Annotated in this window: 102 protein-coding genes and 1 pseudogene (1 of these 103 running past the window's edge); 43 read left to right on the top strand and 60 right to left on the bottom strand. The window is 60.1% G+C overall.

Annotation, left to right across the window (positions count from 1 at the left end; genetic code table 11):
- Positions 1–16: 16 nt before the first annotated feature.
- A complete protein-coding gene (locus B9Z31_RS03980) occupies positions 17–1,063 on the bottom strand; it encodes a homocysteine S-methyltransferase family protein (RefSeq protein WP_100118255.1) in 1,047 nt (348 codons plus the stop codon).
- A gap of 25 nt (positions 1,064–1,088) precedes the next feature.
- Positions 1,089–1,808 carry a 7-cyano-7-deazaguanine synthase QueC gene (gene queC, locus B9Z31_RS03975; protein ID WP_100118254.1) on the bottom strand — a complete coding sequence of 240 codons (720 nt, stop codon included), beginning with the start codon at positions 1,806–1,808 and terminating at the stop codon, positions 1,089–1,091.
- Positions 1,809–1,965: 157 nt separating this feature from the next.
- On the opposite strand from queC, the gene recQ reads away from it, so the two are divergent.
- Positions 1,966–3,849, top strand: coding sequence for a DNA helicase RecQ (gene recQ, locus B9Z31_RS03970; protein ID WP_100118253.1), 1,884 nt, complete (start codon positions 1,966–1,968; stop codon positions 3,847–3,849).
- 106 nt (positions 3,850–3,955) lie between these two features.
- Here the strand turns inward: recQ and hppD are convergent, their stop codons facing one another.
- From hppD to B9Z31_RS03945, 5 genes are all read right to left on the bottom strand, one after another.
- A complete protein-coding gene (gene hppD, locus B9Z31_RS03965) occupies positions 3,956–5,038 on the bottom strand; it encodes a 4-hydroxyphenylpyruvate dioxygenase (protein WP_100118354.1) in 1,083 nt (360 codons plus the stop codon).
- Positions 5,039–5,249: 211 nt separating this feature from the next.
- The gene (locus tag B9Z31_RS03960; RefSeq protein ID WP_100118252.1) at positions 5,250–6,449 is read right to left on the bottom strand and encodes a CaiB/BaiF CoA-transferase family protein; all 1,200 of its coding nucleotides are present in this window, start codon (positions 6,447–6,449) and stop codon (positions 5,250–5,252) included.
- Positions 6,450–6,457: 8 nt separating this feature from the next.
- Positions 6,458–6,727, bottom strand: coding sequence for a DUF3297 family protein (locus tag B9Z31_RS03955; RefSeq protein ID WP_100118251.1), 270 nt, complete (start codon positions 6,725–6,727; stop codon positions 6,458–6,460).
- 103 nt (positions 6,728–6,830) lie between these two features.
- Entirely contained in the window at positions 6,831–7,853 is a 1,023-nt protein-coding gene (locus tag B9Z31_RS03950) for a YeiH family protein (RefSeq protein ID WP_100118250.1), read from the bottom strand.
- 178 nt (positions 7,854–8,031) lie between these two features.
- Complete coding sequence (locus B9Z31_RS03945; RefSeq protein ID WP_100118353.1) at positions 8,032–9,096, bottom strand: AraC family transcriptional regulator; 1,065 nt, start codon at positions 9,094–9,096, stop codon at positions 8,032–8,034.
- A 153-nt stretch (positions 9,097–9,249) separates the two neighbouring features.
- Between B9Z31_RS03945 and B9Z31_RS03940 the strand changes: the two genes are divergently transcribed.
- The 6 genes from B9Z31_RS03940 (at position 9,250) to B9Z31_RS03915 (ending at position 15,358) form a co-directional block, all read left to right on the top strand.
- Complete coding sequence (locus B9Z31_RS03940; protein ID WP_100118249.1) at positions 9,250–10,230, top strand: quinone oxidoreductase; 981 nt, start codon at positions 9,250–9,252, stop codon at positions 10,228–10,230.
- Between the two features lie 15 nt (positions 10,231–10,245).
- Positions 10,246–11,094: a TauD/TfdA family dioxygenase gene (locus B9Z31_RS03935; protein ID WP_100118248.1), complete on the top strand. Its 849-nt coding sequence runs from the start codon at positions 10,246–10,248 to the stop codon at positions 11,092–11,094.
- Between the two features lie 37 nt (positions 11,095–11,131).
- The gene (locus B9Z31_RS03930) at positions 11,132–12,190 is read left to right on the top strand and encodes a 3-keto-5-aminohexanoate cleavage protein (protein ID WP_100118247.1); all 1,059 of its coding nucleotides are present in this window, start codon (positions 11,132–11,134) and stop codon (positions 12,188–12,190) included.
- Between the two features lie 7 nt (positions 12,191–12,197).
- Positions 12,198–12,791, top strand: a complete 594-nt coding sequence (locus B9Z31_RS03925; protein ID WP_100118246.1) for an alpha/beta hydrolase — start codon at positions 12,198–12,200, stop codon at positions 12,789–12,791.
- Positions 12,788–13,753, top strand: a complete 966-nt coding sequence (locus B9Z31_RS03920) for a tripartite tricarboxylate transporter substrate binding protein (RefSeq protein WP_100118245.1) — start codon at positions 12,788–12,790, stop codon at positions 13,751–13,753. Before B9Z31_RS03925 ends, B9Z31_RS03920 begins: the two co-directional genes overlap by 4 nt.
- Before the next feature lie 351 nt (positions 13,754–14,104).
- Positions 14,105–15,358 (top strand): Hsp70 family protein, encoded by a 1,254-nt coding sequence (locus B9Z31_RS03915; RefSeq protein WP_100118244.1) that lies wholly within the window; start codon positions 14,105–14,107, stop codon positions 15,356–15,358.
- A gap of 101 nt (positions 15,359–15,459) precedes the next feature.
- On the opposite strand, the gene B9Z31_RS03910 is transcribed toward B9Z31_RS03915, so the two are convergent.
- Positions 15,460–17,697, bottom strand: coding sequence for an NADP-dependent isocitrate dehydrogenase (locus B9Z31_RS03910; RefSeq protein ID WP_100118243.1), 2,238 nt, complete (start codon positions 17,695–17,697; stop codon positions 15,460–15,462).
- A 300-nt stretch (positions 17,698–17,997) separates the two neighbouring features.
- On the opposite strand from B9Z31_RS03910, the gene B9Z31_RS03905 reads away from it, so the two are divergent.
- Complete coding sequence (locus tag B9Z31_RS03905) at positions 17,998–18,711, top strand: YebC/PmpR family DNA-binding transcriptional regulator (protein WP_100118352.1); 714 nt, start codon at positions 17,998–18,000, stop codon at positions 18,709–18,711.
- 28 nt (positions 18,712–18,739) lie between these two features.
- Positions 18,740–19,510, top strand: a complete 771-nt coding sequence (locus B9Z31_RS03900) for an alpha/beta hydrolase (protein WP_100118242.1) — start codon at positions 18,740–18,742, stop codon at positions 19,508–19,510.
- A gap of 21 nt (positions 19,511–19,531) precedes the next feature.
- On the opposite strand, the gene B9Z31_RS03895 is transcribed toward B9Z31_RS03900, so the two are convergent.
- Positions 19,532–20,605: a 3-deoxy-7-phosphoheptulonate synthase gene (locus tag B9Z31_RS03895; protein WP_100118241.1), complete on the bottom strand. Its 1,074-nt coding sequence runs from the start codon at positions 20,603–20,605 to the stop codon at positions 19,532–19,534.
- A gap of 46 nt (positions 20,606–20,651) precedes the next feature.
- Here B9Z31_RS03895 and B9Z31_RS03890 point away from each other — a divergent pair, with 46 nt between their 5' ends.
- Complete coding sequence (locus B9Z31_RS03890; RefSeq protein WP_100118240.1) at positions 20,652–21,119, top strand: DUF3237 domain-containing protein; 468 nt, start codon at positions 20,652–20,654, stop codon at positions 21,117–21,119.
- A gap of 18 nt (positions 21,120–21,137) precedes the next feature.
- Here B9Z31_RS03890 and B9Z31_RS03885 read toward each other — a convergent pair whose 3' ends face one another.
- Positions 21,138–22,376: an FAD-binding oxidoreductase gene (locus B9Z31_RS03885; RefSeq protein WP_100118239.1), complete on the bottom strand. Its 1,239-nt coding sequence runs from the start codon at positions 22,374–22,376 to the stop codon at positions 21,138–21,140.
- A 154-nt stretch (positions 22,377–22,530) separates the two neighbouring features.
- Here B9Z31_RS03885 and B9Z31_RS03880 point away from each other — a divergent pair, with 154 nt between their 5' ends.
- Together B9Z31_RS03880 and B9Z31_RS15665 are read left to right on the top strand one after the other, a co-directional pair.
- Positions 22,531–22,941: a PaaI family thioesterase gene (locus tag B9Z31_RS03880; protein WP_100118238.1), complete on the top strand. Its 411-nt coding sequence runs from the start codon at positions 22,531–22,533 to the stop codon at positions 22,939–22,941.
- 80 nt (positions 22,942–23,021) lie between these two features.
- A complete protein-coding gene (locus B9Z31_RS15665; RefSeq protein WP_255408630.1) occupies positions 23,022–23,156 on the top strand; it encodes a hypothetical protein in 135 nt (44 codons plus the stop codon).
- A gap of 69 nt (positions 23,157–23,225) precedes the next feature.
- Here the strand turns inward: B9Z31_RS15665 and B9Z31_RS03875 are convergent, their stop codons facing one another.
- Genes B9Z31_RS03875 through modA form a run of 3 tightly spaced genes read right to left on the bottom strand, consistent with a single transcriptional unit; the run spans position 23,226 to position 25,843 of the window.
- On the bottom strand, positions 23,226–24,389 hold the full coding sequence (locus tag B9Z31_RS03875; protein ID WP_100118237.1) for an ABC transporter ATP-binding protein: 1,164 nt from the start codon (positions 24,387–24,389) through the stop codon (positions 23,226–23,228).
- Positions 24,389–25,066, bottom strand: a complete 678-nt coding sequence (gene modB, locus B9Z31_RS03870; protein ID WP_100118236.1) for a molybdate ABC transporter permease subunit — start codon at positions 25,064–25,066, stop codon at positions 24,389–24,391. The genes B9Z31_RS03875 and modB overlap by 1 nt, the downstream gene beginning before the upstream one ends.
- A 27-nt stretch (positions 25,067–25,093) precedes the next feature.
- Entirely contained in the window at positions 25,094–25,843 is a 750-nt protein-coding gene (gene modA / locus B9Z31_RS03865; protein WP_233200705.1) for a molybdate ABC transporter substrate-binding protein, read from the bottom strand.
- Between the two features lie 292 nt (positions 25,844–26,135).
- Here modA and B9Z31_RS03860 point away from each other — a divergent pair, with 292 nt between their 5' ends.
- Entirely contained in the window at positions 26,136–28,004 is a 1,869-nt protein-coding gene (locus B9Z31_RS03860; protein ID WP_100118234.1) for a phosphoenolpyruvate carboxykinase (GTP), read from the top strand.
- A 94-nt stretch (positions 28,005–28,098) separates the two neighbouring features.
- Here the strand turns inward: B9Z31_RS03860 and B9Z31_RS15465 are convergent, their stop codons facing one another.
- Positions 28,099–29,316 carry a caspase family protein gene (locus B9Z31_RS15465; protein ID WP_158235652.1) on the bottom strand — a complete coding sequence of 406 codons (1,218 nt, stop codon included), beginning with the start codon at positions 29,314–29,316 and terminating at the stop codon, positions 28,099–28,101.
- Between the two features lie 948 nt (positions 29,317–30,264).
- On the opposite strand from B9Z31_RS15465, the gene B9Z31_RS03850 reads away from it, so the two are divergent.
- From B9Z31_RS03850 to B9Z31_RS03825, 6 genes are read left to right on the top strand one after another with little or no spacing between them, the layout of a single operon-like run.
- Entirely contained in the window at positions 30,265–30,699 is a 435-nt protein-coding gene (locus B9Z31_RS03850; RefSeq protein WP_100118232.1) for a hypothetical protein, read from the top strand.
- Positions 30,696–31,520, top strand: a complete 825-nt coding sequence (locus B9Z31_RS03845; RefSeq protein ID WP_100118231.1) for a hypothetical protein — start codon at positions 30,696–30,698, stop codon at positions 31,518–31,520. Before B9Z31_RS03850 ends, B9Z31_RS03845 begins: the two co-directional genes overlap by 4 nt.
- Positions 31,521–31,549: 29 nt before the next feature.
- Entirely contained in the window at positions 31,550–33,499 is a 1,950-nt protein-coding gene (locus B9Z31_RS03840) for a caspase family protein (RefSeq protein ID WP_100118230.1), read from the top strand.
- A complete protein-coding gene (locus B9Z31_RS03835; protein ID WP_100118229.1) occupies positions 33,496–33,987 on the top strand; it encodes an OmpA family protein in 492 nt (163 codons plus the stop codon). The genes B9Z31_RS03840 and B9Z31_RS03835 overlap by 4 nt, the downstream gene beginning before the upstream one ends.
- Complete coding sequence (locus B9Z31_RS03830) at positions 33,984–34,445, top strand: hypothetical protein (RefSeq protein WP_100118228.1); 462 nt, start codon at positions 33,984–33,986, stop codon at positions 34,443–34,445. Before B9Z31_RS03835 ends, B9Z31_RS03830 begins: the two co-directional genes overlap by 4 nt.
- Before the next feature lie 47 nt (positions 34,446–34,492).
- Entirely contained in the window at positions 34,493–35,392 is a 900-nt protein-coding gene (locus B9Z31_RS03825) for a DMT family transporter (protein WP_233200703.1), read from the top strand.
- 29 nt (positions 35,393–35,421) lie between these two features.
- Here the strand turns inward: B9Z31_RS03825 and B9Z31_RS03820 are convergent, their stop codons facing one another.
- From B9Z31_RS03820 to B9Z31_RS03770, 11 genes are all read right to left on the bottom strand, one after another.
- Positions 35,422–36,459 carry a LacI family DNA-binding transcriptional regulator gene (locus tag B9Z31_RS03820; protein ID WP_100118351.1) on the bottom strand — a complete coding sequence of 346 codons (1,038 nt, stop codon included), beginning with the start codon at positions 36,457–36,459 and terminating at the stop codon, positions 35,422–35,424.
- Between the two features lie 66 nt (positions 36,460–36,525).
- Positions 36,526–37,431 (bottom strand): family 16 glycosylhydrolase, encoded by a 906-nt coding sequence (locus B9Z31_RS03815; protein ID WP_158235651.1) that lies wholly within the window; start codon positions 37,429–37,431, stop codon positions 36,526–36,528.
- The gene (locus B9Z31_RS03810) at positions 37,415–38,689 is read right to left on the bottom strand and encodes a hypothetical protein (protein WP_143473808.1); all 1,275 of its coding nucleotides are present in this window, start codon (positions 38,687–38,689) and stop codon (positions 37,415–37,417) included. The genes B9Z31_RS03815 and B9Z31_RS03810 overlap by 17 nt, the downstream gene beginning before the upstream one ends.
- Before the next feature lie 19 nt (positions 38,690–38,708).
- Complete coding sequence (locus tag B9Z31_RS03805; RefSeq protein WP_143473807.1) at positions 38,709–39,455, bottom strand: hypothetical protein; 747 nt, start codon at positions 39,453–39,455, stop codon at positions 38,709–38,711.
- A 124-nt stretch (positions 39,456–39,579) separates the two neighbouring features.
- Positions 39,580–41,841, bottom strand: a complete 2,262-nt coding sequence (locus tag B9Z31_RS03800; RefSeq protein WP_100118223.1) for a glycosyl hydrolase — start codon at positions 41,839–41,841, stop codon at positions 39,580–39,582.
- 18 nt (positions 41,842–41,859) lie between these two features.
- A complete protein-coding gene (locus B9Z31_RS03795; RefSeq protein ID WP_100118222.1) occupies positions 41,860–42,942 on the bottom strand; it encodes an ABC transporter ATP-binding protein in 1,083 nt (360 codons plus the stop codon).
- A 1-nt stretch (position 42,943) separates the two neighbouring features.
- Complete coding sequence (locus B9Z31_RS03790) at positions 42,944–44,269, bottom strand: GH1 family beta-glucosidase (RefSeq protein WP_100118221.1); 1,326 nt, start codon at positions 44,267–44,269, stop codon at positions 42,944–42,946.
- Between the two features lie 16 nt (positions 44,270–44,285).
- Positions 44,286–45,116, bottom strand: a complete 831-nt coding sequence (locus B9Z31_RS03785) for a carbohydrate ABC transporter permease (protein ID WP_100118350.1) — start codon at positions 45,114–45,116, stop codon at positions 44,286–44,288.
- An 8-nt stretch (positions 45,117–45,124) separates the two neighbouring features.
- Positions 45,125–46,048, bottom strand: a complete 924-nt coding sequence (locus B9Z31_RS03780; RefSeq protein WP_100118220.1) for a carbohydrate ABC transporter permease — start codon at positions 46,046–46,048, stop codon at positions 45,125–45,127.
- Complete coding sequence (locus tag B9Z31_RS03775; protein ID WP_100118219.1) at positions 46,048–47,289, bottom strand: ABC transporter substrate-binding protein; 1,242 nt, start codon at positions 47,287–47,289, stop codon at positions 46,048–46,050. Before B9Z31_RS03775 ends, B9Z31_RS03780 begins: the two co-directional genes overlap by 1 nt.
- A 318-nt stretch (positions 47,290–47,607) precedes the next feature.
- Complete coding sequence (locus tag B9Z31_RS03770; protein ID WP_100118218.1) at positions 47,608–48,078, bottom strand: hypothetical protein; 471 nt, start codon at positions 48,076–48,078, stop codon at positions 47,608–47,610.
- Positions 48,079–48,237: 159 nt separating this feature from the next.
- Here B9Z31_RS03770 and B9Z31_RS03765 point away from each other — a divergent pair, with 159 nt between their 5' ends.
- From B9Z31_RS03765 to B9Z31_RS03755, 3 genes are all read left to right on the top strand, one after another.
- The gene (locus B9Z31_RS03765; protein ID WP_255408629.1) at positions 48,238–49,215 is read left to right on the top strand and encodes a LysR family transcriptional regulator; all 978 of its coding nucleotides are present in this window, start codon (positions 48,238–48,240) and stop codon (positions 49,213–49,215) included.
- Positions 49,212–50,072: a metallophosphoesterase gene (locus B9Z31_RS03760; RefSeq protein WP_100118217.1), complete on the top strand. Its 861-nt coding sequence runs from the start codon at positions 49,212–49,214 to the stop codon at positions 50,070–50,072. Before B9Z31_RS03765 ends, B9Z31_RS03760 begins: the two co-directional genes overlap by 4 nt.
- 134 nt (positions 50,073–50,206) lie before the next feature.
- Positions 50,207–50,629 (top strand): universal stress protein, encoded by a 423-nt coding sequence (locus B9Z31_RS03755; RefSeq protein WP_100118216.1) that lies wholly within the window; start codon positions 50,207–50,209, stop codon positions 50,627–50,629.
- A 43-nt stretch (positions 50,630–50,672) separates the two neighbouring features.
- On the opposite strand, the gene B9Z31_RS03750 is transcribed toward B9Z31_RS03755, so the two are convergent.
- Both B9Z31_RS03750 and B9Z31_RS03745 read right to left on the bottom strand, forming a co-directional pair.
- Positions 50,673–51,296: a TetR/AcrR family transcriptional regulator gene (locus tag B9Z31_RS03750; protein WP_100118215.1), complete on the bottom strand. Its 624-nt coding sequence runs from the start codon at positions 51,294–51,296 to the stop codon at positions 50,673–50,675.
- 117 nt (positions 51,297–51,413) lie between these two features.
- Entirely contained in the window at positions 51,414–52,994 is a 1,581-nt protein-coding gene (locus tag B9Z31_RS03745; protein ID WP_100118214.1) for an alkaline phosphatase, read from the bottom strand.
- Between the two features lie 143 nt (positions 52,995–53,137).
- Here B9Z31_RS03745 and B9Z31_RS03740 point away from each other — a divergent pair, with 143 nt between their 5' ends.
- From B9Z31_RS03740 to B9Z31_RS03715, 6 genes are all read left to right on the top strand, one after another.
- Positions 53,138–54,028, top strand: a complete 891-nt coding sequence (locus B9Z31_RS03740; RefSeq protein ID WP_199174428.1) for a DMT family transporter — start codon at positions 53,138–53,140, stop codon at positions 54,026–54,028.
- Between the two features lie 47 nt (positions 54,029–54,075).
- Positions 54,076–55,062 (top strand): MDR family oxidoreductase, encoded by a 987-nt coding sequence (locus B9Z31_RS03735; protein WP_100118213.1) that lies wholly within the window; start codon positions 54,076–54,078, stop codon positions 55,060–55,062.
- Between the two features lie 194 nt (positions 55,063–55,256).
- Positions 55,257–55,574 carry a transcriptional regulator gene (locus B9Z31_RS03730; RefSeq protein ID WP_100118212.1) on the top strand — a complete coding sequence of 106 codons (318 nt, stop codon included), beginning with the start codon at positions 55,257–55,259 and terminating at the stop codon, positions 55,572–55,574.
- Positions 55,561–55,851, top strand: coding sequence for a BrnA antitoxin family protein (locus B9Z31_RS03725; protein ID WP_100118211.1), 291 nt, complete (start codon positions 55,561–55,563; stop codon positions 55,849–55,851). Before B9Z31_RS03730 ends, B9Z31_RS03725 begins: the two co-directional genes overlap by 14 nt.
- 251 nt (positions 55,852–56,102) lie before the next feature.
- Positions 56,103–57,080 carry a 2,3,4,5-tetrahydropyridine-2,6-dicarboxylate N-succinyltransferase gene (gene dapD, locus B9Z31_RS03720; protein WP_100118210.1) on the top strand — a complete coding sequence of 326 codons (978 nt, stop codon included), beginning with the start codon at positions 56,103–56,105 and terminating at the stop codon, positions 57,078–57,080.
- Positions 57,081–57,093: 13 nt separating this feature from the next.
- Positions 57,094–57,438, top strand: a complete 345-nt coding sequence (locus tag B9Z31_RS03715) for a hypothetical protein (protein ID WP_100118209.1) — start codon at positions 57,094–57,096, stop codon at positions 57,436–57,438.
- A 148-nt stretch (positions 57,439–57,586) separates the two neighbouring features.
- Here B9Z31_RS03715 and B9Z31_RS03710 read toward each other — a convergent pair whose 3' ends face one another.
- A complete protein-coding gene (locus B9Z31_RS03710; protein ID WP_100118208.1) occupies positions 57,587–58,717 on the bottom strand; it encodes an ATP-binding protein in 1,131 nt (376 codons plus the stop codon).
- Between the two features lie 203 nt (positions 58,718–58,920).
- On the opposite strand from B9Z31_RS03710, the gene B9Z31_RS03705 reads away from it, so the two are divergent.
- Entirely contained in the window at positions 58,921–59,175 is a 255-nt protein-coding gene (locus B9Z31_RS03705) for a hypothetical protein (RefSeq protein WP_100118207.1), read from the top strand.
- A gap of 32 nt (positions 59,176–59,207) precedes the next feature.
- On the opposite strand, the gene B9Z31_RS03700 is transcribed toward B9Z31_RS03705, so the two are convergent.
- The 3 genes from B9Z31_RS03700 to B9Z31_RS03690 all read right to left on the bottom strand — a co-directional run bounded on the left by B9Z31_RS03700 (position 59,208) and on the right by B9Z31_RS03690 (position 62,409).
- Positions 59,208–61,409 (bottom strand): acetoacetate--CoA ligase, encoded by a 2,202-nt coding sequence (locus B9Z31_RS03700; RefSeq protein WP_100118206.1) that lies wholly within the window; start codon positions 61,407–61,409, stop codon positions 59,208–59,210.
- Positions 61,410–61,493: 84 nt separating this feature from the next.
- Positions 61,494–61,823: a hypothetical protein gene (locus B9Z31_RS03695; RefSeq protein ID WP_100118205.1), complete on the bottom strand. Its 330-nt coding sequence runs from the start codon at positions 61,821–61,823 to the stop codon at positions 61,494–61,496.
- Between the two features lie 7 nt (positions 61,824–61,830).
- The gene (locus B9Z31_RS03690; protein WP_100118204.1) at positions 61,831–62,409 is read right to left on the bottom strand and encodes a cob(I)yrinic acid a,c-diamide adenosyltransferase; all 579 of its coding nucleotides are present in this window, start codon (positions 62,407–62,409) and stop codon (positions 61,831–61,833) included.
- 197 nt (positions 62,410–62,606) lie between these two features.
- On the opposite strand from B9Z31_RS03690, the gene B9Z31_RS03685 reads away from it, so the two are divergent.
- Complete coding sequence (locus B9Z31_RS03685) at positions 62,607–64,034, top strand: FAD-binding oxidoreductase (RefSeq protein ID WP_100118203.1); 1,428 nt, start codon at positions 62,607–62,609, stop codon at positions 64,032–64,034.
- On the opposite strand, the gene B9Z31_RS03680 is transcribed toward B9Z31_RS03685, so the two are convergent.
- The 10 genes from B9Z31_RS03680 to mnmG all read right to left on the bottom strand — a co-directional run bounded on the left by B9Z31_RS03680 (position 64,026) and on the right by mnmG (position 75,042).
- Positions 64,026–65,201 carry a benzoate/H(+) symporter BenE family transporter gene (locus B9Z31_RS03680; RefSeq protein ID WP_100118202.1) on the bottom strand — a complete coding sequence of 392 codons (1,176 nt, stop codon included), beginning with the start codon at positions 65,199–65,201 and terminating at the stop codon, positions 64,026–64,028. The genes B9Z31_RS03685 and B9Z31_RS03680 overlap by 9 nt on opposite strands.
- On the bottom strand, positions 65,198–66,955 hold the full coding sequence (locus tag B9Z31_RS03675) for an ATP-binding protein (protein WP_100118201.1): 1,758 nt from the start codon (positions 66,953–66,955) through the stop codon (positions 65,198–65,200). The genes B9Z31_RS03680 and B9Z31_RS03675 overlap by 4 nt, the downstream gene beginning before the upstream one ends.
- Before the next feature lie 2 nt (positions 66,956–66,957).
- Positions 66,958–68,691, bottom strand: coding sequence for an ATP-binding protein (locus B9Z31_RS03670; protein ID WP_100118200.1), 1,734 nt, complete (start codon positions 68,689–68,691; stop codon positions 66,958–66,960).
- 12 nt (positions 68,692–68,703) lie between these two features.
- The gene (locus B9Z31_RS03665) at positions 68,704–69,621 is read right to left on the bottom strand and encodes a ParB/RepB/Spo0J family partition protein (RefSeq protein ID WP_100118199.1); all 918 of its coding nucleotides are present in this window, start codon (positions 69,619–69,621) and stop codon (positions 68,704–68,706) included.
- A 2-nt stretch (positions 69,622–69,623) separates the two neighbouring features.
- Positions 69,624–70,211 carry an alpha/beta hydrolase gene (locus tag B9Z31_RS03660; protein WP_100118198.1) on the bottom strand — a complete coding sequence of 196 codons (588 nt, stop codon included), beginning with the start codon at positions 70,209–70,211 and terminating at the stop codon, positions 69,624–69,626.
- A gap of 21 nt (positions 70,212–70,232) precedes the next feature.
- Positions 70,233–71,003, bottom strand: a complete 771-nt coding sequence (locus tag B9Z31_RS03655) for a ParA family protein (RefSeq protein ID WP_100118197.1) — start codon at positions 71,001–71,003, stop codon at positions 70,233–70,235.
- A 55-nt stretch (positions 71,004–71,058) separates the two neighbouring features.
- On the bottom strand, positions 71,059–71,676 hold the full coding sequence (locus tag B9Z31_RS03650) for a LysE family transporter (RefSeq protein WP_100118196.1): 618 nt from the start codon (positions 71,674–71,676) through the stop codon (positions 71,059–71,061).
- A gap of 36 nt (positions 71,677–71,712) precedes the next feature.
- Entirely contained in the window at positions 71,713–72,327 is a 615-nt protein-coding gene (locus B9Z31_RS03645; protein WP_100118195.1) for a LysE family transporter, read from the bottom strand.
- A 100-nt stretch (positions 72,328–72,427) separates the two neighbouring features.
- Positions 72,428–73,075 (bottom strand): 16S rRNA (guanine(527)-N(7))-methyltransferase RsmG, encoded by a 648-nt coding sequence (gene rsmG, locus B9Z31_RS03640; protein ID WP_100118194.1) that lies wholly within the window; start codon positions 73,073–73,075, stop codon positions 72,428–72,430.
- Positions 73,072–75,042: a tRNA uridine-5-carboxymethylaminomethyl(34) synthesis enzyme MnmG gene (mnmG, locus tag B9Z31_RS03635; protein WP_100118193.1), complete on the bottom strand. Its 1,971-nt coding sequence runs from the start codon at positions 75,040–75,042 to the stop codon at positions 73,072–73,074. The genes rsmG and mnmG overlap by 4 nt, the downstream gene beginning before the upstream one ends.
- A gap of 328 nt (positions 75,043–75,370) precedes the next feature.
- On the opposite strand from mnmG, the gene B9Z31_RS03630 reads away from it, so the two are divergent.
- Entirely contained in the window at positions 75,371–78,907 is a 3,537-nt protein-coding gene (locus B9Z31_RS03630) for an indolepyruvate ferredoxin oxidoreductase family protein (RefSeq protein WP_100118192.1), read from the top strand.
- Positions 78,908–78,987: 80 nt separating this feature from the next.
- Here the strand turns inward: B9Z31_RS03630 and minE are convergent, their stop codons facing one another.
- From minE to B9Z31_RS03595, 7 genes are all read right to left on the bottom strand, one after another.
- Entirely contained in the window at positions 78,988–79,248 is a 261-nt protein-coding gene (gene minE, locus B9Z31_RS03625) for a cell division topological specificity factor MinE (RefSeq protein WP_090044154.1), read from the bottom strand.
- Between the two features lie 3 nt (positions 79,249–79,251).
- Complete coding sequence (minD, locus tag B9Z31_RS03620; RefSeq protein WP_100118191.1) at positions 79,252–80,067, bottom strand: septum site-determining protein MinD; 816 nt, start codon at positions 80,065–80,067, stop codon at positions 79,252–79,254.
- 30 nt (positions 80,068–80,097) lie between these two features.
- Positions 80,098–80,868 carry a septum site-determining protein MinC gene (gene minC / locus B9Z31_RS03615; protein WP_100118190.1) on the bottom strand — a complete coding sequence of 257 codons (771 nt, stop codon included), beginning with the start codon at positions 80,866–80,868 and terminating at the stop codon, positions 80,098–80,100.
- A 285-nt stretch (positions 80,869–81,153) separates the two neighbouring features.
- The gene (locus B9Z31_RS03610; protein WP_199174427.1) at positions 81,154–81,363 is read right to left on the bottom strand and encodes a DUF2788 domain-containing protein; all 210 of its coding nucleotides are present in this window, start codon (positions 81,361–81,363) and stop codon (positions 81,154–81,156) included.
- Positions 81,363–82,130 carry a DUF2189 domain-containing protein gene (locus B9Z31_RS03605; protein WP_233200701.1) on the bottom strand — a complete coding sequence of 256 codons (768 nt, stop codon included), beginning with the start codon at positions 82,128–82,130 and terminating at the stop codon, positions 81,363–81,365. Before B9Z31_RS03605 ends, B9Z31_RS03610 begins: the two co-directional genes overlap by 1 nt.
- Before the next feature lie 169 nt (positions 82,131–82,299).
- Positions 82,300–82,494, bottom strand: coding sequence for a DUF2892 domain-containing protein (locus B9Z31_RS03600; protein ID WP_100118187.1), 195 nt, complete (start codon positions 82,492–82,494; stop codon positions 82,300–82,302).
- A gap of 25 nt (positions 82,495–82,519) precedes the next feature.
- Positions 82,520–82,717: a heavy-metal-associated domain-containing protein gene (locus tag B9Z31_RS03595; protein ID WP_100118186.1), complete on the bottom strand. Its 198-nt coding sequence runs from the start codon at positions 82,715–82,717 to the stop codon at positions 82,520–82,522.
- Between the two features lie 65 nt (positions 82,718–82,782).
- On the opposite strand from B9Z31_RS03595, the gene B9Z31_RS03590 reads away from it, so the two are divergent.
- Positions 82,783–84,990 (top strand): cation-translocating P-type ATPase, encoded by a 2,208-nt coding sequence (locus B9Z31_RS03590; RefSeq protein WP_100118185.1) that lies wholly within the window; start codon positions 82,783–82,785, stop codon positions 84,988–84,990.
- Positions 84,991–85,003: 13 nt separating this feature from the next.
- On the opposite strand, the gene B9Z31_RS03585 is transcribed toward B9Z31_RS03590, so the two are convergent.
- The 4 genes from B9Z31_RS03585 to B9Z31_RS03570 all read right to left on the bottom strand — a co-directional run bounded on the left by B9Z31_RS03585 (position 85,004) and on the right by B9Z31_RS03570 (position 88,507).
- A complete protein-coding gene (locus B9Z31_RS03585) occupies positions 85,004–86,128 on the bottom strand; it encodes an alkene reductase (RefSeq protein WP_100118184.1) in 1,125 nt (374 codons plus the stop codon).
- Positions 86,129–86,171: 43 nt separating this feature from the next.
- On the bottom strand, positions 86,172–86,957 hold the full coding sequence (locus B9Z31_RS03580) for a class II aldolase/adducin family protein (protein WP_100118183.1): 786 nt from the start codon (positions 86,955–86,957) through the stop codon (positions 86,172–86,174).
- 73 nt (positions 86,958–87,030) lie between these two features.
- On the bottom strand, positions 87,031–87,312 hold the full coding sequence (locus tag B9Z31_RS03575) for a YkgJ family cysteine cluster protein (RefSeq protein ID WP_100118182.1): 282 nt from the start codon (positions 87,310–87,312) through the stop codon (positions 87,031–87,033).
- A gap of 19 nt (positions 87,313–87,331) precedes the next feature.
- Positions 87,332–88,507, bottom strand: coding sequence for a murein transglycosylase A (locus B9Z31_RS03570; protein ID WP_233200699.1), 1,176 nt, complete (start codon positions 88,505–88,507; stop codon positions 87,332–87,334).
- Here B9Z31_RS03570 and B9Z31_RS15530 point away from each other — a divergent pair.
- Positions 88,506–88,643, top strand: a complete 138-nt coding sequence (locus B9Z31_RS15530; protein ID WP_199174426.1) for a hypothetical protein — start codon at positions 88,506–88,508, stop codon at positions 88,641–88,643. The genes B9Z31_RS03570 and B9Z31_RS15530 overlap by 2 nt on opposite strands.
- A gap of 21 nt (positions 88,644–88,664) precedes the next feature.
- Here B9Z31_RS15530 and B9Z31_RS03565 read toward each other — a convergent pair whose 3' ends face one another.
- The 4 genes from B9Z31_RS03565 to B9Z31_RS03550 are packed head-to-tail and all read right to left on the bottom strand — an operon-like array spanning position 88,665 to position 96,066.
- Positions 88,665–89,222, bottom strand: coding sequence for a C40 family peptidase (locus tag B9Z31_RS03565; RefSeq protein ID WP_100118180.1), 558 nt, complete (start codon positions 89,220–89,222; stop codon positions 88,665–88,667).
- Complete coding sequence (locus B9Z31_RS03560) at positions 89,219–89,899, bottom strand: response regulator transcription factor (protein WP_100118179.1); 681 nt, start codon at positions 89,897–89,899, stop codon at positions 89,219–89,221. Before B9Z31_RS03560 ends, B9Z31_RS03565 begins: the two co-directional genes overlap by 4 nt.
- 9 nt (positions 89,900–89,908) lie before the next feature.
- Positions 89,909–91,996: a sensor histidine kinase gene (locus tag B9Z31_RS03555; protein ID WP_100118178.1), complete on the bottom strand. Its 2,088-nt coding sequence runs from the start codon at positions 91,994–91,996 to the stop codon at positions 89,909–89,911.
- Positions 91,997–92,001: 5 nt separating this feature from the next.
- Positions 92,002–96,066 carry a YhdP family protein gene (locus B9Z31_RS03550; protein ID WP_233200696.1) on the bottom strand — a complete coding sequence of 1,355 codons (4,065 nt, stop codon included), beginning with the start codon at positions 96,064–96,066 and terminating at the stop codon, positions 92,002–92,004.
- 58 nt (positions 96,067–96,124) lie between these two features.
- Here B9Z31_RS03550 and glnE point away from each other — a divergent pair, with 58 nt between their 5' ends.
- The 4 genes and pseudogenes from glnE (at position 96,125) to B9Z31_RS03530 (ending at position 103,558) form a co-directional block, all read left to right on the top strand.
- Complete coding sequence (gene glnE / locus B9Z31_RS03545; RefSeq protein ID WP_233200719.1) at positions 96,125–98,851, top strand: bifunctional [glutamate--ammonia ligase]-adenylyl-L-tyrosine phosphorylase/[glutamate--ammonia-ligase] adenylyltransferase; 2,727 nt, start codon at positions 96,125–96,127, stop codon at positions 98,849–98,851.
- Positions 98,852–98,953: 102 nt separating this feature from the next.
- Positions 98,954–100,063, top strand: coding sequence for an efflux RND transporter periplasmic adaptor subunit (locus B9Z31_RS03540; RefSeq protein WP_100118175.1), 1,110 nt, complete (start codon positions 98,954–98,956; stop codon positions 100,061–100,063).
- 9 nt (positions 100,064–100,072) lie between these two features.
- Complete coding sequence (locus tag B9Z31_RS03535) at positions 100,073–103,180, top strand: efflux RND transporter permease subunit (RefSeq protein WP_100118174.1); 3,108 nt, start codon at positions 100,073–100,075, stop codon at positions 103,178–103,180.
- Positions 103,177–103,558: pseudogene (locus tag B9Z31_RS03530) on the top strand (SDR family oxidoreductase). Before B9Z31_RS03535 ends, B9Z31_RS03530 begins: the two are co-directional and overlap by 4 nt.
- 23 nt (positions 103,559–103,581) lie before the next feature.
- On the opposite strand, the gene B9Z31_RS03525 reads toward B9Z31_RS03530, so the two are convergent.
- Positions 103,582–104,589, bottom strand: coding sequence for a sodium-dependent bicarbonate transport family permease (locus B9Z31_RS03525; protein WP_100118173.1), 1,008 nt, complete (start codon positions 104,587–104,589; stop codon positions 103,582–103,584).
- Between the two features lie 84 nt (positions 104,590–104,673).
- Here B9Z31_RS03525 and B9Z31_RS03520 point away from each other — a divergent pair, with 84 nt between their 5' ends.
- The gene (locus tag B9Z31_RS03520; protein WP_100118172.1) at positions 104,674–105,570 is read left to right on the top strand and encodes a LysR family transcriptional regulator; all 897 of its coding nucleotides are present in this window, start codon (positions 104,674–104,676) and stop codon (positions 105,568–105,570) included.
- A gap of 139 nt (positions 105,571–105,709) precedes the next feature.
- Here B9Z31_RS03520 and B9Z31_RS03515 read toward each other — a convergent pair whose 3' ends face one another.
- From B9Z31_RS03515 to B9Z31_RS03505, 3 genes are all read right to left on the bottom strand, one after another.
- A complete protein-coding gene (locus tag B9Z31_RS03515) occupies positions 105,710–107,647 on the bottom strand; it encodes a caspase domain-containing protein (RefSeq protein WP_100118171.1) in 1,938 nt (645 codons plus the stop codon).
- Between the two features lie 72 nt (positions 107,648–107,719).
- Positions 107,720–109,258, bottom strand: a complete 1,539-nt coding sequence (locus tag B9Z31_RS03510; RefSeq protein ID WP_100118170.1) for a cryptochrome/photolyase family protein — start codon at positions 109,256–109,258, stop codon at positions 107,720–107,722.
- Entirely contained in the window at positions 109,255–109,422 is a 168-nt protein-coding gene (locus B9Z31_RS03505) for a DUF2256 domain-containing protein (protein WP_100118347.1), read from the bottom strand. The genes B9Z31_RS03510 and B9Z31_RS03505 overlap by 4 nt, the downstream gene beginning before the upstream one ends.
- 88 nt (positions 109,423–109,510) lie before the next feature.
- Here B9Z31_RS03505 and B9Z31_RS03500 point away from each other — a divergent pair, with 88 nt between their 5' ends.
- The 5 genes in view from B9Z31_RS03500 to B9Z31_RS03480 are tightly spaced (at most 29 nt apart) and all read left to right on the top strand, a layout consistent with a single transcriptional unit that may run on beyond the window.
- Positions 109,511–110,104 (top strand): glutathione peroxidase, encoded by a 594-nt coding sequence (locus tag B9Z31_RS03500; RefSeq protein ID WP_100118169.1) that lies wholly within the window; start codon positions 109,511–109,513, stop codon positions 110,102–110,104.
- Positions 110,105–110,124: 20 nt separating this feature from the next.
- A complete protein-coding gene (locus B9Z31_RS03495; RefSeq protein ID WP_100118346.1) occupies positions 110,125–111,444 on the top strand; it encodes an NAD(P)/FAD-dependent oxidoreductase in 1,320 nt (439 codons plus the stop codon).
- Complete coding sequence (locus B9Z31_RS03490) at positions 111,441–112,217, top strand: DUF1365 domain-containing protein (RefSeq protein ID WP_100118168.1); 777 nt, start codon at positions 111,441–111,443, stop codon at positions 112,215–112,217. Before B9Z31_RS03495 ends, B9Z31_RS03490 begins: the two co-directional genes overlap by 4 nt.
- A gap of 29 nt (positions 112,218–112,246) precedes the next feature.
- A complete protein-coding gene (locus B9Z31_RS03485; protein WP_369804630.1) occupies positions 112,247–113,488 on the top strand; it encodes a class I SAM-dependent methyltransferase in 1,242 nt (413 codons plus the stop codon).
- A gap of 7 nt (positions 113,489–113,495) precedes the next feature.
- Positions 113,496–113,506: the 5' end (the start) of a chalcone isomerase family protein gene (locus tag B9Z31_RS03480; protein WP_233200687.1), read on the top strand. The gene runs 640 nt beyond the window's last position; only the first 11 of its 651 coding nucleotides appear in the window; its start codon is at positions 113,496–113,498; its stop codon lies beyond the right edge, outside the window.

The raw sequence follows: 113,506 nt of genomic DNA, 5'->3' as shown, positions 1-113,506 counted from the left end.
AGACCAGCCTGATGTATCAGGCCGCTTCTGAATAGAAGAAGCCGCCGTGCACATGGCGCGGGGCCAGCGGGCCCACGGCACGGCTGATCGCGCCGATGTGGTCCGGCGTGGTGCCGCAGCAACCGCCCACGATGTTGACCAAGCCCTCGGCAGCAAATTCGTGGATCAAACGGCTGGTCACTTCGGGGGTCTCGTCAAAGCCGGTGTCGCTCATGGGGTTGGGCAGACCGGCGTTAGGGTAGCAGCTGATGAAGGTGTCGCCCGCGACCTTGTTCAGCTCTTGGATGTAGGGGCGCATGAGTGTCGCACCCAGGGCGCAGTTCAGGCCAATGGCCAGGGGCTGGGCGTGGCGCACGCTGTGCCAAAAGGCGGTCACGGTCTGGCCACTCAGGATGCGGCCCGAAGCATCGGTCACGGTGCCGCTGATGATCAGAGGCAGGCGCTGGCCACTGGCTTCAAAGAATTCTTCGATGGCAAACAGCGCAGCCTTGGCGTTGAGCGTGTCAAAAATCGTCTCGACCAGCAGCACATCCGAGCCGCCTTCCACCAAGGCTTCGACCTGTTCGTAATAAGCAGCGCGCAACTCTTCAAAAGTCACGTTGCGGGCACCCGCGTCGTTCACGTCGGGGCTGATGCTGGCGGTCTTGGGCGTGGGGCCCAGGGCGCCGACCACAAAACGGGGCTTGTCGGGGGTGGAGAACTTGTCGCAAGCAGCACGGGCCAATTGGGCGGACTGCAAGTTCATCTCGCGGGCCAAGTGCTGCATGTCGTAGTCGGCTTGGGCCACGGTGGTGGCGCCAAAGGTGTTGGTCTCGATCAGGTCGGCGCCGGCAGCCAAATAGCCTTCGTGGATGTCGCGGATCACGTCGGGGCGGGTCAGGCTGAGCAACTCGTTGTTGCCCTTGACGTCTTTGGGGAAGTCCTGGAAACGCTCACCTCGGTAGTCGGCCTCGGTCAATTTGAAACGCTGGATCATGGTGCCCATGGCGCCGTCGAGGATGGCGATGCGGGTGTTCAGGATGTCGGGCAGCGCTTGGGCGCGGGTGTAAACAGGGGTCTTCATGGCCCCTATTGTAAAAGTGCGGGATTCAGGCCTTTTGAAATCGGTCAAACCCTGCCGAGCGCAGCTGGCACGCCGGGCACTGGCCGCAGCCATACCCCCAGTCATGCCGTTGCGTGCGGTCGCCCAAATAGCAGGTGTGGCTGTGCTCAACGATCAAGTCCACCAGCGCTGACCCGCCGCCTTGGGGCTGGGCCTTTTGGCCCAAGTCGTGCGCCAACTGCCAAGTCTGGGCCTTGTCGATCCACATGAGCGGGGTTTCGATCAGCAACTTGCGGTCCATGCCCAGCGACAGGGCAACCTGCATGGCTTTCATGGTGTCGTCGCGGCAGTCGGGGTAGCCTGAAAAATCGGTTTCGCACACGCCCGTGACGATGACCTGCAAACCTCGGCGGTAGGCCAGGGCAGCTGCCAGCGTGAGGAAGAGCAGGTTGCGCCCAGGCACAAAGGTGTTGGGCAGACCCGAGCTTTCCATCTCAATGGCGGTGTCGCGGGTCAAGGATGTTTCGCTGATTTGGCCGAGGATGCCGGCGTCCAGCAGGTGGTCCTCGCCCATTTTGGAGGCCCATTGCGGAAAGTGCGCCTTGATGGCGGCCAGCACGTTCAGGCGGGCGTCCAGCTCAACCTTGTGGCGCTGACCATAGTCAAAGGCCAGGGTTTCGACGCGGTCGTAACGGCTCAAAGCGTGGGCCAGGCAGGTGGTGGAGTCCTGACCACCAGAAAACAGGACGAGGGCGGAGGTGTGCATGGCATGAATTGTCGTGCATGCACGAGACGCTTTCACTGTGGGAGGCCGCCCCTGCGGCCGAATACATGCTGCGCCACAGCAAGCATTCGCGAGCGGGGGCTCGCTCCCACATGCAGGATGCACAATATCGGCTGTTTTGCCCTCACCCACCCCGCTTTTGTCCCCCCATCTCCCCATCCTGCGCGAAGTTTTTGGCTACGACGCCTTTCGCGGCCCGCAGCAAGCCATCATCGACCATGTGGCGGCCGGGGGTGATGCGCTGGTGCTCATGCCCACGGGTGGTGGCAAGTCGCTGTGTTACCAAATCCCGGCCATTGCACGCCAGCGCGCAGGCCACGGCATCACCGTCGTCGTCTCGCCCCTCATCGCACTGATGCACGACCAGGTGGGCGCGCTGCACGAGGCTGGCGTGAGCGCCGCCTTTTTGAACTCCACCCTCACCAGCGAAGAAGCCAGCGACATCGAGCGGCGCTTGCTGCGCGGCGAGATCACCCTGCTGTACGCCGCACCCGAGCGGGTAACCAACGGCCGTTTTCTGGCACAGATGGACTCGCTGCTCGAGCGCGGGCTGCTCAGCCTGTTTGCGATCGACGAAGCGCATTGCGTGAGCCAATGGGGCCATGACTTTCGGCCCGAGTACCGTGGCCTGTCGGTGCTGCACGAGCGCTACCCCAGCGTGCCGCGTGTGGCACTCACGGCCACCGCCGATGCGCTCACGCGTGCCGACATCGTGGAACGCCTGCAGCTGGAGGGGGCCGAGCTGTTCATCAGCAGCTTTGACCGACCCAACATCCGCTACACCATCGTCGAGAAAAAAGACGCCAGCACCCAGCTGCTGCGCTTCATTGAGCGTGAGCACCCTGAAGAGGCGGGCGTGGTCTATTGCCAATCGCGCAAGCGGGTCGAAGAAGTCGCGGCCATGCTGTGCGAAGCCGGCATCCACGCGCTGCCCTACCACGCGGGTTTGGATGCAGGCATGCGCCAGCGGCACCAAAACGAATTTTTGCGTGAAGAAGGCGTGGTGATGGTCGCGACCGTGGCCTTTGGCATGGGCATTGACAAACCCGATGTGCGTTTTGTGGCGCACTTGGACATGCCCAAGAACATCGAAGGCTATTACCAAGAGACGGGGCGCGCCGGGCGCGACGGGCTGGCATCGGACGCTTGGATGGCCTACGGCCTGCAAGATGTGGTGAACCAGCGCCGCATGATCGACGAGAGCCCGGCCGAAGAAGAATTCAAACAGGTCATGCGCGGCAAGCTCGATGCATTGCTGGGCCTGGCCGAGGCGACCGACTGCCGCCGCGTGCGCTTGTTGGGCTATTTTGGTGAGGCCTATGCCAAACCGTCTGATGGTGAGCAGGGTGTGTACATGCCCTACTGCGGCAACTGCGACAACTGCTTGAACCCACCCGACGTGTGGGACGGCACCGATGCGGCGCGCAAATTGCTGTCGACCGTGTACCGATGCCACCAGAGCAGTGGGCACAACTTTGGGGCCAGCCACACGATGGACATCGTGCGTGGCAAAAAAACAGAAAAAGTGGTGCAGCGCGGCCACGAAAGCATCAGCACCTTCGGCTTGGGCGCGGACTACAGCGAACAGCAACTGCGTGCCGTGATGCGCCAGCTGATCGCGATTGGCGCTTTGCATGTGCACACGGAGGACGGCTTCAGCACCCTGCACCTGACCGAAGGCTCACGCGCCGTACTCAAAGGCGAGGTGCCGGTGCAGCTGCGCGAGAGCACCAGCCAGCGGGCCGACAAGCGCAGCCGCACCCGCAGCGCGCCTGGCCCGGCAGCCGCCAACCTGGGGCCAGACGCGATGGTGCGCTACATCAACCTCAAAGCTTGGCGTGCCGAGGTGGCCAAAGAACACAACCTGCCCGCGTATGTGATCTTCCACGACGCCACACTCGCCGCCATTGCTGAAAGCGCCCCACAAAGCCTGAGTGACCTGCAGGGCATCAGTGGCCTGGGCGTGAAAAAGCTCGAGGCCTACGGCGAGCAGGTGCTGCGGGTGTGCAACGGCGCAGCTTGATCACTTGCCATGTAGGAGCGAGCCCCTGCTCGCGAATGGGTGCGGGTGATCCAGCAGCCTTCGGCCGCAGGGGCGGCCTCCCACAAATCCCCCGCAGCGCAAGCGCTCAGGCAGCATTCACCTGGATCGCCCCACGCCTGATCTGGTCGCGCTCCAGACTTTCAAACAGCGCCTTGAAGTTGCCCTCACCAAAGCCTTCGTCGGCCTTGCGCTGGATGAATTCAAAGAACACAGGCCCCAGCAGGGTCTGGCTGAAGATCTGCAACAACAAGCGCTTTTCACCATGGGCCGTTGAGCCGTCCATCAAGATGCCGCGTGCTTGCAACTCGGGCACCGGTTCACCATGGCCCGGCAAACGCTCTTCGAGCATCTCGTAATAAATGTCGTTGGGGGCGCTCATCAAGGGAATGCCCGCCATTTGCAAAGCGTCGACACTTTTCAAAATGTCGTCCGTCAACAAAGCGATGTGCTGGATGCCTTCGCCGTTGAACTGCATCAAGAACTCTTCGATCTGCCCACCAGTCTTGCCCGACTCTTCGTTCAGTGGAATGCGGATCATGCCGTCAGGGGCCATCATGGCTTGGCTGGTCAGGCCCGTGTACTCGCCCTTGATGTCGAAGTAGCGGATTTCCTGGAAATTGAAGAGCTTTTCGTAAAAGCCACTCCAATACGCCATGCGCCCTTTGTAAACGTTGTGCGTCATGTGGTCGATGAGCTTGAGGCCGTGACCTGGCGGGTGGCGGTCCACGCCCTCGATGAATTCAAAGTCGATGTCGTAAATGCTCTTGCCGTCTTCAAAGCGGTCGATCAAATACAAAGGCGCACCGCCAATGCCCTTGATGGCGGGCAAACGCAACTCCATCGGGCCGGTGGGCACATCCACGGGCTGAGCCCCGAGCGCCAGCGCACGCTCGTACGCTTTGTGCGAGTCCTTGACGCGGAACGCCAAAGCGCAAGCGCAAGGGCCGTGCTCGGCAGCGAAGTAGCCCGCCAAGCTCTTGGGCTCGCGGTTGACGATGAAGTTGATGTCGCCCTGGCGGTAAAGCACCACGTCTTTGGAGCGGTGCTTGGCCACCAGCGTGAAGCCCATTTTTTCAAACAGGGGCTCCAAGGTGTTGGCGACAGGGGATGCAAACTCGACGAACTCAAAGCCGCACAGGCCCATGGGGTTGTCAAACAAATCGGCCATCAAAAATCTCCAGTGAACAGCCGGGCTGCGCTGCAGGGTGAGCGCAGCCCGCATTGAAATCGGACAAAAAAGAGAGGGAATTTAGAGGGCCTGCGGCGGCGCGCAAGGCTTGCCCCGCGTGCTGCGCGCGAGGTGGATGCCGAAAATCAAAACCTGGATGGCCATGCGGTGATTGTGAGGGGCATCGACCGCTTGGGCAAGACCCCACGTTTCAGGCCACGGCTTTCAAGGCGCGCAAGCGTTCAATGTCGCCAGCACTCAGGCCCAGGCCGCGCAACAGCTCATCGGTGTTTTCGCCTTGGTAAGGCGGCTCCAGCCGCACACCCAAACGCTGGCCCCCCATGGTGAAGGGCAGCAAGGCCGCAGGCACGCTTTGCCCGGACTTGGCGCCATCGGTCAAGCGCACATCGGCCAAGCCCCCGGTGGCTTGCAGGTGGGGGTCGTCAAACAGTTCTTCGGGCTTGACGATGGGCGCAAAGGGCAAACCGGCTTTTTCAAAAATGGCCGCCAGCTCGGCCGCTGTGAAGGCCGCCAGCCGGCGGCGCAGTTCGGGGATGAGCTCGGCGCGCAAGGTCACGCGGGCGTTGTTGTCGCTGTAGCGCGGGTCGGCTTGGAGGTCGGCAAAGCCGAGTTCATCGCAGAACGTGACCCACTGCGCATCGCTCACGGCCGCCAAAAAGATGTGCTCACCGTTCTTGACCGTGAACACGTCATACACGGCCCAGGCCGAGATGCGGTTGGGCATGGGCTCGGCCGCTTTGCCCGTGATGGCGTACTGCAGCATGTGCTGGCCCACCAGGAACACGTTGTTCTCGAACAAGGCCGACTGGATTTCTTGCCCACGCCCGGTGATGCCGCGCTGGATCAGCGCGCCCAGCACACCGATGGCCCCAAACATACCGCCCATGATGTCGTTCACGCTGGTGCCTGCTCGCAAGGGGTCGCCCGGGCGCCCGGTCATGTAAGCCAGGCCCCCCATCATTTGCACGACTTCGTCGAGTGCTGTACGGTGGTCGTATGGGCCAGGCAAAAAACCCTTGAGGCTCGCATAAATCAGCTGGGGGTGCTGGGCCGACAAGCTGGCATAGTCCAGCCCGTACTTGACCATGGTGCCGGGCTTGAAGTTTTCGGCCACCACATCGGCCGTGGCGCACAAACGACGCGCCACCTCGGCGCCTTCAGCAGACTGCAGGTTGAGTTGGATGCTCTTTTTGTTGCGGTTGAACATCGGGAAAAAGCCCGCGCCCGAACCCAGCAAGTGCCGTGTGCGGTCACCCTCCAACGGCTCGACTTTGATGACTTCGGCCCCCATGTCGGCCAGCACCATCCCGCAGGTCGGGCCCATGACCATGTGGGTGAACTCGACAACCCGCAGGCCTTCAAGTGCAAGTTTTTGGGCGGGGACGCTCATGCGCAAACTCAGCGGTAAAACGCCTCGACTTTGCCTTTGAGCTTGATCAACAAGGGCTGGCCCTTGCGGTCCAGTGTTTTGCCAGCGGGCACGCGCACCCAGCCTTCGCTGATGCAGTACTCCTCGACGTCGGTGCGGTCCTTGTCGTTGAAGCGGATGCCGATGTCGTGCTCGAAGACAGCGCGCACATGGTGCGGGCTGCGGGCGTCGATGGACAAGCGGTCAGGCAGTGGCGGGCGGGCGTCAGCAGAAATGTCGGGTTGGGATGCTTCGGTCATAGGATGGTTCATTTTTCACAAGCTTCTGAATCTAAACCAAATGTGCATTGTTTTCACGGTCACCTTTGAAAACAATGCCTTCAAAGAAGGGCCTGCCCATGCCTCATGGGCCCACACCCGATGACAAACGCAAAAGACCATAAAACAAAATCGCCAAAAATACGGTCTCCATCAGCATCAAAAGCACGGGCTTCCAACCGACGGCCACCACATCCTTGAGGTGGGTTTTCATGCCAATCGCGGCCATGGCGACCACCAGACACCATTGCGATGCGGCCTTGCCGATATCAATGACCCCAGTGGGCATGACACCCGTGCTGCGAATGCCCACCAGCACTATGAATGCGACAGCAAACCAGGGCAGCAAGGGCGGCCGTTTGGCATGCGCTTCGCTCTCTTTTTGGGTCACCCTGTAGCGCGCAGTCATCCATGAGGCCAAAACAATGACCGGCACCAGCATCGCCACGCGCAACAGCTTGATGAGTGTGGCGGTATCCCCTGTATCAGCCGAAATGCTGTAACCGGCGCCCACCACTTGGGCGACATCGTGGATCGTGCCTCCCAGAAAAAAACCAGCATCCTGGTTAGAAAAGTTCAAACCATGCACGATCAATGGATAGAGCATCATGGCGAGGGTGGACAAGGTGCTCACACCCACCACGGTGAACAGGGTCGCGCGCTCTTTCAGTGGGTGCTTGGGCATGGCCGCAGACAAGGCCAATGCAGCAGAGGCGCCGCAAATGGCCACAGCGCCACCCGTGAGCAAGCCAAAGAAGGCTTTGAATCCCATCCATCGGGCCAGGGCGATACCGACTGCAATGGTCAACACCACACTCACCACCACCATCAACACCGGTTGCCAACCCAATGCCACCACCTGATCCAGCGTGATTCGCAAGCCGAGCAAGGCAACGCCTGTGCGCAGAATCAATTTGGCCGCCACATCCAGCCCTGCTCGGTATCGGTCAACTTCCGAAAGAAAGTTCAACGCCATGCCCAGCAGCAATGCAAACAGCATGACCGGTGCACCGTAACGCTCAGAAAGAAACATGGCAGCCATCGCCACGATGGCACTGACCAGCAAACCTGGTGCCGAACGCAGCGGCTTCTCGTGCAGCGGGCTCATGCTGAAAGCGGGATATCCCTGGTTGGCCTGTGCGGGAAAGTCGGTTGCAAAACCGCCGCTTGTCTGCGCATGAAAAGCTCCTGTGGATCGTCAACAACACCGCCATCGCTGGTGCCAATGGCTTGGTTCGATTCTGTTTCGATCCGTCTTTTTGCTTTTACCAATCCATGCCACTGGTTTACCTATCCGTGACAACAGGCATGCCGGAATGGCCCGCCACCTGAGGCAGCCCTGCACGCATGGCGGAGGGTGTTGCACCAAACTGCGTTGTGAACCACCGCGTGAAAGAGCTCAGATTGGAGTACCCCAACTGCTCGGCAATGCGTCCCAATGAATGGCTTTTGTTGGCGATGTAGCGTTGGGCCAACTCACTTCGCACATCGTTGATCAATGTGGAAAACGCCACCGAGTGGTCATCAAGACGCCGTTGGAGCGTGCGCACATTCAACCCCAAACCTTGCGCAATCTGTTCCACACTGGCCCTGCCCATGGGCAAAAGCAGGTAAATGGATTTGCGCACATCCAGAACAAGGGAGGATTGCCCCTGATGCGGAATGGCCTCGATGAAAGACTGTGCATAACTGGCCATGCCCGAATCCGCCTGTGTGTTGGGTCTGTCCAGGTCCGCACTGAGACAGACCAAGCCATTGAACGCCGCATCGAACTCCACGGGACAACCCAACACGCGTCGGTGCACCTTCAAATCAGGGGGGGCCGAATGTGTGAAATGCACGGTTCTGGGGTGCCACTGGGGTCCAAGCATGGCCCGAAAGATCAACAGCAGGGTCCCGACAGCCAGCTCGGTGGACTGGCGTGAAGGTCTGGCATCGCCGGTCACCACCTCTTCACGTATCAAAGTGGTTTTGCCCATGTCTTCGATGTGCATGGCCAAGGACTCGTTGAGCAAATGCCTGTAGTGCACGATGGTGTGGAGTGCTGCACGCAAAGACGGCTGATGCGTCAAAAGCAAGCTGATCGGTCCAAAGTCGGACAACAAACGGGCCTCGGCCATCAGCAAGCCAAACGTCACGCAAGCCGTCTTCTGCGCCGATTTTTCCAAAAGCGTGACCGCCGCACCGACAGGGATGCGCTGTGCCGAGTTGGACAACACGCTGGGGTTCAGTCCCACCTCATGCAAAAACGTCAAGGGATTCAATCCCAAGCGCCGTGACACGGCCTCGTAATGAGACAGCACGGCCGCTCGGACCTGGGTCCCCGCTTGGCTTTTGACAGTGGAAGACATCGGCGATCGGCTCAAGGTGGGCATCCCGTTCGTCAGGGGTTGAGATTGTCATGAAATGCTAAATGAATGGCATGAAATGATAAATAAGGAACAACCCGCATGGCCTACATTGACCTTCCATAGACACCCCCGTCGTCACAAGGAGCTCGCTGCATGGCCAAAGTTGTTCGATTTCATGAAACAGGTGCGCCGCAAGTTTTGAGGCTGGAGGACATGGCGGTTGGCACGCCCGGCGCGGGTGAAGTGCGCTTGCGCCATGTTGCAGTCGGTCTCAACTACGCAGACACCTACTTTCGCAACGGCACTTACCCCATTCCTTTGCCCAATGGCATTGGCGTCGAGGCCGCTGGCGTGGTGGAGCAAGTCGGCGAAGGTGTCAGCAATGTTCAGGTCGGCGACCATGTCACTTACACCGGCTTTCTCAACACACTGGGGGCCTACAGCACCGAGCGGATCATCTCGGCGGCCCCCTTGATCAAACTGCCCGACGGCATCGCCTGCGAAACAGCCGCAGCGATGACCATGCGCGGCCTGACGTCTGCTTATTTGATGCGCCGCATCTACGCGTTCAAGGCAGGCGACACGCTGCTGCTGCATGCGGCCGCTGGCGGTGTAGGCCTCATCGTGTCGCAATGGGCGAAATTGTTGGGCTTGACCGTGATCGGCACCGTTTCCACCGAAGAAAAAGCAGCGGTTGCCAAGGCGCATGGCTGTGACCACACCATCAACTACAGCCACGAAGACGTCGCCAAACGGGTCAAGGACATCACCAGCGGCGCAGGGGTTCATGTCGTCTTCGACAGCGTGGGAAAAAGCACGTTCCATGCCTCGCTCGATTCCCTCAAAAAACGCGGGCTCATGGTCTGCGTGGGCACCGCCTCAGGGACGATTCCCCCCTTTGACCCACAGCTTCTGGCCATGAAGGGCTCGCTCTTCATGACGCGTCCGGCACTGGCCGACTACATCAGCGACCCGGTTGAAAAAGCCGAACTGGCCAAGGAGCTGTTTGACCATGTGGCGACAGGCCGCATCCGTATTGAAATCAACCAGCGTTATGCACTGGAAGACGCGGTGAAAGCCCACGAGGACCTGGAGTCCCGAAAAACAACCGGCTCATCCATCTTCGTCATCTGATCAGAAGGGTTGCCCATGAAGATAGAACAACTCACCTGCGCCATTGGTGCAGAGCTCACGGGTGTGAATCTGGCCGATGCGGCGCATGACGATGGCTTGTTCGCGGCGATCAAGGCGGCTCTGCTCAAGCACCGAGTGCTTTTCTTGCGCCATCAGGACATCGCACGCGCCGATCATGTGGCCTTTGCGCGGCGCTTTGGAGAGCTGGAAGACCATCCTGTTGCAGGCAGCGATCCCGATCACCCAGGTCTGGTGCGCATCTACAAATCACCCGAGCACCCCAATGACCGTTACGAGAACTCATGGCACACCGACGCCACGTGGCGCGAATCGCCGCCCATGGGTTGTGTGCTGCGCTGCGTTGAATGCCCACCGGTCGGTGGCGACACCATGTGGAGCAACATGGTGCTGGCCTATGAAAAACTGCCCGAAGTCATCAAAGCACAAATCGCCGATCTGCGCGCTCGCCACAGCATCGAGTGCACCTTTGGTGCCGCCATGCCGATCGAAAAACGTCTGGCCCTCAAAGCCCTCTACCCAGACGCCGAACACCCCGTGGTGCGTACGCACCCGGAAACCGGTGAAAAAACGCTGTTTGTGAACGGCTTCACCACCCATTTCACCAACTTCCACACGCCCGACAACGTGCGGTATGGGCAAGACTTCACCCAAGGCAGCGCTGCCTTGCTGCAATACCTGATCAGCCAAGCCGCCATCCCCGAATACCAAGTCCGTTGGCGCTGGCAACCCAACAGCGTGGCCATCTGGGATAACCGATCCACCCAACACTACGCCGTCATGGACTACCCACCCTGCCACCGCAAGATGGAGCGGGCCGGGATCATGGGCGACAAGCCTTTCTGAACCCACTGACACGAACAACAGCACGCAAGGACTCACCATGAACTTTCTCGACGGCTCACTCTTTCCAGAAAACCAGGACAAGCTGGTCATCACGGCAGCCCCCTATGGCCCCGAATGGATTCCCGCCGATTTTCCGCAAGACATTCCAGTGACGATGGAAGCCCAAATCCAGAAAGCCGTGGACTGCTACAACGCAGGCGCATCCGTGCTGCACCTGCATGTGCGTGAACTCGATGGCAAAGGCAGCAAACGCCTGTCCAAATTCAACGAGCTGATTGCGGGCGTGCGAGAAGCCGTGCCGGACATGGTCATTCAAGTCGGCGGTTCGATCTCGTTTGCACCCGAATCTGACGGTGCCGCCGCCAAGTGGTTGTCGGACGACACCCGCCACATGCTGGCGGAACTCGACCCCAAACCCGACCAAGTCACGGTGACGGTCAACACCACGCAAATGAACATCCTGGAGCACATGGATGTGCGCGACTATGCAGGCACCTCGCTGGCCGAGCCCGCCTCTGCTCGCGCCTACAGCGAAATGATCGTGCCCTCGAACCCGGCTTGGTTTGAAGAGCACATCCGCAGGCTGAGCGCGGCGGGTATTCAAAGCGCTTTCCAGTTCTACAACATCAACAGCTTTGAAACCGTGGAGCGCCTGATTCGCCGAGGTGTTTACAAAGGCCCGCTGGTCATGAACTGGGTGGCGATCAGCGGCGGCATGGATGCGCCCAACATTTACAACTTGGCCAATTTTGTGCGGGCCGCGCCCGATGGTTGCATGCTGACCGTGGAAAGCAGCATGCGCAATGTGCTGCCCATCAACATGATCGGCATGGCCCTGGGCCTGCATGTGCGCTGCGGCATCGAAGACAACATCTGGAATCAGCAACGTTCTGAGAAGATGAGCACGGTCGCACAAATCGAGCAACTGGTTCGAATCGCCCATGAAATGGGCCGCCCTGTGGCCAACGGCCAAGAGGCCCGTGACATTCTCAAGATCGGTGTGTTCTACGACACCGTGGAAGAAACATTGGCCGCCAACGGCTTTGCACCCAACCCGAAGGGCGGGCAGCAAGGCTTCCTGCGCAAAGTCGCCTGAGCCGCACATGACCGCAACCGTCTTGTTCGTGCCGGGTTTGCGAGACCCTGTCGCGCAGCATTGGCAAACTTTGCTGGCGGCCGAATGGCCTGACGCACACACCGTGCCGCCGATGGGCCGTGAAGACCTGGACTGCGCACGCCGTGTGAACGCCATCGAAGCAGCGGTCTCTGCCATCCAAGGCCCGGTCATTCTGGTCGCTCACAGCGGCGGTTGCATCATGGTCTCGCATTGGGCCCAAAGCACTGCGCAGGCATCGCGCATCCAAGGCGCATTGATGGCCACACCGCCAGATTTTGAAGCCCCAATGCCTGAGGGCTATCCCACAGTAGAAGCACTGCGAATGGGCGGATGGTTGCCTGTGCCACGTCACCCCTTGCCATTCAAAAGCTTGGTGGCATTGAGTGAAAACGACCCTTTGGGTGGCTGGCATGCCGTCCAGAAATTGGCCCATGACTGGCAAGCCGAAACCGTGAACCTTGGCCGTGTCGGTCACTTGAATCCTGCATCGGGCTACGGTCCATGGCCACAAGCCAAAGACTTGTTGACCCGTTTTTCTTCAACCCCTTTCACCCGCAACAACCTTCAGGAGACAACATGAAAAAATTCCCCCAAATGCTCACGTGTGCTGCAGCCCTGCTGCTCAGTTTTCAAGCCGCCGCCTGGACCAACAAGCCAGTCAAAATGCTGGTGCCAGCACCCGCCGGGGGCACGATGGACATCGTGGCCCGCATTTTGGCTGACCAGTTGTCTGCCGACATCGGCCAGCCCGTCGTTGTCGACAACAAGCCCGGTGCGGGCGGCGCCATCGCCATCCAAGCCATGACATCGGCGCCTCAAGACGGTCAAACCATCATGGTGACCGCCAGCAATGTGCTGACCGAAATTCCGCACGTCATGAAAACCAATTTCGACCCGCTCAAGGACATCAAGCCTGTGGCCACGGTGGCCAGCGCCAGCATGGTGCTGGTCGGCGCACCCAACCTGCCAGCAAAGAACGTCAAGGAACTGATTGCTTACGCCAAGACCAAACCCGGCACCTTGAGCTTTGCGTCCTACAGCGCAGGAACCAGCTCGCACTACGCAGGCATGATCCTGAACCAAAAGGCCGGTCTGGATTTGCAACACGTGCCCTTCCCTGGCTCGCCGCCCGCTTTGGCACAGGTGATGGGTGGGCAAATCCCGATCATGTTTGATGGCATGGCCACCTCTTTACCGCAGGTCAAAGGCGGCAAGCTGCAAATTTATGGCGTCGCCAGCAAGACGCGCTCCACCCATTTGCCGCAAGTCCCCACACTGGCCGAAGAAGGTTTGGCGGAGATCGAGTTTGGCAATTGGATCGGTGTGGTCGTGAGTGCAGGCGTGGCCAACGACACCACTGACAAAATCAATGCCGCTGTTCTCAAGGCAGCCGAATCACCCAAGGTCAAAACCCGTCTGGTGGGCGCTGGCTTTGAACCCAACGTGGCCATGAGTGCTGCACAGTTGCAGCAAAGTGTTCGCGCTGAGTTTGATCGGAACGCTGTGATTGTGAAAAATTTCAAGATCCAATTGAATCAGTAAGTCCCTTTCCTTGAAGGCGGCTTCTTGTCCTTCACACCCCGTCAGGATTCAAACTGGCGGGGTTTTTTTATGGGCCAAGCCCAGCTGACTTGGATCTTCCAGCGCGATCAGAAAAAGAGAGGGACACGGGGTGTCCATTGACAAGCCCTTGGCGCTGACCGCACCGCGGGTTCATTCAGGCAGTCTTGTCGTGCTATTCGACAGGCGCGCTGCGGCTCTACAGCGCATAGAAACTGCGAAAGTGCTCGTGTCGCTACCTCACGGAGCATGATGGCAAAATGCCCGCTCTTCAAGCCCTGACGCGTGTGTCAGGCGCATGCTCTTTGACCGTCGGCTTCTGTCCACCCCCTCATGAACTCATCCCCTGCCGGTACGCTCGGCATCGATTTCGGCACGTCCAACTCGGCCATGGCTTGGCTGGGCGCTCAAGGCAGCGCCCAGCTGATCCCCCTCGAGCGCGAAGCCATGGCCATGCCCACGGCCGTCTTCTACAACCTCGAAGACAACAGCACCCATTTCGGTCGAGACGCGCTCAGGCATCACCTGGAAGGCACGGAAGGCCGCTTGATGCGCTCACTCAAAAGCCTGTTGGGCAGCCCCTTGCTGCTGGAGACCACACAGATCGGGCACCAGCAGATCAGTTTCCAGGACATCATTGCCGCCTTTTTGGCCACCCTGCGCGAGCGCGCCACCCTAAGCCTGGGCAAGGCCCCGAGCCGCGTGGTGATGGGCCGCCCGGTGCATTTTGTGGACGACGATCCCGAAAGGGATGCGCAGGCCGAGGCTTCACTGCGACAAGCCGTGCAGTCGGTGGGCTTTGACGACGTGTCTTTTCAGCTGGAACCCATTGCTGCAGCGCTCGACTACGAGCAGCGCCTGACCCAAGAAAGCACCGTGCTGGTGGTGGACCTGGGGGGCGGCACTTCGGACTTCACGGTGGTGCGTTTGGGGCCTGGCCGCATGCAGCGCAGCGACCGCAGTGCGGATATTCTGGCCACGACGGGTGTGCACCTTGGTGGCACCGACTACGACCGGCAACTCAACCTGGCCCAAGTCATGCCACTGTTGGGTTACAAGCACATCGGCCCCGAGCACCGGGAAGTGCCCAGCCGGGTGTTTTTTGACCTGGCCACTTGGCACCTGATTCACTGGCAATACCAAGCCAAAGCCATCGCCCATGCCAAAACGCTGCGCAGCAACTACCGCGAAACGCACCTGCATGAGCGCTTGATGCGGGTGCTGAGCGAGCGGCATGGCCACCTGATGGCGCACGAAGTCGAGCAAGCCAAAATCCGTTGCTCGGTGAATCAAAGCGATACGGGCATTGACTTGTCGGTGATCGAACGCGATTTGCAAGCCCGCTTGGGCGTGGCTGACATGCAAGCGCATTTGCACGATGTGTTGCGCCGCACCTTGGCGTGCGCGCGCGAGTGCGTGCAGCGTGCCAACTTGACCGATGCCTCACTCGACGCGATCTACCTCACGGGCGGCTCATCGGCCCTGAGCACCTTCCAGCAAGCCCTTCAGGCCGAATTTGCAGGGGTGAAACTGATCGAAGGCGATTTGTTTGGCGGTGTCGCGTTGGGCCTGGCCTACAGCCGGTGAACCCCTGAAAAAAAGCCACTCAGGCAGCACCTGAATGGCTTTTTGTTCAGCGCCACGTGGGCACTGCGCTCAGCGGCACAGTCCGCTGAGCCCGCTTCGCATCAGGCTTTCACGGCAGACAGCGCGGCATTGAAGGTGGCACTGGGGCGCATGATCGTGGCCAGCTTGGCTTGGTTCGGCATGTAATAGCCGCCAATGTCGACCGGCTTGCCCTGCACAGCGTTGAGCTCGTCCACGATCTTCTTCTCACCGTCGGTCAAGGCTTTGGCCAAAGGTGCGAACTGGGCTGCCAGCGCTGCGTCGTCCGTTTGGGCGGCCAACTCTTGGGCCCAGTACATGGCCAAGTAGAACTGGCTGCCGCGGTTGTCCAACTGACCCGTTTTGGGCGATGGGTTCTTGTTGTTGTCGAGCAACTTGCCGGTCGCGGCGTCCAAAGTTTTGGCCAAAACCCCGGCTTTTTTGTTGCCGGTTTTCAAGCCCAAGTCTTCGAATGACACGGCCAAAGCCAGGAACTCGCCCAAAGAATCCCAACGCAAGTGGTTTTCTTCCACCAGCTGTTGCACATGCTTGGGTGCGGAGCCGCCTGCACCGGTTTCGTACATGCCGCCGCCGGCCATCAAAGGCACGATGGAGAGCATCTTGGCCGAGGTGCCCAATTCCATGATCGGGAACAAGTCGGTCAGGTAGTCGCGCAAGATGTTGCCGGTGGCGCTGATGGTGTCCAAACCGCGCACCACGCGCTCCAAGGTGTAACGCATCGCACGCACTTGGCTCATGATCTGGATTTCCAGGCCGGCCGTGTTGTGCTCATGCAGGTACATCTTGACCTTGGTGATCAGCTGGGCTTCGTGTGGACGGTACTGGTCGAGCCAGAACACCACCGGCATGCCGGAGTTGCGGGCACGCGTCACCGCCAGCTTGACCCAGTCACGGATGGCCGCGTCTTTGACTTGGCACATGCGCCAGATGTCACCGGCTTCCACGTTTTCCGACAAGAGCACTTCACCGGTGTTGATGTCGGTGATGTTGGCCACGCCGTCTTCTGAAATTTCGAAGGTCTTGTCGTGCGAGCCGTACTCTTCGGCTTGCTGGGCCATCAGGCCCACGTTGGGCACGGTGCCCATGGTTTTGGGGTCGAACGCACCGTGCCATTTGCAGAAGTTGATCATCTCCTGGTAAATGCGGGCAAAGGTTGACTCGGGCATCACGGCCTTGACGTCTTTCAGGCGGCCGTCGGCCCCCCACATCTTGCCGCCGTTGCGGATCATGGCGGGCATGGACGCGTCCACGATCACGTCGTTGGGCGAATGGAAGTTGGTGATGCCCTTGGCCGAGTCCACCATGGCCAGCTCAGGGCGGCCCTCGTGGCAGGCGTGCAGGTCACGCTTGATCTCGTCTTGCTTGGACTGGGGCAATGCGGTGATCTTGCTGTACAGATCGGCCATGCCGTTGTTCACGTTCACACCCAACTCTTCGAACAGCTTGGCATGCTTGGCAAACGCGTCTTTGTAGAAGATCTTCACGCAATGGCCAAAAACGATGGGGTGAGACACCTTCATCATGGTGGCTTTGACGTGCAGCGAGAACATCACGCCGGTTTTGTGGGCGTCTTCGATTTCTTTTTCGTAGAACTCGAGCAAAGCTTTCTTGCTCATGAACATGCTGTCGATGACTTCACGGTCGAGCAAAGAAACTTTGGGATTGAGGATGATGGTCTTGCCACTCTTGGTGATCAGCTCCATCTTGACGTCACGGGGGCGGTCCAAGGTCATGGACTTTTCGCCGTGGTAGAAATCGCCAGCGTGCATGTGCGAGACGTGTGAACGCGAGGCTTGGCTCCACTCGGCCATGCTGTGGGGGTTCTTGCGGGCGAATTCTTTGACGGCGCGCGGCGCGCGGCGGTCCGAGTTGCCTTCGCGCAAAACAGGGTTCACGGCCGAGCCGGTGCACTTGTTGTAGCGGGCCTTCAAGGCCTTTTCTTCGTCGGTTTTGGCGTTTTCTGGGTAATCGGGCAAGGCATAGCCTTTGCTCTGCAACTCTTTGATGGCGGCGGTCAACTGGCCCACGGAGGCACTGATGTTGGGCAGCTTGATGATGTTGGCAGCGGGGTTGAGCGTCAGTTTGCCCAGCTCGGCCAAGTTGTTGGGAACGCGTTGCTCGGCGGGCAAGAGGTCTGAAAACTCACCCAAAATGCGGGCCGCCACCGAGATGTCACTTTCAGCCACTTCGATGCCTGCGGGCGCTGCGAAGGTCCGAATGATGGGCAAAAACGAGGCTGTGGCCAACAAGGGGGCCTCGTCTGTCAGGGTGTAAATGATCTTGGATTTGTCTGCAGCCATGGGTACTCTCTTTTCTCGTTATCAAGATGTGTCTCAAAGAACACGGCGTCCGGCGGTACGTCGAACGGATTCAGAAAAACCGCCCTTATAAGGTGGTTTAGCCCGTGACTTTATCTCAAAAGACCCCTGGTTTGACTGACAAAAGGACACACATGGCAGCGTCCCGCCAGGGCGAAATGGCCGCGTGCCCCCGCACGATTAAACTGATGGCCCTACACAGCTGTGCCAAACCCGGGTGTTTGGTACTCAATTGACCCGGTCCGTGCCTTGGCTGCACCGACCAAAACCGAGGAACTCCCCATGGGCGCGCAGTGGAAAGCAAAAGGCAAAGCACAGGCAGCAGACGCACGAGGCAAGCTGTTTGGCCGTCTGGCCAAGGACATCATGATCGCCGCCCGCAACGGCGCCGACCCCGCCGCCAACTCGCGCCTGCGCTTGGTGGTCGAGCAGGCCCGCAAAGTCTCCATGCCCAAAGAAACGCTGGAGCGCGCCATCAAGAAGGGCGCGGGCCTCTTGGGTGACGCGGTCAGCTTTGACCGCGTGATTTACGAAGGCTTTGCGCCACACCAAGTGCCCGTGATGATCGAGGTGCTGACCGACAACGTGAACCGCAGCGCGTCCGAAATGCGCGTGTTGTTTCGCAAGGGCCAGCAAGGCACCTCCGGTTCCGTGTCCTGGGACTTTGACCATGTCGGGTTCATCGAGGCCGAGCCTGCCCAAGCCGGGGCCGATGCCGAACTGGCCGCCATCGAAGCCGGGGCGCAAGACTTTGAACCCGCAGACGAAGACGGCGTGACGGTGTTCATCACCGAAGCGACCGACCTGGACCTGGTCAGCCGCGCCCTGCCCAACTTCGGTTTCACCGTGGTCTCGGCCAAGCTGGGCTACAAACCGAAAAACCCGGTCGACCCGGCCAACCTGAGCGCCGAACAGCTCGAAGAAGTCGAATCCTTCCTGGGTGCGATCGACAACAACGACGACGTGCAAAACGTGTTTGTGGGCTTGGCGGGCTGAAGTCCCGCAAGGCTTTGGACATCGCCAGATGAAACGGCTGCTGAGTTGTTGGCTGCTGACCTGGACCTGTCTCAGCAGCCAGGCCCAAGGTCGCATGGTGCGGCTGGACATCGGGCGAGAAGCCGCCCAACTGCCCGTCTACACCTTGACCCAACCAAACGCCGTAGCCACGGTGATCCTGCTGCCCGGAGGCGATGGCGGCAGTGGCAAGGTGGTGGACGGCCAACCCACCAGCAAGAACTTTCTCACCCGTTCGCGTGAACTGTTTTTTGCCGAAAATTTCAATGTGCTGGTGGCGTTTCGGGCCACCGACCTGCCCGGCTTGGACTACGACTACCGCGTGAGCGCCGCCCACATGCAAGAGCTGGCCGCGGTGGTGCGCCACGCCAAACAACTGAGCGATGCGCCGGTGTGGCTGGTGGGCACCAGCAGGGGCACCGTGTCCGGTACGGCCGCTGCGCTGGCCTTGCCCCCCGGTGAGGTTCAGGGCCTGGTCCTCACGGCCAGCGTGACTTCCAAGAAAACAGGCGCCATTGCCACACAGCAAATCGGCCGAATCCGGGTGCCCACGCTGGTGGTGCACCACCGCTACGATGCCTGCAAAATTTGCGTGCCGCACGAAGCCGCCCGCATCACCCATGGCCTGACATCGGCACCCTTCAAGAAATTTTTGATGCTTGAAGGCGGCTCCAACCCCGTGGGTGACCCCTGTGAAGCCGAGCACTGGCACGGTTTCATCAACCACGAAAAAGAAACCGTTCAGCTCATCGGTCAGTGGATCAAAACGCCAAACAACTGAGGCGCAACAAGCCTGACACGCTCAAGCGGTTTTTCGGCGTTGCCGCACCGCCTGCGCCAGGGCCTGCAGCACCGGTACCGTTTGCTCAAAGCTGATGCAGGCATCGGTGATGGACACGCCATGCGCCAGCGCCTGGCCCTCTTTGAGGTCTTGCCGGCCCTCTCTCAAATGGCTTTCGATCATCAGACCCATGATGCGGCGGTCGCCCGCGGCCACCTGCGAGGCCACGTCGTGCGCCACCTCAATTTGCTTGGTGTGTTGCTTGCTGCTGTTGGCGTGCGACACGTCCACCATCACTTGGGGGGCGATGCCTGAGGCCTCCAAAGCCTTGCAGGCGGCATCGACATCTGCCGCCGAGTAGTTCGGCGTTTTGCCGCCACGCAAGATGATGTGCACGTCCTGGTTGCCACGCGTCTCGAAAATGGCCGCCTGCCCCATCTTGGTCATGCCCATGAAGGCGTGCGGGGCCTTGGAGGCCACCACCGCGTCGGCCGCCACTTTGACGCCGCCATCCGTGCCGTTTTTAAAGCCCACCGGGCAAGACAGGCCACTGGCCAGTTGTCGATGGCTCTGGCTTTCGGTGGTGCGGGCGCCAATGGCACCCCATGTGACCAGATCACTGATGTACTGCGGGCTGAGCAAGTCCAAAAACTCGGTGGCCACGGGCACGCCCAAGTCCAGAATGTCGCGCAACAGCTTGCGCGCCATTTCCAAGCCTTGGTTCATGGCAAAGCTGCCATCCAGGTGCGGGTCGTTGATGTAGCCCTTCCAGCCCACCGTGGTGCGGGGTTTTTCAAAATACACGCGCATGACGATCTGCAGGTCTTGGGCGTGCTGATCGGCTTCGGTTTTGAGCAACTTGGCGTAGGCGATGGCCTGGTCGTGGTCATGGATCGAGCACGGACCGACCACCACGACCAAACGGTCGTCCTGGCCTTGCAGCACCTTCGAGATGTTTTGGCGCGAACTCTCCACCAGCGCCAAGTGCGCGGGCGAGGCGGGCCAACGCTCTTCGAGCAGCGCGGGTGTCATGAGCGGGCGCACCGAGGCAATGCGGGTGTCGTCGATGCGGGTTTTGTCTTGGGTAGAAAGCATGTGTAAAGTCGCCTGATTGTTCAATCGAGTTTAAAGGGACCTGACGATGACCTTGCCCGCACCCCAGCTGGAGCATGTTTGCGATTTGGCCGTGACCATTGCGGCCCCCATTGAAGTGGGTCTCACGCCCGCGGGCTTGCGCCGCATGATTCCCATCACGGGCGGCACGGTGACCGGGCCCCGACTGAATGGCCAAGTGATGGCCGGAGGGGCCGACTTTCAGCTCATCCTGAATGGTGGCACGCAAGCGCATTTGGATGCGCGTTATGTCATCGAGTTGGACGATGGCAGCCGGGTTTTTGTGCAAAACACCGCTTTGCGCGTGGCCTCGCTGGAGAACTCTCAACGCATCATGAATGGCCAGCCGGTTGACCCCAGCGCGGTTTATTTTCGATGCCAACCGAAACTGGAAGCCACCACGCCTCAATGGGCCTGGCTGAGCGAGAGCCAATTCATCGGCACCGGGCGGCGTGCGCCCGACGGGGTTTTCTTGAGTTTTTACAGGGTGCTTTGAAGTGCCGAGCCCGGCACCTCAGCCAAAGCGCGCAGGCAAGTAGGGTCTCGGGTCTATCCAAGTCGTCTGGCCCTGAATCATCTCGGCCAGCAAACGCCCGGCGACAGGCCCCAAAGTGAACCCTTGGTGCGCATGGCCAAAGTTGAACCACAGGCCTTGGTGATGCGGCGCGGGCCCCATCACGGGCAACATGTCTGCGGTGCATGGCCGGGCGCCCATCCAAGGCGGCTGCGGCAGCGGCGGCCCCAAATCCAGCAGTTCACGTGCCAGGGCTTCGGCCTTGGCCAATTGCACAGGGGTGGGCGGCGCATCCATGGGGGCGAATTCTGCCCCCGTGGTCAAGCGCAGGCCTTGCTGCATGGGCGCCAGCACATAGCCGCGTTCTGCGTCGAGCAGCGGCTGCGCCACTTGCGCGGGCGAGCGGTAATGCTGGTGGTAACCGCGCTTGATGAACAAGGGAAAGCGGTAGCCCAGCTGGCGGATGGCGCCGTCGGCCCAAGGCCCTAAAGCCAACACGGCTTGCTCAGCATCCACAGGGCCTTCGGTGGTCTGGACCGACCAAGACGCGCTGCGGGCTTGCAAGCTGCCAGCGTCGCCCGTCAGCACGCGCCCGCCCCGTGCGACAAACAAGTCGGCATAGCGCTGCACCAATGCGCCGGGGTTGTGGACTGCCCAAGGGTCCAACCAATGCACAGCACCCGCCAGCGATGGGCGCAAGGCCGGCTCGGCCTGCGCCAGCTGGGCTGTGTTTTGTGCTTGGTAACGCACGCCAAAGCGCTCATGCAAAACCGCCGCACGCTGGGCCGCTTCGTCGAAGGCTTGGGGCGTGCGGAACACAAAGCGAAAGCCCTCACGCGCGACAAGATCCTGAGCGCCTGCAGCCACCATCAGCAGGTCGTGCTCGTGCGTGGCATGGGCGATCAATTGGCTGAAGGCTTGCGTGGCTTGGGCATGGCGCTGGGGGTGTGAATGGCGCCAGTAGCGCAGCAGCGATCCCGCCATGTGCCACAAACCCCGCGCATGCCAATGGACCTCGGCCCCGCGACCCAAAGCCGCGTTCAACACAAAACCAGGATCGCGCGGGAATGCATAGGGCTCCACCGCTTCACGCTGGATCAGACCGGCATTGCCAAACGAGGTCTCTTGGCCAGGCGCACGGCGGTCCACCAGGGTGACCTCAAAGCCGCGTTGCTGCAAATGCAAGGCGGTGCAGGTGCCGACCATGCCGGCACCCAGAACAAGGATGGAGGAAGTCATGACATTTCAAGCACCTGTGCAGGTGTCCATGCAAATAGGGCTGCCAGGCGCGGGCACGCCTTGGCGCTGTCCAGTATAGAGACGGTCAGGAATTCGCCAACCGCCTGTTTGCAGCGGATCACCCTGGCCCTTTTGCGCTGTTTAAACTGTTCGCATGAACACCCACCACGAAAACCTGCAACAAGCCTTGTCCGATTTGTTCGCCCCCTGGGTTCAGGCCCTCAAGCTGCGCGTCGAAAGCACGCAAACGGACAGCGTCACCCTGCGCCTGCCGCAAAGCGATGCGCTCGCGCGCGTGGGCGGCATGCTGTGCGGGCAGGCCATGATGGCCGCCGCCGACACGGCCATGGTGCTCGCCTTGATCCAACATTTTGGTCAGTTCAGGCCGTGCAGCACGGTTCAGCTGTCCAGCACCTTCATGAAGCCCCTGTCGGGGCAAGACGCGCTGGTCACGGCCCGCGTCATTCGGGCAGGAAAAGCCATGGCGTTTGGCGAGATCGACCTGGCCGGCGCCGATGACGGCAAAAGTGTTTTCAGGGCCAGCACCACCTATGCCCTGATGTGAGTCAGGTTGTGTCTACGGCCTGTCAGCGGACCGCCAGCCTGGCTTGGCTACAATACGCCCATTATTTTTTGAGGTTCCACATGTCTGCTCAGAACGACGCTCACACATCCGACGATCCCGTTGAAAACGTGGTCAAGCACATCCCCGTGGTGATTCCAGCCGCGGGTGCCGTGCTGATTTTCTTGCTGGCCTTCATTGCCGTTTTCATGGCCTGAGGCTTTGCCCCCCCGGTGCGCGCCCTGGCCGCACCCCCGCAACCCGCAACAGCGCAAGCTTTGCGGGTTTTATTTTGTGCGCACCGGCATGATGTGCAAGGCCCCTGGGGCGATCAACAACTGAAGCCACCCGCCGGCTTGCACCTGCAAACGGTCCAGCAGCCGTGTGGTCAGGTTCAGGGTGATGGTTTGGCTGGGCAAGGCTTCGGGCTGCAGCGTGCACAGGCTGATTTCACCAAGTGACAAGACCTCCAACAACTGGCAGCGCAATCGGGTGTGGCCGGGCTCCAAGGCACCCCAAGACCCCTCGTCGGCCAGCACGTCCACCTGCTCGCCATTGAGCACCCAGGTCACAGGCGTGCCGTCGTCAATCTTGTTTTTGTCAAACACACGCAGACTCAAGCCTGGGTCGGACGGCGCGCCATCGCCCCACCGCAAGCGTCCCCATCCTGCTTGGTCCTTGAAAAAATGGCCTTCGAAGTGGTTTTGAATGCCCACCAACTCGGCCACACGCGCATTGCGCGGGCTGGCAAACACGCGGGCGGGCGTGTCTGTTTGCAAGGTCTGGCCCGCGTCCACAATCACCACCCGGTCTGCCAAGCGGCGGGCCTCTTGCAGGTCATGCGTCACCAAGACCATGGGCACCGACACGTTCTGGCGCAAGGCGGCCAACTCGCGGTACAGGGTTTGGCGCGTGGGCGCATCCACAGCAGAAAAGGGTTCGTCGAGCAACAAAACACCCGGCCAGTGGGCCGGGGAGGCGGTCAAAGAAGGCGCCGGCATGACCCGCACCAGCGCCCGTGCCAGCGCCACGCGCTGCTGTTGACCGCCGGACAGTTGCGAGGGCCTGCGCTGGCTCAGCGTTGCCAGCCCTAAACGGGCCAGCAAAGTCTGCACATCCGCGCCCGACCAAGCGGGCCCGGCGGCCAGCGCCACATTGGCATGAGCCGTCATGTGCGGGAAGAGGGCGTAGTGCTGGAACACCAACCCCGCACGCCGCTCTTGCGGGCTCAGCTGGAGACCCGCTGTGGTGTCCAGCCAGACCTGGCCCGCCACCCGGATGTGGCCTTGCACATCGCTGGGTGTCCACAAGCCCGCGATGGCGCGCAACATGCTGGTTTTGCCGCCGCCCGAAGGGCCGACCAGCGCCACCAGCTCGCCAGCGCCGCAGTCGAATTCGGCCTCCAGCCGGATCGGACTGGCCGAGCGCAATTGCACGTGCAGGCCTTGCATCAGCGCTCCTGCAGGGCGCGGCCGCGCTGGCCCACCCGATCGAAAGCCAGCACCAGGCTGAGCGCCATCAAGGACACGCCCACCAGCGCCAGCGCCATCACATGGGCCGACTGCAAATCCATGCCCTGCACCTTGTCATACAGCGACACCGACAGCGTGCGGGTCTCGCCCTCGATGTTGCCGCCCACCATGAGCACCACGCCAAACTCACCCAGCGTGTGGGCCACCGTCAGCGCCATGCCGGCCAGCAAACCGGGCCAGGCCAGCGGCAGTTCGATGCGCCAAAAAGTCTGCCAAGTCGAAAAACCAGACACCCAGGCCGCCTCACGCAGGCTGTGGGGCACCGCCGCAAACGCGCGTTGAATGGGCTGCACCATGAAAGGCAGGTTGACCAACACGCTCACCAGCAACAGGCCTTCCAGGGTGAACACCAGCCGAATGCCCGAGGCCGCCAGCCAGCTGCCGAGGGCGCTGTCCTGGCCAAAGGCCACCAGAAAGTAAAAGCCAATCACGGTGGGCGGCAACAGCAAGGGCAGCAGCAGCAAGGCCTCCAGGATGGGTCGGCCCGCCCAGGCGGTGACAGCCAGCCAGCGGGCCAGCGCCAAGCCCACCGGCAGCAGCGCCAAGGTGGTCAAGAGGGCGAGCGTCAAGGAAACGTGAAGGGCGGACCAATCCATGGTGTGGGGTTTGAGCGTGGATGCCGATTATTGCGGCAAGGCGTAACCGTGACGCACAAACACCGCTTGAGCACTCGGGCTCAACAAAAACCGGTGCCAGTCTGTTGCCGCTTGGCCAGCGCCCTTGAGCAGCACCATGCGCTGGTGAAGGGGGGCGTGCAGCGCAGTGGGCAAGGGCCAGGCCTGCACATGCTGGGCGATTTCGGGCGCTTGGGCCCATGCCAATGCGGTGATGCCGGCCTGCGCTGCGCCGCTGGCCACAAATTGGGTGGCTTGGCCAATGTTGTCCCCCAGCACCTTGTTCGCGGCGGTCCATGGCCCCAAACCTGCCCGCTGCAAGACCTCAACCGATGCCACGCCATAAGGCGCCAGCGCCGGGTTGGCGATGGCGAATTTGTCCCCCGGCTTCATGGCGCGCACGACCGCCGCCAAACCTTGGCTCAAGGGCAGTGCTGAATTTTTAGGCAGAATCAGCGCCAAACGGCCCATGGCGTAGCGTTGCCCCGCATCCACCGTGCGCCCCGTTTTGACCAATTCTTCCACCCAAGCCTCATCGGCCGAGATGAATTGCTCGACCGGCAGGCCTTGCACAATTTGCCGAGCCAAGTTGCCGGAAGCGCCCCAATTCACCTCCACCTGAACCCCTGTTTCTTGCTTGTACTGAGCCGCCAGGTCAGCCAGTACAAACTTCAAGTTACTGGCGGCGGCGATTTTGATGCGCGCAGGCGCAGGCGCTTTGGTTTGGGCTTGGGCCAGCCAAGGGGACAGACTCGCCACGAGCAAAAGCGCAACCGCCGCCAACCGCTTGTGCCTGAGGCCCAGTGTCTTGGTCGCCATCGAACATGGCAAAATCTGGTTATGCATTTTTTGCATAGATATAAAGGTGTTTTGGTCTCAACTGACAGGCACGCAACAGGCAGGCTCCCTAAAATCGAGACCCCGCAGGTTACCAAGCCGTTACATGCGCCCTTGGGGTGGACCACCCAGTATCTCAGGCCAGCAGCCGTTTTTTCAAAGCCCCTGCCCAGAGGTTTTGAAAAAACGATTTTTAAACTTTGGAGCTTTCCCCATGAACTCACCCGTGATGCAGGGCTTGAACCTCAACACACCCGCGTACGTCAAGAACGCGAAACTGATCGCCTGGGTCGCCGAAATGGCCGCCCTGTGCAAGCCCGCCAACATCTATTGGTGTGACGGCTCCCAAGACGAATACGACCGCCTGTGCGCCGAATTGGTGGCCGCCGGCACCTTCAAAAAGCTCAACCCCGCCAAGCGCGCCAACTCCTTCCTGGCTTGCTCGGACCCGTCGGATGTGGCCCGCGTGGAAGACCGCACCTACATCTGCTCGGCCCAAAAAGAAGACGCCGGCCCCACCAACAACTGGATGGAGCCTGCGCAAATGCGCGCCACGCTGCAGCCCCTGTTTGACGGCTGCATGGCTGGCCGCACCATGTACGTGGTGCCTTTCTCCATGGGCCCATTGGGCTCGCACATCAGCCACATCGGCATCGAGCTGACCGACAGCGCCTACGTGGCCGTCAACCAGAAGATCATGACCCGCATGGGCAAGGCCGTGTTCGACGTGCTGGGCACCGACGGCGAATTCGTGCCCTGCATGCACACCGTGGGCGCCCCCTTGGCGGCTGGCCAGAAGGACAGCACCAGCTGGCCTTGCAACCCCACCACCAAATACATCGTGCACTACCCTGAGACCCGCGAGATCTGGTCTTACGGTTCGGGCTACGGCGGCAACGCGCTGCTGGGCAAGAAGTGCTTTGCGCTGCGCATCGCCTCCAACATGGGCCGCGAGCAAGGCTGGCTGGCCGAGCACATGCTGATCTTGGGCGTGACCAACCCCCAAGGCAAGAAATACCACGTTGCAGCAGCCTTCCCCAGCGCTTGCGGCAAAACCAACTTCTCGATGCTGGTGCCCCCCAAAGCCTTTGAAGGCTGGCGCGTGACCACCATCGGCGACGACATCGCCTGGGTCAAGCCCCACACCGACGGCAAGATGTACGCCATCAACCCCGAAGCCGGCTATTTTGGCGTCGCACCCGGCACCAACATGAAGACCAACCCCAACTGCATGTTGAGCCTGCACAAGGACGTGATCTTCACCAACGTGGCCCTCACGGACGATGGCGACGTTTGGTGGGAAGGCATGGAAAAGGACACCGGCAAACTGCCCGACCACCTGATCGACTGGCAAGGCAAGGACTGGACGCCCCAGATCGCCAAAGAGACCGGCGTCAAAGCCGCCCACCCCAACGCCCGCTTCACCGTGGCCGCAGCCAACAACCCTGCGCTCGACCCCGCCTGGGACGACGCCGCCGGCGTGCCGATCGACGCCTTCATGTTCGGGGGCCGCCGCTCGACCACCGTGCCCTTGGTGACCGAAGCGCGCAGCTGGCAAGAAGGCGTCTACATGGCTGCGACCATGGGCTCAGAGACCACCGCCGCCGCCTTTGGCGCGCAAGGCGTGGTGCGCCGCGACCCCTTCGCCATGCTGCCGTTTTGCGGCTACAACATGAGCGACTACTTCCAGCACTGGTTGGACACCGGCGCCAAGGCTGAGGCCGCTGGCCACAAGCTGCCCGCCATGTACTGCGTGAACTGGTTCCGCAAGGGCGAAGACGGCTCGTTCGTCTGGCCCGGCTACGGCGACAACATGCGCGTGCTCAAGTGGATGATCGACCGCCTCGAAGGCAAAGCCGCTGGCCAAGACACCATGTTCGGCGTGGCGCCCACTTACAGCGAAATCACCTGGACCGGTCTGGACTTCAGCGCCGAGCAGTTCAAAGCCGTGACCAGCATCGACTCTGCCGCCTGGCAAGCCGAGTTCAAACTGCACGACGAGCACTTTGCACAGCTGAGCTACCACCTGCCCCAGGCCCTGCTGGACACCAAGGCGGCTTTGCAGGCCAAATTGGCCGCTTGAGTCTCAGCCCTGCCCCGCGCCAACAGCGCGGCACAAAAAAACCGCCCCGGCTTCACGCCGGGGCGGTTTTTTCATGTCACCGGCTTTTGCAGGCTTACTGTTTGAAATAAAACTCACCGATCGCCTGGTCATACAAGGCGGGGGTTTGTTCGTGACCCACAGACCGGGCCAAGCGGACCACCTCATTGCGAACGTTGCGCAACACGCGGTCGACGGAAAGACCGGGTTTGACCATTTCTTTGACAAAGATGCGGGTGAACAAGCCATTTTTCTCTTTGTCGTTGTCGCCCAAGCGGTCCAAGGCTTGTTGGCCTGATCCGGCTGAAAACATGATCATCTGACCGGTGGCTGCGGATGTGGGGGCCAGGCCACGCCCACCGATCGCGCGGCCTTTGCTCTTGAATGGGTTATCTCGGCAGGCATCGATCACCGCCAAGGCGAACTTGGTTTTCTTCTCTTCGAGGTCATCCAAGACCTTTTGCAACAAGATGGCATCGTCCTTGACCTGGTCTTCCTGGTCTCCTTGCACATCGATGGGCAAGAGGTAGTTGGCATTGCCCAACTGCACACCGTGACCTGCGTAGAAGAACAGGACCTCGTCGCCGCCCGTGAGGTTTTGCCGGAAGTCGCGCACCGCCTGTTTGAATTGTTTCTCGGTCAAATTCAGGTGCTTGAAGACTTTGTAGCCGACCGCTTCCAAAGACTTGGCCATGGCATTGGCATCTGCGCCTGCGTTGTTGAGCTTGGGCACATGGGCATAGAGGTCGTTGCCGATCACCAAGGCCTTGCGGTTGGCATAAGTCATGGGCTCTTTGGGCGCCATGGGTTCAGGCGCCGCAGCGGCCTGCTCTTTCGCCTTGGCAGCGGCCGCGGCGGCCACATTCTCTTGCTGCAGCTTGGCCAGCATCTGTGTCATGGCCTCCAGTTGCTGGGCCATTTTGCGCCTGTCTTCATCCATGGCGCGGCGCTCTTGCTCAAAGCGCAGCTGCGCAGAGTTGTCTGCCACAGGTGCAGGGGCCGGCGCTGCTGGCGTTGCTGGTGTTGCCGCCGCAGGCTTGACCACGGGTGCGGGTTTGACCGTCTGCGCCGCAGTCAGCACGGGCGCCGTTGCGGGTGCAGGTGGCTTGGCCTGGGGTCGATGGGTGCTTGCCGTCTCCATTTCACGGATAACCTCTTGTGTGCGTTGTTCACGCTCTTTTTCTACCCGATCGGCGGTGGCATCTTCCGTGGCGGGGGCAGCGGCTGCCATTTGGATGTCTGCAGGTGTTGCTGGCGTCTGCCCATCCGAGTTCACCGGATAAGCCAGAGCCATGATCGGCTGAGGTTTTTTGTTGAAATAACTCTGCTGTATGGACTCCATGTAAATCGAGGTCCAGCCAGACAAAAGTTGGTGCTCTGGCCTCAACTTGCCAGCTTTGAATTCATCTTTAAACTTGGCGACCGTTACCCCTCTGGGTGGTAAAAGAAATGCCTCCAGACGAATACCCCTACCGTTATAAACTTGAACTTGCATTTCAAGTAAGAAAATATTTTTATTACCGCTTGCCAAATCTGGCATATTTTTTGTTGCTTCAGACCACCATTGTTTTTCATTTTCTCTGAAAAACTTCCCTGTTTTCCATTCATCAAAATTGCCAATAGAAAAATACCGAGAGCACTTATTAAGAAGTTCGTTGCTCCGCGTGCCATGCTCATTGACCATGAATTGGCTTGCCGAATTTGACAAACAATTCGTATTTCCCCAACGCACAGAATTAAGAGTTTGCCGCACGACGAGAAAAGGCACGAGAGCGCCAATTTGTTGGTTCTTAAGTGAATACACCTCCCAATCAGCGCGCTGATTGGCTTGAAAAATTGATTGAGGGTTAGGATTTCCGCCAGATGACTGTGAACTTATATTGATAACTTGCCATGCACCCTCCGGTAAAGCCACACTGCTACCCGAACCCATAGGCAAAAACCTTTGTAAATATTTCCACCGACAGGTTGCGCCAGGGCCGGCAGGACAAGGCATGTGGTCAACACCATGGCAAAAAAACGTCCAAGCCAGGACCATTGGCCTGTCCAGCCGAACAACAAGCGCAGGGGCTGGGGGGTGAAGAAGGTCAATGACATCTGAGTGTTCCTGCTGTCTCTATGGCACATCTGCGCACCGATTTGTGTATTCTGTCAAACTGACAATTGTTCCAATTGTTCCAATTGTTCCAATTGTTACACTAATGGCCCAGTATCCAACACACCATTGCGGGAAACACCCACCATGAGTTCTTACCGATTGATCACCACCGTGGCCCTGGCGATGGCCTTTGGACATGCGGGCGTCAGTGCGCAAACCAAATTGATCACCGAAACTGAAGCGCAAGCGCCCAATTTGCAAATGGCCGCTACCCGTGGCATCACACGCGGGCCGGGTATCAACTTGTTGACTCCCCCCGAAGTGAGCGCCAAGTCTTTCGCGTTCAAAATGCTGTTTGAACCCCGAGGCGGGGCCAAAATTGACCCTGCCAGCATCAAATTTGAGTACTTGAAACAGCCCATCGTCGATCTGACCGCTCGCTTCAAAGCAGGCCTGAATGGCAACCAGTTGGAATTACCACAGGCCAGCGTGCCTGCGGGCACGCACCCCATACGCGTCTCCGTGCGCGACAGCGAAGGCCGTGAAGGCAACACCATCATCCATTTGAGCGCCAAGTGAGCCACGCCTCGTTCAACTGCCCCTACTGCTGGAGCGATGTGCCTGTTCAGGCCTCGGTGTGCAGCCACTGCACGCGTGATCTGGTGTTGTTCAAACCCCTGGCACTTCGCTTGCAAGCCTTGGCAGACGAGGTGGCAGAACTCAAGACTTTGGCGGAACAACAAGCCCGCTCACTCACGCAGCTGCAAGCACAAGATATCCAGACGACGGTCTTGAACTATGCCGAAACACAAGACGCAAGGCAGACGTCAGCGGCCGCTTCGGTGGCCCCCACGCCCTCTTGGCTCAATTGGTTGGGCTTTATCGTCCTGACAATCGCCGCTATTGGTCTTTGCCATTGGATTTTGCTTTTTGTCTACGACGCTCCGCCTTTGTTTTTGCGCCTCTTGACCATCACGCTGCCTGTCTGCACGGGCTACCTCTGCGCCCGTCACAGTGCGCTGAACGGGCCCCTGCAGCTGTTGGCCGCCCTCTTGGTCTCAACTGTCTCGGTGGTTTTGATGTTGGGCATCACGGCCCACATCGACGGGGTGGCCCTGTGGCCCAGCAACACCCGCGATTGGCGCGAAACCCTGGAATACACCGTGGCCATCTGTTTGGCCTTTTTGACCGGTTATTTGATCTCTCGGTTGCTCAGCCGCTGGAAGCAACAACAACGCAACAACATCAGTCTTCGAATCTTGTTGGCCCGCGATGAGAATGGCAAGTTCAAAATCACCGAGATTTCCAACAAGGTGCAAAGCCTGATCACCGCCAGTGCACCTTTGGTCTCTGCCAGCATGGCCCTTTACTCCGGACTCAAAGCTTTCAGCAACTTGTGAGCTGATTTCATTTACACGGTTTGACCCGCATGAAAAAAAATATCCCGCTCCTGTTGGCGCTGACGCTCCTGAGTGCATGGCCAGCACACGCACAAACACAGCCTGCGTTGCGCTCGGCGCTGGTCATCGGACTGAGCCAATACGGCCCCAGCACGGGTGCCGCGACCTTGGAGGGCGTGCCTCATGACGTCGAAAGTGCCAAACGCATTGCCATGGCCATGGGTATTCCCGCTGACCAGATCCGCTTGGTCAGGGATCAACAGGCCACCAAAGCCAACATCCTCGAGGAAATTCGCAAGCTTGGCGAGCGCACCCGTGAGGGCGGCCGCAGCTTCATTTACTTCTCGGGGCATGGCACACGTTATTGGGACCCTTCGGTCAATGGTTGCGTCGAAGGCTTGCTGACCCACGATGGCCAAGCGATCACCAACGCCGAACTGGCAAAGGCCACGCAAAAAATCTCCGCCAATGCAGACAAGGTCATCACCATGATCGATGCTTGCCATTCAGGCGGCATCACCAACGGCAAAACCGCCACCCGTTCGATCGGCGGCATTGAATTCAAACCCAAATTCACCTTCAAAGCCAGCAGCGCGGCCGATGCGTGCAACAAGCCGGCCAACCTGAAAACACGCGGTTTGTTGGGCGAGTCCACGCGTTTGGGCGCATTGCAAGAAAACGTGGTTCAAATCACCTCATCTCGTCCCGATGAGGTCAGCTTTGATGAACCCGGCAAAGGCGGCTTGGCCACACAGGGCATTCGCGACTGCTTGCTGGGCAAAGCGTCTGACGTCGACGGGTCGGGTGCTGTGTCGCTGGCAGAGATTGAGCAGTGCGCACAAGCCTCCATCAATCAAAAACTCAAAGGCGTGAAAGACCTGACGCCTCACCACGTCTCTGTTTCGGGGAACCGAAATCTAATCCCTGTTTCCACGCAACGGCCTTCGGCACAAGCGCAAGCTCTGGCACAAGCGCAAGCTCTGGCACAAGCACAAGCACAAGCACAAGCACAAGCACGGGCTCAGGCGCAAGCTCAGGCACAAGCTCAGGCGCAAGCTCAGGCGCAAGCTCAGGCGCAAGCTCAGGCACAAGCTCAGGCGCAAGCTCAGGCGCAAGCTCAGGCGCAAGCTCAGGCGCAAGCTCAGGCGCAAGCTCAGGCACAAGCTCAGGCACAAGCTCAGGCACAAGCTCAGGCACAAGCTCAGGCACAAGCTCAGGCACAAGCTCAGGCACAAGCTCAGGCACAAGCTCAGGCACAAGCTCAGGCACAAGCTCAGGCGCAAGCTCAGGCGCAAGCTCAGGCGCAAGCTCAGGCGCAAGCTCAGGCGCAAGCTCAGGCGCAAGCTCAGGCGCAAGCTCAGGCGCAAGCTCAGGCACAGGCACAGGCACAGGCACAGGCACAGGCACAGGCACAGGCACAGGCACAGGCACAGGCACAGGAAACGCTGGCCGTCGCTCCGACTGTTGTCGCAGAGCCGATGCTGGCTTCCTTGGCCACATTGAACGACATTGCCCAACAGCGCGACCCGCGCATGGTGGTGGATGTCACCTTGAGCAAGCCTGTTTTGAAAATTGGCAAAGATGCTTTGAACCTGACGGTCAAATCCAGCCACGATGGCTACATTTACATGGTCTTGCTTGGCAGTGACCGCAAGAGCTTCTACGTGCTCTATCCCAACGGACTCGATAAAGACAACAAGATCAAAGCCGGTCAAACACGCAAACTGCCCCGTCCTGACTGGCAACTGGAAGCCGCTGGACCACCCGGCACAGACCACCTTTTGGTGATGGTGTCTTCAAGCCCTCGCCAAGTTGACCGTTTGGCCATGGCCGAGCCCTCCGCCACCAACCCGTTCACATTTGCCCTGAATGAAATCGGTGGCCGCGCTGCGCTGATCAACTTCTTGGTTCACAACAAGGAGGGCGAGGGCTCGGAGCGCTTTGGTGCCAAACTGCTCACCCTGAAGGAAGTTTTATGAAACGTTTTACCCTTGCTTTGGCGCTGGTCTTGGTCAGCGCATCCGCATCGGCCCAGCTGGTGCAACAAGCTTCTAAAGACGATCTGATCGAGAAGCTCACGCCACCGGCACCACCGGCTACCCGCAGTTTGCGAAACTTGGCCCCCAAACCGGTGAATGTGGACTTGTCGATCAACTTTGATTTCGACTCGGCCCGCCTTCAAGCGAGCAGCAAACCCTTGCTGGACAACCTGGCCCAAGCCATGAACAGCGAGCGCTTGGGTGCCCTCAAGTTCAAAGTGGAAGGCCACACCGATGCCAAAGGCAAGGCCGATTACAACCAAGAGTTGTCCTCTCGCCGCGCCTCGGCCGTTCAGGCTTATTTGATCGCGCAAAACGTGGGGGCAGATCGACTCCAAGCCGAGGGCAAAGGAGCGAGCGACTTGCTGACACCCGAAAAACCACTGGCCAGCGAAAACCGCAGAGTTCGTATCAGCTTGGTGCCATGATGCGTGCTGGCTTGTGGCCTCAAGCGCCGGTTTTGGCGCTGAGCCTTTGGACATTCACGGCTCCAGTCCACGCTTTCAATCTGGTCTCGCTGCAAGAAATGCAGGCCTCACAGGCCGCCAGTGAAGCCTTCACCGCCAAAGTCAGCCCCGTACCGGGCGCCCCCCAAATCGAGGTTGTTCACCCCAAATTGGATGGCCCTGTTGCATCGCCCACACCGATTCAATTGCTGTTCCTGCCATCTGGCTCCAGCTCGGTCCGTCCTGAAACTTTCAAGGTTTTGTACGGCCGACTGCGCCTCGACATCACTCAGCGTTTGGTGAATGAAGCCAAAATCACGGCCGAAGGCATCAGCGTCAAAGAAGCCAATTTGCCCAAAGGATCACACCAACTTTTGTTGCGTGTGGAAGATTTGCAAGGCCGTCAAGGCATGAAGCATTTGGATATCGACATCAAATAACGCGTCATGCCCGATGCTTCTGGGCCACGCTCTCCACCCTGTCCATTTTGAACACCCCCGAATCCCGAGAACGCCGAGCCCTTTGGCTCTTGTGGGTCACGCCTGCCCTGTGGTCCGTCAATTACATCGTGGCCCGAACCGCGCCAGGCGTGGTGGAGCCACACATGCTGGCTTTGGGCCGTTGGGCTCTGGCGGGCTTGATCGTGGGCTTCATTGCCCGCAGTGAACTCTGGCGCGAACGCCGCAGCACCCTGGCGCACGCATGGCAATACCTGGTGCTGGGTGCTTTGGGCATGCTCGTTTGCGGGGCCTGGGTGTACGAAGGCGCTCAAACCACCAGCGCCATGAACATCGCCCTGATTTACGCTGCCTCGCCGGTGCTGATCGCCTTGGCCGCCGTGCTCTGGCTGGGCGAGCGGTTTTCCTGGCGGCAGGGCCTGGGCGTGTTGGTCGCCATGTCTGGCGTTTTCCATGTCGTCGTCAAAGGCCAATGGGCCGCTCTGGGCCAAGTGCAGTGGATTGCCGGTGATGGCTGGATCGTGCTGGCCATGGTCTCGTGGGCTGGCTTTGCCCTGCTGCAAAAAAAATGGCCCAGCCCACTGGGTGCGACGGCACGTTTGGCCGCCATCTGCGCAGGCGGTGTGCTGGTCCTTTTGCCCTTTGCAGCTTGGGAGTGGCACCAAGCTTCGACGCCCGCTTGGAGCTGGCACGCCACGCTGTTGGTGGTGGTCGCGGGGCTGGTGCCCGGCGTGGGCGCCTATTGGGCCTATGGGTTTTGCCAGAAAGTTCTGGGCGCCAGCCGGGTCGCCGCGAGCTTGTACCTGGGGCCCCTGTATGGCGGCTTGACCGCTTGGGCCGTCCTGGGCGAGTCTTTGGGCTGGCACCATGTCGCGGGTGCGGCATTGATTTTGCCGGGCATTTACCTGGCTTCGCGCCGCACGGTTTGAGTGCGTTGGAATGCTTAAGGGCGCGTGGTTCAGCGCCTGAAGATGCGCGTGGATTCCCGCACCACCAATTCCGCCTCGACCAAACGAGATGGCGGGTTGATTTTGTTCAACAAGTCAAACATGGCTTTGGCCGCCGATGTCCCGATTTCGTAGACCGACTGCCTGACGGACGTGAGCGGTGGCAAGGTGAACGCCGAATGCGGCAGGTCGTCAAAACCCAACAACGAGACATCTTCAGGCACACGCAAACCAGCGCGGTGCAGTGCCAAGCGTGCGCCATAAGCCATCTGGTCGTTGGCAGCGATCACCGCAGTGAACTGCACACGGGTGGACAGCAAATCATTCATGGCCCGAAAGCCCCCAGACTCTTGGTAATCGCTGTAGACCACCAAGGTGTCGTCCACCGCCATATTTTTGCGCTGTACTTCATCCCGATACCCTTGCAGGCGCTGGGTGGCATCTGGGTGATCCAAAGGCCCTGAAATGAACGCCACGCGGTGGTGTCCCAAAGCATGCAGGTGGCGCACAGCGAGACACGCGCCTTCGGAGTTGTCAAAGTCGATGCTGAACAAATTGGGGGCACTCAGGCGTCTGCCCGTGACCACCACAGGAATCTTGGCCGCCATTTCAACCAATGTCTCATCGGCCAACTTGCCTGTCAAAACGATGATGCCGTCGACCTTGCGCTCTTGCAGCATGAACAGGCGGTTTTTCTCTTCGGACTCGTTCCAGTGTCCGCTGACAAACAAAGGCACATAGTTGGCCTTGTGCAACTCGTCTTCAATACCGCGCAAGGCTTCGCCGTAATAGGGGCTGTCGATGAACTGGGTCAGCACGCCGATGCTCATCGTGCGGCCACCGGCCAAGCTCCTGGCGGCCGGGTCAGGCCGAAAACCCAACGCCTCAATCACCGATTTCACCAAGGCTTGTTTTTCTTCGCTGACTTGAGCGGTGCCATTGAGAATGCGCGAGACGGTGCTGGGGGAAACACCGGCTTGCTGGGCCACCATGGTGAGGGTGGCGCGTGACTTGACCCCATTCGGCCTGGGCGAAGGCGAATGAGTCATATCACTTTCGGATGCAATGCTCATGCGCTACTTATTTTCATTTCATTAAAACCAGATTATGGATGACTATCGGTTTTGCCAAACTTTGACGTAGTCCACTTGCAGTGCCATTGCAGGCAAGTCACTCAAATTCACGGGACCACCTAAATTACCCCCCACGGCCACGTTCAGCAAAATATGGGCTGGTTGGTCAAACGGCCATTTGTCAGTGCCCGCGTTGCTGGCTTTTTTGTAGGAAAAAGTCGGAACTTCGTCCACGCCGATCAAGATCTCGTTAGCGGTCCAATGCAGTTGAAAGCGATGAAATTCACTGCACATATTGGCAACATTACGCTTTGCATAAAGAAGCCCAGCAACAGTTCCCCAATGGTTGTATGTGGTGTGCACGGCCGATTGGACTTGATTGGGCTGATTCCTGAACTCTTGAACCCCCCCAAACCATTCCATGATGTCGACTTCCCCTCGTGCAGGCCAATCTCCATTTCGGCCCATCATCCAAATCGCAGGCCATGCACCGGCCACACAAGGCACTTTGGCCCTGATTTCATAAAAGCCATAGGGCGTGGCGTTCAGGGCGTTGTAGTACTCAGAGGTATCCGTCTTGATGCGTGATGAGGTCGCCAACAACCCATAACCTGTGGGCGCACCGGAAGGTACGCCTTGCACAGGCTGAATGGTCAGCATGCCATTGCTAACGGACACGTTGGCAGCGTCGCTGGTGTAGTACTGCTTCTCGCTGTTACCCCAAACCGTACCCCCCAATAATGGCGATCCCAGGTCATAAGTCCACGCAGACCCAGGCGCTCCAACCGTGTCGAACTCATCTGACCACTTCAAGACATAACTGTCGGGTTTAGACAATGTCAGAGCGGGGGCGGTGGGACTCGAGTCCCCACCACCACCACATGCGACCATAGTGGCCATCAAACCTGCTGCCCACATGCCCTTGAGCACTTTAGAAGGTGTAAACAAGGCCTGCCCCCATCCAGTTGCCCGACTTGGCCACCCGCGAGTCAACACCGGTGAATGCAGCATGACCTGGCATGCTCAATGGCGCCAAACCTTTCTTGCCAAAATTCACCATGCCTGTAAAGCCGTAGACCGAAAAGCCAGGTTGGATTTCGTAACCGACACCGACTGTGTTGAGCAGCATGGTGTTGGATTGGCCACGGTCAACCGGGTTTTGGGTACTGGCTTTGCCCAAATAAACCATGCCTGTGTTGACGTTCCACTTCGGCGCAAATCTGAAGACAGCACCCAAACTGATATCGGTTGAACTGGCGCTGTAGGCTTTGTTGGTTGCAGCGTCTACGCCATCAACGTTGAACATGCTGTTCCACAAAGCATTCGGAGCCACGTAGCCAGTCACCACCGCTTTGTTACCACTCCAACGGTTGTGACGGACACCTGCATACAAATCTGTCTTGGCATTTAATTGGTAACGAGCCATCAGCATCACGATAGATTGCTGGTTGCCTTGGACCCTATTTCCTTCAAAAGGATCTGTGGTGGTCACCCCGATGAAAGGTCCATGTCCCCATGCCATGGCTTGTCCGTTTTTAGCGGATTGGGCCACGGCATCGACCATCCAGGGGCCTTTCACATACTTGGCATGCAATTCAAAAAGCGCAGGTGTACGCACCTTGGCTTTGGAGTCACCTGCATCGTAGGTGGCTTCAAGGTAGAGATCGCCCCCTGACACATCCAACAACGGTGATCCATAACGCACAGCCTGGGTCAGCAAGCCATAGCCAGCGCCACTGGAAGCCCACGCGTCTGAGATGCCGAGATTGGTGCCATAAGGGTAATCGGCCAAACTCCAGCTTCGGGTTGGAAAGGCACCCACCTGTACCAGACCGTAGTCTTCGTGCAAAACGGTGGCATTTTTTTCATACACCACCCCTGCGATGTCCTGCTTGCCATCACGCCAGCGCTGACTCAACAAGCCTTTGACCTTGAAACCGCCACCCAGATCAAATTCCTTGGTGCCAAGATAAGGTTGGAACAAGGTCAAGTGACCGCCCGACGTGCCGTAGGGCACGCCGGGAGACAAGGCGTCGGCCCAAGGACGGTGCCTGTCTTCGTTGGCATTGAGCTGGCAATTGCTGCATTGGTTGGAGGCGCGGGATGCCTCTATCTTTGCAAAACCTGTGAGTGTGAAAGGCCCAAAATCCACAGCCAGTGCAGTCAAAGGCAACAGACCAGTAAGTACGGTAGCAATCAGTTTCATATGGGCCTTTTCGTTTCAATTACAGTGCAAAACCGATGTAGCTCACCTGCATCAGTGTGCTGTTGTTTGCAGTAGAAGAATCTTTAGTTGGTTCTTTCCCGCCCACAACTTTGACGGATATCTGCTTGATGTCTGCCTTGAGCGCAGCCAATGTGCCAGCGCTGCAGGTGAGGCCACTCAGTGCAATGCGGTATGTCTTCAACCCGTAAGTGTTATTCGTTGAGTTGTCCAACACTTGGTCTACAGAACATTGGTTCGACCATGCGTAAGTTGATGAGTCTTGGGTGCCGCCTTGAATATCAATCACAAAAGTGTTGTGACTATTGACGTTGGACGCCGCACCGTTACCCATAGAAATTACCAAGGTACCTGACTGCGACGCATTCACAGTGCCATTTGCAGGTGCTTTGAACGAAAAACCAAAGTAATCCGCACTTGTGATTGCCGCGCTATGAGCGTACTGATTGCCAACCGCTTGGCGCTCAATGCGTGCGGCGTCGTTTTGGAGGCCCCAGTTGTAAGCAAAGCCTGCGCTTTCGAAGGAGTACACATCACCACCCTCGCCAGAAATCACCCAAGGATTACCACTTGCTCCAGCCTTACCCAAGAAAGAAGAGGCAAACAAAATATAGGGAGATGGTGGAGTCGCCACACTTGCCTCCGTACTGGTAATACCCCCACCACCGCAAGCCACCAATGTGCCTACGATGCCCAGAATGCCCATGCTGAAAGATTTGCCGATGTAACCCATGCGAAGATTTGCCATGTCAGTCTCCTGTTGAAAAAATTGAGGTAGCCTGAAAGCGCTTTCTGAAACCGCTTTCATGCCGAGATTAAAAAACGCCCTGATCTTCCAATCAACTGGCATTTACCCTTGGTTTGCCAAAAAATCAACGTTGAACCGTGAGCTTGCCAGGGGCTGCCTGCACAGACACGCCATCGCTGAACCGCACCGTGCGGGCTTGCGGGTCTGGATTGAAAACCAGGTAGGTCTTGCCCTTGTTGGCATGCTTGAACACCGCATAAAAATGGGTGTCTGCCGTCACACCCAGATCCGGGGCACCCGTCCCCTCCAAGAATGCGAGCCAATGCTGCGCATGGGTGCGTGTATCGCCCAGCTCGACGGACCCCCATTCGTCCCACCGTGCACGGCCTTTGGCCGGGTCCACCAAGGCCACGTATTTGGCAAACAGGTCTTGCCAGATGTCATGGGGTTTGGCGCGTTTGCCTCGGCCTTCGTAAATCTTGATCTCGTTGTCCAGCGCCGCCATGTTTTTGTGCACGAAGGCTGGGCTTTCGGCCAGATAGGTCGAGCTCGCACTCAGGGGCAGCAGGTTGATGCCGTGGATTTGGCGCGGTTCGTCAATCCACCAGGTGTTGTGCGCCAGCTTGCCGCCAAACAACATGCTCACTTCAACGTTCTGGTACTCCTTGGGCAAAGTCAAACCATGGATGTCAAACCAATAATGGTTGATGGCCTGGATCTCTGTGGCATACAGATAGGTGCCCAATTCAACCAGTTCTGGCCTCCCTTGCAAGGCGCCCCACAACATCAAGCCAGCCCAGGCATTGATGGCTTCAGAGGATGACTCCTGGTTGTTGCCGTCTGGCGAGAGTGCCACACCCGAGGCCCATGAGTGCCCCTCATAAGGGTCAAAGTTGCGCAGGTACGGAAAGTCCTTTCGCCCGCGCTCTGCGGTGGCGATGTCGGCCACCAGCAGGTCGATCATGCCGCCCCAACGTTCGGGCTTGATCCATTGCGGGTCACGCAGTCCAATATCGGCTGCAGCCCGTATCCAGTAACCATAATGAAAATGGTGGTCGTTCATGTCCTTGACCGCGTCGTACTCTTCTGGATAGCTGACCACGGTGCCCAGCGTGGGGCTGTAGTGAAAATAAGTGCGCTTGCTTTGCCCAGACAGCCACTCTTCAAAACGGCCTTTCACCAGCGACAGCAACTCGTCGCGGGTTTTCACATCGCCTTCTGCGTCAGCCACGCCCATGAGTTGGCTGATGCGCTGCAGGCCTTTGCCCTGCCAATAAGGCCCTTGACCGATTTCGAGCATCATCCGGCGCGCCCGCCTGGCCTCCTTGGACAGGTTGCCCAGGATGGCTTTGCTTTGAACGGCATCCTGGACGCCTGGCCATTGAGGCACAAAGCCGGTATGCCGGTACCGGGTTTCAAAACTGCTGCTGGCAAACAGGCGTATATCCCCTCGGATGCTGCCCAAACTGCCCACCGATTTGGGGGGGAGCGCTGAATTTTGGTGCCAATGGTGGGGGTACAAACCCACCATGCCTGTGCCTTCGGGCCCCTCCATCGTGCGCGTCTTGACCTTGAAGCTGGTGATCACCTCGCTCTTTTGCCGATCCACGCGGTACTCCGCCCGCGTCTCCACAATGTGGCTGTACGCCTGCGCCAAAAATTCTCGGATGGTGCTGTCTTGGTCATTGGGCAAGATGGCCAGCGATGCATATCGCCGGTCTGCAGGCAATCGCAGATGCCACGAAGGACCCGCCTGCACCCATTGCGCCCCAGTGGGTGCAAATGCGGCATAGGTCTTGATGGCGTCGCTGAGCAACAACACACGCGGATCGGCTGGCCACAATCGGCCGGTCAAAGAAGTCGCCAAATCCAAGGACAAATCGCCCTGGGAGAGTTGGGCATAAACAAAGGGACTGCCATGCGCCAGCGTGGTCACCATGCTGCTCTTTTCAAGCTCAAAGGCGATGTCGACGGCCCAATCCGAATGCCCGGCCAGCAGCGCTGCTGTGGGCTGAAAACCCAAAGGGCGCAGTGTGACGTCCGCCTTGTGGGGGTAAAGAATTTCAACGTCCTTGCGCTCAGTGGGAACCACAGTTTTTTGTGGGAACCCGACTTCAAGGCCCTTGGCGCTGGCTTTGGCCGTTAAAGGGACCGCATGCAGCACCTCCGACCACCGTGTGAACATGACGGATGAATACCACTGGTTGGTGGGCGCTGCCCGCTCCAACATGGCTGGGGTACGAAACGGTGCGGCAGGCACAGGGTTGTCCGCCGAACTGACTTGCGTGCGCCAAGCCCCTGAGCCTCGCTGCACGACATCGGCAGCTTGGCTGGCCAAGCTCATGCTCACACTCAAAACAGCGCCTACCCATTGGTAAATATTCATGATGCTCGATCCTTCAACTCAGGAAATTCTTTGACCATCTGATCCAAAAATCAGCGCGCCAGACCAGTCTGGCAATAAACCGATGCGTTGGCCCACATCAGACTTCAGGGCATCTGGCCGCACCTTGATGCGAACCGGCTCAGCCAATCCCTCGACCTTGGCGTACACCACCATCACATCGCCCAAGTTCTCAAGAAACTCGACCACGCCAGGAAGACCACGGTCGTCGGTCGTCACCTCCATGAATTCCGGTCGAATGCCAAGGTGTGCGCCTTTGGCGAACTGTTCTTGCCGCGCGCTGGCCGTGAGTGGGTCGACCCTGAGCGTTTCAGCGCCAACACGCAGTGCCAGCGAAGGCCCGCTCCACTGATAGGGCAACAGATTGATCTTGGGTGACCCCAAAAATTCAGCCACAAATCGGTTGTCAGGCCTGCGGTACAAATCCATCGGCGCGCCCACCTGCTCAATCCGGCCTTGGTTGAACACGGCGATCCTGTTGCCCAGCGTCATGGCTTCCGTCTGGTCGTGCGTGACGTAGATCATGGTGGTTTTCAAGTCGGCGTGCAGCTTGGCCAACTCGATGCGCATTTGCACCCGCAAAGAGGCGTCCAGGTTCGACAGGGGCTCGTCAAACAAAAACACGCAAGGTCTGCGCACAATGGCTCGGCCAATGGCCACGCGCTGGCGTTGACCGCCAGACAGCTGCTTGGGGTAACGCTTGAGCAAGGGCGTCAGCTGCAAGCGCTGCGCTGTTTCGTTCACCAATTTGGCGGTGTCCGTTTTGGAGCTGCCCGACATGCGCAGACCAAAACCCATGTTTTCTTCCACGGTCATGTGCGGGTACAGCGCATAGCTTTGGAAGACCATCGCGGCGCCGCGCTCAGAAGGCCCTTTGGCACTGACGTCTTGGCCACCGATGTGGATGCTGCCGCCGGTCAGCGTTTCAAGACCGGCGATCATGCGCAGCATGGTGGATTTACCGCAGCCCGAAGGTCCCACAAAAACCATGAATTCACCGTCCTGGACCGCCAAATCCAATCCGGGAATGACCACCGTTTCACCAAATTGTTTGGTGACGCCTTTGAGTTCGATCGATGCCACTTTATTTCCCAGCTAAAAATTTTTGGTACCACAAGGCGCTGTTCTTGAAAGTCCTTTTTTGTGTCTCAAAATCAACATGCACCAAGCCAAAACGCTTGGCGTATCCACTGGCCCATTCAAAGTTATCCATCAGGCTCCATGCAAAGTAAGCCCCTACAGGCACACCTTGCTGGATGGCGTCGTGCGTTGCGGCAATGTGGTCGCGGATGTAAGCCAATCGCTGGGGGTCATTGACTTCACCGTTGACCATCTGGTCTTTGAAGGCCGCCCCGTTTTCGGTAACCCACAACCCTTGAGGGTGGTAATCGGTGTGCAAACGGCACAGCAATTCGGTCAAGCCTTGGGGGTAAACCTCCCAGCCCATATCGGTCACGGCATTGCCTGTGCTGGTGACATCCCAAGGATTGCCACTCGAAGAAAAATTCCGTGTGTAGTAATTGACCCCTAAAAAATCGTTGCTTTGCGCCATGGTGGCCAGGTCACCCGCTTGCAATTGCGGCGCGTCGCTCCCCAAGTGGTCGATCACATCCTGTGGGTAAACGCCTTTGTACAAAGCATCCATGTACAAGCGCAGGATCAGGCCATCGTCCAATTTGGCCTTGGCCACGTCCTTGGGGTCATCGCTGGCCGGGTAAATGGGTGACAGGTTCAACACAATCCCCATGGGGGTCGCGAGTCCCAGGCCGCGCATGGCTTGTAATGCCATGCCGTGACTGAGCAACAAATGGTGCACCGCCTGCATGGCCTGGCTTCTGGACTGGATGCCTGGCGCAAAAATGCCCTGCTCATAGCCCAGAATGGCGATCACCCACGGCTCGTTGTGGGTGCAAATGCTGTGGACCCGGTGCCCAAACCGCCGAGCCACCTCGGTGGCGTACCGCGTGAAATGGCCACACACATCCCGGTTGGCCCAGCCTCCTTGGTCTTGCAACGACTGCGGCAAGTCCCAATGGTTCAAGGTCAGGTGCCGTTCAATGCCGCGCTCTTCAAGGGCCGTGATCAATTGGTCGTAAAAGGCAAAACCCGCTTCATTCCATGCCCCTTGCCCATCGGGCTGGACACGCGGCCAAGACATCGAAAAACGGTAGGCATTGACACCCAAACGAGCGATCAAATCGACGTCTTCTGGCCACCGCGTGTAATGTTCGCAAGCCACATGCCCGTTGCTTGCATCTGCAATTTTTCCTTCTGTCGCACAAAAGGTGTCCCAAATCGATGGGCCTTTGCCATCGCTGTCATGTGCGCCTTCAATTTGAAAGGAGGATGTGGCGACGCCCCACTTGAAATCTTTGGGAAATTGGTCACGAGAAACGGTCTTGGTGGTCATGTCTAGCGTCAAGGGTTTAGCCGCGCACAGCGCCTGAGGTCAGGCCTTCGATCAGTCGGCGGGAAGAAAACATAAAGATGATCAGCAGTGGAATCACGGCAATGGCCGATCCAGCCATCAAAGCGCCCCACTCGGTGTCCACCGGGCTTTGTACGCTTCGAAGCGCCAAAGGGAATGTGTACATCTCGGGTGAGCGCAACACCACCAAGGGTCCAATGAAGTTGTTCCACGAGGCGATGAAAGCGATGAGCCCCAGCGTGCCAAATGCGGGGCCCAACAAGGGGACCACCACACTCCAGTAAATCCTGAATTCACCGCAGTTGTCCATCCGCGCTGCCTCAATCAATTCTTTTGGAATGGCGGACGTGATGTACTGGCGCATTAAAAAGATACCCATGGCAGGGGCTGCGCCCGGCAAATAAAGGGCCCTGGGTTGATCGATCCAGTTGAGCGCGTCCATGATCAAGAAGGTGGGAATCATCCCCAGGAAGGACGGCACCAACATCGTGCCCATGACCAAACCAAACAACAGCTTTTTGAAACGGAACTCATAGACCGCAAAGGCAAACCCCGCCATGGAACAAAACAACAAGGTCAGTGCCGTGCCCATCAAACCCACATACAAGGACCAACCCAGGTTTTTCCAAAATGGGATTTTTCCCATCAAGATCTTCATGTTTTCCAGGAAGTGATCACCAAAAAACAGCGGCGGCGGCACACTGAAAATGTCAGCCCTGGGTTGCGTGGCGAACACAAACATGAAATAGAACGGGCCCAGCATGAGCAAGGCGCCCAGCACGATGAAGATCCACCCCATCACGCCCAAGGTGGGTTGGGTCTCTGACATGACCTGACTCATGCTTGACCTTCCTTGCTTTTGAATGCTTTGTTCGTGACCCACGTCATGACCAAAATGATGACGAACAGCATCCATGAAATGGCACTGGCCAAACCGAAGTCATTGAAGTCAAACGCGGTGCGGTACATGTACATGGCGGTGGTCATACCGGCATATTCCGGTCCGCCTTTGCCCCCCGTCAAAATGAAGGGCTCCTCAAAAAGTTGCAAGCCACCGATCACCGTCAATGTGATGCCGAAGAACATCATGGGCTTGAGTTGAGGCAAGGTGATGAACCAAAATTGCTGCCAGCTTTTTGCGCCATCCATCCTGGCTGCCTCGTACAAGTCACGTGGAATGCTTTGCATGGCGGCCACATACAAAATGACATTGAAGCCCAAGTACCGCCAAAACACGACCGCAGAGACCACGGGTTTGATGGCCTGCGGGCTGCCCAGCCAATCAATGTTCTTCTCGGGCATCACGGCATGGAGCCAGGGCCACTGGGCCATTTCGGCCAAGGCCGCATTGACCATGCCGTAGTCGGTTGAAAACAAGGTGCTGAACATGATGGCGATGGCCACCGTCGAAGTGATGTAGGGCAGGAAGTAAGCGCCCATGGTCGCATTGCGCCAACGACCCAGTTTTTCATTGATCAGATAAGCCAAAGGAATGGCAACCAGGTGTTGCGGCATGCCCGATGCCAAGGCCATCCACAAGGTGTTGCCCAAAGACGTCCAGACCAAGGGGTCTTCGATGGCAAACAGCACGTTTTCCAGGCCCACATATTTCATGGAGCCGAGGCCTTGCACCGGGTCCCACATGTGAAACATCAGCACAAATGAAAAAACGATGGGAAACAAGCCAAAGATCAAGAACAACAGTAAAAAAGGGCTGATCAGCACATACGGAGCCGCCCCAGGTGTCAGCAGTGGTTTCATCAACGACTCGCTCGTCTTTGGACCATTCGGTGAGCATCCTTGAGCGCTTGTTCGATGGGCTTGTTCTTGGTCAGCACCAAATCCAATTCAGCATTGACAATTTCTTCTGCCACGCTGTCGTTTTTAAAGACCATGGTGGGCTTGATTTGGGAGGCTGTGTTTTTCCATTCCATTCTTGCCTTTTGCCCACCCAAGAATGCGACGGGTTGGCTGAAAAAATCACCGCTTTGCGCCCCGATCAAGGCTGGAAATGCATTGAATTTTTCAAATGCCATTTGCTGCTGTTTGGTGTCCAAAACCAAATGTTGAATCAGGTCCCAAGCCAGCTCTTTGTTGACGGCTTTTTTGGGGATCGCGTAGAAAGTGCCCCCCCATGAAGTCGCCACCCGTTCTGGCAAGACGGTTGAGCGCCACAGCCCACTGGTGTTGGGCGCCAACCAATTTTGCAAATGGCCACCCAACCAGGCACCCATCATCTGTACAGACACCGTACCCCGTTTGAGCGACTCACCCCATTCGTTGGACCAGGCGTTGATTTTGGCGTCGAGACCTTGTGCTCTGATTTTTTGTGCGATCTCAAAACCCCGTTTGAACCGGGGTGACGTCTCAATGACCGACTTGCCTTGATCGTCAAAATAGACACCGTGTCCCGCAGGGATACCGGTTCTGATCACGATGTCTTTGACATCGCGGGCATGCGCCACCAAATAAGCGCCGCTGTCTTTTTTGATTTTCAGCCCGCTTTCGATGAAGCTTTCCCAAGACGCGGTCAGGTCCGACTCTTTGACTTTGGCTTTGGTGAGCAGGTCTTGCCTGTAAAACATGGCGCCAGGCCCAATGTCTGTCGGGACAGCCACTTGTCCATGGCTGGCCGAGCGCCCCTGTGCCACCGCATAAGGCACCAGTTTTGCGGCGTGTTGACCCCATTGGTATGGGGCCTTGTCCAGATCCTCAAGACCCCCGCTTTGTGCAAAACGTCCCAAATAGCCATATTCAATCGTCATGACATCTGGCAGGCCCGTCGAAGTGGCCAGCGCTGTCGTCATCGCCGTGTGGTGATCCGCGTATTCGCGCCCAACCACCTTGACTTGCACATGGGGGTTTTTCTTTTCCCAGGTTTGCAAAGACGCTTTGACGATTTCATCGACGGCAGGAAAGGCCGCCACGGTGATCGTTGTCTTTTGTGCCATCGCCACGTTCACAGCCAAAGCGGTCAACAACACCAACGCGGGTTTTTTCATGAAATCACCTTTTTGAAAGCGCTTTCATTTTTCAACAGGGCAGCGACAGTGTCAAGGCGTTCAAGGGTTTTCACTGTGTTGTCCGTGTCCCCAGTTTTGAAAACGGGAATGCCTTCAGGCGCCGCGCGCATCCCTCCATGGCTTGACCCAGAACCGGTGCGGCAGCCATGAGCTGGCAGCCCTCATGGGTCTGGATGGCATGGGCTTGGCGTCATGCCCACACCCCCTGATGGCACAGCAGCGCCTGACTTCAAAACGGAAAAAGCCTCCCGAAGGAGGCCTTGAGGCTCTGGGCGCAACCCCAGAACAGCGCAGAGATCAGATGTAATAAAGGCGGTTTTTGACCATGCGGGCTGCGCGGCGGGTCATGTACGTCGTCAGATCGGTGGCCGGCGCTTGGCTGTCCTCGGCACGGTCCATCGCGGTTTGCAAATCGGTCATCAGACGGCTGTCGTTTTGGGCCATGGCCCACAGACGCTCATCGGCACGGCGACGGGCCACATGGGCGGACCAGCCGTCCAAGCCTGTCATCAGGTTTTGCGCCAAAAGGCGGCTCACGCCACGCAGTGCGCCAATGGCCACAACCGCCACAAGCCACAACGCCAGCCATGCGGCCAACACATGCGTATCGGCCCAGTCGTCGATCAGGTAGTCGGCCAAAACCACCAAGGCCGCCACACCTGCGGCCAGCATGGCAGCGGCCAAGGTTTTGGTGGATGAACGGGGTGCTGCGCTGGCAGCTTGAATAGTGGGCACAGCGCCCACAACAGATGGGGTGGTGGTGGTCATTTTTAATTCCCTCAATTGGATGTTTTTGCTTTTGTCGGTTCAAAACGACCAACTCAATGGCCGACTCAATGGTCACATCATAGGGTTTTCACCCATGCGACTCAACTTTATATTCATGATGTCAATCATTCATAATGCTGATACATCACCGGTGCTTGCTTGAATTCCTCCATCCCAGCCTCGTTTCGCACACTCGACCTCAACTTGCTTCGGATCTTTGACGAAGTCATGGCCGAGCGCAGCCTGACGCGTGCCGCCCACAACCTTTCGCTGACCCAACCGGCCGTGAGCAACGCCGTTCGCCGCCTGCGCGACGCGCTGGACGATGAGCTGGTTCGGCGGCATGGCCACGGCATTGAGCCCACGCCCCGCGCGCTGGCGCTCTGGCCGAGCGTGCGCGAGGCGCTGCGCCAGCTGCAAGAGGCCATCGTGCCCAGCACCTTTGTGCCGCATGAAGCCAACAACACGTTCATCTTGGCCATGGCCGATGCCACGGCCGCTGAGCTCATGGGCGGATTGGCGCGTCAATTGCAAACCGAGGCGCCCGGCGTATCGCTGCGGGTGGTGCCCCTGACCACACGCGACCCGCGCAGCCTTCTCGCGGATGGGGTGGCCGACATCGCCTTGGGGTACTTCCCCGCCGTGTTGACCGATCTGACCGGGCGTGTCCAAGCGGGCGAAGCCGTGTCTTTTGAGCACCAGCGTCTGTACGCGGGTGAATACGTCTGTGTGATGCGCCAAGGGCACCCCATGGCGGACCAGCCCATAACGCTCGACGCCTATTGCGCAGCCCGACATTTGCTGGTGAGCTTTTCGGGCCGTCCCTATGGTTTTGTCGATGAAGCCTTGGCCACCATTGGCCGACAGCGGCGCATCGTGCTCACGGTGAATCAATTTTTCACGGCCGGACAAGTGGTGGTCAACTCCGACCTGCTCACGGTGCTGCCGCGCCACTTTGTGCCCACCACGGGCATGGGCGACCAACTCGTGCTGCGGGAATTGCCACTGAACGTGCCACCTGTGCACGTGGAGGCACTTTGGCACCGCCGACAACAACACGACAGCGCGCACCAATGGCTGCGCGGTCAACTGCTGCAGGTGGCGCAAGCCGCGTTTTCGGCGAAGGAATGGGGATGAACATCCAACTGCTGTCCGACCTGCACCTGGAGTCCAACCCCAGCTTCATGCCCACCCCCGCAGCCGGTGCCGATGTGCTGGTGTTGGCGGGCGACATCGGCTCGTACCAAACCGACTCTGCCCTCAGCGCCGCAGGCGATGCCGACTTTGGCCTGCAACGATTTTCGCCAAAGCACGGCTGGCCCACGCCGGTGCTGTTTGTGCCGGGGAACCACGAATACGACGGCTTGGACTTCGACGAGGCCCACGCCCGGCTGCAAGAAACCTGCGCCCGGCTGGGCATCACTTGGCTCGAGCGCGAGGTGCTGCAACTGGGCGGCGTGCGCTTTGTGGGCACCACACTGTGGACCGACTTTGATGCGCTCGGGCCGCTGGCGGGTCAGGCCTTGCCCCAGAAAATCCCGGCGCACTTCAGCCACCCCAACAGCCCCTACACCCGCCACCTCAAAGCCCGGGACAAAGCGTTTCGGGCCGCCAACTATTACCTGCGCAAAGCCCTGACCACACGCCACGGCGAGCCATGGCTGGCCGAAGGCGTGCGCGCGCAAGCCCTTCAATGCCAAGACTGGCTGAGCCAAGCCCTGAGCACCCCTTTTGCGGGGCCCACCGTGGTGGTGACGCACTTTGCACCCAGCTTGCACAGCGCCGACCCCCGCTACGGCCGCGTCCCCGGCACGGCGGGATTTTGCAACGCACTGGACCATTGCCTGCCCCAAGCGCAGCTGTGGTTGCACGGGCATTTGCATTGCGCCAGCGACTACACCCAGCACGGCTGCCGTGTGGTCGCCAACCCCTTGGGCTACGCCCGCAAAAACGAACAGGCGCAATTCAAAGCCGAGTGCACATGGGCCGTTTGACCCCAAAGGTCAGCGCGCACGCCCATGCACACCGGCGTCCCGGCAAGCTGGCGTTCTCATGACCTAAGTCAAGGCCTGCACAACCAGCCCCGCCTAGAGTGCAAGCTTGTTTGGAGTTGCAACAGGAGTCCGTGATGAAAATCTTATTGGCCGTCGATGGCAGTGAATTCACCAAAAAAATGCTGGCCTACCTGACCACGCACGAAACACTTTTTGGCCCGCACCACAGCTACACCTTGCTGACCGTGAGCCCTCAACTGCCCCCACGCGCACGCTCCGTGGTGGGCAAGGATGTCGTTGAGGCTTACCAGCGCGATGAAGCCGAAAAAGTGTTGTCACCCGTCACCAAGTTCTTGCTGCGCCACGGCATCGATGCGAAAACCGTGTCCAAAATTGGCCATGCGGGAGAGACCATTTCCAAAGTGGCCGACAGCGGCAAGTTTGACTTGTTGGTCATGGGCTCACACGGCCACGGCACCTTGGGCAATTTGGTCATGGGTTCGGTCGCCACCCAAGTGCTGGCGCACAGCAAAGTGCCTGTTTTGTTGGTGCGCTGAAAGCGTCATGGCGCGAGCTGTCGCTCGCTCCGACAAAAAGGGCTCAGCGGGCGCTCAGCCCATCGAAACAAGTGCTCATCACCAGATCGAGGATTTGCGCTTCGGTGTGCTGCTCACCCATTTTGAGGAACTCCAGCACCGGGTCGCAGGCGCGGGCGAACAAGGTGTACAAGACCGCGACCGCAGGCAAAGCTTTGTTGATGTGGCCCTGGGCCTGGGCCTCTTCGATCCAGCCGCCCAGCGCGTCGCTGACTTCCATCAAACCATCCATGTAGTTTTTGCTGCCCATCAAGGTGGCGCGCAGACTGGAGTTTTGGCTGGGCAAGGAAGGCATCAAGCCTTGGAGCTTGAGTGTCATGGTCCAACGCGTCACCGCCTTGAGTTTGTCCATGGCCGTTTGGTCCGCTGGCAAAGACTGGATGAACTCTTGCGCCTTGCGCATGGCCGTGACCATGGCCGCACAAGCCAGCTCTTCTTTGCTGGTGAAGTGTTTGTACAGGCTGGCCTTGGCAATGCCCACTTCGGCCGCCACTTCGTCCACCGTCATCGCATCAAAACCTTTTTCGGCCAGCAAGCGGTTCACCGACTGGATGATCGCCGTCTCCCGGGCGGCCAACATCTGGATCTTGAAGGACTTCTTGGGCAAGGTCGGTACTTGGTTGTTCATGATCAGATTCTAGCCCGCAAGTCTAAAAAAAGACCATCGGGTCATTACTGAGTCGCCCTCAAACAAAGCGTAATGGCCCGCTGACAGCGCACCGGCAGCCGCCTGAGCGACAGCCCATCAGGCTTTCAGCACCCCCGCCACGCCCGAGCGAATGGCGAATTGGGCTTGGGTCTTGAACACCCCCTCCACGCGTGCGGGATTGGCCGTGGTTCTGAACTCGGCGCTGATGCCTTCGGGCCGCACGTCCAGCAAGGTGTAACCCCGCTCATCCGAACGGGCATGGGCAATGTCCGGGTTGCTGTCTCGGATTTGGGTCAGCAGCTTCTCGCCCAGACCGCGTGAGGTGACCGAGGTGGTCACGATCTCGCTGGCCACCACGGGCGAGCGTTCGTCGTTGGCTTGCACGCGCAGCTGGGCCGCCACGTTCATGTGCACATCGCCGCCCAGCATCACCACGTTGTGCACCCCCGCCTGCGCCACCGCGCCCAACAGCCTGGCGCGCGCTTGCGGGTAACCGTCCCAACCGTCGGTGAAAGCACTGCGCCCCAAAGGGGTGTTGACACCACTGGAACTCATTTGGGTGGATTGGGCCACCAGCTTCCAGCGCCGGGGACTGCGGCTCAGGCCCTCGTGAAGCCACTGCTCTTGTGCCATCCCCAACATGCTGCGCGCGGGATCGGTCAAGGCGTCACAAGACACCACCACGCGACCGCCGCCCCGGTTCGGGTCCAGACAAGCCTGGTGGTCACGGTACTGGCGGCAGTCCAGCGTCCACAAGTCGGCCAGCTTGCCCCAGGCCATGCGGTCGTGGATGCGCATTTGGCTGGCGTTGACCGGGTCAGGCCCCAAGCGCAGCGGCATGTGCTCAAAATAAGCTTGGTAGGCCGCCGCCCGGCGACGCAAAAAGGTCTGCGGGTCGGTGAAACTGCGGTCCAGGTCGTTGGCGTAGTCGTTGACCACTTCGTGGTCGTCCCACGTCATGGCCCAAGTGTGCGCGGCGTGGCAAGCTTGCAAGTCGGCATCGGCCTTGTATTGCGCGTGGCGTTCGCGGTATTCATTCAGCGTCTTGGGCACGCCGCCTTCATGCTTGCGCAGCATGTACTGCGGGTTGGAACTTTCGTAGATGTAATCGCCCACAAACAGCACCAAGTCGAGGTCCCGCTGGGCCATCTCGCGGTGTGCAGCAAAGTAGCCTTGTTCGTAATGTTGGCAAGACGCCAAGGCGATGCGCAAACGGTCCACCGGGTCTTCCAAGCCGGGGCTGGTGCGCGCGCGGCCCACCGGGCTCATGGCGTGACCGCACACAAAACGGTACCAATAAGGTCGGCCCGGCTGCAAACCGCTGGCCACCACATGCACGCTGTGCGCTCTGCCGGCATCGGTTTGCACACGCCACTGGCGAACCGGTTGGCGCAAGGCCGCATCGGCAAACACCTCGCACACCACGTCCAGGCTTTGCGCCCTCAAGGCCGCATCGGCTTCCTGGATGCGCAAACGTGTCCACAACACCACGCTGCTGGGCTGCGGCTGGCCACTGGCCACGCCCAAACTGAAAGGGTCCACTTGCCAGCGCGGCCCATGGCCCAGCGCAGCACCCTGCAGCGGCTGCGCCTGAGCGCCTGCGCCCAGCCAGGGCATCAAGGCCAGGGCCAGGGCCCGGCGCTGCACTTCTCGGCGAGACATCAGAGCGTGTTTCATGTCGGCAGGGTGTTCCGGTCGTGTGGGCCAAATCCAGAGGGGATGTTAACCGGGCACTTCATGACGCTTCATGCGGGCCTGCCGAAGCTGCACTTGCCTCGAGGTGACAGACGTGCCGGCCCGTCGGCGACACAATGGGCGGCATGAATGCTTCCATCCGCCCCCGAAAAGACCACCTGGATGCCCTGGCCGTGGGCATCTTGCTGGTGTGCTGCATGTTTTGGGGCTTTCAACAAGTGCTGGTCAAAGCCACGGTGGCCGAATTGCCGCCCGTGTTCCAGTCGGCCGTGCGCGGGGCAGGCGCCACGCTGCTGCTGTGGCTGTGGTGCCAGTGGCGTGGGGTGCGCCTGTTTGAGCGCGATGGCAGTTTGTGGGCGGGTTTGCTCGTGGGCGGCTTGTTTGCGGCGGAGTTTGCCTTCATCTACATCGGCCTGCAGCACACGGCGGCCTCGCGGCTGACGGTGTTTTTGTACACCTCGCCCTTTTGGGTGGCGGCCCTGCTGCCATGGTTCATCCGCACCGAGCGGCTGCGCCCTGTGCAGTGGCTGGGCATGGCTTGCGCGTTTGCCGCCGTGGTCTTTGCCCTTCGCGAAGGCTTTGGCGGCGGCGGGGCCACAGGCGACCTGATGGGCCTGGCCGCTGGGGCCTTGTGGGGCCTGACCACGGTGGCCATCCGCGCGGCCAACCTCACGCGACTGGCCGCTGAGAAACTGCTGTTTTACCAATTGGCCGTGAGCACCGTGGTCCTGCTCCTGCTGTCGCATCTGCTGGGCGAACCCTGGGGGGGCACTTGGAGCCGCTTTGCCATGGGCTCGGTGGCGCTGCAAACCGTGGGCGGGGCATTCGCCAGCTACTTGGCCTGGATGTGGATGCTGGGCCACTACCCCGCCACCAAGATCTCAGCCTTTGTCTTTCTGACGCCGCTGTTCGCCTTGTTGTTTGGCATGCTCTGGCTGGGCGAGGCCGTGACCCTGACCTTGGCGCTCTCTCTGGCGCTGGTGGCTGTGGGCATCGTGCTGGTCAACCGCAAATGAACGCGCAACAAAACCTCTGAAAATTTTTGCTTTTTTGAAAGAACCCCATGACTTACCAAGCCCTGCAAATCCACAAAGACGACGCGGGATACCGCTGCACCTTGCAAACACTCGACGACAGCGCCTTGCCCGAGGGCGATGTGACGGTGCAAGTGGACTACTCCACCCTCAACTACAAAGACGGCCTGGCCATCACCGGCAAATCGCCCGTGGTGCGCAAGTTCCCGCTCACGCCCGGCATTGACCTGTCGGGCACGGTGACCGAGAGCCAGCACCCGCTCTTCAAGGCGGGCGACCAAGTCGTGCTCAACGGCTGGGGCGTGGGCGAGAGCCACAGCGGCGGCTTGGCACAAAAAGCGCGGCTCAAAGGCGACTGGCTGGTCAAACTGCCTGCCGCCTTCACCCCGCGCCAGGCCATGGCCATTGGCACCGCAGGCTACACCGCCATGCTGTGCGTGATGGCGCTGGAAAAGCACGGCGTCACGCCCGGCAGCGGCGACATTTTGGTCACGGGCGCGGGCGGCGGTGTGGGCAGCGTGGCCATTGCGCTGCTGGCCAAGCTGGGCTACCGCGTGGTGGCCAGCACGGGCCGCCTGCAAGAGGCCGACTACCTGCGCCAGCTGGGCGCGGCCGATGTGATGGACCGGGCAGAGTTGTCTGCCCCGGGCAAGCCGCTGGCCAAAGAGCGCTGGGCGGGTGTGGTGGACACCGTGGGCAGCCATACCCTCGCCAACGCCTGCGCCAGCACGAAATACGGCGGCGTGGTGACCGCTTGCGGCCTGGCGCAAGGCATGGACTTTCCGTCAAGCGTGGCGCCCTTCATCTTGCGCGGCGTGACCTTGGCCGGCATCGACAGCGTGATGGCCCCGCGTGCCGTGCGCGAAGCGGCCTGGGCACGTTTGGCGCAAGACCTGGACACCGCGCAACTGGAGCGCATGACCCGCGAAGTGGGTCTGGCCGACGCCATCGGCTTGGGGACGGAGATTTTGGCGGGGCAGGTGCGTGGGCGGGTGGTGGTGAACGTGAACGGCTAAGCGGATCAGTCAACGCCAGCAGCGCCACGTATTGGCTTATTTGTGCGGCGTGGTGCACAACAAGTTACATATAAAAATACTTTTTAACCATCTAATGCGGACAATGTTATTTTTTAATCAACGTTGTCCGCCGTGAGCCTCTAAAGGACAAATAAGCATCTCTTGATTTTATTTAATTCAATGTACAATTAAATATGTTGAGCGTGGTCGAAACACCCGTTTTTCAGTCGATGGTGGAAGCCATTTGGACGCCATCTGAGCGCGAAGATTTCGCGGTTTTTATCGGTGAGCATCCGTTCGCGGGAGATGTGATTCCCCAAACCGGCGGGCTTCGAAAGCTGCGCTGGTCGCGCCAAGGCATGGGCAAACGCGGCGGTGCGAGGGTGATTTACTACACACGGCTGCCAAAAGGTGACATCGTGCTGGTCGCGGTTTATGTCAAAGCCAAGTTCGACAACATACCCGTTCAAGTTTTAAATACATGGAAGGAAGCCTACGATGAGCAAGGCTAAACCGATTGAAATGGATGCCGAAACCGCAGCATTTGCAGAAAGTGTGCGTTTAAGCCTGATGCAGGCCAAACAAGGCCAGGCCGCACGCACGTATAGCCCCGAAGAACTTCAAGGCATCAAGGCCAAACGGGGTCGGCCCACAGGCAGCAAGCAGGCCACCGTGAAAGTGCCCACAACGCTGAGGTTGGATGAAGCAGCGCTTGCGCGCTGGCGGGCCTCTGGCAAAGGCTGGCAATCAAGAGCCGCCCTTTTGCTGGCGCAACACGCCCCGGGGTGAAATCTGTGCCGAAGAATTGAAACGCCCAACAGTGGGCATGCCCAGCGAGCAAGAGGACAAGGCCATCACTGCCGCGGCCCAAAATGATCCGGATGTTCAACCACTCACCTCTAAGCAACGCAAGAACAGGGTCCCATCCAAAAGTTGTCGCAGCCAGCCATTCGAGACCTTAATCCGCCATCCCCGATAATCACAACTTCAGATTTCCAATGGCCCGCCAGCTTGGCGGGCCTTCTATTGCGGAGCAACCCATGAGCACTTTCCAAACCACCGGCGCACGCGCCACAGGCCTGGCCACGCTGGCCGCTGACGGCACCGTGCTGGACACCTGGTTCCCCGCCCCCGAATTGGCGGGCGATGTGGCCGCCAGCGGCACCACCCGCCTGACGGAAGCCGAAGCGGTGGCGGCGCTGGGCGCTGACGTGGCCAAGGCGCTGAGTGCCTGCGCTGTGCGCGGCACCACCGTGGTGGCTGTGCGAACCGAGATCAAGTCGCTGGCCGACGCGCCCGCCGACACCCACGACGCTTACCTGCGCCTGCACCTGCTGAGCCACCGCCTGGTACAACCGCACGGCGCCAACGTCACCGGCATCTTTGGCCTCTTGGCCAATGTGGCCTGGACCAACTTGGGCCCTTGCGCCGTGGCCGACGTGCCCGCTGCCCGCATGAAAGCGCGCGCCACAGGCCGCGTGCTCGAAATCAAAGGCGTGGACAAGTTCCCACAAATGACCGACTACGTGATTCCCAGCGGTGTGCGCATTGCCAACGCCGACCGCGTGCGCCTGGGCGCACACCTGGCCAGCGGCACCACCGTCATGCACGAAGGCTTTTGCAACTTCAACGCAGGCACCTTGGGCGCCAGCATGGTCGAAGGCCGCATCAGCGCGGGCGTGGTGGTCGATGACGCCAGCGACATCGGCGGCGGCGCGTCCATCATGGGCACGCTGTCGGGTGGCGGCAAAGAAGTCATCAAGGTCGGCAAGCGCTGCTTGCTGGGCGCGAACGCCGGCATCGGCATCTCGCTGGGCGACGACTGCGTGGTCGAAGCCGGTTGCTACATCACAGGCGGCAGCCGTGTGCAGCTGCCCGACGGCAGCCTGATGAAAGCCAAAGAGCTGTCCGGCAAAAACGGCATCCTGTTCCGCCGCGATTCACAGTCGGGCGCCTTGCACGCGATCCCCCGCAACAAGAGCTGGGGCGAGTTGAACGCCGAGCTGCACAAGAACTGAAGCCACAAAAGCCATGCTGGAAAGGCTGTCCCCCAATGTCAAGCTGGCCGGGCTGGCCAGCGCGCTGCTGCCCTGCGTGATGTGGCTGATGCGTCTGCTGTCGCCAGACCTCTCATGGGGCTTTGCCTTTCTGTTTGGCTTGCAAGTGCTGTTGTTGTTGACGGCACTGCATTTGGTGGTGACCAGCATCTGGGGGCCCGCAAGCCGCTGGAATTTGCCCAAACCAGCGGCCGATTCACAGCGCCGCATCTTTGCCCAAAAAGGGGCGCTCGTGGCCCGCTGGCTTGCGCTGCTCGGCCGCGCCAAAAGCGCCGCGCTGGCACCGTTTTTGCGTTTGTTCAGACGCCAAACGCCTTGATGGCTGGCAGGTCGCTTTCACGCAACTACAGAAGAGCTTCAAAGCCCATGAACCAGCGCCCCGTTGATGCGGGCCAGCTCACAGAATTGGGCACTGATGCGGCTGTCATTCGCAACGCTTTGCCAAAATGGGATCGCCTGTCACGCCCTTAAGCCGCCAAACCGTTCAGAAATTCGTGTGCTACTGCGATCTGAATGTCTCCCAACGTGTAGCTGTGCCGCGCATGGCGTACTACCTGCACCGCCTGAACCGGCGCTTTTTCTAAGGCAAAGCGTTGCAATGCGCGGTGCGGTTTTTCGTCGGATAACTTGCATTCGACCAACTGCGTGAGCTGGTTTTTGTCGCTCAGGGCGAAGTCCACCTCGGCCCCGTCTTTGGTGCGGATGTAGTGCAATCCAGCCTCTTTGCCCTGCACGTCGTGCTGCCATTGCACTTGCTTGAGCAAGGCGGTAGCCACCAGGTTTTCAAAGCGCAGGCCCTCGTCGCCTTCGACGAGGCCCGTGTCGTAAAAATAGACCTTGGGCGTTTGCAGCGTGGCGCGGGCGATGTTGTCGTGGAAGGGGCGCACCACGAAGACGATGTAGAGCGCCTCCAGAATGTCGAGGTATTTTTTGAGCGTGACTGGCGACACGGCCAAGTCGCGCGCCATACTGGCCAGCGACAGGGGCGATCCCACACGCGAACGCAGCATTTGAGCAAACAGACGGATGGCGTTGACCTCCTGGATGCGAGAGAACTCCAGCACATCGTTGCGCACCAGGCCATCAAAGTATTGCCTGCGCCAGCGCTCGGCCTGCTCGTTATCAGGGGCCAAGCAGGGCTCAGGAAAACCACCGCGTTCGAGCAAATGGGTCAGTGCGGCATCGGGTGTGGCACCGGTTTGCTCGCACCATTCGCGCACCGAGATCGGGTGCAGCCGCAGTCCAAAAAAGCGCCCAGCCAATGATTCACCACTTTGCCTGAAAGTGTCCATGCGGGCGCTGCCCGTGACCAGCAGCTGCTGGGTGGCCGCCTTACCGTCGACCACGCCTTTGAGCCAGGCCTTCCAGTCGGGCATTTTGTGGATTTCATCCAGCACCAGCAGCGGCGTTTGAGGGCTCCAACGCTGGTTAAGGATCAGCGCCCGGTCGGCGGGCACATCGTAGTTCAGGTACTGACCGCCGTGCTGGGCGATCAATTGGCGGCTGAGCGTGGTTTTACCGACCTGGCGTGGGCCAGTGAGGAACACCATTTTGTGGGCCAAATCGGCTTTGACGCGGTCATCGAGGTAACGTTTCATGACCGCTATTTTGCGACTTTTCAAAAGCACATTGCAAATAAGTCGCGACTTTTTTTCAAAGTCATGGATAAAAGTCGCAAATCACTGAGCCGCCTCGGTCTGATCGATATTTGCTTTGAATTATTTAGACCTCACCATCCGCACACCGGAAGGATGAACAGGACTGAACGCTCTGTATTCCAAATCAAGCGCTGGTCTGCGGCATGGTGCTGACGGGAGCCATCGCCTTTATGGTGCACCTGCTGTGGCCTGCGCTGGGCCTGGGGACGATGGCGGTTTATGTGCTGACGGGCTGGGGCATTCTTGTGGGCTTGATGTTGGTGCTGGTGGTCAACACCGCCATCAGCAGCGGGCTCAACCCGTGGATTTTGCGCAAGGGCGGCACGGACACGCAGTGGCTGTGGTTTTCCGCAGACCCGCCCGGTTTAGAAAGAGACGCAAAGCCCAAAAAGCCCTGAGGGTTTTCAGCCCTCAGGCAGGGCAGGCGGTATCAGGCCTTGGTCAAGTGCCGCTTGGCCAATTCCACGTACCAGTCCAGACACCCTGGGTTGGCCATGGCGTCTCGGTTGACCACCTTTTCAAGGGGCTGGCCGAGCATGAGTTTCTTGATCGGCAGCTCCTGCTTCTTGCCAGACAGGGTGCGCGGAATTTCGGCGACCTGAAAGATTTCGTTGGGGATGAAACGTGGGCTGAGGGCCACCTTGATGGCGTTGTTGAGTTTGGCCTTGAGCACATCGTCAAACGCCGTGCCCGGGCGCAGCACCACAAAGAGGGGCATGTAGCTTTCTTTGCCCAGGTATTCCAAGTCCACCACCATCGAGTCCATGACTTCGGGCAGGGCTTCAACGGCGCTGTACAGCTCGCTGGTGCCCATGCGCAAGCCGTAGCGGTTGATGGTCGCGTCGCTGCGGCCAAAGATCACGCAGCCTTCACCCTCGCCTTGCGCATTGCCGATGCGCAGCCAATCGCCATGACGCCAGACGCCGCCCATGCTGGCGGGGCCGTCGCCCCCTCCGGGTTGGCGGCCGTGGCCGGCGGGGTACATCTCAAAGTAGCTGGCCAAATAGCGGGCGTTGTCCTTGTCGTTCCAGAAGAACAAGGGCATGGACGGGATGGGTTGGGTGCAGACCAGCTCACCCACCTCGCCAATGACGGGTGCGCCCGCTTCGTTCCAAGCCTCGACCGCGCAACCCAGTTCGCGGCATTGCATGACGCCGGGTTCTTGCGGCAGCTCGCGGTGCCCGCCCACAAAGGCGCCAGCAAAGTCGGTACCGCCCGAGATGTTGCACCACCAAATATCACCCCCACGCTCGCCCACTGCGTCTGGCTCGCTGCCCCCCGAGGGGGCCTTCGCGCCTTGGGACTGCCCGGCGTCGCGCATGTCTGTCTGTCGCTGGTGCACTTTCCTGAATTCTTCGGTGCCCCAGCTTTGTGTTTCAGGGGACAGCGGAGAGCCCGTGGTGCCGAGGGCACGCACCCGCGACAAGTCACCGCAGCGCGAAATGTCCACCCCCGCTTTTTGGCAGTTGGCAAAGTAGGCCGCGCCCGCGCCAAAGAAGGTGACTTTTTCTTCTGCGGCCATGCGCCACAAAATGCCCCAGTCGGGGTTGTCTTTGCTGCCGCCGGGGTTGCCGTCATAAATCACACAGGTCACGCCGTTGAGCAGACCTGCCACCTGCGCGTTCCACATGACCCAGCCGGTTGAGCTGTACCAGTGAAAGCGCTCGCCAAAGCTGTTGGGGTGGTAGCTGCAGCCGATGTCGTTGTGCAAAATTTTGTTGGCCAGTGCCACGATCACCGTGCCGCCGTGGCCATGCACGATGGGCTTGGGCAGGCCAGTGGTGCCGCTGGAGTAGACGATCCACAAAGGGTGGTCAAAGGGCAACCAAAGCGGCTCAAAAGCTTGCACCTGCGCATCGTCACGCGCCGTGATGGCCGACAGTTGCACGCTGGCCCCGACCTCGCAGTTGGTCAAATCCAGTGTGCCCAAATTCTCGTGAATGATGACGTGTTGCACGCTGGGCAATGCGTTTTGCAACTCTTGCACCACGTCCATGCGGTCAAAGTCGCGGCCCCCGTAGCGGACGCCGTCCACCGCGATCAGCACCTTGGGCTCAATCTGTTTGAAGCGGTCAAGCACCGCGTTGGTGCCCATGTCGGGCGCGCAAATGCTCCACACGCCGCCGACACTGGCGGTGGCCAAAAACGCCACCATCGCCTCGGGGATGTTGGGCAGGTACGCCGCCACCCGGTCACCGGGCTGCACGCCTTGGGCCTGCAGGTGCAGGGCCATGGCGGCGACCTGGCGGCGCAGCTCGGGCCAGCTCATCTCGCGCCGCAGCCCTTTTTCGTTGTGGCTGATGACGGCCAAAAACCCGGCCTCGTGGGCAGGCTGCACATGCCGCAGCACTTGGTGCGCGTAATTGGTCTGGGCGCCTGGAAACCACTTGGCGCCGGGCATCACGTTGTGGGCGAGCACCGCGGTGTGCGGCGTGGGCGACTGGAAATCGAAGTAATCCCAGATGCTTTGCCAAAAGGCATCCAACTCGGTCACGGACCATCGCCACAGGTCGTTGTAGGTGGCAAAGCTCAAGCCGCGCTGGTCGCGCAACCAGTTTTGGTACAGCCGAATTTGGGGCAAATAAGGCGGGGCGTCGGTGACAGAAACAGAGGGTGTTGTCGCGGTGTTCATGGGCTGCAGGGTATCAGCGCCCGTGCACCGCTGTCACGCGCCAGAACCCTCAAACATGCACCTAGGTGACAGTGCTCAGGCGCATCAGCCCGGCACTGTTTCGCAACGGCCTTGGCCGCTGGCATGTCCTCGAAAATCACTTTGCCATTGCCGCGTCCTCAGGTCGATTTGGATGCGCTCGTTGTCCACCGCCGTCATCACCCCATGGGACAAAAGGGAAAAACCATAAGGCTCCAGACCGTCGATGCGCACGCGGCGAATGGCTTTGGAGTCCCAGTCGATGCGCACCTCACGCACCCACGTGCTGCGCTGGGGCATGTAAGCCACGGCGCAACGCAAGACCACCGCAGACGGTGCGGCCCAGGCTGGGCTGAGCAACGCCCACAGCAAGAGACCGAGACCTGCGCAACGCATGAACAGCTCAAGCCGAGGTCTTGGACTTGTCGTCTTGGCTCATGCGCTGGCTCTTCCAGTACACATCGTCACCGCCGTTGAGCCGATTGAGCACGCGGGCCAGGACAAACATCAGGTCTGACAAGCGGTTCAAGTATTGGCGAGGGGTGTCGTTGAGGGCTTCTTCGTTGCCCAAGGCCACACAGGCGCGTTCGGCGCGGCGGGCCACGGTGCGGCAAACGTGCGCTTGTGAGGCGCCGCGTGTGCCTGCAGGCAAGATGAACTCTTCCAGTTTGGGCAGCTGCGCGTTGTATGTTTCAAGGGCCTGGTCCAGTGCCGCGACAGCCTCTTCTTTGAGCAACTCAAACCCAGGAATCGACAGCTCACCGCCCAAATTGAAGAGCTGGTGCTGCACCTCCACCAGCAATTCGCGCACATCGGCAGGCATGTCTTCGCACAGCAGCAAACCGATGTGGGAATTGAGCTCATCCACCTCCCCCATGGCGTGCACGCGCAGGCTGTTTTTGGACACACGCTGGTTGTTGCCCAGCCCGGTGGTGCCGTTGTCGCCCGTGCGGGTGGCGATTTGTGTGAGTCGGTTGCCCATGGTGTTGCCTTCTTGTTATTCGCTCAAGCGTGCAGGGTCTGAATGAAACGCCCACAAAGATGGGCCCCTGCAAAGAGGCTTTATTGTCGACCAAGTCCCCTTGGCTTGTCTGACAAAGGACAGCAAAGCCACGGATTGCGGCGTAAACTGCCGCTGAGCATGCATGGCGGGTTCTCACCGCCACCTCAGGAGACACCATGAACGCCCCCACACCCGCCGCCCACCTGGCCCCCGAAATCGCGCAACGCGCGGTGCCTGAAGCTTTTCTGGCCGCCTTGAAAGCCCGCTTTGGCACCAACTGCTCCACCGCTTTGGTGATCCGCGAGCAGCATGGGCGTGACGAGTCGGCCTTCACCCATGTGCCCCCCCCAGCGGCCGTGGTGTTTGCCGAAAACACCCAAGACGTGGCCGACGCCGTGAAGCTGTGTGCCGAGCACAAAGTCCCTGTGATCCCATTTGGTGTGGGCTCCTCCCTCGAAGGCCATTTGCTGGCGGTGCAAGGCGGCATCAGCATCGACCTGACGCGCATGAACAAGGTGCTGTCGATCAACGCCGAAGACCTGACGGTGACGGTGCAGCCGGGCGTGACGCGCAAGCAGCTCAACGAAGAGATCAAGTCCACCGGGCTGTTCTTCCCGATCGACCCGGGCGCAGACGCGACGATTGGCGGCATGAGCGCCACGCGCGCCAGCGGCACCAATGCCGTGCGCTACGGCACCATGCGCGAGAACGTGTTGGCCATGGAAGTGGTCACGGCGGCCGGCGAGGTCATTCGCACGGGCACCCGCGCCAAAAAATCGAGCGCCGGCTACGACCTGACGCGCCTGATGGTGGGCAGCGAAGGCACGCTGGGTGTGATCACCGAAATCACGGTGCGCCTGTACCCTTTGCCAGAAGCCATCTCGGCCGCCATTTGCTCCTTCCCCAGCATCGAGGCGGCGGTGCACACGGTCATCCAGACGATTCAGCTGGGCGTGCCGATTGCGCGTGTGGAGCTGATCGACCACAACACGGTGCGCATGGTCAATGCCTATGCCAAGCTGGGCCTGCGCGAAGAACCCATGCTGCTGATGGAGTTCCACGGCTCGCCAGCGGGCGTGAAAGAACAAGCCGAAACGGTGCAAGACATCGCCACGGAATTTGGCGGCAACGCGTTTGAATGGGCCACCACGCCCGAAGAACGCACACGCCTGTGGACCGCACGGCACAACGCTTACTTTGCGGCCATCCAGAGCAAGCCCGGCTGCCGCGCCATCAGCACCGACACTTGCGTGCCCATCAGCCGCCTGGCCGATTGCCTGCTCGACTCCATCACCGAAACCGATGCCAGCGGCCTGCCTTACTTCTTGGTGGGCCATGTGGGCGACGGCAATTTCCACTTTGGCTATTTGATCGACCCGAACAACCCGCAGGAATGCGAAACTGCCGAAGCGCTCAACCAGCAACTGGTCAGCCGCGCGCTGCGCTTGGGCGGCACCTGCACGGGCGAGCACGGCATTGGCCTGCACAAGATGGACTTCTTGCGCACCGAAACCGGTGAAGGCGCCGTCAACATGATGCGCACCATCAAGCGGGCGCTGGACCCGCACAACATCATGAACCCAGGGAAGATTTTCTCAATGTGAACCCGCTTGGCGCCGTGTCCAAAACCACTGCGCCAATCCACCCACCACCACGCCCCAAAAAGCCGAGCCCACGCCGGCCACAGTCACACCCGACAGCGTCACCAAGAATGTGAGCAGGGCCGCGTCGCGTTGCTGCTCGTCTTTGACCGCCGCCGACAAACCCGAGGCGATGGTGCCTAGCAATGCAAGGCCTGCCACCGCCAACACCAGGGCTTGCGGAAAAGCGGCCATGAGGCTGACGATCGTGCCGCCAGCCAAACCCAAAGCGATGTACACAACCCCGGCCGTGACGGAGGCGGTATAGCGGCGTGTTGGATCGGCGTGGGACTCTTGGCCCATGCAAATGGCCGCCGTGATCGCCGCCAAATTGAGCGCATAGCCGCCAAAAGGCGCCAAGCAAAAACTGGCCAAACCGGTAGCGCCCACCACGGGGGACACCGGAATATCAAAACCCGAAGCCCGTTGCGCGGCCACGCCCGGCAAGTTTTGCGAGGCCATGGTCACCACAAAAAGAGGCAACGCCACACCCACCATGGCCGCCCAACTCCAAGCAGGATTGACCCATACGGGCAAGGCCCAAGTCCAGACGATGCTGGACAAGTGCAACTGGCCTTGCAAGGCTGCCACGCCCATTCCCACCAACAAAACGACAGGCACCGACCAGCGCGGCCACCAGCGGCGTCCAAGCACATAGGCCCCGGTCATCGCCATCACCAGCGCAGGCGCATGCACCACCGCACCAACGGCATCCAGCGCAAAGCGTGCCAACACCCCGGCCAGCAAGGCACTGGCCAAGGCCAAGGGGATTTGGCCCATCAAGCGTTCAAACCAACCGCTGAAACCCACCACCATGGTCAACAACGCGCACACCATGAATGCACCCGTGGCCTCAGGCAAGCTCACCCCCTGGCTCACCGCCAAAACCGCTGCTCCCGGGGTGGACCATGCCGTCAAAACAGGCTGCCGGTACCACAGACTCAAAACCAAACTGGTCATGCCCATGCCTATGCCAAGCGCCCACATCCAAGACACCATTTGTGCAGGCGTGGCGCCCAACGCTTGCGCGGCGGAAAACACAATGGCGGCTGAACTGGTGAAACCCACCAAAACAGCCACCAAACCGGCCATCCCAGTGGATAACGAAAAATCGCGCCAAACTTGCCTCATAGGGCAGCGCCCTTGTCAGACAACAAGGCCTCTACCCGGCGACACAACTGGGCTGGCTCAAAAGGTTTGAGCATCACGTCGTGGAGGCCTGCGGCCTTGAAGCGCTCCAAATCCAGCGGGTTCACATTGGCCGTCAAACCCACCACGTGAAGCTGACGGATGCGGTCGTCGGCGTCTTGGCGGATGAGTCCTGTGGCATCAATGCCGTCCATGACGGGCATGACCATGTCCATGAAGACCATGTCCACCTTGTGGGCGTGCAACACATCCAGGGTCTTTTGCCCGTCCACCGCCTCCAGCACCACGCTGTGTGGCCATGCGTTTTTCAAGACTTGCTTGAGCAGCAAGCGGTTGACCGGGTGGTCATCGGCCACCAAAAAGGTCCACGCCCGATCGGCGGTTTGCAACAACTGGGGGTGTTTTTCGGACGACTGGACCGGTGAAGGGGCGGCGCTCAATGGCAAACGCAGCCAAAACCGCGAGCCTTGACCCGGCTCGCTTTCAAAACCGATCTCGCCCCCCAGCAGATGGGCCAATTTTTGCGAAATGGCCAGGCCCAGGCCGTTGCCTCCGTAGCGGGCCTGCGTGTCGTCTTCGGCTTGGCCAAACCGTTTGAAAATGTTCAGCTGACGCTCCAGGGGAATGCCAATGCCCGTGTCCTGCACCGTGAAGAGCACGCCCGGGTTTTGCCACTGAACGCGCAGCACCACCGCGCCTTGGTGGGTGAACTTGAGCGCGTTGCCCAGCAGGTTCACCAAGACCTGCATCAGGCGGTGGCGGTCGGTCTGCACCCAAACGGGCAGCTGTTCATCCACCTCGATGCGGTAACTGAGCTCCATGCTTTTGACGCGCGGTTTGAACAGTTCAAACGCGTGTTCAGCCACGCGGCGCAGCTCAAACGTTTCAGGCTGAACCACCAGCTGGCCGGCCTGCAGCTGCGAGTAGTCGAGGATGTCATTGATCACCGTCATCAGGTGGTCGGCCGACTGGCGGGTGTGGTTGAGCACCTTGAGGGCTTCGGGCTTGCCTTCGACACTGGACAGCAGCAAGGCATTGAAGCCGAGGATGGCGTTCATGGGGGTGCGCAGCTCGTGGCTCACGGTCGCGATGAAGTGCTCGCGCATCCGCAGCGTTTGTTCCAGCTCCTGCCGTTTGGCTTCCAGTTCACGCTGGTAGCTCAGGCTTTTCCTCAAGGCCTTGGCTTGCAGCCTGTCGTAGATCAGCGGCACGATGATGAGCATGCCGGTGATCAGGCTGTAGGTGAACCAGGATGACACGGCATGCCGCACCTCGGGGGCAAAAGCAGGGACAAGCCCGAGATGGTTGGCCACGGCCATGGCGATCTGTATCAGCCATGAAAAACCCAGCCAGACCAGCCCTGCGCGCCGACCAATGACATAAAACGGGGCAATGGGCAGCAGCAAAAACCACGTCGCACGGGGCGTGAAGATGCCCCCGGAGTGCCACACGACGTAAATCAAAATACAGGCGCTTGCGGCCGAACCCATGTTCACCGCCCAGGGCAAGGACATGCCGCGGTGCAACAAGTACAAAAGCAGCAGCAACCAGGCGGACAAACCCAGGTGCAATTCCTTGGCATAGGGGTAGGGGCTGAAGCCTGCAAACAGCAACAAAACAAGCACCAAACAGAGGATAAAGGGCACGATGTAGAGCATCTTGCCTTCGCGATAACGCTCAGGCAGGCGGGCCAACAACCCGTCCCAGGCCCGCCGCGAAAACCCTTTGCTCTGCATGTTCAAGCCCTCGCCTTCAGAACATGGTGGGTGACAGAGCGCACCAGCGTTTGCAGGTCCATCGGCTTGTCGAGCACCTCGTCCATGCCCGCGTCCCTGCAGCGCTGGCGATCGACCGGGTTGGTATTGGCCGTGAGGGCAAGGATGGGCATGCGTGCCGTGATCGCCGGAAACAAATGTCGGATTTGACGGGTGAGTGCCATGCCGTCCATCTCGGGCATGACCATGTCGACCAGGGCCACGTCAAAGCTTTGCTCACGCAGCAAGGCCAGTGCCTTGGTCGCGCTGTCCAGCGTGACGATCTCGGCCTTGGGCCAGCATTTTTGAATTTGAAGGCGCGCCACCATCAGGTTCATGGCGTTGTCGTCGACGACCAAAATGCGCAAGGCTTCTTCTGCGGGCAAGTGGGCCTCGGCGGGCTGCGCAGCGGCGGTTGGGGAGGCCGTCATTAAGGGCACATGGAACCAGAAGGTGGCGCCACGCCCTTCGAGACTGCGCACCCCGATTTGGCCGCCATGCAGCTGCACCAGTTTTTCGCAAATGGTCAGGCCCAGGCCCGTGCCCCCGTAGGCGCGGGTGGTCTGCACATCGGCGTGTTCAAAACGCCGGAAGATGTGGGCCTGCTGGTCCAGTGCAATGCCGCGCCCGGTGTCGCGCACCTCGAAGTTCAGGCGCTCATGGCTGGCATGGATGTGCAGCAGCACCTCGCCTTGCGCCGTGAACTTGAGCGCGTTGCGCAGCAGGTTGCGCAGGATCTGCAGCAAGCGCTGGCGGTCGGCACGCACACGCGCAGGCAAAAGCGGGTCCAGCGTGCCGTGCCAAACAATGCCTTTTTCCAGCGCCTTGTCGCGGTCGGCCTGCAAGGCCTCGTCCATCAGAGCCTGCAGCTCGAAGTCTTCAAGGTGCAGCATCAGCTTGCCCGCCTGCAACTGCGAGAAGTCCAAGATGTCATTGACCACTTGGAGCAAATGGCCGGTGGAGCGGCGGATGTGGTCCACCACCTCCACCTGCTCGGGTCGGTCTGCCAGTTCTTGGCGCAGCACGCCGTTGAAGCCCAAAATCGCGTTCATGGGCGTGCGCAACTCGTGCCCGACAGCGGCCACAAACTCGTCCTTGTGGGCTTGGGCCACAAGCAAGGCCTCGTGGGTGCGCTGGATTTCCTCGTTGCGCTCATGGAGCTGTTGCATTTGCCGCTGATGCAGCCGCTCATAAAGCCGCACCGCCAGCATCAGATTGCCCAAGGCCAGCGCCTGGTTCATGAAGGCCCAAGGTACGGCCTCCTGAATGAGGTCAATGCGGGTGTCCAAATGGCCCGTGAGCGCGCCCAACAGCAGGGCCAAAATGGTCGTGAGCACAACCGCGATCCACGCCAACGCCGCGCGCGGCCCTTGCAACAACAGCACCGGAACCGCCAACACATTGAGCCAAACCAATGCCGAGGAATTGACCGCCCCCGTCTTGGAGGCGATGTAGGTGACCAGCACCAGACTCAGCAAAGTCACCAGGTGGAGCAAGGGGGTGAAGAGCGAGCGCACCCAGGCCAATGGCAGCATGCCCAGGGTCAAAAGCGAAAACAGCAGGTTGGCGTTGCGCTCGTACTGGCCGGGCGGGATCAGGTAAAACAACAGCGAGCTGAGGCTGGCGGCCAACATGTAGGTCGCCAACAGGCTTTGCCTGAAGTAAAGCGGGCTGCGCAGATGCGCCTGCCATGCCTTGAGACTCCCCGTGTCCGCCATGGCACCTGGCCCTTAGCCGCGCAGTTTGTCGATCAAACCATTGAGCTCGTCGAGCGAACCAAACTGGATGCTCAGCTCGCCCATCTCTTCGAGCTTGCCCAAGCGCTTGACGCGCTTTTTGACGCGCACCTCGACCTGCGCCATCAACAAATCCGACAGCTCCTCTTCCACACGGCGCACATCGCGTGACTTTTCTTTCTTGGGCTTTTGGGTGACCAGGTTGAACTCGGCACCCAGCTTTTTGGCCAGGCTTTCCGCTTCGCGCACCGACAACTTTTTGGCCGCAATCTGGTTCGCCGCCGTGATTTGCGCCGCCTTGTCGAGCGACAACAAAGCGCGGGCGTGGCCCATGTCCAGGTCCCCGGCCATGAGCATGCTTTGCACCGGATCGGCCAGATTGAGCAAGCGCAGCAGGTTGCTGGCCGCGCTGCGCGAGCGGCCCACCGCTTGGGCTGCCGTTTCGTGAGTGAGCCCAAACTCTTTGATGAGGCGTTGCAGGCCCTGGGCCTCCTCGAGCGGGTTGAGGTCTTCGCGCTGGATGTTCTCGATCAGGGCCATGGCCGCCGCAGCCTCGTTGGGCACATCGCGCACCAACACCGGCACAGCCTCCAGGCCCGCCAACTTGCTGGCCCTGAAACGCCGCTCGCCCGCAATGATCTCGTATTTGCCCGCGTTCTCGCCTTCGCTCAATTGGCGCACCAAAATCGGCTGCATGATGCCTTGGGCTTTGATGGACTCGGCCAACTCGTACAAAGCGCCCTCGTCCATGCGGGTGCGCGGCTGGTACACGCCGGGCACCATCTGGTCGAGTTTGAGCTGGGTGGACACCCCTGTTTCGGCCGTCATGTCGGCGGCAGGTGCCTCTTGCACTTTGGGGCCCAGCAGAGCTTCCAGTCCGCGGCCAAGGCCCTTGGGTTTTTTGGTGACCATGGTCAATCCTTCAAAAGTGTTTGTAAAAGCGCCTGGCCTTGTGGCCATTCGCCCAAAGAAGAGTCGGCGTTGATGTGCCCGGCCGCGCCCAGGTCCACCCATCGGGCGCCCCAGTCACGGGCGAAAGCCTGGGCCCGTGCTGCGCTGCAATACGGGTCGTTTTGGCTGCCCACCAAAACGCTGGGAAACGGAAGTGCCTGGCGGGCGATCGGTGACCAGCCCGGCAGGCGCTCTTTCAAACCGGGGGCTTCGGTGTCGCCGGGTGCCACCAACAATGCGCCACGCACACGGGCCGTGTGCCGAGAAACGCCCGCCCACGCCGAGACCAATATGCAGCCCAAACTGTGCGCCACCAACACCACCGGGCCCGGGGCGTCGATCACGGTTTCGTCCAAGCGCGCCAGCCAGTCACCGCGCAAGGGGTGCTGCCAGTCGTTTTGCTCCACCAGGGTGCAGCCCGGCATGCGGGCCCAATGCACCTGCCAGTGGCCTGGGCCGCTGCCCTGCCAACCGGGCAAGATCAAGACCGTGGGCGCGGGCTGAGCCAAGTCGCCTGGCTTGGCCGTGGTGGTGTGGGAGGCAACCGTCATGACTCAAAAAAGGGCCAAAGCTCAGAGCGTGGGTGCACGTTGCACCAGCTCGCGGGCAAACGCCACATAGGCTTGGCTGCCCTTGGCCGAGGCATCAAACACCACGCCCGGCAAACCGTAACTGGGCGCTTCGGCCAGGCGCACATTGCGCGGGATCACGGTGTCGAACACCTTGTCGCCAAAGTGGGCCTTGAGTTGGTCGCTCACTTGCATTTGCAAGGTGATGCGCGGGTCGAACATGACGCGCAACAAACCGATGATTTTGAGGTCCTTGTTCAGGTTGGCATGCACCTGTTTGATGGTGTTGACCAAGTCCGTGAGGCCTTCGAGCGCAAAGTACTCGCACTGCATGGGCACGATCACGCCGTGGGCGGAACACAGGCCATTGAGCGTGAGCATGGACAGCGAGGGTGGGCAATCGATCAGCACAAAGTCGTAATCCGCGTCGACCACCTTCAAGGCATTTTTCAGACGCTGGTCGCGGTGCTCCAGTTGCACCAACTCCACTTCGGCCCCGGCCAGTTCGCGGTTGGCGCTGACCACGTCGTAACCACACTTGTCAGCTTTGACCACGGCTTCGGCGATGGTGGCGGACTCCAACAACACGTCGTACACGTTCAGCTCAACGGTGCGTTTGTCGATGCCCGAGCCCATGGTGGCGTTGCCTTGTGGGTCCAAATCGACCAAGAGCACGCGCTGCCCGACTTTGGCCAAACCAGCGGCCAGATTGACGGTGGTGGTGGTTTTACCCACCCCCCCTTTTTGGTTGGCAATGCAGAAAATGGTGGCCATAAATTGCGCTCAGGTTAATCAATTCGTACAACAGTCGGGGGTGGCGGCGTTCGCTCTATTTGGACAAGGCCAGTTTGAGGCCAAAACCCACCAAGAAAAAGCCCGCCACTTTCTCCAGCACGCGGCCCACCACGGGGTTGGCACGCATGCGTTCGGCCAAATGGTGCGTCAGCAGTGTCATGCCCAGGCCATATAAAAAAGTCAGAGCCGCAATCGTGGCCGCCATGACGCCAAAGCTGACCCAACCCAAATGGGTTTGGGGGTCCACAAACAAGGGAAAGAACGCCATGTAAAAAACGATCGCTTTGGGGTTGAGCAAGGTGATGGCCAGCGCTTGCTGAAAAAACTGCCGGGGCCGGATGTTCAAAACGGGCGCGTCACCGGGTTTGGCCATCAGCATTTTGAAGCCCAACCAGGCCAGGTACGCGGCGCCCAGCCACTGAATGGCCGCAAACGCAGCAGGGTAAGTGGCCAGCACCGTCGCCACGCCAGCCACGGCCAACCACATGAGGACCTGATCGCCGGCGATGACCCCCAAGGTGGCCATCAAACCGCCGGGCACACCGCCTTTGCTGGTGGACGTGATGAGTGCCAAATTACCTGGCCCAGGAATGGCCAAAAACAACACGATGGCGGCGACAAAAGCACTGTAGTCAGAGATGCCAAAAAACATGGGAAACCTTCAAAAAGCACACGGACACTTCGGCCATTATTTGGTGAAAACCATCTTCAGCGCAAAGGCCATCAAACACACACCTGCTATTTTTTGCAAAAAACCCGAGAACTTGGGGTGGGCACGAATCCGTTCGGCCATGGCATGCGTCACCAGCACCACCCCGAAACAATACACAAAGCCCAAGACAAAAATGGTCGAGGCCATCGCGGCAAAGGTGATCCAGCCTTGGTGCTTGACCGGGTCAATGAACTGGGGGAAAAAGGCCAAGTAAAACAGGATCGCCTTGGGGTTGAGCAAGGTGATGAACAAGGTTTCGCGAAAGTAGTGCCCGGGCGTGATGTGGATGCTGGGGCCTTCGCCAGCTTGTGCGGTGAGCATTTTGAAACCCAACCACGCCAAGTACGCCGCGCCCGCCCATTGCAAGGCCAAAAACACAGGCGGCAAAGCCGTGAGAACCGCCGCCAAACCGGCCACCGTCAGCCACAACAAGACCTGATCGCCCACCAACAGACCGAACACCGAAGCCAGCCCACCGGGCAAACCACCCTTGCTGGCCGAGCTGATCAAGGCCAAATTGCCTGGACCGGGCAAGAACAACAACAGGACAAAGGCCGCAGAAAATGCGCCGTAATCCGAAATACCAAACATGCATGTACTTTCAAGGGGATGGGCGAGTGTAAGTGATGCGCTCCGGCCCAAGCTCTTTCAATGCATGCGTGGCGTGTGTTTCACGTGAAACAACAGCGCTTCAGTCGTTTTGAGGGCGCATCCAAACCATGCAGCGCTCGACATCCAAACCGGGCACGGTCAAAGGTTCCACGTGAAACACCTCCACGTCGCCGGGCAAAGCCTCGATTTCGTCTTGCGGGTGCTTGCCTTTCATGGCCATCCAGACACCGCCCTCGGCCAGGGCCGAACGTGACCAGGTCACAAAGTCCGGCAAGGACGCAAAGGCCCTGGAGCAGATCACGGGATAGGGCTCCGTCAAAGACTCCACCCGCGCATGTAGGCCCCGCAAGTTGGGCAGCTTCAAACTCACGGCCACCTGTTGCACAAACGCGGCTTTTTTGGCCACCGTGTCCACACAACTGACCTGCAACTCGGGCATGCAAATGGCCAACACCACCCCGGGCAAACCACCGCCCGAGCCCACATCCAGCACCTGGATGGACTGGCCTTGCGTGTGTCGGCGCAAAGGGGCGATGGCGGTCAAGCTGTCCAACAGGTGGTGCGTGAGCATGTCCGCCGGATCGCGCAGCGCCGTGAGGTTATAGACCTTGTTCCATTTTTGGATGAGTGCAACGTAAGCCAGCAAATGCTGGATTTGACCCTCCGAGAGGCTCAATCCCAAGGCTTGCGCACCTGAGCGCAAGCCAGCTTCCAGGTTGGCACTCATGCCTGCACGCCTTCCTCGGCCGCTTGCATAAAACCCTTGAACCCACCCTTCTTCAGGTGAATCAACAACAAGGACACGCTGGCGGGCGTGATGCCCGAAATGCGCGAGGCCTGGCCCAAAGTTTCTGGCCGGTGTTTGGCCAGTTTTTGGCGCGCCTCCATCGACAAGGCCGATACCTGCATGTAGTCCAGGCCTTCGGGCAAACGCAGGTGCTCGTAAAACGCGGCGCGCTCTACCTCGCCCTTTTGACGGTCGATGTAACCGGAGTACTTAGCGGCAATCTCCACCTGCTCGATCACCGACGGACTCAAGTCGCCCAAGGTTTCACGTGAAACATCGGCGCTGGCCATGCGCCCGCCGTCAAGCGTCATCAGGGCCGGGTAGCCCACATTCGGTCTTCGCAACAAATCAAACAGGTTGTGTTCGTGATCAATGGCCTTGCCCAAAACGCGCGCCGATTCTTCGGCGGGTAAGTTGCGTGGGTTCACCCAGGTTGATTTCAAGCGCTCTGTTTCACGTGAAACCGCATCGCGTTTGCGGCTGAATGCATCCCAGCGGGCATCGTCCACCAAGCCCATGTGTCGCCCCACTTCGGTCAATCGGGCGTCGGCGTTGTCTTCCCGCAGTTGAAGACGGAACTCGGCGCGGCTGGTGAACATGCGGTAGGGTTCTGTCACGCCTTGTGTGACCAAGTCGTCCACCAACACACCCAGATAAGCTTGGTCGCGCGCAGGCGTCCAGGCGGCATCGCCTCGGCATTGCAGCGCGGCGTTGATGCCCGCAAACAAGCCTTGCGCCGCGGCTTCTTCGTAACCGGTGGTGCCATTGATCTGCCCGGCAAAGAACAGGCCGTTGATTTGGCGTGTCTCGAAACTGTTCTTCAGCGCCCGCGGGTCAAAGTAGTCGTATTCAATCGCATAGCCAGGGCGCAGGATGTGGCAGTTTTCCAGGCCCTTCATCGAGCGCACCAGCGCGTACTGGATGTCGAACGGCAAGCTGGTCGAGATGCCGTTGGGGTAGTACTCGTTCGTCGTCAGGCCTTCAGGCTCCAGGAAAATCTGGTGGCTGTCTTTGTCGGCAAAACGGTTGATCTTGTCTTCCACACTCGGGCAGTAACGTGGGCCCACGCCCTCGATCTTGCCGGTGAACATGGGGCTGCGGTCGAAGCCCGAGCGGATGATCTCGTGCGTGCGCTCGTTGGTGTGGGTGATCCAGCACGGCACCTGCTGCGGGTGCATGGCCGCATTGCCCATGAAGCTGAACACCGGCACGCCGCCCTCGGGGTTCATGCCGCCGGGCACGCCGTCACCGGGTTGCTCGGCGCACTTGGAAAAGTCAATCGTGCGGCCGTCCAAACGCGGCGGCGTGCCGGTCTTCAGGCGCCCTTGCGGCAGCTTGAGCTCCTTGAGGCGTGCCGACAAACTGACGGCTGGCGGATCGCCCGCCCGGCCTGCTGCGTAGTTCTGCAAACCCACATGGATCTTGCCGTCCAGGAAAGTGCCGGCCGTCAGCACCACGGTGCGCGAGCGGAAACGGATGCCCACCTGCGTCACGGCACCCACCACGCGATCGCCCTCCACCATCAGGTCGTCCACGGCCTGCTGAAACAGCCACAAGTTGGGCTGGTTCTCCAGCATGCGGCGGATGGCGGCTTTGTACAAAATGCGGTCGGCCTGGGCGCGGGTGGCCCGTACGGCCGGGCCTTTGGAGCTGTTGAGGATGCGAAACTGGATGCCGCCCTCGTCGGTGGCCAGCGCCATGGCGCCGCCCAGCGCATCCACCTCTTTGACCAAATGCCCCTTGCCAATGCCCCCGATGCTGGGGTTGCAGCTCATCTGCCCCAGCGTCTCAATGTTGTGGCTGAGCAAAAGGGTTTTGCAGCCCATGCGGGCAGACGCGAGCGCAGCTTCGGTTCCGGCATGGCCGCCACCAACCACGATCACATCGAATTCTTGAGGGTAAAGCATGAGAAGTCCGCCTTGAATGAAGGCCAAAAAGAGGCACCAACGGCGCCATGGGCCGCCCTGCCACGGGGTCGGCTGAATCTGCTTATTTTACAGGCAGGGGGTGAACCTGCCCACTCTGTAGAACGCCTGAGCTTGTCTGAGCCACACGCGTGTTGAACCCATCCCGGGTATTTTTGAATGGTTTTGTATGCATTCATTTCGGCCGTTTCTCACGGGCTTCAGGCACAACACGCTGCTTGAACCTAGGGCAAATCCTGTCTCCAAAAGCAAGCACGGCCCATCCCGCCCGCCCTACACTGTGCCCACACATTTCGACGCAGGACAGACCATGAACGCCCCATTGCCCGAATCGATCCGCCAAGCCCTGGACACCGTGACATTGGACGACAAGTACAGCTTGGATGTCGGCCGCGCCTTCATGAGTGGCGTGCAGGCCCTGGTCAAGCTGCCCATGCTGCAACGCCAGCGCGACGCCTTGCAGGGCAAGAACACCGCGGGCTTCATCAGCGGCTACCGGGGCTCGCCGCTGGGCAGTTACGACCAATCGCTGTGGAAAGCCAAGGACCACCTCAAGGCCCAGCACATCGTCTTCCAGCCCGGCGTGAACGAAGAGCTGGCCGCCACCGCCTTGTGGGGCACCCAGCAACTGGGCTTTGCGCCGCCCGGCACCAACAAGTTTGATGGCGTCTTCGGCATCTGGTACGGCAAAGGCCCCGGCGTGGACCGTTGTTCGGATGTCTTCAAACACGCCAACATGGCGGGCACCACGCCTTGGGGCGGCGTGCTGGCTGTGGCGGGCGACGACCATGTGGCCAAAAGCTCCACCGCCGCGCACCAGAGCGACCACATCTTCAAGGCCTGCGGCTTGCCGGTGTTTTTCCCGGCCAGCGTGCAAGACATCCTGGACCAAGGCTTGCACGCCTTGGCCCTGAGCCGTTTTGCGGGCATCTGGTCGGGCATGAAGACCATCCAGGAAATCGTCGAGTCCAGTGCCACCGCGCACATCGACCCCGAACGCGTGCAAATTGTCTTGCCGGATTTCGTCATGCCCCCCGGCGGCGTGCACATCCGCTGGCCCGACACCGCGCTGGAACAAGAGGCCCGTTTGTTCGACTACAAGTGGTATGCGGCGCTCGCCTACATCCGCGCCAACAAGCTCAACCACAACGTCATCCAAGGCCCCAACGATCGATTCGGCCTGATCGCCAGCGGCAAGGCCTACAACGACACGCGCCAAGCCTTGCTCGACCTGGGCCTCGATGACACCACCTGCCAACGCCTGGGCATCCGGGTGCACAAGGTGGGTGTGGTGTGGCCACTCGAGGCGCAAACCACACGCGAGTTCGCCACCGGGCTGCGCGAGATTTTGGTGGTCGAAGAAAAGCGCCAGGTCATCGAATACCAACTGAAAGAAGAGCTGTACAACTGGCGCGACGATGTGCGCCCGAAAATTTTGGGCAAGTTTGACGAAGCCGAGGGCGACACCTCTGGCGGTGAGTGGTCCATTCCCAACCCCAGCGAACGCACATTGCTGCGGGCCAATGCCGACCTGACCCCTGCCTTGATTGCCCGAGCGGTTGCCAAACGCTTGAAGAAAATGGGAGTGGACGCCGACACCACGGCCCGCATCGACGCACACCTGGCCCTGCTGGATGCCAAAGAAAAATCATTGCAAACCTTGACCCTGGGCGCAGCAGCGGACCGCACCCCTTGGTTCTGCTCGGGTTGCCCGCACAACACCTCCACCAAGGTGCCCGAAGGCTCACGCGCCATGGCCGGCATCGGCTGCCACTTCATGAGCATCTGGATGGACCGAAGCACCGTGGGCTTCACACAAATGGGGGGCGAAGGCGTGCCATGGACAGGGCAGCAACCCTTCAGCACCGACCAACACATGTTTGCCAACATCGGCGACGGGACCTATTTCCACAGCGGCCTGCTGGCCGTGCGGCAAAGCGTGGCCTCGGGCGTGAACATCACCTACAAAATTTTGTACAACGACGCCGTCGCCATGACGGGCGGCCAACCTGTGGGTGAACGGTCAGAGGGCCACAGCGTGGTGCAAATCGCCATGAGCATGAAAGCCGAAGGGGCGCAGCGCATTGTGGTGGTGACCGACGAACCCGAAAAATACGATGGCGTGAGCCTGGCCGAAGGCGTGCGCGTGTTCCACCGGGATGAGCTCGACAGCATTCAACGCGAAATGCGCGAGATCAAAGGCACCACCGTCATCATTTATGACCAGACCTGTGCCACTGAAAAACGCCGCCGCCGCAAACGCGGCACCATGGTGGACCCTGCTGTGCGCGTGATGATCAACGAAGAGGTGTGCGAAGGCTGTGGCGACTGCGGTGTGCAGTCCAATTGCCTGTCGGTCGAACCGCTCGAAACCCCTTTGGGCCGAAAGCGCACCATCAACCAAAGCACCTGCAACAAAGACACCAGCTGCCTCAAAGGCTTTTGCCCAAGCTTTGTCACGGTGGAGGGTGGCACCTTCAAAAAGAAGGCCACAGCTTCCACCACCCAAATCAACCCGGCCCACTTGGGCGCACTGCCAGAGCCCACACTGCCCGCCATCCATCAGCCTTGGGGCATGGTGGTGGCCGGCGTGGGTGGCACGGGTGTCATCACCATTGGCCAGTTGTTGGGCATGGCGGCGCACATGGAAGGCAAGGGCATCGTCACGCAAGACTCCGCAGGCTTGGCGCAAAAAGGCGGCGCCACCTGGAGCCACATCTTGCTGGCCAACACGCAAGAGGAGATCCGCACCACGCGCGTGAGCATGGCCGCCGCCGACCTGATCATCGGCTGTGACCCGATCGTGAGCGCCTCCAAAGAAACCACCTTGCGCATGCGCGCAGGCCGCACCCATGTGGCCCTGAACAGCAACAGCACCCCCACCGCCGCCTTTGTGAAAAACGGCAACTGGCAAAACCCGGCTGAGCAATGTGTGGCCGAAATCACCGCGCAAGTGGGTGCAGAGGGCGTGGGTACATTCGATGCCGATGCCTTGGCCAAGCAACTCATGGGCGACACCATTTATGTCAACCCGATGATCCTGGGTTACGCCTGGCAAAAAGGTTGGGTGCCTTTGCACCGCGAGTCTTTGGTGCGGGCCATCGAGCTCAACGACGTGCAGGTCAAAAACAACCTGGCTGCTTTCGAATGGGGCAGGCACGCCGCGCACCAGCTGGATGCCTTGATGAAGCACATGCAACCTGCACAAGTCATCCAATTCAAAAAACGCGAATCTCTGGAAGACCTGATCGCCGACCGCATGGCACGCTTGACCGACTACCAAGACAGCACCTACGCACAGCTTTACCAAAGCATCGTGGCGCGCGTTCAAGCCACCGAAGCGCCTTTGGGCAAAACCCAGCTCAGCGACACGGTGGCGCGTCAGTTGTACCGCCTGATGGCCTACAAAGACGAATACGAAGTGGCCCGTCTGCACACGCAAACAGGCTTCATGGAGCGCATTCAAAATAGCTTTGAAGGTGACTTCAAAGTGCATTACCACCTGGCCCCGCCCCTTTGGGCGAAGCACAACAAACAAGGTGAACTGGTCAAGCGAAAGTTTGGCCCCATCATGCTGACGGGCTTCAAAATATTGGCCCAACTCAAAGGGCTGCGCGGCACCAAACTGGACTACTTCGGCAAAACCGAGGAGCGCCAAACCGAGCGTGCATTGATACGCGAATATGTGCAACACATCGATGGCGTGCTGAACAATTTGACGGCCGATTCACATGACCATGCACTGCGTGTGGCGCGTGTGCCGGAGAACATCAAAGGCTTTGGCCATGTCAAGGAACGCAACATCCGTGCTGCACGGACTTTGTGGGCTTCACTGAGCGCGCCATAACGCAAAGGCGCCACAAAAAAACCATCGCCCTTTTCAGGGCGATGGTTCATTTAGGCTCAGGCCCTTGGGCCGAAACAAATTCAGCGCGCGTCTGGCAGTTCGATTTTGACTTCGAGCACTTCCAGATTGTCCTGACGTTCCAAATTGACTTTGATGTCGTTGGGATTGATTTTGATGTACTTGCTGATCACCGCGACCAACTCACGTTGCAGATCGGGCAAGTAATCGGGTTCGGCCACGTTGCGACCGCTGCGCTCATGGGCCAAGATGATCTGCAAGCGCTCTTTGGCAACGCTGGCGGTTTTCTTCTTTTCACCCAGCAGGAAGGAAAGAAAGGACATGGCTCACTTGCCTCCAAACAAACGTTTGAAGAAACCAGGCTTTTCCGCTTCGATGAAACGCATGGGCTTGTCTTCACCCAAGAATCGATCGATCACGTCTTTGTAGGCTTCCGACACATCGCTGTTGGCCATGTGGATCGCAGGTGTGCCTTGGTTCGAAGCCTGCAAGACGTTTTCGCTTTCAGGAATCACACCCAACAACTTGATGCGCAAGATGTCCTGAATGTCTTGCAAGGACAACATCTGTCCTTCTTCCACCCGGTTGGGGTTGTACCGGGTGATCAACAGGTGTTCTTTGATGGGTTCTGAACCCTCGATGGCGCGTTTGGTTTTGCTGCCCAACATGCCCAAAATGCGGTCGGAATCGCGCACCGAAGACACTTCGGGGTTGGTCACCACCAAGGCCTCATCGGCAAAGTGCATGGCCATCAGGGCACCCGTCTCGATGCCCGCAGGCGAGTCGCAGACGATGTACTCGAAACCCATGCCACTCAGGTCGTTCAAAACCTTTTCGACACCCTCTTGCGACAAAGCGTCTTTGTCACGGGTTTGCGAAGCTGCCAGCACAAACAAGTTCTCGCACTGTTTGTCTTTGATGAGGGCTTGGTTCAAATTGGCTTCGCCCTGGATCACATTGATCAGGTCATACACCACACGACGCTCACAGCCCATGATCAGGTCCAGATTGCGCAGACCCACATCAAAGTCAATGACAGCGGTTTTGAAGCCCCGCAGGGCCAGGCCGGTAGCGAAACTGGCACTGGTCGTGGTTTTACCCACGCCGCCTTTGCCAGAGGTCACAACAACGATTTTTGCCATGGAAAAACTTTCTTGGACGCGATTGAAAAATCAGGACTTGAGGGCTGTGATGAGCAATTTGTCCCCATCGGGGCCAGATTGCAAACACACCTGGGCCACCTGGCCCAGAACATCTTTGGGTAAAGCATTTTCGCTGGTGCGGTAAACACCCGCGATGGAAATCAATTCGGGCTCCATCACTTGGGCAAAAATTTGCGCTTGTGTGTTGCCGCGTGCACCTGCAATGGCTTTGCCACGCAATGCACCATAAACATGGATATGCCCATCGGCAATCACTTCGGCACCGGCGTTGACCATGGCCAAAACAACCAAATCACGGCCTTTGGCGTACACCTGCTGACCGGATCGCAATGGTTTGTCAATGACCATCGCACCCCATGGGGCCACCGTGGCGGGCTGTGCAACGATGGGGGCAGGTGCAGTCTCTGGCGCAGAGGGCTGTTCAAGGGGCACAGAGCGCCGAATTCGGGCGTCTGTTGCATCCACCAAGCCCAGACCCTTGGCTTGCGCCAAAAGCGCCTCATGGGCTCCTTTGATGGCCAAGGGGACCAATTGGTGTTCACGCAAAACAGCCATCAAAGCCGACAAGTCCAGTGTTTGATCGGCTTCTAGACCCAAAGCACTCACATCCACCACGACAGGGTCTTGCTCAAAAAAAGCAGGTGTCTCCGCCAACTGCTGCTTCAATGCCAAAGCCACAGCGGAAATGTCCGTCGTCTTGAGCAACAAAGCCAACAAGGACAAATCAGCGCTTTTGATGTCGTAACAGGGTTGAGAAGGGTCTTCTGAAACGATCGCCATGGTGCAGACTGGGATGGAAAGGTGCAAATCTTAACAGCGCACTTCTTTTTTGCTATCTCTCTATGGTTTTATATCTTTAAATAGTCGTAGTAGTAAGGCCAGGCTTCTTCTGTGCACAAGTCATTTTTATTGAGTACTGACATAGACTTATCCTGCTTTCAAGGGTGTGTGTGAGTCTGGTTTTTTGCTGTCTCGTCAAAATGAACAACTTGGCCACGACAGACCAAGCTGTGGATAACCCTGCTCTTTCATGTTTTTTATCCACAGCTTTATCCCGGGCTGATTTCAGCCACCGATCAGCCATTGGATGACCCCTTTGGCCACAAAACCCAGCATGCCAAAAGCTAAGCCTAAAAAAATAACAAAAGTTCCAAATTTTCCGGCTTTGGATTCCCAGGCCAACTGCGCAATGATGAAAAGCATGTAGAGCATGAAGGCCCCAACACCAATGGTCAGGCCGAACCAGGCAAATTGTTCTTCGCTGAATCCGAACATCAGCGCTCACCTTGCTCGGTGAGGCGTTCACCCAAATCGGACACATCCACCATGTGGCGATAGGCGTGCCAGCTGCCGTGGCCAAGCATGGGGACCACCAAAATCAAACCCAAGAACAAGGAACAAATGCCCAGCAAGCTGAAGCCCACAATGAGAAATGCCCAAAAAGTCATCTGGAAGGGGTGCGTCAGCACCGCTTTCCAGCTGGTCAGCACCGCTTGCAACACGGTGACGCGGCGGTCCAGCAGCAATGGCATGGAAATGACACTCGAGGCAAACATGGGCAAGGCCATCATGGCGCCCAAACCCACCCACATCTCGAACAAATGGCCTTGCTTGGCCAAAACGACATGGCGGATGAAATCGAGCGGTGTATGGATCGGTACAGGCGCCAACAAAGTGATCAAGGCGGCCGAGGTGATGACCCAGCCTGTGGCCGCAAGCCCCAACAACAAGCCGAAACGGATCAGGCTCCAATAACTGTCGGGTTCACGCCGCAAGCGCATCTGCCACTGGGTCCAGGTGTTGACCAACAGTTGCAAATCAACTTTTTCACCCCGCTCCATGGCTCGGCTCATCGCGTACAAACTGGTGGCCAAAACCGGTGCAACCACCATGAAGCCAGACATAGAGCCCGCCAGCAACCAAAAGCGATCGTGTGCTGCCCAGGTGATGAGGCCCCCCAGCACAGCCAGAACCAAGCCATGCAGCATGCTCAACAGGGGTGAGCGTGCCAAATCTTTGAAACCCAAAGCCAGCCATTGCATGGGCTGGTCTTTCAGGAGGGGCAAGATGGGCGGTAAAAACAGCTCAGGGCGTGTTGGTTTTGGCGGTGGGGGTGATGGTTCGCGCATGCATACAGCTTACCCATGTGCAGCGCCAACAAGATTGACCTGTGTCAATCTTGAAAATCAGTCATCAGCCACTTGTTCGTTATCAGGTGTTTTTGTTTTTGCATGTGTTGATGCCCAGCAAGCTGTAGGGCGGGCACCAACCCGTCAAGCCTGTGGCCAATGGCACCAGGCCCACCCAACCCCAAACGCCCACGGTATTGGTCGCGGCCAAAGCGATCAAGACGAGACCGCCCACGATTCGGATGATGCGTTCGATGTTGCCAATGTTTTTGCTCATGTGAAACTCCCGTTGGGTTAAAAATTCAGGCGCTGACGCGGTAACCTTCATCGGCAATGGCCTGGGCCAAAGCCTCGCGGTCCATGTCGGAATCCACTTGCACGGAGTTGTGTGTGCGGTCGATCACAACCTTGGCTTGTGCATCCAAAGACAACAAAGCTTTGGTGACGGCTTTTTCGCAGTGGCCACAGCTCATGCCTTCAACAGTGAAAATGTGGTTCATGATGGATCACTTCCAATGGGTTGTTGAACGTTCGTCAAAGCATAGACCAATAAGGGCTTCATGCCATGACACAGATCAAGATCGAATCTCCCATCACCCACGACATGGGCATCGGTGGCATGACCTGCGCATCGTGTGTGGCGCGGGTCGAAAAAGCGCTGAAAAAAATGCCCGGCGTGCTCAGCGCCACGGTCAACTTGGCCACCGAATCGGCCCGCATCGAAGTCGCTTCAGCCGACGTGACCGACGCACGCTTGCGCCGAGTCGTGCGCGATGCGGGCTACGAGCCCCGCACACCCGAAGCACAAGCCGATGCAGGCCGAGACACACCTTGGGCGGGCTTCATGCCGGTGGGCATGGGCCTGTTGCTGACCATGCCCTTGGTTTTGCCCATGCTGGCGGAGCTGTGGGGACAGCATGTGATGCTGCCGGCTTGGCTGCAATTTGCCCTGGCGACGCCCGTGCAATTTGTGTTGGGCGCACGTTTTTACAAAGCAGGTTGGCACGCCCTGAAGGCGCTCACGGGCAATATGGATGTGTTGGTGGCCTTGGGCACCACCGCAGCGTGGGCCCTGTCGGTCTGGTTGTGGCTCACGGCGCATGAGGGCCATGCGCCGCATCTGTACTTTGAGGGTTCGGCTGTGGTCATCACTTTGGTGATGCTCGGCAAATGGCTGGAAACACGTGCCAAGCGCCAGACCACCGAGGCGATTCGCGCCTTGCACGCCTTGCGCCCAAACACAGCCCATTGCTTGGGCGAAGACGGCGAAGTCGATGTGCCAGTAGATGAAATCCTGGTGGGCGACCGCATTGTGGTTCGGCCCGGGGAACGTTTTCCGCTGGACGGCGAACTGGTCGAAGGCCAAACCCAGGTGGACGAATCCATGCTGACTGGGGAGCCCTTGCCTGTGGTCAAAGCGCCCGGTGCCGCCTTGACGGGCGGCGCCATCAATGGCGAAGGGCGTGTGCTCATGCGCGTCACCGCCGTGGGCCACGAAACCGTGCTCTCGCGCATCATTCGCCTGGTAGAAGATGCGCAAGCGGCCAAAGCGCCCATTCAGCGCTTGGTGGACCAAGTGGCCGAAGTGTTTGTGCCCGTGGTGCTGCTGATCGCCTTGCTCACCTTCGGTGCATGGATGGTGATGGGGGCCCATTTTGAAACGGCGCTCATCCACGCTGTCGCGGTGCTCGTCATTGCCTGCCCCTGCGCCCTGGGTCTGGCCACACCCGTGGCCATCATGGCGGGCACCGGTGTGGCGGCCAAGCACGGCATTTTGATCAAAGACGTGCAGGCACTGGAGTTGGCGCACCGCGTGCAAACCGTGGCCTTTGACAAAACCGGCACGCTCACCGTGGGCCAGCCGCGTTTGTTGGCCCATGTGCCCTCTCCAGGACACGATGCCCAAATGGCCCTGGCCCTGGCCGCACGGGTGCAAAGCGGCAGTGAACACCCTTTGGCGCGAGCGGTGGTGGGTGCCGCCCAGGCGCAGGGCCTGACAGGCCCCACCGCCCAAGACGTGCAAGCGGTGCCGGGCAAAGGCGTGCTGGCCAAAGTGGACGGCCGGCAGCTGCTCTTGGGCAGTTTGCGCTGGCTCCAAGACGAAGGCTTGGACATCGGCATTTGGCAGCAAGACATCGACGCGTTGGGCGCGCAAGGTGCCAGTCTGTCGGCTTTGGCCGAGCGCACCGATGCCGGCTTGCAGGCCCTGTTGCTCATGGGTTTTGGCGACGAGCCCAAAGCGGGCGCTGCGCAAGCCTTGAGCGCACTGCGCGAGCGCGGCCTGAAGCTGGTGATGATCTCGGGTGACAACCCAGCCGCCGCGCAAGCCATGGCACGCCGCTTGGGCTTGCGCCCCGAAATGGGCGAGGTGTTGGCCGATGTGCTGCCCGCTGACAAGTCGGCGCAGGTGCAAAAACTGCGTGCGGCTGGCCAGGTGGTGGCCATGGTGGGCGACGGGGTGAACGATGCACCGGCCTTGGCCGCCGCCGATGTGGGCATGGCCATGGGCAACGGCACCGATGTGGCCATGCATGCGGCGGGCATCACCCTCATGCGTGGCGATGTAGCCTTGGTGGGCGCGGCGCTCGACATCTCGGCCCGCACCGTGGCCAAGATCCGGCAGAACCTCTTTTGGGCTTTTGCCTACAACGTGGCGGGCATCCCTTTGGCCGCCTTGGGTTACCTCAACCCCATGATGGCGGGCGCGGCCATGGCGCTCAGCTCGGTGAGCGTCATGGCCAATGCTTTGCTGCTCAAACGCTGGAAACCCTGAGCACCCGTTTGCGTCAAGCTGTGGGTAGGAAGGGGTAGTCGGTATACCCTGCATCCCCCCCGCCGTAAAAGGTGGCGCGGTCGGGGGTGTTGAAGGGGCCGCCTTGGCGCAGGCGGGCACCCAAATCGGGGTTGGCGATGAAGGGGCGGCCAAAAGCGATCAGGTCCGCACCGCGGGCCAATGACTGATCCGCCAAGGCCAGGTCGTAGCCGTTGTTCAGCATCCAGGCCCCCCGTCCGCCCGCTTGGGTGTAGGCCTGTCGCAAGGCGGCGTAGTCAAAGGCTTTCTCGCCTTGCTGGTGGTCACGCGCAGCGCCTGTCGAGCCCTCGATCACATGCACAAAAGCCAAATCCATGGGGCCCAACAAGCGCGCCACATGCTCAAACAAGGGCTGGGGCAGGTCATCGCTCACCCCGTTGGCGGGTGTCACGGGTGAGAGGCGGATGCCCGTGCGCGCGCCACCGATCTCGGCCACGATGGCGTGCACCACCTCTTGCAAAAAGCGGGCGCGGTTCTCAACCGAGCCGCCATACAGGTCTGTGCGGTGGTTGCTGCTGCTGCGCATGAATTGGTCGATGAGGTAGCCATTGGCCGCGTGCACCTCGACACCGTCAAACCCAGCGGCGATGGCGTTGGCCGCTGCTCGGCGGTAGTCTTGCACGATGCCTGGCAGTTCGGCGGCCTCAAGCGCACGCGGCGCGGACACGGGCTCAAATTGGGCCTGGCCGTCCACCAGCAGCACGGTCTTGGTTTGGGCCGTCAGGGCCGATGGCGCCACAGGTGCCGCGCCACCGGGCTGCAAGCTGGTGTGCGAGACGCGGCCCACATGCCACAGCTGCATCACGATCTTGCCGCCTTCGGCGTGAACAGCGTCGGTCACTTGCTTCCAAGAGGCCACTTGCGCATCGCTCCAAATGCCGGGCACATCCGCGTAGCCCTGGCCTTGGTGGCTGATGGCCGTGGCCTCGGTGATGATGAGCCCCGCCCCCGTGGCCGGGTTGGCGCGTTGGCGGTAATAGGTGGCCATGCGGGCGTTGGCCAGCGAGCCCGGTGCGCGGTTGCGGGTGAGTGGAGCCATCACGATGCGCGAGGCCAAAGCGATGCTGCCGACTTGGCAGGGTTCAAACAAGGCGTTCATAAATTCCATTCAAAGGTCATCCGAAGCACAGGGGCGCAGCAGCTCAAAGTGCGTAATCGGGGCTTTCGCGCTGCAGTTTGCGCAGCAACGATGGCCAAACAAACGCGCCGCCCAAGCCCCCGGTTTGCACCCGCATGGCATTGGCCACGCCGTCCAGAATTTGAGGGTTCACAGCGGTGAGGTCTTTCGGGCCTGACTGTCCGGCCAGGGCGTCGACCTGGATGCGGCAGGTGTTCTCAAACGTGTACATCGACAAAAACGCATCGGCAATGGTTTTGCCCACCGTCAGCAGGCCGTGGTTGCGCAGCATCAGGTAATTGGCATCACCCAAGTCGGCTTGCAGGCGCAGCTTTTCGTCATCGCGAATGGCCACGCCCTCGTAGCCGTGGTAGGCCAGCGAAGCCAGCACAAACGTGCTTTGTTGGCTGATGGGCAGCACGCCATGCGCCTGTGCACTCACCGCCACCCCAGCGCGCGTGTGGGTGTGCAGCACGCAACCGGCATCGGGCCGGGCCTCGTGCACGGCGCTGTGGATCACAAAGCCCGCCGGGTTGACCGGGAAAGGGCTGTCGTGCAGTTTGTTGCACTGCATGTCCACTTTCACCAAGCTGGACGCGGTGATCTCGTCGAACATCAGGCCGTAGGGGTTGATCAAAAACTGGTGGTCATCGCCCGCCACCGAATGCGGCAGTTTGGCGCTGATGTGGGTGAACACCAAGTCGCTCCAGCCGTACAGCGCCACCAGCCGATAGCACGCCGCCAAGTCCAGCCGCAGCTGCCATTCGTCGGGGTGAACGCTGTCTTTCAAGGAAGGAATCTCAAACGCCATGGCGGTGCTCCCAAGGTCAAAAAATTCAGCTTACCCATGAACCGCCGAGCGCCATGACGTGTTGGTGACTGGCTCAGTTGGGGCTCCCCGGCCGCGTGAGGTCTTCCAGCTGCATCAGGTAGACACGGGCAAAAGCCCCTTGATCGTCCACAGGCCCGCACATCTCTGCCGAAGCTTGCAATTGACCGCACACCGCTGGGCGCTCTGGGTGGCCAAAAATTTTGCACCGCAGCTGCTCGTCGAGTTGGATGCAGGGCACGCCCGCGGGTTTGCCTTGGGGCATGCCGGGGATGGGCGATGAGATAGAGGGTGCGGTGCAGCAAGCGGCGCAGCCGGGGCGGCAGGTGAAAGTCATCCGGTCAAAGGCATCGGGTTCAGCGTGGCCACAAGGCCCACAGTTGCAAGGGCTGTTTCACGCGCCCGGCCAACTCACCGGCTTCGGGCCCAGAGCCTGCGTAATAGTCGGCCCGCACGGCACCCACGATGGCGGTGCCGGTGTCTTGGGCCAGCACCAAGCGATCCAAGTTGGTTTGGGGGCCGTTGGATTTGAGCCAAACGGGTGTGCCGTAAGGGATGCTGCCCCGGTCCACCGCGATCGAGCGGCCTGCGGTGAGGGGCACGCCTTGCGCGCCTTTGGGGCCCGGTGGCACCCCGCCTGCGGGCAGTGTTTCTTCCTTGAAGAACACCACGCGCGGGTTTTGCCACAGCAACTCGTTGACCCGCGAGGGGTTGCGGTCTATCCAGGCCTTGATGCCTGGCCAAGAGGCGTCGCGGATCAGGTTTTGGTCCAGCAGCCAGCGGCCGATGCTTTTGTAAGGCTGGTCGTTGGTGCCGGCAAAGGCCAGGCGCACCCTGCGTTGGCTGCCATCGCGCTCGGTGACGTTGATCAGGCCTGAGCCTTGGATGTGCAGCACCATGGCGTCCACCGGGTCGGCCAGATACACCAGCTCTTTCCCCCGCAATGCGGCGCGGGCGGCGGGCACGGTCTCCATCTCTTGGCGGGTGTACCCGGGCTTGCGCGTTTGCAGCTGCGCGGGTGGGGCATACAGCGGCACTTGGAAGCCCGGCCGCGCTTGGCGCTGCGCGTTCAGCACGGGTTCGTAATAGGCGGTCAACAAACCGTTGCCAGCTGGCGTGGGCGACTCCACCCGATAGGCTTGCAACTTTTGCCGCATCCATTGCCGCTGCACCGGTGCTGGGGCACTGGCCAATTGCCGGATGTCGGGGCACAAGGCCGCCCAACCTGGTGCGGGTCGCGTGCAGCTTTGCAACCAGGCAGGCCAAGCTTCTTGCAGGTCATCGGTCTCCAGGCCCGGCAAGTCCGACCAAGGCACGGGAACCCAGCGGCTTTTGGCTTGTGTGATGACCGGTGGCAAAGGGCCGGGTTCCACCGTGGGTGCGTTGGTGGCCTGAGGGGTGGCGGATGACCGTGGCGGTTCGGGTTCATCCCACACGGGCGCGACCGAGCAGGCCACGAGGCTGCCTACAATCGCAGCGATCAAAGCGCTGGCGGCCGTCCGGTGCAAACCAAGAAATGGGAACGTGTTCATGGCGCTTATTTTGCTGGAAGCCTTGTTGGCCTTGCTGCTGTTCGTCGTGATCGTGTGGTGGACCATGTTTTCTGGGCGCAAAAATGGTGAGCTGCCGCCTGCCGAACCCCAAGACCCTGAGGACAAAGCGCCCTGACCGTCCAGCGCGGGGGCCGCATCAGTCCAGCAGCGTGCCCGCCCCTTCGAAGCGCTGCGCGTAATAGCGGTTGCTCAGCTGGTCGACCCGAACGCCTGTTCGCGGGTTGCTGGCATGCACAAAACGGCCGTCGCCCACATAGATGCCCACATGCGAATGGCGCGCGCCCAAGGTGTTGAAGAACAACAAGTCGCCAGGCTGGATGTGCGCGCGTTCGACCGGCCGTGATTTTTTGCCCAAATCGGCCGAGCTGCCGCGCACGGGCAAACCTGCGGCTTCGCGGTACACATGCGACACCAAACCGGAGCAGTCAAAACCTGTGGCGGGCCCACGACCCCCCGAGCTGTAAGGCGTGTCCAGCAAGGACAAAGCGAACAAGGCCAAGTCGTTGCGCTGGGGGTGGTAGGTGCTGCGGCTGTGCGCGGGCGTTGTCGCTGGTGTTGGTGCTTGCGCGCTGTCGCTCAACTTCGGGGGGACCGAGCAGCCTGACAAGCACAAGGCCAGCACCAAAAGCAGGCCTGCGTGCGGATGGGCGCGGCGCACGCTGTTTCTCAAGGGCGGCACCTGGGTGCGGATCATGTCAGCGCCCGCAACAAATTGGCCAATTCGACCGCCGACTTGACTTCCATTTTGTCAAACACGCGCGAGCGGTGCACCTCGACCGTGCGCACGCTGATGTCCAGTTGGTCGGCGATCAGTTTGTTGGGCAAACCTTCCACCACCAAGCGCATCACATCGCGTTCGCGCTCGGTCAACTCACCCAGGCGCGACTGCAAAAAGGCTTGCTGCGTGCGCGCTTTGAGGCGCTCTTCGGACAGCAGCAGTGCTTGTTCAACCCGGTCGACCAAAGCGTTGTCCGAAAAAGGCTTCTCGCAAAAATCAAAGGCGCCCCGTTTGACGCTGTCCACTGCGGTCGGGACGTCCGCGTGGCCGGTCAAAAAAATCACGGGCCAAGCTTGTGCGATGCCGCTGGCTTGAAGCTGTTCAAACAGGGCCAGACCACTCATGCCGGGCATGCGCACGTCCAGCAAAATGCAACCCGCTTGCCGGGGCAAGGCCATGGGCAAATGGCTGGGTGTGGGGGCTGCGGCAGGCCATGGACTGGGCAGGGTGGTTTGCAGCATGTCCCAAAACGCTTCGGCGCTGTCATACGACTCGCTCAGCAAGCGCCGTGTGCGCAGCAACCAGGCCATGCCTTCACGCACGCCGATGTCGTCGTCCACGATGTAGACCATGCTGTCAAAAGGAAGTTGCATGCGTCGATTTTAGGCCTTGGACAAGCTGGGCTTGCCGCTGTCGGCCACAGGCAATGTGAAGCGAAATACCGTGCCTTTGGGCTGCAGTTCTTCAAACTCCAATTGCCCCCCATGTTGTTCAACGACGGTTCGGCACAGGCTCAGACCCAGCCCCATGCCTTCGGGCTTGGTGGTGAAAAAGGGGTTGAACAATTGCGCTGCCACATCGGCTCCGATGCCCGCGCCCAGATCGGTGACGCTGAACTCAACGCCCGCATCTTCGGCGTGTGTCAGGGTCCGCCGCACTTGCAGCACCAAGACCCGGTCCAGGCATGGCGGCGTGTCCATGGCTTGCATGCCATTGCGTGCCAAATTGAGCAAAACTTGCTCAACCATGGTGCGGTCGCACCAGACAGAAGGCAAGCCGGGCTCAACCCGCATGTGCACCCGCACTTGCAGTTTGCGAGCTTGCAGGTTCATGAGGGGTGCGATGGCATCGAGCAGGGCGTGAGGGGGCACCGGTTCTCGGCTTTGGTCGCGTCTGCGCACAAAGTCGTGCACGCTGTTGATGACCCGACCGGCCCGTTCGGCCTGTTCGGCGATGCGCCGCAAGGCCATGTGCACATCGTCCAAGGTTTGCGGCACGGCTTGCGGGTCTTGGAGCAGGTTGAGCGAACCGTTGGCGTAACTGGCAATGGCCGCCAGGGGCTGGTTCAGTTCATGGCTGAGCAAGGACGCCATCTCACCCACGGTGGCCAAACGGGCGGTGGCTTGCAGCCGTTCTTGACTGGCACGGGACACTTCCTCAATGCGGCGCTGCTCACTGATGTCGATCACGGCCCCCATCCACCCGGTTTGCTCGCCTTGCACACTGATCAGCGGGGCTTCGATGATGAGCACCGGAAAGCGTTCACCGTCTTGCCGCATGAACACCGACTCAAAACCTTCCCGTGGTGGCACATTGCCCGCCATGCGAATCGCCTGACGCTGCTGGTATTCGTCGACCATCTCGGGCGGCCAGTAGGGCATGGGTGCATTTTTTCCAATGAGGGCTTCGGCTTCCCATCCGACCATTTGGCAAAACGCAGGGTTCACATAGGTGATGCAGCCATTCAGGTCCCGGGCCCGAAGCCCGGTGACCAGCGAGTCCTCCATGGCTTTGCGAAAAGCCAATGCTTCCGCCAGATCACGTTCTGCTTTTTGCCGCCTTCGGGCGTCTTTGGTGAGCAGCACCATCACCGTGATCAGCGCGATCGACATGCCCGTGACCAAGGCCGTCAAGACGTTCGGAAACAAGTCCGGCGCGCCGCGACGCCCGTCCATGCGCAGCAGCAAAGTGTTGCCCGGCAAATCAACCAACTGCTGACTGGTGAAGATGCGCTGCTCGCGTCTTTGCGTGCCCGCGATCGCCAGCCTTGTGCCATCGGGCTCGATGAAGGACAACTCGTTTTTGCGCCCAAAAGTGGCGCCCAGTCGCTCGGTCAGCAATTCCTGCAAACTGTAGGTCACCACCATGTAGCCCAGAAGATCTCCCGCTTGCATCACAGGCAAGCACAGCTCCATCACCTCCATGCCCAGGCCATCGCTTTGGGGTAAAAAATACGTGCTGGAGTAGGCGGGGCCATTGAGTCGCTTGGTTCGCTGGCAGGCTTGGTTGGCATCGTTGAGCACGTCGCTGCGGGCAATGCGTTCAAATGCCGGCGCGCGCAAAGGCGAGTCGGCAAAAGCTTGGAGCTGCCATGATGGGTCACGCCACTCCACGCGCAACCAGTCCCGGTTGTCACGCAGCAATTCCAGTGCCCTGGTTTGCCAGTCGGGCGGGGAAAAATGGGCCGATTGCAGGGCCTGCAAGGCCTGCACTTGGCGCTGCAAGCCGCCACGCAAGTCGCCCACCGCGTTGCTAGTGTCTTGTTCCAATTCGGCTTGCACTTGGCTGGCCTCATAACGCCCTGCCAGCCAGACCAGCGTGACCAAGACCGCCAACACCAAGGCAATCAGCGCAGCCCACAAGGAGCGACGCCCCGAATCCCATGGCAATGATTCGTCGAGCTTGGCGCGGGCCTGGTTCAGAAACCGTCTCTGGGCCGTCAGTGGGCGGGTGACGCCAAGCGGGTTCATGGGTTTCAAGGAGAGGTGGCGTCAGCAGGAGACGCTTTGCCGTCACTGTTGACCTTGGTCACCCGGGGGTCCGCCCAGCTGCCATCGATCAGAAACTCTTGGGTGTTCACTTTGATCAAGGGCTTTTGCAAAAACAATTGGGCCAAAAAAGCCGTGAGGCCCACCACGGGATTGACCGCGATGCCTGCGACCAAGGAGGCCGTGCCCGCATCCAGCGAGGGCAAAATCACCACCCGTAATTTTTGGGTTTCTTGGGCAATGTCGGCCGAGCCGTCGAGTTGCACCAGCGCATTGACCCCTTTGATTTGCATGTTTCGGGTCTGGGCTATCCCCTGTGCAATGGTGACATCCCCGCGCACCGAATCAAAGGCAAAACCTTCGTAGAACACGTCGCGAAAATCCAGCAGCAAACGACGCGGCAAGGCCTGCAGGCTCAAGACGCCGAGCAATTTGGCCGCACCCGCATCGGCTTTGAGGAACTGACCGCGACCCATGCTGACGCCAAATTGGCCGGACAGGCTGGGGTAGTGCAAAGCCAAGGGCGAGCCTTGCCAAGACACCACGCCCTCGAGTTGCCCCGAGCCCCCGCGCAAAGCATCGGGCGTGCCCAGGCGCGTCAACAATGCGCCCGCATCGGAAACGTCCAGCTTGAAGTTCATTTCCGTTTTGCGTTGTGCGTTGCCTTCCGAGGTTTTGAGCCATCGCCCGGTGCTGCGCAAAGTGGCTTCGGGCAAGGTGACGTTGAGTTTGCTCAACTGCCATTCGGCTGCCGCCCTGGCGCGTGATCTGGGTTGCTCTGGGTTGAGGGCTTCAATTTCGACACGGCCGAGTTTTTTGCCCCGCAACTCGAGTTGTTCCACCACGATGTCGAGCGACGGCAAACTGACGGGCGGGGCCTCTAGAAGGCCCTCGACATCGGATACGCTCGAGGGCGGCAAGTTCAGGCGCGACAAGCGGGCGAACAGGTGACCCAATTGATCGCCCGAGGGCTGACGGTAGACCACATGGCCATTGAGTTCGCGTGCATCGACGTTCACGCGCCAGGTGTTGCCTTCACGCAAGCCCCCTGCGACCACCTGGTGCAAAGTGCGGCCGTCGGCTTGGATGGTGTTGGCTTGCAGGCCTATGCGCGTGGGCGCATAGGCTTCCCAACTGCTGACCGCTGCGCTGCCTGAGCGCGTCGCGGGGTTGGGGTCTTGGGGCAGGAGATTTTGCCAATCGTCCAGCAACAGCTGATCGAGTGCCACCGTGGCGCTCACGCCAGAGGCTGGCATGGCCGGGGCTTGGGAGGCGGGCAAACCCAAGGTCAAACTGCCGCGCAGCACCACGGGTGCTTTGCCCGACAAGTCCCGCACATAGTGGGCAGAAGCGATGCGCCCCCATTCCAGTTGCATTTGCTCCCGCAGACTGCTGCCGGCGCCGCTCACACGCGTGCGCAAAGAGATGGGCACAAGGGTCGCCGCAGATTTGCCCAAGGGCGCCGGCAAATTCAGCGACAGACCGTCCAGCTGGCTTTGCAGCGTGATTTCCGGTTGTCCTTGCCGCCAGCCCAGTTGTGCGCTGTAGCTGGTGGCGCCACTGGCTTGTTGGGCCCATTCATTCAGCGGCGCCAGTTCTTTGGCTTGACGCAGTCCTTCGGCGCTCACTTGGCCTTGTGCACGCAACTGCAAGCTGAGCTCATTGCTCGCTGCGCCAGAGCCGCCTGGCATGGGCCGCATGCCCCCTTCGATGCGAACCGTGCCGCCCAGCAGCCTCGCTTGTGCACCATTCAGGCTGAAGCCCGACTCGGTGAATTGCACGTTGCCTTGGAGTTTTTCCAGCAAGGGCGTGTCAGGCGTCATGCGCACATCGTTACCGGCCAGCGCCACGGTGCCTTGCACCTTGGTGTTGACCGGGTTGAGCAAGGGCACCGTCAACTTGAAGCGGGTTTGCACGTTGCCTGTGGCCTGTGTTTGTCGCAAGGCGCCCGACAACAGGGCATCCAAAGGGGACTTTTGGACCAAGCCCAGCACCAGATTGGCCGGGCCTTTGTATTCGGCCGAAACGTTCAATACGGCCGCATTGGCCATGTTGGCGATCTCGACTTCGCCGTCGTTCAAAGTCAGGCCAGACCGTGCGTCGTCGACCCGTGCGGAGGCCTTGCTCAGCTTCATGCCCAAGCGGTCAAATACCAGCTGGCCCGTCAGTTGGTGCAAGCGAGGCCAAGGCAGGCTTTGGGCTGGCAGCAGGGCTGCTGGCAAGTAGTCCAGCTCGACGTCTTGAATGCGACCAGAGAAGCGGAATTCGCCATCTTTGGGGTTGGCGAAGGGCAGTTTCGCCAAGTCCCCTTTGACCTTTATTTGGACATCTGAATACACCCCTTTGCGCACCGCGTCGCGCACGTATTGGCGCACGTCTTTGGGCAGCGTCAAAGGCAAATAGCGGTATGCCCTGGACGCATTGACTTGTTTGATTTTGCCCTGCAGGTCCAATTGGCCCGGCCCCTCGCCTTGGGCGCTGGGATGCCACTGCCCTTGCCACTCGCCTTGGAGGTCTGCGTTGCTGACCTGCAGTTTCCACTCGGGCACATGCCACTGCCCCGCTTTTTGTTTGACCAATGCGTGCGCGTGCAAGCTCTGCACGGGCACATCGGGTTCATCCAAAATGCCGGGCAAAAAGACGGCCCCCTCTGCACCCATGTCCACATCGATGCGGCCACCGTCTTGGTTCAGTTTGAGTTTGACGTTGGCCCCCTGCATGCCGGGCCAGCGGATCGCTGGCTGTGCGGGCTTGACTTCAGGCGTTGGGAGCGACAGGTTTTGCACCGACATTTGCGCGTCGTAAGTGAGGGGTTTTTCCCAATCACCTTGCCAGCGCCATTGGAGTGCATCCACCTGACCTCGGACGGTTTGCAGCTGCAAGCGCTGCCGCCAAGTTTCTGGCAAAGGCATGCGCAAGGCGATGTCGCGCAGCGCCCTGAGGTCCAGTTGATCGGCTTGCAGCTGACCTTGGGCGGGGGATTTGCCTTGAGGGTGGGTGAAGCTCAAGGCCACATTGCCGCCAGGCCATGCCAAGCCTTGATCGCTCACAAAAGCCAGTTGCTGGGTCGAGACTTCAAAACCCAGTGGGCTGACCTTGGCGGCCAAACGTCCGGACAAGCGTTCAAACCCCAGAGGGGCTTTGTCGGGGGCCCATGCCGCCTGCAGCCCGGTGAGGTTGACATCGGCCAGGCCACCCACCCATTGCCCTTGGGCCACGTCGTTCCACAAGCGCAGGCTGCCTTGGCCAGAGGCCAATGGGGTCTGGAGTGGCAAGTGCTTGCCCAATTGCGCCACATCGACGTGCGGAAAATAGGCATACACCTGCCCTGTCCAGTCGGCCCACCGACCTGGATGCAGCGACAGCAAATTGCGCTTGAAGCGACCCACGGTGAAGAAGCGCTGACCATCCGCTTCGGGCGGGGTGGCGTCCACACGGACATCGTGGTACCGGGACGAATTGCGCAACAAGACATCCACATCCCGCAGGGACAGCGTTTGGGGCGCGGCAGAAGCGGCAGAAGCGCTTGGCTTTTCTTGCGTCCAGTGCACGGTGCCGCCGCGCACAATCACTTCGCGTTGGGCGAACAACCAATCGGTGACCGCGTTGTCGCCGCTGGAACTTTGTTCCAGATCGAGCCCAGCGATGCGCCATTGGCCATTGGCCAAGAGGCGGATGTCCAGATCGGGCGCATCCAAGACCAGTTGCTCCAACTTCAGACCCATCACCGAGCGCACGCTGATGGCGACCCACACCTTGGGCAGGCTCAAAGCGGTGCGGCCTTCGGGGTCCAGCAAAGCGATGTCGCGCAATTCAAAAGAAGGGGCCCAGCCGGTCGATTCGGCCGAGATGTGGCCGATGCGAACCGGAACCCCGAGGGTTTGCTGGGCCAAGCGCTCCAAGGCTGGGCGGTGCTCGCCGATTCGCGGCACAATCCAAAAATGCAGGGTTGCCCAGCCCATGCCCAGCACAAGACCCACGCACAACAAGAGCCACGCGATCAGCCGCACAAAGCGCGACAGCACATGGACCAGGCGGGGGAGAAGTGGCAAGGACGGCGCAACCATTTGAATTAGAAAGTCAGCAGGAATTATGACCCGCAGCCAGCCGATGGACGTGATCACCGCCACAAATGATGTCGGCCTGGACGATTTGCCGCTGTATTCTCGCTTTCTGCAGCGCCTGCACCGCCGTTATGGCGCTGAGTTGCCACTTTTGCCCCCTGGCCCACCCACCTCCGACAGCTTGAGCGCCGCCTACGACGCCTTGGTCGCCAAAGGGCTGGACACCAGCGCCGCCTTGCGCGTCTTGCGTCAACTCACGCTGGAGCGCCTGGCTTGGCTGGATTGTTCGGGCAAAGCGGACCTGCAAACCGTCACTTACGGCATGACTTGGCTGGCCGAGGTCACGCTCGACATCGCTTGGCAGAGGGTGTCGGCAGATTTGGACGCACTGCACGGCGCGCCCACCAAAGCCGATGGCCAACGTGCCGAGATGTGGATCGTTGGCATGGGCAAGTTGGGCGCCCGCGAGCTGAATGTGTCGAGTGACATTGACCTGATTTATGTCTACGACCAAGACGGCCAGAGTTTGGGCAACAGCGAAGGGCGAAACAAAGTCTCGTGTCAGGAGTACTTCACCCGCGCCGTCAAGCGCATGTACGCGCTCATTGGCGAGACCACCGAGCATGGCTTTGTGTTCCGGGTGGACCTGGCGCTGCGCCCCAACGGCAACTCTGGCCCCAGCGTGGTGTCGCTCGATGCGCTGGAGGAGTATTTGCTCGTGCAAGGCCGCGAATGGGAGCGCTTTGCCTGGATGAAAAGCCGCGTGGTGGCCCCACGCAGTGCGGTGCTCAATGGTTCAGCCCAGGCGCTGCGCAGCGTGGTGCTGCCTTTTGTGTTCCGGCGCTACCTCGACTACAACGTCTTTGAGTCGCTGCGCACGCTGCACCAACAAATCCGTGACCACGCCTCCAAGCGCAGCGCGGGCCATCCCGAACGCGCCAACGACGTGAAACTGTCGCGCGGTGGCATCCGCGAGATCGAATTCACCGTTCAGCTTTTGCAGGTGGTGCGAGGCGGTCAGTTTCCGGAGCTGCGCACCCGCCCCACCCTGGACGCCTTGCAACGCGTGGCCAAAGCCGGGCTCATGCCGCAGAGCACCGCCACAGCGCTGGGCGCGGCCTATGTGTTTTTGCGCCAGGTGGAGCACCGCATCCAGTACCTGGATGACCAGCAAACCCATGTGTTGCCCACCCGCGACGACGACTTGGCCTGGATTGCGCAGACGATGGCCTACACCGATACCGGGGCATTTCTCGTGGACTTGGATGCGCACCGCGAAGTGGTGGCGCAAGAGTTCGACACCTTGTTGGGCGGAGACCGCGATTGCAAAACCTGCAACAGCAAAAGCGGTAAAAACACGCGTGAACCTGCCGAACTGGATGCGGTGCTGACCGAGTTCCATGGCGTGGTGCGTGAGCGTTTGGCGCTGTGGGCAGACAACCCACGCGTGCAAGCCTTGCGCGACGACGCGCGGGGCCGCTTGATGCGTTTGTTGCAACGCACGGCCCAGTGGTTGGCGGTGGGCCGCGTGAGCGAGGAAGCCGTGCTGCGCATGGTCGACTGGATCGAGCCCTTGCTGCGCCGCGAAAGTTACCTGGCCCTCATGCTCGAGCGGCCGTCGGTTCACGAGCGCTTGTTGCGCCTTTTGGGCGCGGCCAAGTGGCCCGCCCGCTACTTGCTGCAGCACCCGGGAGTGATCGATGAGCTGGCGGGCGGCAATCTGTTTGACAGCCGCTTTGATGCCACCGAATTTGAAGGCGAGTTACAGGCCCGCTTGCTGGCCCTGCAACGCACGGGCGAAGATGACGAGGAAAGCTTGCTCAATTTGCTGCGCCGCGCCCACCATGCCGAGCAGTTCCGAACACTGGCGCGTGACGTGGAAGGGGTGCTCACGGTGGAGCAAGTGGCCGACGACCTGAGCGCCCTGGCCGACGCCGTGCTGCGTGTGACGGCGCGCTGGTGTTGGGGGCGGCTGAAAAACAGGCACCGCGAAGAGCCCGCGATCGCCATCATTGCGTACGGCAAGTTGGGCGGCAAGGAGTTGGGTTATGGCAGTGACCTGGACATCGTGTTTGTGTACGAAGACGAAGACGAACGCGCCCAGGAAATCTATGCCAACTATGTGCGCAAGTTGATCAATTGGATGACGGTCAAAACCGCCGAAGGTGATTTGTACGAGATCGATACCGCACTGCGCCCCAATGGCAACTCGGGTCTGCTGGTGACACGTTTTGAAGCCTATGCCGACTACCAGCAGCAACGCGGCAGCAACACCGCCTGGACATGGGAGCACCAGGCCATGACACGGGCCCGCTTTGTCATGGGCCTGCCCAGCTTGGCGGCCCGGTTTGACGCCGTGCGCTGCGCGGTCATTGGAGCGCACCGTGACGCCGCCAGTTTGAAAGCCGAAATTGTGGCCATGCGCGAGCGGGTACGCCAAGGTCATCCGGTCAAGGCCGATCGCTTCGATGTCAAGCACAGCCCGGGTGCCATGGTGGATGCCGAGTTTGCCGTCCAGTTTTTGGTGCTGTTGCACACCGCAGCGCACCCCGAGTTGGCGGCCAATGTGGGCAATATTGCACTGCTGCAACGTGCGCAAACCGTGGGCTTGCTGCCCGATGGGGTGGGCGAGGCTGCGGCCAATGCCTACAGAGAAATGCGCCGGGTCCAACACCATGCTCGGCTGAACGAAGAGCCCACCGATGTCCCCATGGCGCAATTGACCTCTGAGCGTGATGCGGTCTTGAAAGTCTGGCAAATCATCATGCAATGAGCCTGCTTACACCCCTTGATTGGCAGGTATAAACCCCCGACGGTCATGTTCAACCGCTAAACTCTTGAGACGCCAAAGGGGCGTTCAACAATGAGAAGTGTCATGAAAAAAGTGGGTGGCGGTTTGGCGGTTTGGGTGTGTGTTGCGCTGGGCGGCGGCAGCGTCGCATGGGCGGCTGATGAGCGCCCGGCCAGCGCAGTCAGCAAGCCCAGTTTGACGGTCACGGTCACCACCCCGCAAGCGAGCAGCATGGCGCAAAAAATCAGCGCCAATGGCAACCTGGTTGCTTGGCAAGAAGCCATCATCGGGGCCGAGGCCAATGGCCTCAAGATCAACGAGGTGCGCGTGAACGTTGGCGACCGGGTGCTGCGCGGCGATGTGCTGGCGGTGTTGCAAGCCGACAGCTTGCAAGCCGAATTGGCGCAAGCCGAAGCGGCATGGGCCGAAGCCAACGCCAGCGCCGAAGAAGCCAAGGCCCAAGCCGAGCGGGCGCGCAGCCTGCAGCAGCAAGGCTTTTTCAGTGCCGCTCAGCTCAGTCAGGCATTGGCGGCGCAAGCCTCGGCGGTGGCCCGTGTGCAGTCCGCCCGCGCCCTGGTGCAGCTGCACAACGTGCGCCTGTCGCAAACCCAGGTGCGCGCACCCGATGCGGGCGTGATCTCTGCCCGGCAGGCCACTGTGGGCAGTGTGGTGGGCGCGGGCACCGAGTTGTTCAGGCTGATTCGCCAAGGCCGCATCGAGTGGCGCGCTGAAGTGACGGCAGCCGAGCTGGGCCGCATCCAGGTGGGTGCGCCTGTGCAGATCACGGCGGCCAGTGGCCAGCAGCTGCAAGGCAAAGTGCGCATGGTGGCGCCATCGGTCGATGCGCAAACCCGCAACGCGCTGGTGTATGTGGACTTGCTCGCGCAGACGGGCAGCGCGCGCGCAGGCATGTATGCCCAAGGCGAGATTGCGCTGGGCCAAAGCCAGGCGCTCACGGTGCCGCAAACGGCGGTGGTGGTGCGCGATGGTTTCAGTTATGTCTACACCGTCGGGGGCGAGCAAAAAGTCAGCCAGATCAAGGTACAAACCGGACGCCAAAGCGGGGGCCGCGTGGAGGTGGTGAGCGGCTTGAAAGCCGATGCCCGTGTGGTGGCCAGTGGTGGTGCATTCCTCAACCACGGCGACACGGTGCGCGTGGTGGATGCCCCCGTGCCAACGCCTGCCAGCAAATAAAGGGACGTCATGCTCAACGTCTCTTCATGGTCGATCCGCAACCCCATTCCGGCCGTCATGCTGTTTGTGCTGCTGACGGTGGCCGGCTTCATCGCCTTTGGGTCCATGAAAGTGCAAAACTTTCCGGACCTGGACGTGCCCACCATCACCGTGACCGCCAGCCTGCCAGGCGCGGCGCCCTCTCAGCTTGAAACCGATGTGGCCCGCAAGCTCGAAAACGCGCTGGCGCCCTTGCAAGGGCTCAAACACATCACCACCAAGGTGCAAGACGGCGTGGTGTCGATCACCGCCGAGTTCCGCATGGAAAAGCCCACCCAAGAAGCGGTGGACGATGTGCGCTCGGCCATTCAGGGCGTGCGGGCCGATTTGCCCGGCGACCTGCGCGACCCGGTGGTGCAAAAGCTCAACTTGGCCGGCTCGCCCGTGTTGGCCTACACCGTGCGCTCCTCGCGCATGGACGACGAGGCCCTGTCCTGGTTGGTGGACAAAGACATCACCCGCAAGCTCTTGTCGCTGCGCGGCGTGGGTGCGGTCAACCGCGTGGGCGGCGTGACACGCGAAGTGCGTGTGGCGCTCGATGTGAACCGCTTGCAATCGCTGGGCATCACGGCGGCCGAAGTCTCCCGCCAACTCAAGCAGGTGCAGCAAGAAGGCTCGGGCGGGCGCATGGATTTGGGCGTGGGCGAGCAGCCTGTGCGCACCCTGGCCACCGTGAAAACCGCGCAAGAGGTCGGCCAGATTGAGCTGGCCACATCGCGCGGTGGCCGGGTCCGGCTGGACCAGGTGGCCACGGTGCGTGACACCTTGGCCGATGCCCGCTCGGCCGCCACCTTGGACGGCGTGCCCGTGGTCGGCTTTGAGGTGGTGCGCAGCAAAGGCGAGAGCGAAGTGGCCGTGGGCCGCTTGGTGCGCCAGGCGCTGGCCGAATACCGCTTGCAAAACCCGGACATCGAGATCACCGAGTCCTTTGACTTCGTGACCCCGGTGGAAGAGGAATACGACGGCTCGCTCGTCTTGCTTTACGAAGGCGCGCTGTTGGCGGTGCTGGTGGTGTGGTTGTTCTTGCGCGACTGGCGGGCGACGTTTGTGTCTGCGGTGGCCTTGCCGCTGTCCGTCATCCCGGCCTTCATTGGCATGGCGTATCTGGGTTTTTCCATCAACGTGGTGACTTTGCTGGCGCTGTCTTTGGTGATCGGCGTGCTGGTGGACGACGCCATCGTCGAGGTGGAAAACATCGTGCGCCATTTGCGCATGGGCAAGTCGCCGTACCAGGCGGCCATGGAAGCGGCCGACGAGATCGGTTTGGCCGTGATCGCCACCACCTTCACTTTGATCGCGGTGTTTTTGCCCACGGCCTTCATGAGCGGCATTCCGGGCAAGTTTTTCAAGCAGTTTGGCTGGACAGCGTCACTCGCGGTGTTCGCCTCGCTGGTGGTGGCACGGGTGCTCACGCCCATGATGGCGGCTTACATCTTGAAGCCCATCGTCACGGCCGCGCACGAGCCGGGCTGGCTCAAGCGCTACATGGTTTGGGCCACTTGGTGCATGAAGCACCGCTTGGTCACCATGGTGCTGGCCACGCTGTTTTTCATCGGATCGATCATGCTGGTGCCTTTGCTGCCCAAAGGCTTCATTCCGCCGGACGACAACTCGCAAACCCAGGTTTATGTGGAGCTGCCCCCGGGATCGACCTTGGCGCAAACCCAGGCCAGCGCCGAGCACGCCCGCACCCTGCTCATGACGGTGAAGGACGTCCAAAGCGTCTACACCACCATTGGCGGCGGCAGTGCAGGCAGTGACCCGTTTGCGGGCGGTGGGGCCGCCGAAGTGCGCAAGGCCACGCTCACCATTCAGCTGAGCGAGCGCGGCACACGGCCGCGCAAGCAAGCGATTGAAAACGACATCCGCACCGCCTTGCAGCAACTGCCTGGTGTGCGCAGCAAGGTGGGCTTGGGCGGCTCGGGTGAGAAATACGTGCTGGTGCTCACGGGTGAAGATCCGCAGGCCCTGCAAACCGCCGCCATGTCGGTCGAGCGTGACCTGCGCACCATCCAAGGCCTGGGCTCGATTGCCTCCACGGCCAGTCTGGTGCGCCCCGAGATCGCGGTGCGCCCCGACTTTGCCAAAGCCGCTGACCTGGGCGTGACCAGCGCGGCCATCAGCGACACCTTGCGTGTGGCCACTTTGGGCGACTACGACGCGGCTTTGCCCAAACTCAACCTGTCCGAGCGGCAGGTGCCCATTGTTGTGAAACTGGGCGAAGAATCCCGCCACGACCTGAGCACGCTGGCGCGCCTGATGGTGCCCGGCAGCCGTGGCCCGGTCATGTTGGGCCAGGTGGCCAGCATCGAGGTGGCGGGTGGCCCGGCGGTGATTGACCGTTACGACCGCCAGCGCAACATCAACTTCGAAATCGAGCTCTCGGGCATGCCGCTGGGCGACGTGACGCAAGCCGTCCAAAAACTGCCCGCCTTGCAAACCCTGCCGCCGGGCGTGAAGGTGGTGGAAGTGGGTGACGCCGAAGTCATGGGCGAACTCTTTGCCAGCTTTGGTCTGGCCATGATGATCGGCGTGCTGTGCATCTACATCGTGCTGGTGTTGTTGTTCAAAGGCTTCTTGCACCCCATCACGATCTTGGCGGCGCTGCCGCTGTCTTTGGGGGGTGCCTTTGTGGGCTTGTTGATCGCGCAAAAGAGCTTTTCCATGCCTTCGCTCATTGGCCTGATCATGCTCATGGGCATCGCCACCAAAAACTCCATCTTGTTGGTGGAGTACGCCATTGAAGCCCGGCGCGGCAAGGCGGCCGAGGGCGACCAAGCTGCCGTGGCCCCCATGAGCCGCTGGGACGCCATCCTGGACGCCTGCCACAAACGCGCCAGACCGATTGTCATGACGACGATTGCCATGGGTGCAGGCATGCTGCCAATTGCGGTGGGCTGGGGCGCAGCGGACGCGAGTTTCCGCTCACCGATGGCGATCGCCGTGATCGGTGGCTTGCTCACCAGCACCGTGCTCAGCTTGTTGGTGGTGCCCGTGGTGTTCACTTACTTGGATGACTTGGGTCAGTGGAGCGGGCGGATGTACAGAAAAATCACACACACCAGGAGCAAAGCATGAGCAACAAAGTGGCGGTGGTGGTGGGGGGTGGCAGCGGCATGGGGGCGGCTGCGGCACGCCGATTGGCTCAGGATGGCTTTCAGGTGGCCGTCTTGTCCTCGTCCGGCAAGGGCGAGGCGCTGGGGCGTGAGTTGGGCGGCTTTCACCAAGCTGTTTGCCGATGAGCACGCTGCGCACAATGTGCGCATCAACAACGTCTTGCCTGGCTGGATCGATAGCCTCCCCGCCAAAGAAGAGCGCCGCGAGAGCGTGCCCATGCAGCGCTATGGCACCAGCGAGGAAGTGGCCGCGACCATCGCTTTTTTGGCTTCAGAAGGCGCCGCCTACATCACGGGCCAGAACATCCGGGTGGACGGTGGTTTGATGCGCTCGGTTTAGAGCGCACTGAAAACCCGTGAGCGTCAGGTCAGAACAGCCTGCGCCACCGCCAGATAAACCGGGATGCCCAGCACGATGTTCAGGGGAAAGGTCAAGCCCAGGCTCAGTCCGAAATACAGCGCGGGCTTGGCTTCGGGCAAAGCGGTGCGCAGCACGGCGGGCACCGCGATGTAGGAGGCGCTGGCGGCCAGGACCATGAGCAAGGCCCCATCGCCTGCGCTCAGTTGCAAGGCCACAGCCAGGCCCAGGGCCAAAGCGGCATGCACGATGGGCCCGAGCACGGCGTAGGCGATCAACACGGGCGACTGGCCTTTGACTTGGGGCAAGTTGCGCGCTGCCATCAAGCCCATGTCGAGCAAAAAGAAGGCCAGCATGCCTTTGAACAGGTCCACCGAAAACGGTGCCATCGCCTCTTTTCCAGCATCGCCTGTGATCAAACCAATGACCATGGCGCCCAGCAGCAGCAACTGCGCCCCATCGGTGAAAGACTCGTGCAGAATTTTCCCGATCGATGCGCCATGCGGCGCGCCAGCGCCACCCAGTGCGGCCCCGCCACCGGCTTGCATCACCACGCCCGAGGCTTGCTTTTGCCGCAATGAATTGGCCAACACCACCGCCAGGATGATGGCGGGTGACTCCATCAAGGCCATGGCCGCAGCCATGTGCCCGCCGTAAGGCACGCCTTGGTTCTCGAGGGTCTGCACCGCCGTGACGAAGGTCACGGCGCTGACCGAACCATAAGTGGCTGCGACAGCCGCTGCGTCAAAGCCCGACACAAACCGGCGCAACACGGTGTAACCGATCAGGGGGATGACGATGGCCAGTGCCACCGCGGCCGCCAAGCTGATGCCCACAGTGGCCGTCAAGCCTGATGTCGACAACGCAAAGCCGCCTTTCAGGCCCAAGGCCATCAAGAGGTAGAGCGACAAAAAGCGCGAGATGGCGGGCGGGATTTCGAGGTTGGATTTGACGGTGCCCGCCAGCACGCCAAAGATGAAAAAGAGGATGGCGGGGTCGATCAGATTGTGCATGGGTGTGTTCCTTGCGCCGATCATAAAAATGGACAGAACATTTGTAAAATCGATTCTTCAACCTTTGAATATAGATAAAAATCTATGAATGTCAGTTTCCGTCAATTGCGACTTTTTTTGGCACTGGCCGAAACTGGGAGCGTGAGTGCCGCGGCCAAAGTGATGCACGTCACCCAGCCCACGGCCTCCATGCAACTCAAGGACATGGCGGTGGCCGTGGGATTGCCCTTGTACGAGCTGGTGGGCAAAAAGCTTTACTTGACCCAGGTGGGCCAGGAGCTGGCGCAAACAGCCCGAGCGGTGGCACAGACTTGGGATGCCTTTGAGCAAAACGTGGACGCCGCCAAGGGCTTGTCGCGCGGCAAGCTGCGTGTGGCGGTGGTCAGCACCGCCAAGTACTTCATGCCGCACCTGATCGGCAGCTTTTGCAAGCGCCACCCGGCCATTGACGTGTCGCTGGAAATCTTGAACCGCGACGGCGTGGTGCAGCGCTTGCGTGACAACTTGGACGATTTGTACATCATGTCCATGCCCCCGAAAGACATGGACTTGGGCGATGAGGCCTTCATGCCCAACCCGATTGTGGTGATTGCGCCCAGCGCAGACCCGCTGGCCAAACGCCGCGAGGTGTCTTTGCAAGATTTGGCCGAGCGCCGCTTTATTTTTCGCGAAAAAGGCTCCGGCACGCGCATGGCGGGCGATCAATTTTTCCGCCAAATGAAGTTTCGCCCCGATGTGCGCTTGGAGCTGGGCAGCAACGAGGCCATCAAGGAATCGGTGGCGGGTGGTTTGGGCATCGGCGTGGTTTCGCGGCACGCGCTGCATGGCCATCAAAAAGAAAATGGTGTCAGCGTGATCGATGTGCAGGGCTTTCCCTTGCCCTCGGCCTGGCACATCGTCTACCCAGCCGGCAAAAAACTCTCGCCACTGGCCCTGGCCTTTCAGCGGCATGTGCGCCAACAAATCGGTCGGCGCAAATGAGCGGCGCCATCATTTTTATCTGTTCTTAAGGCCTCGCATCGGGTGTCGGTGTGGGTGCCAGTTTTCAGCGCCCCGATGTTGGTTTGAGGTCTTTGCAGCTTGAAATGCGCTGGTTTGAAGCTGAGCGCTACCCACCCAGTCACGGCTTGGAAATGGCGGCAATGGTGTTCAACCGCTTCATCGAGGTCAGTTCCCGAACAGTAAAATCTCTCGTTCCATTTGATCGATACTCCTGCCAATGAATTCGAATGGCAACGCCAACGGAGGGGTCGGTCCAAATGGTTTGCTTGGCCCTCAGCCCTGACTGAAAGACCCAAGAAATTTCTATTTTGAAGGTGTCAAATTTGCCGGCAGGCACCTCAATGGATTCGCGGGCAACGATCTTGGCCGAAATCTCGGCCCACTCTTGCTTTTGCTTTGTTGCGCTGATGACTTGGGTTCGCGCATTCCATTTGTAGCCCACTTGAAGCAGACCGGCGGGCATCAGCGTGATCGGGGGGTCGTATTTCCCCGAGCGGTCGCTGTATTGAAGGCCTGCGTGTGAGACCCGCAATTTCCACGCTGGACTGCCAGTCCTGGTGCCTTGTACCTCGGCCCCTTCTTCGTCAACGCTCAACACATTGAAGGTCTGCCGCCAAGTCACCAAACCCGTCAGGCCGTCCTTGCCAACGAACTCAAATGCATCATCTTTCGCATACCGTCTTGGTGCAAATTCTTGGACCCGCCCTTGTTTGTCTGCTTGTGGCTTGATTTGGGCTTTTTCCAAAATTTCAAGCTTCGTCCCTGCTAACTCACTGAGCATGCCACTGGGAAACTTGTTCATGAAAGCATAAATATCTTTGACATTTTTGCTGTCTTTGATTTTGTCCCACTCGGCTTTTTCTTCGGCAAACTGCTGCTCGCGCGCGGCTTCTTGCGAGAGCTTGCTCTTGCGATCCTCTTGCGCAGCCTGCAGCTTGGCTTGCTCAATGTCTTGCAAGCGTTGCACTTCAGCGGCGCGCGCCCGCTCCAGCGCTTGAGCTGCCGCTGCGGATTTGAGACGCTCTTGCTCTGCAGCGATGGCCAACTGCCGTTCTCTTTCTTTGGCCTCGGCTTCGGCTTTTTGCCTTGCCGCGGTCTCTTGAATCTTCTGCGCTTCAGCCAGCCGTTGCTGTTCCATTTTTCGCAGCTCTGCCAATGCTTTTTCGCGCTGAACCGCGGCTTCGGCCTCTTGCTTGAGCTTGGCCTCTTTGTCTTTGGCCCGTTGCGCTTCTTGGATCAGATCATCGGGGTTGAAAGTGAACTTCTTGCCATCGTTGAAAGCGAAGTCATCCTCCAGGCTGCTCGAGTCCCAAGGGATTTGACGGCCTTGGCTTTTCTGTCTGACCTGCAAACGCACCCGCTTAAATACATCTTCGATCTTGGCGGGTCGCTGCAGCTCTTTGAGCAAATACTGGGTGAAAAGTCCATTGCCGTCAGCGGCGTCGCCGTCCTCGGCCACGTTGCCGGGTGATGTGGCAAATGCCAAATAGGTGCCAGGCGGCGCATCCAGTTGTGCCAAACCTTTGCCACTGGCTTTTTCTGCGAAGGGGTTGTCGCGGCAAGCGTCCAGCACGATGATGTTCATCCGGGTGCCAGATTTTTTGAGCACATCCATGACACTCTCAATGTCAATTGTTTGCTTGGGCACGTCGGAGGCTTCTTCGAGCTTGGCGTCAACGGGCACCATGAAGTTGCGCCAGTCCAGCTGAAGGCCGTGGCCTGCGTAATAAAGCATGCCCACAGCTTGACGGCCTTTGAGCTGCAGCTGCAACTGCTCAATGGCTTTGTTCATTTGGTCTTTGCTGCCATCGACCACTTCCACGACGTTGAAGCCCAGTTTGCGCAGCACCGTGGACATCGACTTGGCGTCGTTGGTGGCGTTGACGAGAGCGGGCACGTTTTTGTAGGCAGCGTTACCGATGACCAGGGCCACGCGGATGTCCAGCGGTGCTTCTGCGTTGGTGCTGTAGGAAAAGAACATGCCGCCCAACAACAGCGTTGAGACCGCACGCTTGACTTTGCGCTGAAGTGTTTTGGGCGCTGACATGTGTTTCATGGCAAGTGATGGATTTGATTTTTTAAATTAACCCGCATCATATGGAAAGGCAATGGCGCACACCCACCTGGGCTAGACGCTGTCCAGCCCCGCACGCGTGGCATCGGCTTGGGCCCGTATCTGGGCTTTGCCTTCCTCGTCCATGCGGCCCACATGCTTGACCATGAGGGCGGTGCGCGGGTTGCCAGCAAAGTCTTGTTCGTGGCGGATCAAAAAGTCCCAGTACAGCGTGGTCATGGGGCAGGCGCTGGGGCCTGTGCGGACCTCGGGTTGGTAGCGGCAGCCTTTGCAGTAGTTGCTCATGCGGCTCACATATTGGCCGCTGGCCACATAGGGCTTGCTGGTGAAGCGTCCGCCATTGGCGTGCAGGGCCATCCCCAGCGTGTTGGGCGTTTCCACCCATTCGACCGCGTCCACGTACATGGCGCGGTACCAGGCGCTGACTTGCTGCGGTGACAGCCCGGCCAGCACCGCAAACTGCCCCGTGACCATGAGCCGCTGGATGTGGTGGGCATAGCCGTGTTGCAAGGTTTGGCCGATGGTCGCTTGCATGCAGGCCATGTGGGTGTCGCCTGTCCAGTACCACTTGGGCAGGTCGCGGGTGTGGCCGTAGTGGTTGGCCTCGGCCATGTGCGGCATGTCCAACCAGTACACCCCCCGAATGAACTCGCGCCAGCCCAGCACTTGGCGAATGAAACCCTCTACGCTGGCCAGCGGCAAGCCGCGTGCGTGGTAGGCCTGCTCGGCGGCCACGATCACTTCGCGTGGGTTCAGCAGGTGCAGGTTCAGGCTGCTGCCCACCAGGGCGTGCCAGCCAAAGGGCAGCGTGGTCCACATCGCGTCTTGCCAGGCGCCAAAGTTTTCCAGGCGCTGGTCGATGAAGTGCTGCAACGCCACCAAGGCGTCTTCGCGGGTCACGGGCCAAGAAAACTGTTCCAACGAGCCCGGGTGCTGGGCAAAACGCGTGTTGACCATGTCGATCACGTCTTGCGTGACGCGGTCGGGCGCAAAGCGCGCAGGCGCGGGCACGCTGCCTGGCCCTTTGGCACCAAAGCCTTTGCGGTTGTCGGCATCAAAATTCCATTGCCCGCCGATGGGCTCCTTGCCCGCCATCAGGATGCCGTGGCGCTTGCGCATCTCGCGGTAAAAGAACTCCATGCGGAGCTCTTTTTTGTCGCCCGCCCATTTGGCAAATGCGGCGCGGCTGCACAAACTGTGCGTGTCGGCCACCCAGCGCAGCAGCGTCTGGTGCTGCTCGGCAGCGTCTTCGATCAGCCGCTCCATGCGCCAGGCCCCAGCCTCCATCACCACCAAGGCTTGGGGGGCGTGTGTGTGCAGCGCATGGGCCAAGCGCCCCGCGAAGTCGGAGGGCAGCTCGGGGTCGTCCAGCTTCATGCAAGTGCAGGGCCAGCGGCGGCGGTGGGCCTCGTTGGCAAAGTGGCGCATGCCGGACAAAAACAAGGCGATGCGGGCTTTGTGGTTCCAGACCTCTTGCGCTTCGCTGTCGGCTTCGATCAGCAACAAGCGGTCTTGGCTCGGGTCAAAGTCGGCCAGTGCGGGGTTGTCCCAGCCGAGCTGGTCACCCAGCACCAAGATCAGGTGGCGTGTCATGCGGGCACTTTGTTTTTGGCGGCTCGGCAGCGGTCGCTGCAGTAAAAAACCTGGTCCCAGTTCTTGGCCCAGCTCTTGCGCCAACTCATGGGACGGCCGCAAACCAGACAGGGTTTTTGGGGCAAATCCTGTTTGTTCCCTTTGAAACCTGAGGGTTTGGTCATGGTGCTTTCTTTGAGCGCAAGGGCAAAAGTGACAATCGGAGGAATCGAGTTTAAACTCATCGGTCACAAAATAGGTTTTTAAGTGCAAATGAACAACTTACGAGTCAATCCTTGGGTCAGCCGCTTGGCTTGGGCCATCTTGGTGGCCGTGCTCGGTTTGGTGGTGCAGATGGCCCAAGCCGCCAGCCCAACAGCCTCGTGCCCCGCTTTGTTGAACCACACCTTTGACCGTCTGCAGGACGAAAAGCCGCAGTCTTTGTGTCAATACGCGGGCAAAGTGGTTTTGGTGGTCAACACCGCCAGCTTTTGTGGTTTCACCTCGCAGTACAAGGGTTTGGAAACGCTGAGCAGCCAATACAAAGACAAAGGCTTGGTGGTTTTGGGCTTTCCCTCGAATGACTTTGCCCAAGAAAAAGGCAGCAACAAAGAGATTGCTGACTTTTGCGAAAGTACGTTTGGCGTGAAATTCCCCATGTTCACCAAAACCCAGGTCACGGGCGATGGCGCAGCGCCGCTGTTCAAACAGCTCACCGCACAAAGCGGCCAAAAGCCGCGCTGGAACTTTCACAAATACCTGATCGGGCGTGACGGCAAGGTCATTGACCAGTACAGCAGCATGACCGGGCCGGAAAGCAAAACGCTGTTGTCGGCCATCGACAAAGCCTTGAAAGCCCAGCCATGAGCGCGACCACAGCGCCGCGCATGAAACTGGCCATCGTGGGCTCGGGCATATCCGGCTTGGCCGTGGCCCACACCCTGAAAGACCATGCCGACATCACCGTGTTCGAGGCCGGCGACTACTTTGGCGGTCATACCCACACGGTCGACATCACGCTGCCCACGCCGCAAGGCATGCTCACGCACGGCGTGGACACGGGCTTTTTGGTGTTCAATGAACGCACCTACCCCAACCTGATCCAGCTGTTTGCCGAATTGAATGTCGAGACCGCACCGTCCGACATGTCGTTTTCGGTGAAAGTCCCGGGGGCATTGAACGGCAAAACGTTGGAGTGGAGCGGCACCGACTTGAACAGCGTGTTCGCGCAGCGCAGCAATTTGGTCAACCCACGCTTTTGGCGCATGTTGGCCGATGTGATGCGCTTCAACGCCCTGTGCACCCGCATCGCCAAAGAGCAGCGTGAAACCGAGCTGCAGCAGCCCCTGTCCGAATTTTTGCGCACGCACCGTTTCAGCGAGCCTTTCCGTGACTGGTATTTCTTGCCCATGCTGGGCTGCATCTGGAGTTGCCCCACCGACCAGATGCTGCAGTTCCCCGTGGTGACCATGATCCGCTTTTGTCACAACCACGGCCTCATCCAGGTGACGAACCGCCCCCAGTGGTTCAGTGTGGTGGGCGGCGCGCGCAACTATGTCGAGAAGATTCTGGCGGGTGTGCACGACAAGCGCCTGAACACCCCGGTGCGCTTGATCGAGCGCGACGCACAAGGCGTGCGCATCGTCACCGATGGGCATGCCGAGCGTTTTGACCAAGTGGTCATTGCCACCCACACCGACCAGGCACTCGGCATGCTCCGTGAGGCCAGCACCTACGAGCGCAGTTTGCTGGGGGCCATCCGCTACCAGGACAACCGCGCTGTGCTGCACACCGATGCCAGCGTGCTGCCGGCCAACCCCAAGACCTGGGCGGCCTGGAACTACGAACGCGCCGCCAGCGGTGAGCGGGAGTCTTCCCGGGTGTGCCTGCATTATTTGCTCAACCGCTTGCAACGCATCCCGTTTGCGCAGCCTGTGGTGGTCTCGCTCAATCCGCTGCACGACATCGATCCGGCCACCATCGTGGGTGAATACGACTACGCCCACCCGGTGTTTGACCTGGCCGCCATCGAGGCACAAAAGCGCTTGCCGCTGCTGCAAGGCCAGCAGCACACTTGGTACGCCGGGGCTTGGACGGGTTACGGCTTTCACGAAGACGGCCTCAAGTCGGGCCTGCAAGTGGGCCGGTCTTTGCTTCAGCGCATCGCCGATCAACGCGGCCCCTTGCAAGACAAGTGGGCGGCATGAAGCCTGCCACTGCGCTCATCGGTTGGGGCCAGGTGCGGCACACGCGCCACCGCCCGGCGCACCACGCTTTTGCATACCCGAGCGCGTTTTTGATGCTGCCCATGCGCAGCATTCAAGAGGGCCGCTGCACCACGGCCCTGGCCATCAACCGCCGCGCTTGGTTTGCCTTCCACGATGCCGATCACGGCGATGGCCGCCCCATCGAGACCGGCGGTGCACTGGCCTGGCTCGATGAGTTGCTGCAGCGCGAAGGCATTGAAGACGCCACCGGCGAAGTTTGGCTGCAGGCCTTTCCGCGTGTGCTGGGCCACGCCTTCAAACCCGTGAGTTTTTGGTACGTGCACCGAGCCGATGGCCGCCTGGCCGCCATCGTGGCGGAGGTGAACAACACCTTTGGCGAACGCCATTGCTACCTGCTGCCCGAGCCCCAATATGGTCAAACCATGCTGGCCCACAAGGTTTTCCACGTCTCGCCTTTTTGTGATGTGCAGGGCGAGTACCGCTTTCGCTTCATGCGCGTGATGCACGGCGGGCAAGACCGCATCGTCGCGCGTGTGGACCATGGCGATGACGACGGCCCCTTGATCGACACCAGTTGGAGCGGTGTGCTCGAGCCCGCCACCGCTTCGGCCTTGCGCCGCGTGGTGTGGCGGTTTCCGCTGCTCACCTTGGGTGTGGTGGCCCGCATCCATTGGCACGCCTTGCTGCTGTGGCTGAAAAAAGTACCGTTTTGGCACAAGCCCGAACCGCCCCGCGATTTTGTGACCCGATGAACACAGGACCCCACCGGATGCCACCCACCATGAAGACCGCCGACGCTGCCCATGCCTTGGGCGCACGCGCCACCACCATTTCGCACGCCAGCCTGCCCAAAGCCGCCGCGCGTTTGCTCAGCCTCTTGACCCGTCTGAAAATCGGCACGCTCACGGTGCACGCGCCCGATGGCAACCACCAGGTTTTTGGCACCCACGAAGCGCCGTTTGCGGCCCTGCACATCCACCGCTGGGACATGTGTGCCGAGGTGCTCAAATCGGGTGACATTGGTTTTGCCGAAGGCTACATGGCGGGCGACTGGACCACCCCCGATTTGGCGGCCTTGCTGCGCTTGACGATTGCCAACCGCGACCACATCGAGAGCGCGATATATGGCCATTGGTTGGGGCGTTTGTTCTACCGCATCAAGCACCTGCTCAACCGCAACAACCGCAGCAACAGCCGCAAAAACATCCACGCCCATTACGACTTGGGCAATGCTTTCTACGAGCTGTGGCTTGACGGCACCATGAACTACTCGTCGGCCTGGTTCGAAGGCGACCACGGCAAAGACATGGCCGAGGCCCAAAAAGCCAAGGTGCGCCGCGCCCTGCGCATGGTCAACGCGAAGCCGGGTGACCGCGTGCTGGAGATCGGCTGCGGCTGGGGCGCTTTGGCCGAAGCGGCCACCACCGAGTTTGGGGCGAACATCACGGGTGTGACCTTGTCGACCGAGCAGCTGGCGTTTGCCAACGCCCGCATGCAATCGCTGGGCGTGCCACAACGCGCCGATTTGCGTTTGCAAGACTACCGTGACATCGACGATGGGCCCTATGACGCGGTCTGCTCCATCGAGATGATCGAGGCGGTGGGCCAGGCATATTGGCCAACGTACTTTCAAACCATCAGCCGCATGCTCAAGCCCGGCGGCCGCGCGTGCGTGCAGAGCATCACGATTGACGACCGCTTTTTTGAGCGCTATGTGCAATCGACCGATTTCATCCAACAGTACATTTTTCCGGGCGGCTGTTTGCCCAGCCCCAGTGAGTTTCGCAAGCAGGCACAAGCGGCGGGCTTGCAGGTGGTTGATGAATTGAACTTCGGCCCCGACTACGCCGAGACCCTGCGCCGCTGGCGCGAAAGTTTCATGTCCCAACTCGACACCGTGCGCACCCTGAAATTTGACGACCGCTTCATCCGTTTGTGGTCCTTTTATCTGGCCTATTGCGAAGCCGCGTTCGATGAGGCCAACATCGACGTGGTGCAGTTCACTTTGGCCAAACCCGGTTGAACAGAACATGCCCAAGCC

Origin of the sequence: Limnohabitans sp. G3-2, from assembly GCF_002778275.1 — a bacterium.
In the GTDB taxonomy this organism is placed as follows: Bacteria; Pseudomonadota; Gammaproteobacteria; order Burkholderiales; family Burkholderiaceae_C; genus Limnohabitans_A.
Note: the sequence above shows the minus strand (reverse complement) of the source record. Positions and strands in the feature narration are given on the sequence as shown.

What these genes read in the sequence shown, in the direction of transcription:
- B9Z31_RS03660 (WP_100118198.1), bottom strand. Translation starts at nt 70,211, where the DNA reads ATGACGGTTGCCTCCCACACCACCACGGCCAAGCCAGGCGACTTGGCT.
- B9Z31_RS03805 (WP_143473807.1), bottom strand. Translation starts at nt 39,455, where the DNA reads ATGGCAAATCTTCGCATGGGTTACATCGGCAAATCTTTCAGCATGGGC.
- B9Z31_RS03755 (WP_100118216.1), top strand. Translation starts at nt 50,207, where the DNA reads ATGAAAATCTTATTGGCCGTCGATGGCAGTGAATTCACCAAAAAAATG.
- B9Z31_RS03890 (WP_100118240.1), top strand. Translation starts at nt 20,652, where the DNA reads ATGACCTTGCCCGCACCCCAGCTGGAGCATGTTTGCGATTTGGCCGTG.
- B9Z31_RS03905 (WP_100118352.1), top strand. Translation starts at nt 17,998, where the DNA reads ATGGGCGCGCAGTGGAAAGCAAAAGGCAAAGCACAGGCAGCAGACGCA.
- B9Z31_RS03605 (WP_233200701.1), bottom strand. Translation starts at nt 82,130, where the DNA reads ATGCAATGGCTGGCTTTGGGTTTCAAAGATTTGGCACGCTCACCCCTG.
- B9Z31_RS03560 (WP_100118179.1), bottom strand. Translation starts at nt 89,899, where the DNA reads ATGCAACTTCCTTTTGACAGCATGGTCTACATCGTGGACGACGACATC.
- B9Z31_RS03570 (WP_233200699.1), bottom strand. Translation starts at nt 88,507, where the DNA reads ATGAACACGTTCCCATTTCTTGGTTTGCACCGGACGGCCGCCAGCGCT.
- B9Z31_RS03880 (WP_100118238.1), top strand. Translation starts at nt 22,531, where the DNA reads ATGAACACCCACCACGAAAACCTGCAACAAGCCTTGTCCGATTTGTTC.
- B9Z31_RS03900 (WP_100118242.1), top strand. Translation starts at nt 18,740, where the DNA reads ATGAAACGGCTGCTGAGTTGTTGGCTGCTGACCTGGACCTGTCTCAGC.
- hppD (WP_100118354.1), bottom strand. Translation starts at nt 5,038, where the DNA reads ATGGCCGATTTGTTTGACAACCCCATGGGCCTGTGCGGCTTTGAGTTC.
- B9Z31_RS03950 (WP_100118250.1), bottom strand. Translation starts at nt 7,853, where the DNA reads ATGAGCCCGCTGCACGAGAAGCCGCTGCGTTCGGCACCAGGTTTGCTG.
- B9Z31_RS03485 (WP_369804630.1), top strand. Translation starts at nt 112,247, where the DNA reads ATGAAGACCGCCGACGCTGCCCATGCCTTGGGCGCACGCGCCACCACC.
- B9Z31_RS03860 (WP_100118234.1), top strand. Translation starts at nt 26,136, where the DNA reads ATGAACTCACCCGTGATGCAGGGCTTGAACCTCAACACACCCGCGTAC.
- B9Z31_RS03490 (WP_100118168.1), top strand. Translation starts at nt 111,441, where the DNA reads ATGAAGCCTGCCACTGCGCTCATCGGTTGGGGCCAGGTGCGGCACACG.
- B9Z31_RS03935 (WP_100118248.1), top strand. Translation starts at nt 10,246, where the DNA reads ATGAAGATAGAACAACTCACCTGCGCCATTGGTGCAGAGCTCACGGGT.
- B9Z31_RS03590 (WP_100118185.1), top strand. Translation starts at nt 82,783, where the DNA reads ATGACACAGATCAAGATCGAATCTCCCATCACCCACGACATGGGCATC.
- B9Z31_RS03885 (WP_100118239.1), bottom strand. Translation starts at nt 22,376, where the DNA reads ATGACTTCCTCCATCCTTGTTCTGGGTGCCGGCATGGTCGGCACCTGC.
- B9Z31_RS03785 (WP_100118350.1), bottom strand. Translation starts at nt 45,116, where the DNA reads ATGTCAGAGACCCAACCCACCTTGGGCGTGATGGGGTGGATCTTCATC.
- B9Z31_RS03820 (WP_100118351.1), bottom strand. Translation starts at nt 36,459, where the DNA reads ATGACTCATTCGCCTTCGCCCAGGCCGAATGGGGTCAAGTCACGCGCC.
- B9Z31_RS03790 (WP_100118221.1), bottom strand. Translation starts at nt 44,269, where the DNA reads ATGACCACCAAGACCGTTTCTCGTGACCAATTTCCCAAAGATTTCAAG.
- B9Z31_RS03925 (WP_100118246.1), top strand. Translation starts at nt 12,198, where the DNA reads ATGACCGCAACCGTCTTGTTCGTGCCGGGTTTGCGAGACCCTGTCGCG.
- B9Z31_RS03685 (WP_100118203.1), top strand. Translation starts at nt 62,607, where the DNA reads ATGAACGCCCCCACACCCGCCGCCCACCTGGCCCCCGAAATCGCGCAA.
- B9Z31_RS15465 (WP_158235652.1), bottom strand. Translation starts at nt 29,316, where the DNA reads ATGGCTCTGGCTTATCCGGTGAACTCGGATGGGCAGACGCCAGCAACA.
- B9Z31_RS03495 (WP_100118346.1), top strand. Translation starts at nt 110,125, where the DNA reads ATGAAACTGGCCATCGTGGGCTCGGGCATATCCGGCTTGGCCGTGGCC.
- B9Z31_RS03750 (WP_100118215.1), bottom strand. Translation starts at nt 51,296, where the DNA reads ATGAACAACCAAGTACCGACCTTGCCCAAGAAGTCCTTCAAGATCCAG.
- B9Z31_RS03875 (WP_100118237.1), bottom strand. Translation starts at nt 24,389, where the DNA reads ATGCAAGGCCTGCACGTGCAATTGCGCTCGGCCAGTCCGATCCGGCTG.
- B9Z31_RS03525 (WP_100118173.1), bottom strand. Translation starts at nt 104,589, where the DNA reads ATGCACAATCTGATCGACCCCGCCATCCTCTTTTTCATCTTTGGCGTG.
- mnmG (WP_100118193.1), bottom strand. Translation starts at nt 75,042, where the DNA reads ATGCTTTACCCTCAAGAATTCGATGTGATCGTGGTTGGTGGCGGCCAT.
- B9Z31_RS03940 (WP_100118249.1), top strand. Translation starts at nt 9,250, where the DNA reads ATGGCCAAAGTTGTTCGATTTCATGAAACAGGTGCGCCGCAAGTTTTG.
- B9Z31_RS03915 (WP_100118244.1), top strand. Translation starts at nt 14,105, where the DNA reads ATGAACTCATCCCCTGCCGGTACGCTCGGCATCGATTTCGGCACGTCC.
- B9Z31_RS03745 (WP_100118214.1), bottom strand. Translation starts at nt 52,994, where the DNA reads ATGAAACACGCTCTGATGTCTCGCCGAGAAGTGCAGCGCCGGGCCCTG.
- B9Z31_RS03895 (WP_100118241.1), bottom strand. Translation starts at nt 20,605, where the DNA reads ATGCTTTCTACCCAAGACAAAACCCGCATCGACGACACCCGCATTGCC.
- B9Z31_RS03580 (WP_100118183.1), bottom strand. Translation starts at nt 86,957, where the DNA reads ATGGCGTTTGAGATTCCTTCCTTGAAAGACAGCGTTCACCCCGACGAA.
- B9Z31_RS03980 (WP_100118255.1), bottom strand. Translation starts at nt 1,063, where the DNA reads ATGAAGACCCCTGTTTACACCCGCGCCCAAGCGCTGCCCGACATCCTG.
- B9Z31_RS03800 (WP_100118223.1), bottom strand. Translation starts at nt 41,841, where the DNA reads ATGAATATTTACCAATGGGTAGGCGCTGTTTTGAGTGTGAGCATGAGC.
- B9Z31_RS03775 (WP_100118219.1), bottom strand. Translation starts at nt 47,289, where the DNA reads ATGAAAAAACCCGCGTTGGTGTTGTTGACCGCTTTGGCTGTGAACGTG.
- minD (WP_100118191.1), bottom strand. Translation starts at nt 80,067, where the DNA reads ATGGCAAAAATCGTTGTTGTGACCTCTGGCAAAGGCGGCGTGGGTAAA.
- B9Z31_RS15665 (WP_255408630.1), top strand. Translation starts at nt 23,022, where the DNA reads ATGTCTGCTCAGAACGACGCTCACACATCCGACGATCCCGTTGAAAAC.
- B9Z31_RS03840 (WP_100118230.1), top strand. Translation starts at nt 31,550, where the DNA reads ATGAAAAAAAATATCCCGCTCCTGTTGGCGCTGACGCTCCTGAGTGCA.
- B9Z31_RS03520 (WP_100118172.1), top strand. Translation starts at nt 104,674, where the DNA reads ATGAATGTCAGTTTCCGTCAATTGCGACTTTTTTTGGCACTGGCCGAA.
- B9Z31_RS03695 (WP_100118205.1), bottom strand. Translation starts at nt 61,823, where the DNA reads ATGCGTTGCGCAGGTCTCGGTCTCTTGCTGTGGGCGTTGCTCAGCCCA.
- B9Z31_RS03515 (WP_100118171.1), bottom strand. Translation starts at nt 107,647, where the DNA reads ATGAAACACATGTCAGCGCCCAAAACACTTCAGCGCAAAGTCAAGCGT.
- B9Z31_RS03650 (WP_100118196.1), bottom strand. Translation starts at nt 71,676, where the DNA reads ATGTTTTTTGGCATCTCTGACTACAGTGCTTTTGTCGCCGCCATCGTG.
- B9Z31_RS03945 (WP_100118353.1), bottom strand. Translation starts at nt 9,096, where the DNA reads ATGTCTTCCACTGTCAAAAGCCAAGCGGGGACCCAGGTCCGAGCGGCC.
- B9Z31_RS03500 (WP_100118169.1), top strand. Translation starts at nt 109,511, where the DNA reads ATGAACAACTTACGAGTCAATCCTTGGGTCAGCCGCTTGGCTTGGGCC.
- B9Z31_RS03535 (WP_100118174.1), top strand. Translation starts at nt 100,073, where the DNA reads ATGCTCAACGTCTCTTCATGGTCGATCCGCAACCCCATTCCGGCCGTC.
- B9Z31_RS03770 (WP_100118218.1), bottom strand. Translation starts at nt 48,078, where the DNA reads ATGACCACCACCACCCCATCTGTTGTGGGCGCTGTGCCCACTATTCAA.
- B9Z31_RS03630 (WP_100118192.1), top strand. Translation starts at nt 75,371, where the DNA reads ATGAACGCCCCATTGCCCGAATCGATCCGCCAAGCCCTGGACACCGTG.
- B9Z31_RS03910 (WP_100118243.1), bottom strand. Translation starts at nt 17,697, where the DNA reads ATGGCTGCAGACAAATCCAAGATCATTTACACCCTGACAGACGAGGCC.
- B9Z31_RS03575 (WP_100118182.1), bottom strand. Translation starts at nt 87,312, where the DNA reads ATGACTTTCACCTGCCGCCCCGGCTGCGCCGCTTGCTGCACCGCACCC.
- B9Z31_RS03780 (WP_100118220.1), bottom strand. Translation starts at nt 46,048, where the DNA reads ATGAAACCACTGCTGACACCTGGGGCGGCTCCGTATGTGCTGATCAGC.
- B9Z31_RS03930 (WP_100118247.1), top strand. Translation starts at nt 11,132, where the DNA reads ATGAACTTTCTCGACGGCTCACTCTTTCCAGAAAACCAGGACAAGCTG.
- B9Z31_RS03600 (WP_100118187.1), bottom strand. Translation starts at nt 82,494, where the DNA reads ATGAGCAAAAACATTGGCAACATCGAACGCATCATCCGAATCGTGGGC.
- B9Z31_RS03565 (WP_100118180.1), bottom strand. Translation starts at nt 89,222, where the DNA reads ATGATCCGCACCCAGGTGCCGCCCTTGAGAAACAGCGTGCGCCGCGCC.
- B9Z31_RS03810 (WP_143473808.1), bottom strand. Translation starts at nt 38,689, where the DNA reads ATGAAACTGATTGCTACCGTACTTACTGGTCTGTTGCCTTTGACTGCA.
- B9Z31_RS03645 (WP_100118195.1), bottom strand. Translation starts at nt 72,327, where the DNA reads ATGTTTGGTATTTCGGATTACGGCGCATTTTCTGCGGCCTTTGTCCTG.
- B9Z31_RS03710 (WP_100118208.1), bottom strand. Translation starts at nt 58,717, where the DNA reads ATGAAACGTTACCTCGATGACCGCGTCAAAGCCGATTTGGCCCACAAA.
- B9Z31_RS03700 (WP_100118206.1), bottom strand. Translation starts at nt 61,409, where the DNA reads ATGAACACCGCGACAACACCCTCTGTTTCTGTCACCGACGCCCCGCCT.
- B9Z31_RS03585 (WP_100118184.1), bottom strand. Translation starts at nt 86,128, where the DNA reads ATGAACGCCTTGTTTGAACCCTGCCAAGTCGGCAGCATCGCTTTGGCC.
- B9Z31_RS03505 (WP_100118347.1), bottom strand. Translation starts at nt 109,422, where the DNA reads ATGACCAAACCCTCAGGTTTCAAAGGGAACAAACAGGATTTGCCCCAA.
- B9Z31_RS03725 (WP_100118211.1), top strand. Translation starts at nt 55,561, where the DNA reads ATGAGCAAGGCTAAACCGATTGAAATGGATGCCGAAACCGCAGCATTT.
- B9Z31_RS03670 (WP_100118200.1), bottom strand. Translation starts at nt 68,691, where the DNA reads ATGGCGGACACGGGGAGTCTCAAGGCATGGCAGGCGCATCTGCGCAGC.
- queC (WP_100118254.1), bottom strand. Translation starts at nt 1,808, where the DNA reads ATGCACACCTCCGCCCTCGTCCTGTTTTCTGGTGGTCAGGACTCCACC.
- B9Z31_RS03665 (WP_100118199.1), bottom strand. Translation starts at nt 69,621, where the DNA reads ATGGTCACCAAAAAACCCAAGGGCCTTGGCCGCGGACTGGAAGCTCTG.
- B9Z31_RS03675 (WP_100118201.1), bottom strand. Translation starts at nt 66,955, where the DNA reads ATGCAGAGCAAAGGGTTTTCGCGGCGGGCCTGGGACGGGTTGTTGGCC.
- rsmG (WP_100118194.1), bottom strand. Translation starts at nt 73,075, where the DNA reads ATGAGTGCCAACCTGGAAGCTGGCTTGCGCTCAGGTGCGCAAGCCTTG.
- B9Z31_RS03655 (WP_100118197.1), bottom strand. Translation starts at nt 71,003, where the DNA reads ATGGCCACCATTTTCTGCATTGCCAACCAAAAAGGGGGGGTGGGTAAA.
- minE (WP_090044154.1), bottom strand. Translation starts at nt 79,248, where the DNA reads ATGTCCTTTCTTTCCTTCCTGCTGGGTGAAAAGAAGAAAACCGCCAGC.
- B9Z31_RS03680 (WP_100118202.1), bottom strand. Translation starts at nt 65,201, where the DNA reads ATGAGGCAAGTTTGGCGCGATTTTTCGTTATCCACTGGGATGGCCGGT.
- B9Z31_RS03705 (WP_100118207.1), top strand. Translation starts at nt 58,921, where the DNA reads ATGGTGCTGACGGGAGCCATCGCCTTTATGGTGCACCTGCTGTGGCCT.
- B9Z31_RS03830 (WP_100118228.1), top strand. Translation starts at nt 33,984, where the DNA reads ATGATGCGTGCTGGCTTGTGGCCTCAAGCGCCGGTTTTGGCGCTGAGC.
- B9Z31_RS03510 (WP_100118170.1), bottom strand. Translation starts at nt 109,258, where the DNA reads ATGACACGCCACCTGATCTTGGTGCTGGGTGACCAGCTCGGCTGGGAC.
- B9Z31_RS03835 (WP_100118229.1), top strand. Translation starts at nt 33,496, where the DNA reads ATGAAACGTTTTACCCTTGCTTTGGCGCTGGTCTTGGTCAGCGCATCC.
- B9Z31_RS03690 (WP_100118204.1), bottom strand. Translation starts at nt 62,409, where the DNA reads ATGGGCAACCGACTCACACAAATCGCCACCCGCACGGGCGACAACGGC.
- B9Z31_RS03610 (WP_199174427.1), bottom strand. Translation starts at nt 81,363, where the DNA reads ATGTTCGGATTCAGCGAAGAACAATTTGCCTGGTTCGGCCTGACCATT.
- dapD (WP_100118210.1), top strand. Translation starts at nt 56,103, where the DNA reads ATGAGCACTTTCCAAACCACCGGCGCACGCGCCACAGGCCTGGCCACG.
- minC (WP_100118190.1), bottom strand. Translation starts at nt 80,868, where the DNA reads ATGGCGATCGTTTCAGAAGACCCTTCTCAACCCTGTTACGACATCAAA.
- B9Z31_RS03730 (WP_100118212.1), top strand. Translation starts at nt 55,257, where the DNA reads ATGTTGAGCGTGGTCGAAACACCCGTTTTTCAGTCGATGGTGGAAGCC.
- B9Z31_RS03850 (WP_100118232.1), top strand. Translation starts at nt 30,265, where the DNA reads ATGAGTTCTTACCGATTGATCACCACCGTGGCCCTGGCGATGGCCTTT.
- B9Z31_RS03955 (WP_100118251.1), bottom strand. Translation starts at nt 6,727, where the DNA reads ATGACCGAAGCATCCCAACCCGACATTTCTGCTGACGCCCGCCCGCCA.
- B9Z31_RS03715 (WP_100118209.1), top strand. Translation starts at nt 57,094, where the DNA reads ATGCTGGAAAGGCTGTCCCCCAATGTCAAGCTGGCCGGGCTGGCCAGC.
- B9Z31_RS03960 (WP_100118252.1), bottom strand. Translation starts at nt 6,449, where the DNA reads ATGAGCGTCCCCGCCCAAAAACTTGCACTTGAAGGCCTGCGGGTTGTC.
- B9Z31_RS15530 (WP_199174426.1), top strand. Translation starts at nt 88,506, where the DNA reads ATGGCGCTTATTTTGCTGGAAGCCTTGTTGGCCTTGCTGCTGTTCGTC.
- B9Z31_RS03735 (WP_100118213.1), top strand. Translation starts at nt 54,076, where the DNA reads ATGACTTACCAAGCCCTGCAAATCCACAAAGACGACGCGGGATACCGC.
- B9Z31_RS03595 (WP_100118186.1), bottom strand. Translation starts at nt 82,717, where the DNA reads ATGAACCACATTTTCACTGTTGAAGGCATGAGCTGTGGCCACTGCGAA.
- B9Z31_RS03740 (WP_199174428.1), top strand. Translation starts at nt 53,138, where the DNA reads ATGAATGCTTCCATCCGCCCCCGAAAAGACCACCTGGATGCCCTGGCC.
- modB (WP_100118236.1), bottom strand. Translation starts at nt 25,066, where the DNA reads ATGGATTGGTCCGCCCTTCACGTTTCCTTGACGCTCGCCCTCTTGACC.
- glnE (WP_233200719.1), top strand. Translation starts at nt 96,125, where the DNA reads ATGGACGTGATCACCGCCACAAATGATGTCGGCCTGGACGATTTGCCG.
- B9Z31_RS03540 (WP_100118175.1), top strand. Translation starts at nt 98,954, where the DNA reads ATGAAAAAAGTGGGTGGCGGTTTGGCGGTTTGGGTGTGTGTTGCGCTG.
- B9Z31_RS03760 (WP_100118217.1), top strand. Translation starts at nt 49,212, where the DNA reads ATGAACATCCAACTGCTGTCCGACCTGCACCTGGAGTCCAACCCCAGC.
- B9Z31_RS03920 (WP_100118245.1), top strand. Translation starts at nt 12,788, where the DNA reads ATGAAAAAATTCCCCCAAATGCTCACGTGTGCTGCAGCCCTGCTGCTC.
- B9Z31_RS03555 (WP_100118178.1), bottom strand. Translation starts at nt 91,996, where the DNA reads ATGAACCCGCTTGGCGTCACCCGCCCACTGACGGCCCAGAGACGGTTT.